The organism is Bradyrhizobium sp. 172, assembly GCF_023101065.1.
GTDB lineage: Bacteria > Pseudomonadota > Alphaproteobacteria > Rhizobiales > Xanthobacteraceae > Bradyrhizobium > Bradyrhizobium canariense_D.
On record NZ_CP064701.1, the window covers coordinates 7,762,989 to 7,878,331 of the forward strand.

The window sequence follows — 115,343 nt, forward strand, 5'->3', positions numbered from 1 at the left end:
TACGACCCCGACAAGGTCGCAATCGAGGTGGTGGCGTTCGGTCCCGGCATCGACCTCCTGTTCACCGGCAGCGAGCGCCGCAAGCAGGTCGAGAGCCTGATCGCGCAAGGCGTACGCTTCGACATCTGCCTCAACACTGTCGACACGATCGAGCGGGAGACCGGCAAGCGGCCGGAGTTCATCCCTGCCGCTACGCCGGTGCAGGTCGGGGTCGGGCAGATCCTGTTCCTCAGCGAGAACGGATACACGGTGGTGAGGCCCTGAGCCTTTTGTCGGGGCGAAGCGTCGCGGCATACTCGGTGTCATCGCCGGCGAAGGCGGGCGATCCAGTACTCCGAGACCGCGAGGGGTACGGGAGGGCGCGGCGTACTGGATTCCCCGCCTTCGCGGGAATGGCAGCCGTGGCTAGGTGACGCCCACCCGCCCGTCACAGGAATAAAAATCTTCCAAATTTTCTTGCTTACACAGTGAATTGCTTCTCTTGTAAGCCCGAAATGTAATAGAATCTCGGGGTAGTTCACGCCGGGTCTTGCCATGATCTTCCGCCAGCTCTTCGACAGTGTTTCGGGCACCTACAGCTATCTCCTGGCGAGCCGCGCCGGCGGCGAGGCGCTGATCCTCGATCCCGTGCTGGAGAAGGTCGACCGCTACTGCCAGCTCCTGCGCGAGCTCGATCTCAAGCTGGTCAAGGCCGTGGACACCCATCTGCACGCCGACCACGTCACCGGCCTCGGCGAGCTGCGCGACCGCACCCATTGCATGACCGTGATGGGCGACCAGACCAAGGCCGACGTGGTGGCGATGCGGGTTGCCGACGGCGACAAGGTGACGATCGAGGGCCTGTCGCTCGACGTGATGTACACGCCCGGCCACACCGACGACTCCTACTCCTACTTGATGGGCGACCGCGTCTTCACCGGCGACACGCTGCTGATCCGCGGCACCGGCCGCACCGATTTCCAGAACGGTTCGTCGCGCGCGCAGTACGATTCGATCTTCAACCGCCTGCTCAAGCTGCCCGACGAGACCATGGTGTTCCCGGCGCATGACTACAAGGGCGACACCGTCTCCACCATCGGCGAGGAGAAACGCTACAATCCGCGGCTCCAGGTGCGCTCGGTCGACGACTATATCGAGCTGATGGCCAATCTGAAGCTGCCCAATCCGAAGATGATGGACGTCGCGGTGCCCGCCAACATGCATGTCGGCCTGCACCAGGAGGAGCTGGAGAAAGAGGGCCGCGTGCTCCGCGCCGTCGAGGCGATCCGCAGCCTCGGCCGTCCCGATATCCTGCTGGTCGATTTGCGCGAGACCAATGAGCGGATGAAGCACGGCATGCTCGAAGGCGCGCTGCATACACCCTATCCGTCCGTTGAGGACAGCCTCAAGCCCGGCGGCATGCTGCGCGAGGTCGCGGCCGCCACCGGTCGCCGCGTCGTGTTCTTCTGCGCCTTCGGCGAACGCTCTGCGATGGCTGTCGCCGCCGCCAAGGAGGCCGGGCTCACCAACACCGCCCACATCGCCGGCGGCATCGATGCCTGGAAGAAGGCCGGCGGGCCGGTGGTGCACTGACCGCCTTGAGATAAGTCAGGAACTGCACATATCTTCCGGATAGGTTTGGGCGCAGCATCACTGTCCGGGACCAGCCATGGCCAAGATCGGCAAGCCGAGCGCGCCGCCCAAAATTGCGGACGACGCGCCAGCAAAAGACAAGGCGAAGAAGCCTCAGCCTCCGCGCGACACCGAAGACGATGATTACGAAGACGGCGACATCGCGACACCAAAGCGCGACCGCTACGGGCCGGACGACGAGCCGTTTTGAGGGGCTCGTCTCTTGCCACGCTCTCAACTGTCGTCCTGCCCCGCGCTACTGCCATGCGCCTGCGTTCATGGACAAATAACCGCTCTGCCCGATAGTTTGCGCGTCTCCAAAGGACGTGAAACGGAACTGCAATGGTCGACGTTCTCGCCGCACCGCAGCAAGGCAAGGCGGACAGCGCGCTACGCACGCTGACGGGAATTTCGATCGCGCATTGGGTCAGCCATTTTCATCTGCTGGTCCTGCCGATGCTGTTTCCCTTCCTCAAAAATCAACTCGGCGTCGGCTACGTCGAGCTCGGCTTCGCGCTGACCGTGTCGGCCGTGGTGTCGGGGCTGACGCAGGCGCCGACCGGCTATCTCGTCGACCATTTTGGCGCGCGAAAGATTTTGCTGGGCGGCCTCACCCTCGGCGGCCTCGCGCTGATCCTGCTTGGCCTGCATCTCAGCTACACCTCGCTGATCGCCTGCGCCGTGCTGCTCGGGCTCGCCAACAGCGTCTACCATCCCGCCGATTACGCCATCCTCGCCGAGCACATGGACGAAGCGCGGATGGGCCGCGCCTTCTCGATCCATACCTTTGCCGGCTATTTCGGCGGCGCGGTGGCGCCGGCGATCGTCGCCGCGATGGTCATCGTGTCAGGCGGTGTCGGTGCGCTGATCGCATCGGGCGTGATCGGCGTTCTGGTCGCGGTGTTGCTGGTGACCATGAACATTCCCGATGCCGGCGCGCACAAGACCAAGCCAGGCACCGAGAACGCACCCAAACAGGCCGTGATCACGCCGGCGCTGATCACGCTGACGGCACTGTTCATGCTGCTCAGCCTGTCGGTCGCCGGCATCAACAATTTCGGCGTGGTGGCGCTGATGAGTGGCTATGGCGTGACCTATTCCGCGGCCAATGTCGCGCTCACCGCCTTCCTCGGTGCAAGCGCCGCCGGCGTGCTCGCGGGCGGCTTTCTTGCCGACCACACCGAGCGCCACGGCTATGTCGCCGCCGCCTGCTTCGCCGCGAACGCGGCGATCGTGCTGCTGATCGCGCTGGTCACGCTGCCGGGCTGGGCGCTGACCGCCACGATGGCGGCCGCGGGATTCCTCTCCGGCGTGATCGCGCCTTCGCGCGACATGCTGGTGCGCAATGCAGCACCTCCCGGCGCGGCGGGGCGCGCCTTCGGCATCGTCTCCACCGGCTTCAATCTCGGCGGCATCGTCAGCCCGCTGTTGTTCGGCTGGATTATGGACCAGAGCGCGCCGCATTGGGTGTTCGGCACATCCGTGATCTTCATGGTCGCGACGGTGGTGCTGTCGCCGTTCACGGAGCGGAAGCGGCAAATCGCGGCTTGAGCAACAAACTCAATTGTCGTCCCGGCCTAGTGCGCAATTGCGCATAGGGGCCGGGGGTCCATAACCACGAATCGGAGTTGTGGCGCAAAGCTGCCAACTCCAAGTCTTCGCCAAACTAAAAATCGTGGTTATGGATCCCGGCCTTCGCCGGGATGACAGTTGTGATTGGGTTGGCTGAAGTGGCCCCTTACGTCGGCGACACCGCGCTCTTCAGCGGCGCTGCCTGCGGAGCAGCTCCACCGGTCAGCCTGGCCTTTTCCGTGTTGGGCCAGAGCAGGAGCAGCCCGAGCGCACCGGAGCCGACCATGATCGCGGCGTTGATGGTGAAGCCGGTCATGTAGCCGTCGAGCATGCTGCCGGCGCGCTGGATTACGCTGCCCATCACGAGCGGCGCGATGATGCCGGAAAGCGTATAGAGCGCACCGTAGATCGCGAGAACCGCGCCGCGCTGCGACGTCGGCGTGAACTCGCCGAGCATGGGCGGGCAGACGACGTAGATCGCGCCGCACAGGCCGGAGCCGACCACGAGCAGGGCGATCTGGAGGCCGGCACCTTGGACGTGCGGCATCATCGCGAGGATCAGGCCGCCGACGATCAGCGGCACAGAGCCGAGCACGCCGCGGGAGATCCGCGACGTGTAGCCGCGTGCCAGCATCACCTGCGAGATCCAGCCCGTGAGAATGACGATGGTCGCCCCGAACACCCAGGGCAGGATCGAGACGAAGCCCGCCTGAGACTGCGAGAAGCCGAGGCCCTTGACGATGAAGGGCGTGAACCAGGTGAGCCCGAGCGACAGCGCCCAATAGGCGCCGAAGGTCGCGGTCACACAGCCGATGAAAGTGCGCGATGTCAGAAGCTGGAGATAGGGTATTTTCGGTTCGATCACGGCCGATGCGTGGGTGTCCAGCGGGCCTTCCTTGCCGAGTGCGAGCCAGGCGGCGACCCAGATCAGGCCGACGATTCCAAGCGCACCGAACGCATAGTGCCAGGAATGATTGACGATGATCCAGTTCAGCGCCGGGACCGCCAGGATCACGCCAAAGGCCGAACCTTGCGACAGGATTGCGGTCGGCATCGTGCGCTTCTCGTCGGGGAACCATTTGTAGACTGCGTGCATCGCCACCGAGGCCGCCGGGCCTTCGCCGGCGCCGAGCACGATGCGGCAGATCAGGAGTGTGGTGAAAGAGACGGTGCCGACCATCGGAAACTGCGTCAGCGCCCAGATCACCGCGAGCGTCAACAGCACCCAGCGGGTCGGTACCTTGTTGACGATGAAGCCCACCACGATCGCCGAGATCGAGAACAGGAAGAAGAACGACGAGCCGAGCAAACCGAACTGCTCGGGCTCGAGCTTCAGCTCGGTCATGATCGGAACGCCCGCGAGACCGACGACGATCTTGTCGGCGAAGTTCACCAGCATGAAAAGAAACAGGAGAAATGTAACGGTCCAGGCGCCCTTTGGCGTTTGCTTTTGCGTTTGCTTTTGCGTTTCCTTCGACGTTTCCTTGGACATCCCCGTCATCTTGCCCGCCGCGGGCTGCGTTGCCTGAGCGCTCATCGTTCTCCCCGTCGTCCCTTTTTGGCACTTTTTTGATGTGGTCCTCTTAGGAGCTAACAACGGCTTCAATACCAACGCAACCCGGCATTTCCGCAGCAAGTGTGCTACGCAGCAATTCCGCTAATTCCGTCCGGCGCCATTCATCGTGCTGAGCATCCGAAACCTCTCCAAGACGTTCTCTTCGGCCGGTGAGCCGGTCCATGTCCTGCGCGGCGTCGATCTCGATCTCAAGGCCGGCGAACGCGTCGCACTGACCGGCGAGTCCGGCAGCGGCAAGAGCACACTGCTGCACCTGATCGCAGGGCTCGATGCCGCCGATGGCGGCACGATCCGACTGGAAGACACGGAGGTCACCAAATTGTCCGATGCGGGACGCGCGGGCCTGCGGCGCGACCGGATCGGCCTGGTGTTTCAACAATACAATCTGATCCCGAGTCTGTCGGTCGGGGATAATCTGGTGTTTCAGGCACGGATCGCCGGCCGGTACGACGAGGCTTGGTACAAGGAGCTGATCGAGCGTCTCGGGCTTGGCGGCCTGCTCAAGCGTTATCCAGAACAATTGTCGGGCGGACAGCAGCAACGGGTCGCGATTGGCCGGGCCCTGGCGACGAAGCCGTCGTTGCTGCTGGCGGACGAGCCGACCGGCAATCTCGACGAGGCCACCGCCGAGGACGTGCTGGCCTTGACGCGCGACCTCGTCACGCGCACCGGCTGCGGCTTTCTGATGGTGACGCACAGCCTGCATCTGGCCGCCGCACTCGATCGCCACGTCAACCTGCATGCCGGGCGGATCGCATGAGGCGCGCGCTCTGGGTCCTCGCCGTGCTGCTCAGCCATTGGCGGCGCCACAAGATGCAGTTCGCGACGCTCCTGATCGGGCTGATCGCGGCGACTGCGCTGTGGAGCGGCGTGCAGGCGATCAACCAGCAGGCCCGCAGCGCCTATGACCGCGCCGCGGCAACCTTCGGCGGCGCGCGCACGCCGATGCTGGTCGCGCCTGATGCCGCGACTTTTCCGCAGGAGCTGTTCGTCAAGCTGCGCCGCGCCGGCTGGCCGGTCTCGCCGATGCTGGAGGGACGGGTCCAGGTCAACGGGCGCTCGGTCCGGCTGCTCGGCATCGAGCCGGTGACGCTACCGGTCGATGTCGGCAACGCACCGCGCCTCGGCGCCGCCGATCTGAGCAGCTTCGTGGCGCCGCCGGGCCAGACGCTGGTGGCAAAGGAAACGTTGACCGACTTGCAGGAGCGGGAAGGCGCAGCGCCGCCGATCAGCAACGGCGCAATACTGCCGCCGCTGCGCGTGCTGCCGCAGCTCGTGCCCGACGTGCTCGTGGTCGATATCGGCGTGGCGCAGCGGCTGCTGAACAAGCCGGACCAGATCTCGCGGCTTCTGATCGGCAAGCCCAAGGGCAAGCCCGCGCCCTTAGCGAGCGTCGTCGGCGACCGCTTACAGCGGGTTGAGCCGGATGCGGAGACCGAGCTGGAGCGTCTCACCGACAGCTTTCACCTCAACCTCACCGCGTTCGGCCTGCTGTCGTTCTTCGTCGGTCTTTTCATCGTCAATTCAGCCGTCGGCCTCGCCTTCGAGCAGCGGCTGCCGATGCTGCGCACGCTGCGGGCCTGCGGTGCCTCGGCACGACTGGTCAACACCGTGCTGGTGGTCGAGCTCGTGGCGCTGTCGCTGGTCGCAGGCCTGATCGGGCTCGCCTGCGGCTATTTCATTGCAGCCGCGCTCTTGCCCGACGTCGCAGCATCCCTGCGAGGGCTCTACGGCGCGCAAATCCCGGGGCAGCTCAGCTTGCGTCCCGAATGGTGGCTCGCCGGGATCGGCATCAGCATTGTGGGCGCGCTTGTTGCCGCGGCGACCAGCCTGATCAAGGCTGTCAGGATGCCGGTGCTGGCGACCGCGCAGCCGCGCGCCTGGCAACAGAGGCAGAGCCGTTGGCTGATCCTGCAGAGCGGGGCTGCCTGCGCCGTGTTCGCCGTCGCGCTGTTGCTGCTCCAGTACGGGCAATCGCTGATCGCGGGCTTTGGCGTGCTGGCAGCGCTGATGCTCGGCGCGGCGTTGATCTTGCCGGCCTTCCTCGACATCATCCTGCAAACCGGGCAGCGTTTCGCGCGAAAACCGCTCGCGCTGTGGTTCTGGGCGGACAGCCGGCAGCAGCTCTCGGGATTGTCGCTGGCGCTGATGGCGCTGCTGCTCGCGCTCGCCGTCAATGTCGGGGTGTCCACCATGGTGGAAACGTTCAGCCGCACCTTCATCGGCTGGCTCAACGGGCGGCTCGCAGCCGACGTCTACATCAGCGCCTCCGACAATGCGAAAGGCGTCGCGATCCGCAACTGGCTGAAGGAGCGCAGCGATGTCCAGGCGATCCTGTCGGGCGGACGTGCCGAGGCGCAGGTGCAGGGCCAGCCGGTGGAACTGCTCGGCCTGCCCGATCACGCGCTCTATCGCGAGCGCTGGCCGCTGCTCGAAGCCGCACCCGGTGCCTGGACACAACTCATACCCGGCAATGCCGCTTTCATCAGCGAGCAGCTGAGCCGCCGCCTCAACGTCCGCGTCGGTGACGTCGTTGACGTCCCGGCGCCGGGCGGGACCTGGGAGCTCGACATCGTCGGCATCTATGCCGACTACGGCAACCCCAAGGGACAGCTGGCGGTGAATGTCGCGGCGCTGATCCGGCATTTTCCGCAGACGCCGCAGACGCGCATCGGTCTCATCGTCGCGAAGGAGAATATCCCCGGTCTGATCGCGGCGCTGCAGAAGCAGTTTGCGCTGGACGACCGCAGCGTCGCCGACCAGGCGACGGTGAAGGCGGAATCGATCCGCATCTTCAACCGGACCTTTGCGGTGACCTCGGCGCTGAACGCCTTCACCCTCGGCGTCGCCGGGATCGCGCTTCTGACCAGCCTTCTCACACTGGCGAACTCGCGCCTGCCGCAGCTTGCGCCGCTCTGGGCGATCGGTATCACGCGGCCACGCCTTGCCGCGATCGAATTGACCAAGACGCTGTCGGTCGCGCTGTTCACGTCTCTGCTGGCGGTGCCGCTCGGGCTGCTGGTGGCGTGGTGCCTGATCGCGATCGTCAATGTGAAAGCGTTCGGCTGGCGGCTGCCGTTCCATGTATTTCCGTTGCAACTGGTCGAGCTGGTGGCAGTCGCGCTGTTCGCCTCGTTGCTTGCCACCCTGCCGCCGATGATCCGACTTGCCCGGATGCAGCCGGCGAGCCTCGTCAAGGTGTTTGCCAATGAGCGCTGATGGGATTTCGCGGCGCACCTTCGCCGGCGGCATCGCCGCGCTCGCGGCAGTCCGCCGCGCAGGCGCGCAAGGCTATGCCGGGCTCGGCGAGACAGCCGACGGCTTTGCCAAGGTCACGCCGGGGAAGACGTTCGCCTTTCCGGACGATCACGGGCCGCATCCGGAGTTTCGCATCGAATGGTGGTATCTCACGGCGAACCTCGTCGATGCCAGCGGCGCGGCTTGCAGCCTGCAATGGACGCTGTTCCGACAGGCGACGCAGCCGGGGCCGCAGGGCGAAGGCTGGGCCAATCAACAGGTGTGGATGGCGCATGCCGCGGTAACGCGCGCCGACACCCACCGCTTCAACGAGCTGTTTTCCCGCGGTGGTGTGGGACAGGCCGGAGTCACGGCGAAACCGTTCTCGGCCTGGATCGACGATTGGGAGATGAACGGATCCGAGCGCACCGAAGATCGCGCTTTAGCGCCGCTGACGCTGAAGGCCTCGGGCGCCGACTTCAGTTACGTGCTGACGCTCGAGGCCGATCGTCCGGTGGTGTTGCAGGGCGCCGGCGGCTACAGCCGTAAATCGGAGCGCGGTCAGGCCTCCTATTATTACAGCCAGCCGTTCTATCGCGCCCGCGGCACGCTCACCATCGACGATAGGACGGTCGATGTTTCCGGCCAGGCCTGGATGGACCGCGAATGGAGCAGCCAGCCACTCGATGCCGACCAGACCGGCTGGGACTGGCTGTCGCTGCACCTGTCATCCGGTGACAAGCTGATGCTGTACCGGCTCCGGCAGAAGGACGGCAAAGATTATCCGTTCGGCAACTGGATCAGCGCGATGGGCGAGACGCAGATGATCGCGGGCGACGACATCCAGATGATGCCGAAAGCGACGGCTGAGGTCGCGGGACACAAGCTCCCGGTGGAATGGCAGATCGCGATCCCCTCGCGGTCGTTCTCGATCCAGTGCAAGCCGCTCAATCCACAGGCGTGGATGGGGACCGGTTTTTCCTATTGGGAAGGGCCGATCAGCTTTGCCGGTACGCATGACGGCGTTGGCTATCTCGAGCTGACCGGGTATTGAACCGGGACCTCTTCGAAGGGACTAGCGATGCATCACCTCACCGCCCTCGTCACGCTGCTGGCGATCCTGTTCTACTTCTTCACCTCCATCAACGTGTCGCGCTCGCGCACCAAAACCGGCGTCAAGGTGCCGGCAATGTCGGGCCATCCGGATTTCGAGCGCGCGTTCCGGATCCAGATGAACACGCTGGAATGGATGCCGATCTTCCTGCCGTCGCTCTGGCTTTTCGCGATTTACATCAGCGATTCCGGCGCAGCGGCGATCGGCGCGGTCTGGATCGTCGGCCGCATCGTTTACTTCATCGGCTATTCGAAGGCCGCCGCAAAACGCGGCCCGGGATTTTTTATTCAGGGTATCGCGGCCATTGCGCTGTGGGCGGGGGCGCTGGGGGCGGCGGTGCTGCGACTGGTGTGAGGCAGCCGACATACGGCCACTTGCCCCGCCGTCGTCCTGGCGGAGGCCTGGACCCATAACCACAGGACACGGTTATGGGCACGATGGCGGCGACAGCTTGTTTCAACAAGCGGCTGTCGGGGTAATGGGTCCTGGCTTTCGCCAGGACGACATAGAGATCCTCACTTCGTCAGCGGGCAGCCGCTCTCCTTGGCAGTGAAGAACGCCTTCTCGCCGGGAACGACCGCGAGCTGCTTGTAATAGTCCCAGGGCTTCTTCGATTCCGCGGGCTTCTTGACCTCGAACAGATACATGTCGTGGACCATGCGGCCGTTCTCGAGCACCTTGCCGCCTTGCGCGAAGTCGTCGTCGACCGGCAGCTCCTTCAGCTTCTTGGCGACCGCATCCGGATCCTTGGACCCGGCGGCCTTGACCGCCTTGAGATAGCTCAGCGTCGCCGAATAGGTGCCGGCCTGGATCATGTTCGGCATCCGGCCGGTGCGCTTGAGAAAGCGTTCGCCGAGATGGCGCGTGCGGTCGTTGATGTCCCAGTAATAGCCCTCGGTCAGCACCAGGCCTTGCGCGGCCTGCAAGCCGAGGCCGTTCACTTCGGCGAGCGTCATCAAGAGGCCCGCGAGCTTCTGGCCACCGGAGACGATGCCGAACTCGGACGCCTGCTTGATCGAATTGGTGGTGTCGAGGCCGGCATTGGCAAGGCCGACGATCTTCGCCTTCGAGCTCTGCGCCTGGAGCAGGAAGGAGGAGAAGTCCGAGGAGTTGAGCGGCACGCGCACCGAACCGAGCACCTTGCCGCCATTGGCGGTGACGATCTCGCTGGTGTCCTTCTCCAGCGCGTAGCCGAAGGCGTAGTCCGCGGTGAGGAAGAACCAGCTGTCGCCGCCGGCCTTGGTCAGCGAGCCGCCGGTGCCGACACCGAGCGCGCGGGTGTCATAAGCCCAGTGGAAGCCATAGGGCTGGCAGGCATCGCCGGTGAGGCGCGAGGTCGCAGCGCCGACGACGATGTCGATCTTCTTCTTTTCCTTGGAAAGCTCGTGGATCGCGAGCGCGACCGATGAGGTCGTCAGCTCCGTGATCATGTCGACGTTCTCGACATCGTACCAGCGGCGCGCGATCGAGGTCGCGAGATCCGGCTTGTTCTGGTGGTCGGCGGTGACGAGCTCCACCTTCTGGCCCAGCACCTCGCCGCCGAAATCCTCGATCGCCATCCGGGCGGCCTCGACCGACCATTTGCCGCCGTAATCGGCGTAGACGCCGGACTGGTCGTTGAGGATGCCGATCTTGACGCCTTGCGCAGAGGCCGGCGCGGCCAGCAGCAAAGCCGAAATTGCGACAGCGGCCAAAAGTGCTGATTTCATCTGTTAGCTCCCAGCAGTTTTCTGTTTTGAAATCGCGCGGATACTAGTGAAGAACCCCGGCGGTGCCCATCCATTGCATGTTGGTCGTTAGTATGAAGGGCGTGCCAAGCAAACGGCGTCGTCCCGGCCTAGTACGCAATTGCGCACGGGGGCCGGGACCCATACCGCGGAATCCCTCGGTTGCGGTCGGTAGGAGTACCGAACGACGAATCTTCACTAAACCACGTTCGAGGGTTATGGGTCCCGGCCTTCGCCGGGACGACAGCGTGAATATTGAAGGGTCGGTGGCGCGCCATTTGATACTTATCAGCCCACCGCCTTCGGCTTCCCCTCGTTCTTCCCCTCGGCCAGGTTCCGCACCACCACATAGAAGATCGGCGTGAACAGAAGCCCAAACAGGGTGACACCGATCATGCCGAAGAACACGGCGACGCCGACGGCTTGCCGCATCTCCGAGCCCGAGCCGGACGAGATCACCAGCGGCAAGACGCCGAGGATGAAGGCGAAGGACGTCATCAGGATCGGCCGCAGGCGCAGGCGGCAGGCGTCGATCACGGCCTCCAGCCGCGGCTTGCCTTCTTTCTCGATGTCGCGCGCGAACTCGACGATCAGGATCGCGTTCTTTGCCGCCAGCCCCACCAGCACGACGAAACCGATCTGGGTGAGGATGTTGACGTCCTGCCCCATGATGCGCACGCCGATGGTGGCCGCCAACAGGCACATCGGCACGATCAGGATCACCGCGAACGGCAGGGTCCAGCTGCCGTATTGCGCGGCAAGCACCAGATAGACGAACAGCACGCAGATCGGGAATACGTAGAGACCCGCATTGCCGCCCGTGATCTGCTGGTAGGACAGATCGGTCCACTCGAAGCTGAAGCCACTCGGGAGGGTGTCGTCGGCGAGCTTCTTGATCGCGTTGAGCGCGGTGGTCGAGCTGGTGCCCGGCGCCGGCTCGCCCTGCAGCTCGGAGGCCGCGTAGAGATTGTAGCGCGCGACGCGGTCAGGGCCGGAAACGTCCTTGAACTCGACCACGCTGCCGAGCATCACCATGTCGCCGGAGGCGTTGCGCGTGCGCAACCGCGAGAGATCGCTCGGCTCTTTCCGGAACGGGAAGTCGGCCTGCGCGGTGACGTGGTAGGTGCGGCCGAACAGGTTGAAGTCGTTGACATAAGTCGATCCGAAATAGGTCTGGATCGTGTCGTTGATGCCGGCGATGGGAACGCCGAGCTTCTGCGCCTTGGTGCGGTCGATGTCGACGAAGAGCTGCGGCGTATTGGCCGAGAACGGCGAGAACACGGAGGGAGCGAGCAGCGAGGGCGATTTGCGCGCCGCGGCGACAAGCTCGTCAGTAGCCGCGGCGAGCATCTCCGGCCCACGGCCCTGGCGGTCCTGGATGCGGATGGTGAAGCCGCCACCGGTGCCGATGCCGGGCACGGCCGGCGGCGGAATCACGATGATGAAGGCACCCTGAATCGCGGCCAAGCGTTTGCGCAGCTCGACCGTGATGGCGTTCGCAGACAATCCTTTCTTGATCCGCGCCTCGGGCTCGTCGAACACTGGGAAGAGCGCCGCCGCGTTGCCGGCCTGCGTCCGCGTCGCGCCGGAGAAGCCGGCGAAAGCGGCCACGCGGATGATACCCGGCGTATCCAGCGCGATCCGCTCGATCTCGCGCACGACCTCGGTGGTGCGCGCCAGCGAAGCGGCGCCCGGCAATTGCACGGAGATGATGACGTAGCCGCGGTCCTGCGCCGGAATAAAGCCTTGCGACGTGGTGGCGATCAGCCAGCCGGCGCTGCCGATCAGCACGACGTAGATCAGGATCATCACCGCCGAATGCCGGATCACGAAATTGGCGAGGCCGGCGTAGCCATGCGCGAGACGGTCGAACACGCGGTTAAACACGCCAGTGAAAGCGTTCCAGCCGCGTGCAACAAGATTCCAGCGCGCGGGCGGCCGTTTCTCCTCGTGGGGGACGAGGAGAAGCGAGGCCAGCGCCGGCGATAGCGTCAACGAGCAGAAGCAGGAGATTGCGGTCGCGACCGCAATGGTGACGGCGAATTGCTGGAAGAACTGACCCGAAATTCCGCCCAGAAATGCGGTCGGGACGAACACCGCGCACAGCACCAGCGCGATCGACACCAATGCGCCGCCGACCTCCTCCATGGTCTTCAGCGCGGCATCGCGCCGGCTCATGCCATGCTCGAGATGCCGCTCGACATTCTCGACCACCACGATGGCGTCGTCGACCACGATACCGACGGCGAGAACGAGCCCGAACAGCGTGAGATTGTTGATCGAGAAGCCGAGCGCCGCCATCACCGCGAAGGTGCCGACCAGCGAAACCGGAATCGCGATGATCGGAATGATCGCGGGACGCCATCCCTGCAGGAACACCAGCACGACGACGACCACGAGCAACATGGCCTCGTAGATGGTCTTGATCAGCTCGTGGACGGACTGCGCGATGAACTCGGTCGGGTTGTAGCCGATATTGAAGTCGAGGCCTTTCGGAAAGGTCTCCTTCAGCTTCGTCATGGTGTCCGAAATGTTCTTCGCGGTCGCGAGCGCGTTCGATCCCGGCCGCTGCGTCACCAGCATGGCGACCGCCGATTTGCGCAGCAGGAAGCTGTTGGTGGAGTAGGCGAGAGCACCAAGCTCGATACGGGCGACGTCGCGCAGGCGCACCGTGCGGCCGTCGGAGCCGGCCTTGATCAGGATGTCCTCGAACTGCTTCTGGTCTTTCAATCGCCCGGTGAAGGTGAGGTTCGGCTGGAAGGCGCGGTCGGCGATCGGCGGTTCGGCGATCTGGCCGCCCGCGATCTGCACGTTCTGCGCGCGGATCGCGGCGAGCACCTCGGTTGCGGTCAGGCCGAGATTGGCGATCCGGTCAGGATCGAGCCATAGCCGCATCGAATAATCGCGCGCGCCGAAGATCTGGATGTCGCCGACGCCGTCGATCCGCAGCAGCTGATCGCGGACCTGGAGCAGCGCATAGTTGGAGATGTAGAGCTGGTCGAACGTGTCGTCGGGCGACAGCATGAACACGACCATCAGGATGTCGGGCGAGTTCTTGCGCGTGGTGACGCCGTTGCGCTGAACCTCTTCAGGCAAACGCGGCTGCGCGATCGCAACGCGGTTCTGCACCAGCACCTGGGCTTTGTCGAGATCGGTGCCGAGCTTGAAAGTGACGGTGATGGTGAGCTGGCCGTTCGAGGTCGCCTGGCTGTAGAGATACAGCATGTCCTCGACGCCGTTGATCTCCTGCTCGATGGGTGCGGCAACCGTGTCGGACACGGTCTGCGCGGAGGCGCCGGGATATTGCGTGGTGACGACGACGGTCGGCGGCACCACTTGCGGATATTCGGAGACCGGCAGCGTGGTATAGGCCAGCGCGCCGACGATCAGCAGCACGATCGACAGCACCATCGCCAGGATGGGCTGGTTGATGGAGAGACGGCCAAGATTCATGATTTGCCACCGGCGGGCGCTGGTGCCGTCTGCGGTGCGACCTTGGCACCGACGCGGGCGCGCTGGATGCCGTTGACGATGACGCGGTCGTCCGCCTTCAATCCCTCGCGGATCACGCGCAGGCCCTCGTCGAGCGGTCCGAGCGTCACGGGACGCGCCTCGACGGTGTCGTCCGGCTTGACCACGAACACGATCTTGCGGGACTGGTCAGTTGCGACCGCAACGTCGGGGATCAGCAGCGCTTCATAGGGCGCGCTGCCGATCAGTCTGATACGCCCGAACTGACCGGGCAGGATCGAAAGATCGGTGTTCTTGACCACGGCGCGGCTGCGCAGCGTGCCGGTGGAGACATCGAGGCGGTTGTCGAGGAAATTGATGCTGCCTTCACGGGATGGTTTCGTCTCGCCGGCGAGCGTCACCTGCACCGGGTTCGCCGTATCGCGCGAACTCGGGCGGCGGCCTTCGAACCACAGCTTGCTGTATTTGATGAAGGTCGCCTCATCCATGTCGAAATAGATATAGATCGGGTCGAGCGTCACGATCGAGGTGAGCAGCGTCGACGTTCCGGTATCGCTGCCCTGCACGAGATTGCCAGGGCTGACAAGGTGGCGGCTGACGCGGCCGGTCAGCGGCGCCGTCACATGCGTGAATTCGATATTGAGCTTGGCGACTTTGAGCGCACCCTCGGCCTGTGTTTCGGCAGCGTGCGCAGCCTGCAAGGCCTGACGGCGCTGATCGACCACCTGCTCGGAGACGGCGCTGGTCTGCACCAGGCTCAAACCGCGATCGAGCTCCCGCTTTGCAAGCTCCACCTTGGCACGGGCATCGGAAAGCTGCCCCTCGGCCTGCGTGGCCACCGCCTCGAACGGACGTGGGTCGATGACGTAGAGCAGATCGCCCTGACGCACGATGGCGCCATCCTGGAATTCGACAGAGTTGACGAACCCGCCGACGCGCGGGCGGACCTGCACCTCCTCCATCGCCTCGAAGCGGCCGGTGAACTCGTCCCAATCGGTGACGGTGCGCTTGACCGGTTGGGCGACGGTTACCGGCGCCGGCGGGGGAGCGCTCGCTTGCGAGGCCGGCTGGCCGCAACCGGTGAGCACGAACGCCGCGGCGAGAAGGCCGACGATGGCGTAAGGCCGAGGCGAAACGAAATCGTGCGTTTTGACAAATTGCTCGCTTCCGTCCGGTCCAGTCATCCCAGGTCCTCGCATCAAAGCCGCGGAAAAAGCAGGGTACGCCTGTACCCGCGGGCGCCACAAGATGGGTGGCAATGATGAACTCTTCAAGACCAAAGCGCAGGCAATGCTCGGAGGAATGCCCTGGCCGGATGACGGGTTGACAGGGCTTGTTGGCCTCTCCCCGTAAGCCGGGAGAGCAAGCGGAGAGTGCGTTAGCGTCTTCGCACATGACGGGCGGAGCCGGCTCGGCTAGATTGCTCCTCATAAAACAAGACGAATTGTCCGGGGAGGACAGGCGTGCACCAGGGACGTGTCGTTTACGGCGCGATCGAGGAAGTCGTGTTCGGCCACCCCGCGGCCGAGGCCGTGGTCGCCCAGATGGACCGGCTGGGGACGCGCCGCGCCTTCCTGATGGTCTCGGGCACGCTCAACCGGCAGACCGACGAAATCGCCAAGATCAAACAAGCCCTGGGCACAAATTGCGCGGGCGTCTTCGATGCCATGCCGGCGCACACCCCGCGCGAGGCGGTGATCGCCGCCACCAATGCGGCGCGCGAAGCGGGCGCCGACCTGATCGTCACCGTGGGCGGCGGCTCGATCACCGACGGCGCCAAGGCGGTGCAGCTCTGCCTCGCCAACGGCATCGACGATGTCGACGGCATCGAGCGTATCCGCGTGCACAAGGGCGTCGCGCCCGAGATGACGGCGCCGACCGTGCGTCAGATCAGCGTGCCGACCACGATCGCCGGCGGCGAGTTCAGCTCGATCGCAGGCGTCACCGACCGCACCGCCCATGTGAAACAGATGCTACGGCATCCGCTCAGCGTTCCGCGCGCGACCATCCTCGATCCCGCCATCACCGTGCACACGCCGGAATGGCTATTCCTCTCGACCGGCATCCGCGCCATCGATCATTGCGTCGAGGCGATCTGCTCGCGCGAGACGCACCCCTATGCCGACGCGCAATCGGTGAAGGGCCTCGCCATGCTCGCCGACGCGCTGCCACGGGTGAAGGCTGACCCTGCTGACCTCGACGCGCGAATGGATGCGCAGATCGGCACCTGGCTGTCGATGGGCGCGCTCGCCGCTGGCGTGCCGATGGGCGCGAGCCACGGCATCGGTTACGTGCTGGGCGCAGCCTTCGACGTACCGCATGGCTACACCTCCTGCGTCATGCTGCCGGCCGTGATGCGCTGGAATGCGCGCGACAATGCCGAGCGCCAGATGATCGTCGCGGCCGCAATGGGCTTTCCCGGCCACGCGGCAGCCGATGTGCTCGATGCCTTCATCCGCTCGCTCGGCATGCCGCGCAGCCTCGCCGATGTGCGCGTCTCGCCGGAGCATTTCGACGCCATCGCGGACGCTGCGATGCGCACGAACTGGATCCCGCGCAACCCGCGCAAGATCGACAGCCCCGCTCAAGTGCGCGAAATCCTGCTTCTTGCCGCATGATCCAAAGCCGGAGGACTGATGTACCCAGGTCAGCATGCCCGCCTGCGCCCACTCCAGCCCGCCTTCATCATGGCGACGACCGGCGAGGCCGTCACCTATCGCGAGCTCGATGCGCGCAGCAATCGGCTGGCGCACCTGTTCCGCAAGTATGGCCTGAAGCGGCTCGACCACTACTCGATCTTCATGGAGAACAATTCCCGCTACCTCGAAGCCTGCGGCGCGGGCGAGCGCTCCGGCCTCTACTACACCTGCATCAACTCGTTCCTGACGCCGGGCGAGTTCGCCTATCTCCTGGTCAACAGCCAGTCGAAAATCCTGATCACGTCGGTTGCGAAGCTCGATATCGCCCGCGAGGCGATCAAGGTCTGCCCCGACATCAAGCTGTGCATCGTCGCCGACGGCCCGGGCGAGAGCGAGCGCATCGTCGGCCTCACTGAGGTAACCGCCGACCTGCCGAAGACGCCGATCCCGGATGAATGGCTCGGCACCGCCATGCTGTATTCATCGGGCACGACGGGACGGCCAAAAGGGATTCTGCGGCCGCTTCCGGAGGAGCCGCCGAAACACAATCTGCCGTTGTTCGATTTCCTGACAAAGCTTTGGCACTACCGCGAGGGCATGATCTACCTGTCGCCGGCGCCGCTCTATCATTCGGCGCCGCAGGCCGCCGTGAACCTCACGATCCGCATGGGCGGCACCGCGATCATCATGGAGAATTTCGATCCCGAGCGTTACCTCCAGCTCGTCGAGCGGTGGGGTATCACTCACACCCAGTTGGTGCCGACGATGTTCTCGCGCATGCTCAAGCTGCCGGAGGAGGTGCGCACGCGCTACGACCTGTCGTCGCTCGAGATCGCGATCCATGCCGCCGCGCCCTGCCCCGCCCTGGTCAAGGACGACATGATCAAATGGTGGGGACCGATCATCCACGAGTACTACGGCGCGACCGAAGGCCTTGGCTTCACCGCCTGCGACAGCGCGGAATGGCTCGCCCATCGCGGCACCGTCGGCAAGGTCCTGCTCGGCGATCTCCACATTCTCGACGAAAACATGAAGCCATGCCCGACCGGCACGCCGGGTCAGGTCTGGTTCAAGACGGCCTCGCCATTCGAATATTTCAACGACCCGGAGAAGACCAGGGAAGCGCGCTCGGCCGACGGCAGCATGAGCACGGTCGGCGACGTCGGCTATGTCGACGAGGATCGTTTCCTTTATCTAACGGACCGCGCGACCTTCATGATCATCTCCGGCGGCGTGAACATTTATCCGCAGGAGTGCGAGAATCTGTTGATCACCCATCCGAAGGTTGCGGACGCCGCGGTGTTCGGCGTGCCCAATTCCGATCTCGGCGAAGAGGTGAAGGCGGTGGTGCAGCCGATGCCCGGGGCCGTGCCGGGCGAGGCGCTCGCCGAGGAGCTGATCGCGTTCTGCGGGGCGTCGCTGTCGCGGCAAAAGGTGCCGCGCTCGGTCGATTTCGAGAAGGAGTTGCCGCGGCTGCCGACGGGGAAGCTGTACAAGCGGCTGCTGCGGGACCGGTATTGGGGGAACAAGGCGTCAAGGATTGTGTGAAGGGCCGCTGTCGCCGGAGAAACTTCCCTCTCATCGTGAGAGACACCCCTGCGGCCTTCCGTCGTCCGAATTGCCGAGAGAGTAGCGGACCTTGACGGTTGCCTCACCGCGCACGCGCCGCTATCGTCGGGACAAACAGGCCGCAAAAGGCCGATGTCCAGGGAGGACGAGGATGCGGAGCGTACGGGCGCTCGCCGCGACGGCGGCGCTATCTTTGCTTGCGTTTTCGAGCGTTGCACTCGCCAGCGAGCCCAAGCAGGGCGGCATTTTGCGGATGTACCACCGCGACAGTCCCGGCAATGCCTCGATCCACGAAGGCGCGACCTACTCGCTCAACGTTCCCTTCATGCCGGTGTTCAACAACCTCGTCATCTACAAGCAGGACGTGGCGCAGAACAGCATGGACACCATCGTGCCCGAGCTCGCCGAGAGCTGGGCCTGGGTCAACGACAACAAGACGCTGACCTTCAAGCTACGCCAGGGCGTGAAGTGGCACGACGGCAAGCCGTTCACCTCGGCGGACGTCAAATGCACCTTCGACATGCTGATGGGCAAGTCGCAGCAGAAGTTCCGGCAGAACCCGCGCAAGAGCTGGTACGAACAGGTCAACGACGTCTCCACCAACGGCGATCTCGAGGTCTCCTTCAATCTGAAGCGGCCACAGCCTTCGCTGCTGGCGCTGCTCGCCTCGGGCTACACGCCGGTCTATCCCTGCCACGTCTCGCCCGGCGACATGCGCACGCACCCGATCGGCACCGGGCCGTTCAAGTTCGTCGAGTTCAAGGCCAATGAATCGATCAAGCTGACCCGCAATCCCGACTATTGGCGCAAGGGCCGGCCCTATCTCGACGGCATCGAGTTCACCATCATCCCGAACCGCTCCACCGCGATCCTCGCGTTCGTCGCCGGCAAGTTCGACATGACCTTCCCGACCGAGGTGAGCATCCCGCTGCTCAAGGACGTCAAATCGCAGGCGCCGAACGCGGTCTGCGTGGTCGAGCCCAACAATGTCGCCACCAACATCATCGTCAATTCGTCCGCGCCGCCGTTCGACAATATCGACATCCGTCGCGCCATGGCGCTGTCGCTCGACCGAAAGGCCTTCATCTCGATCTTGTTCGAGGGCCAGGGTGACATCGGCGGCACCCTGCTGCCGCCGCCGAATGGGCTGTGGGGGATGCCGAAGGAGATGCTCGAGACCATTCCGGGCTACGGCCCCGACATCAACGCCAACCGTGAGGAAGCGAAAAAGCTGATGCAGAAGGCCGGCTATGGGCCGGATAAGCATCTCGCCGTCAAGGTCTCGACCCGCAACATTCCGGTCTACCGCGATCCTGCGGTGATTCTGATCGATCAGCTCAAGAGTATCTATATCGACGGCGAGCTCGACGTGGTCGAGACCGCAAACTGGTTCCCGAAGATCGCGCGGAAGGATTACATGCTCGGGCTCAATTTGACCGGCAATGCCGTCGACGACCCCGACCAGTCCTTCTACGAGAACTATTCCTGCGGCTCCGAGCGCAACTACACCAATTACTGCAACAAGGAGATCGAAAAGCTGTTCGACGTGCAGTCCCAGGAGACCGACATTAACAAGCGCAAGAAGCTGGTGTGGGACATCGACAAGAAGCTGCAGGAGGACGTCGCCCGCCCGATCATCTTCCACGCACGTACCGGCAGCTGCTGGCAACCTTACGTCAAGGGCGTGACGGTGATGTCGAACAGCTCCTACAATGGCTATCGCTACGAGGACGTCTGGATGGACAAGTAGCGCGGGCGGCTGACGGGTTCGACGGGAGGCGATGCATGTTTGCCTATCTGGTGCGGCGCCTGTTGCTGATGCTCCTGACCCTGTTCGGGATCTCGATCGTCATCTTCTTCCTGCTGCGCATCGTCCCCGGGAATATCGTCGACATCCTGTTCGCCGCCGCGGGCTATGTGGACCCCGCCGACAAGGCCAATCTGGAGAAGGAGCTCGGCATCGACCAGCCGCTGGTGGTGCAATATTGGCACTGGATCAGCGGCTTCCTGCGCGGCGATTTTGGCTACTCCTACGTCTCCGAGAAGCCGGCGCTCCAGGAGATCCTGCCACGGATCCCGATCACCGCACGGCTCGCGGGCCTGGCGCTGTTGTTCTCGACCTCGATCGGCATCCCCCTTGGCGTGATCAGCGCGGTGAAGCAGGGAACGAGGCTCGACTACGCATTGCGTGTGGTGAGCCTCAGCGGATTGTCGCTGCCTTCGTTCTGGCTTGGCCTGCTCATCCTCACCGCCTCGGTGGCGATGTTCAACCAGATGCCGATCTTCAACCCGAATCCAGCGACTTGGCTGGAAGCGTTTGCGACCTATGCCGTGCCCGCCGCAGCCGTCGGCTTCCGCAGCGCGGCACTGACCATGCGCATCACGCGATCCTCGATGCTGGAGGTGCTGCGGCAGGACTATATCCGCACCGCGCGTGCCAAGGGCGCATCGGACGCCGCTGTGAACTATCAGCATGCGCTGAAGAATGCGATTCTGCCCGTCATCACCGTGATTGGCATCGAAGCGGCGTTCCTGATCGGCGGCCTCATCGTGACGGAGACGGTGTTCAACATCCCCGGCGTCGCGCGCTTCCTGGTCGAGGCGATTCGCTGGCGCGATTATCCGATCGTGCAGAACCTGGTGATGCTGATTGCCATCGTCGTGGTGAGCGCGAATTTCATCGTGGACATGCTGTACGCGGTGTTCGACCCGCGTATCCGGTACACGGATTAGGAGAACCTGTTGGCTGCGATCGACTATGACGTTGAACTGAGGCGCGCCGGGGCGCACGCGACCGTCGGCTGGCGGCGCGTGCTGTTTTTGGCGCAGCGGCATGTGCTGGGCGCGGCCGGGCTCGTCATCATGACCCTGTTCGTGTTCACCGCGATCTTCGCCGACTTCATCGCGCGTTACGATCCGCTGACGATCGATGCCGCTCGGGCACTGGCGCGTCCAAGCCTGGCACACTGGATGGGCACGGATTCCTTCGGCCGCGATGTCTTCAGCCGCATCATTCATGGCGCGCGGATCTCGCTCGCGGTCGGCATCGGCTCGACGGCGCTCGGCGGCAGCATCGGCGTGATCGTCGGCCTCACCTCCGGCTATCTCTCCGGCTGGGTCGATCTCGTGTTCCAGCGCGTCTCCGATGTCCTCCAGGCGCTGCCGCTGCTGGTGCTGGCCCTGATCATGACCGCGGCGCTTGGGCCGTCCTTGCCGAACGTCATCATTGCGATCGCCATTCCGCTGATCCCGACCGTCTCGCGCGTCATCCGCGCCAACACGCTGGCGCTGCGCGAGCTGCCATTCATCGAGGCCGCCAAGTCGATCGGCATGAGCGAGGTACGCATTGCGCTCCGTCACGTGCTGCCGAATACGCTGGCGCCGCTGATCGTGCTTGCGACGGCCCAGCTCGGCTCGACTATCCTCACGGAAGCCTCGCTCTCCTTCCTCGGCCTCGGCATTCCCGAGCCGTACCCGTCGTGGGGGCGCATGCTCTCTGAATCCGCCGCCGAATATGTCCGCACGGCGCCATGGCTGGTGATCTTCCCGGGCATCGCCATCAGCCTCGCGGTGTTCGGCGCCAATCTGTTCGGTGACGCCTTGCGCGACATCCTCGATCCCCGGCAGCGCGGCTGATGGCTGAGAACTCCGATCTCGTGATCGAGGTGAAGAACCTGAAGACGGTGTTCTTCACCAACTCCGGTCTGTTCAAGGCCGTCGATGATGTTTCCTTCACGGTGAAGCGCGGCGAGACGCTGGCGATCGTCGGCGAATCCGGCTGCGGCAAGAGCGTCACTGCACTATCGCTGATGCGGCTGGTGCCGGATCCACCCGGCCGCATCGTCGGCGGCTCCGTCACGCTCGAAGGCACCGACCTTCTGACGCTGGACGAAGCAGAGATGCGTGCCGTCAGGGGCAACCGCATCTCGATGATCTTCCAGGAGCCGATGACCTCGCTCAATCCGGTGATGCGGATCGGCGACCAGATCGTCGAGACCGTGCGGCTGCACCGGAACATGTCGAGCAAAGAGGCCCGGGGCATCGCAATCGAGATGCTGCGCCTGGTGCGCATCCCCGAGCCGGCTCGGCGCGCGCGGGAATATCCGCATCAGCTGTCCGGCGGCATGCGCCAGCGCGCCATGATCGCGATGGCGCTGGCGTGCCGGCCGGTGCTGCTGATCGCGGACGAGCCCACGACCGCGCTCGACGTCACCATCCAGGCGCAGATTCTGGCGCTGATCCTAGACCTTCAGAAAGAGCTCGGCACCGGGCTCGTGCTGATCACGCATGATCTCGGCGTCGTCGCGCAGACCGCGCAACGCGTCATCGTGATGTATGCGGGACGCAAGGTCGAGGAAGCGAGCGTCGAGGCGCTGTTCGCCGCGCCAAAGCACCCCTACACGCGCGGATTGATGGCATCGATCCCGGCGGTGCCGGCGCCCGGCGTTGCCGCGCCGGCACGGTTGAACGAAATTCCCGGCACCGTGCCGTCGCTGGTGGGGCTGCCCAAAGGTTGCGCGTTCGCGCCACGCTGCAAGCTCGCGATCAAGCGCTGCGAGGCCGAATATCCGCCGCTCATCGATTGGGGCGGCGGCCATCTCGCGGCCTGCTGGCGCGCAGCCGAAGTGGCGGAGGTGGCATGACCGACGCACTGCTCGAAGTCACCGAACTCAAGAAGCACTATCCGGTGCGCGCCGGCGTGTTGCGCCGACAAATCGGCACAGTGCATGCGGTCGACGGCGTCTCGTTTTCGGTTGGGGTCGGGGAGACGCTGGGCCTTGTCGGCGAATCCGGCTGCGGCAAGTCGACGGTGGCGCGCAGCGTGCTGCGGCTGGTCGAGCCGACCTCGGGCCAGATTCGCCTCGAAGGCGAGGACATCACGCATCTCTCCAAGTCCGCGCTGCGGCCACACCGTCGTTCGATGCAGATCGTATTCCAGGATCCTTTCGCCTCGCTCAACCCGCGCATGACTGCCGGAGACATCGTGGGCGAGCCGCTGTTCGTGCACGGGCTCGCGACCGGCAAAGCGCTGGAGGCACGTACCGCACAGCTGTTCGAGCAGGTTGGCTTGCGGCCCGACCAGATGCGCAACTTCCCGCATCAATTCTCCGGCGGCCAGCGCCAGCGCATCTGCATCGCCCGCGCGCTGGCGCTCGGGCCCCGCCTGATCGTCTGCGACGAGCCGGTCTCCGCGCTCGATGTCTCGATCCAGGCGCAGGTGATCAATCTCCTGATCGATCTGCAACGGCAGCACGGCTTCTCCTACCTCTTCATCGCGCATGACCTCGCCGTGGTCGCCCATATCAGTCACCGCGTCGCCGTGATGTATCTCGGCCGCATCGTCGAGATCGCGGACAAGGACGAGCTGTTCCGCAATCCGCGCCATCCCTACACGCAGGCCCTGCTCGCCTCGGTACCGGTCGCCAACCCGCTCGCCAAAAAGCTCGTGCCGCTGGTCGACGGCGACGTGCCAAGCCCGGTCAATCCGCCGCCGGGCTGTGCGTTTCACACCCGCTGCCGGTATGCGATGGAGCGATGCAGGACGGAACGACCGGCGTTGGTGGACGCGGGGGACGGGCACCAGGTGGCGTGCTTGCTCAATGGCGGAACGGGGCGGAGCCAGTAGCTCCGCTGTCGTCCCGGCCTTCGCCGGGGCGACGAGTTGAGCTTGCCGCCCTACTCAGCCCCGATCTCCGCCACGATCCGGCCCGTTGTCACCTGCTCGCCCTCGGCGACGTCGATCGCGGCGACGACGCCGTCGATGCCGGCCTTGTGGACATGCTCCATCTTCATCGCTTCCAGCGTCATCACCGGCTGGCCGGCAGTGACGCGGTCGCCCGGCTTGACCAGGACGGCAACGACGCGGCCGTTCATGGCAGCGCGAACCTTGCCGTCTCCGTTGCTTGCGGCCGCCTTCGGCGCGGCGAGGGTGAGATCGGTCGCCGCGAGCGGGATGCCGCGGCGCTGGAGGTGGAGCCGGTCGCCGTCGCGCAGGAATTTGGCACTGTCCATCACGCCGTCATGGCGGAAGCGAATCACGTCGAGATCGAGTTGGTCGATCTCGAACTTGTCTTGCCGGCCGTCCCTGGCAACAATGTAGCTGCCATCGCGCTCGCGCCAGACTTCTAGCTCAAGCGCCTGGCCTGCGATCTCGATTTTCGCCGGCAGCGGGAACGTTGCCGCGAGGCTCCGTCCGCGGCGCCACGACGGTGCCTGGGGGTTCGTGACGTAGAGCAGCAGGCCGGCCAAGGCCATGTCGAATGCGGCGTCCGCGCGCGGCGCCAGCAGCTCGTCGCGATGGGCACCAATGAACGCCGTGGTCGCCTCGCCTTTGGCGAAGCCGGGATGACGCAGGCATGACATCAGGAAAGTCTGATTGGTAGTCACACCAAATCCGGTCAGTTGCTCCAGGCCGACGATCAGCCGCCCCCTCGCCTCCTCGCGGGTCGCGCCATGGCCGATCACCTTCGCGATCATGGAATCGTAGAACGGCGGAATCTCGGAGCCCGATTGCAGCGCATGTTCGACGCGGATGCCATCCGGCACCTGCCAGCGCGCCATGCGCCCGGACTGCGGCATGAAATCCTGCGCGGCGTCCTCCGAGCACAGCCGCACCTCGATGGCGTGGCCTGTGAAGCGAATGTCCTGCTGCTTGAGCGGCAGCGACTCGCCGCGCGCGACGCGCAGCTGCAATTCGACGAGATCGAGCCCGGTGATGGCCTCGGTGACGGGATGCTCGACCTGGAGACGCGTATTCATCTCCATGAAGTAGAATCCGCCGCTCGCATCGAGCAGAAATTCGAGCGTGCCGGCGCCCTCGTAACGCAACGCCTTCACCGCGGCGACCGCGACCTCGCCCATCTTCGCACGCAGGTCGGGCGTGACTGCGGTCGACGGCGCCTCCTCGATTAGTTTCTGGTGCCGCCGCTGCACCGAGCAGTCGCGCTCGCCAAGATGGATGGCGTTGCCATGGCTGTCGCCGAACACCTGAATTTCGATGTGACGGGGATTCTGGATGGCGCGTTCGAGGATCACCGTGGGATCGCCAAACGCCGCCTTCGCCTCGGACCGCGCGCTACGCAGTGCCTCGGGGAACGAATTGGCATCCGCAACGAGCCGCATCCCGCGTCCACCGCCGCCGGCGACCGCCTTGATCATCACGGGAAAGCCGATCTCTCTCGCCTCCGCGAGCATGACTTCATCGCCCTGATCGGCGCCCTGATAGCCGGGCACGACGGGCACGCCGGCCTTTTTCATGATCTCCTTGGCACCGGCCTTGTTGCCCATTGTCTCGATCGCCTGCGGCGACGGGCCGATGAAGACGAGGCCGGCATCCTTGCAGGCTTGCGCAAACTCCTCGTTCTCGGCGAGGAAGCCATAGCCGGGATGAACGGCATCCGCGCCGCTGGCCTTTGCGGCCGCTATGATCGCGGCGATGTTGAGATAGGACTGCGCCGGCAGCGCTTCGCCGACTCGCACGGCCTGGTCGGCCTGTTGCACATGAAGCGCATCCCTATCCGCATCCGAATAGACCGCGACGACGCCGAGGCCGAGCTTCCGCGCGCTGCGCATCACCCGCAGTGCGATCTCGCCGCGATTGGCGATCAGGACCTTGAAGAACGGCCGGTGCTGCACTGATCCGTTCCTCATGGGCGGGCCACCGAGAATTGCATGCGCTGTGGGCTCCGCGCGTCACCTTCACGACAGATCGCGAGCACTTCGGACAGCACCGCGCGGGTGTCGCGCGGATCGATCACGCCGTCGTCGAGCACGCGCGCGCTGGTCGAGAACACGTCCATCTGGCCGTCGAACACGCCGACGATCTGCGCCTTCATGCCATCGAGCTTTTCTTTTTCGACCGGCTTGCCGCGACGCGCGGCTGCGGCTTCGGTGACGATCGCCATGGTCTCGGCGGCCTGCTCACCGCCCATCACGGCAGTCTTGGCGTTGGGCCAGGAGAAGCAGAAGCGCGGATGGAAGCCGCGCCCGCACATGCCGTAATTGCCGGCGCCGAACGAGGCGCCGCAATAGATGGTGATCTGCGGCACTGTCGCCGACGTCACCGCCTGGATCATCTTGGAGCCATGCTTGATCATGCCGGCTTCTTCGTAAGCTTTGCCGACCATGTAGCCGGTGGTGTTGTTCAGATAGAGCAGCGGCGTTCGGGTTTGGCAGCACGCCTGGATGAAATGCGTCGCCTTGTTGGCACCGGCCGGATCGAGCGGACCGTTGTTGGTGATGATGCCGATGGTCTGGCCCTCGATGCGGGCATGGCCGCAGACGGTGGCCGGGCCGTAGTTCGGCGCCATCTCGGTGAAGTCGGAATCATCGACGATACGTGCGATCACCTGCTTCATGTCCACGGAGCGCTTGTGGTCCATCGGCATAATGCCGAGCAGTTCGTCTTGATCGTAGCGCGGCGGCTTATATTCCGCGCTCGCCCTGCCCGGCCGTTCCCATTCCAGCGCCGCCATGATCTCGCGCGCGATGCGCAGGGCGTCGCGGTCATCCTCGGCGAGGTAGTCGCCAAGTCCCGACACCTGCGTGTGCATCTCGGCGCCGCCAAGCTCCTCTTCGGTCGCGATCTCGCCGGTGGCGGCCTTCAGCAGCGGCGGCCCGGCGAGGAAGGCGCGGGTGCGGCCACGGACCATGACGATGTAGTCGGACAGGCCGGTCTGATAGGCGCCGCCGGCGGTCGAGGAGCCATGGGTTACGGTCACGACGGGCAGGCCCGCTGCGGAGAGTCGCGCGAGATTGCGGAAGATGTTGCCGCCGCGGACAAAGTCTTCGACGCGGTAGCGCAGGAGATTGGCGCCGGCGCTTTCGACCAGCTGGACGTAAGGCAGCTTGTTCTCCAGCGCGAGCTCCTGCACGCGTATCGTCTTGTCGAGGCCGTAGGGCTGAAGCGCGCCGGCATCGATGCCGGAATCGTTGGCGCTGACCATGCAACGGATGCCCGAGACGAAACCGATGCCGGCGATGACGCCGCCGCCGGGGACGCTCTTGTCCGGATCAGATACGTCGAACATGTAGCCGGCGAGCGTGGACAGCTCGATGAAGGGCGCGCCGGGATCGAGCACCAGCGCGACGCGCTCGCGCGGCAACAGCTGGCCGCGCTTGTGGAAGCGGTCTTTCGCCGCGGCTGATGCCGCACGCGTGCGCTCTTCCAGCGCGCGCATGCGGTCGATCAGGCCAAGCATGCCGTCGCGGTTGGCGCGATAGGCGGCACTGCCGGGAGAAATCGTGTTTTCGAGAATGGACATAACTCAATCCTGCTCGTCATTGCGAGGAGCAAAGCGACGAAGCAATCCAGGCGCATCCATGGAAAGATTCTGGATTGCTTCGCTTCGCTCGCAATGACGGTTGAGGCGATAATTTACCTATTCGTCCCAAAAATCTTTCGCGCTTCCGCCGGGCTCGCGATCTCGCGGCCGGCACGGCGGGCGCAGGCGGCGATGGCGTCGATCAGCTGGCCGTTCGACGTTACCTTCTTGCCGTCGGCGAGATAGAAGGCATCTTCGAGACCGGTGCGCAGATGACCGCCGAGCTCCGCACAGCGCTGGTGCAGCGGCCAGATTTCTTCGCGGCCTATCGCGGTGACCTGAAATTGCGCCTCGGGACGCTTCAGCTTGATCAGGATCGGCAGCAGATCGGGATCCGACGGCATGCCGGAGGCGACGCCCATCACAAAGTTATACTCGAGCGGGCCCTTGTACATGCCGACCTGGCGGTACATGCCGACGCAGCGGACGATGCCGACGTCAAAACATTCGAATTCGGGGATGGTACCGACCGCGTTCATGACGTCGAGATAGTCCTTCACCTTCTCGACCGCATTGTCGAACATCATCGGCGGCCAGGCCCAGCTGTTGTCGGCCTTCACCTTCAGGTAATTTAGCGAGCCGGCATTGCAGGCCGCGATCTCCGGCCTGGTCTCGCGGATACAATCCAGCGCACCGTTGTAGTTCGGCCCGGAGACGCCGGAGGTGTGATTGATGATCACGCCAGGGCAGGCTTCGCGAATCGCCTGCTGGATCTCCTTGCTGACGCTGACCTCCCAGGACGGCAGATGCCCCTTGTCCGGCGCCTGCTGACGCAGATGGATGTGCATGATGGACGCGCCGGCATCGAACGCAGCCTTGGCCTCGCGCGCCATCTGCTCGGGCGTGACAGGCACGTTGTGCTGCTTCGGGTCGGTGAGCACGCCGTTCAGCGCGCAGGTGATGACGGCCTTGTCGCTCATGCCTTGAATGTCTCGCACGTTGATAATTCAACGTTTGCGATCATGTGATGGGCGGCAGGCGGCTTCTTGCGCGGAGAAGCTGGAAAAAGGCGATAAACCGTAGGGTGGGCAAAGGCGCTCTTGCGCCCTTCCCACCATCTCTCAATACCTCGCGAAGATGGTGGGCACGCTTTCGCTTTGCCCACCCTACGAGACGACGCTAGCTCGCCTCCGCCAGCCTCACGGTCTCGCTGCTGCGATAGATCGCGAGATCGCGCGAGCCGACGAAGATCGCGCGCGGCTTCAGGCCGTAGAAGCGGCGGATCGAGTGGCTGAAATGGGTGGAGTCGGGATAGCCGATGTCCTGCGCGAGATGGGCGAGGTTGAGGTCCTGGTTGGCGAAGTGCAGCAGGTGACGCGCCCGCTTCCAGGCGCGGAAGGAGCGGAACGAGATGCCGGTCTCTTCCTTGAACAGATGCAGGAAGCGCGAAGCGGAAAGTCCGGCCTCCGCCGCGCATGTGTCCGCCGTCACGGGTTCGCCCGTGAAGCGGCCGATACGGGCGACCGCACGCGTCACGCGGGGGTCGAGCACGCGGCGCGGCAGCGCCTCGCCAAAACACATCTGGTCGAATTCGGCGGTGGTGATGTCGCCGTAGCGACGCTGGCGCAGCAGCGTGTAGGCGGCGAGGATCTTGCGGGCATAGACGGCCCTGTCGGGTCCGGTGAGCCGCTCGGCCAGGACCTCGATCACGCCATCGGGCATGCTCTCCGGCTCCAGCGTCACGCTGATCGCGGTGCGGTAGTCGCTCGCAATGGAATGCCGCTGGTTCGGTAGGGTAACGAACAGCTCGCCGGTGGCGAGCGCATCATCGATCGTCAGATGCAGACTGCCCTTCACCGCGACATAGACATGGCAGCAGCCGGGCGTCCGCTTGCGGGGGCGGCCGAGCAGGCCGGCATAGAATACCCGCTCCGGCGTGATCAGCATCAAATGGTCGGATTCGCGACCGTTATCTTCCATTGGGATCCTCCTCGCGCGGCTCTTTGGCCGCTGCGGACGGAGGTCACCTTAGCGGAAATCTGGGCGCTGTCACGGCGGGATAGCGCTATCATGAAGCGCAAAACAGCGGCAGTCCCGACGACCCGGAACTCCCGGCAACATGGCCGTCCCGGCTTTCGCCAGAACGACAATCAGGCCCTCACCCTTGGCGCCACGTTCTGCTCGACGCCGGCCTGTTGCTCCGCAGCAACCGCGCGCTTGAAACCATCCCGTTGCTGCAAGCGTGCCCAATAGGCTGCGACATTTGGCCCAAAATCCTTGGCAAGCCCGATAGTATCGGCGAGGCGGAGCGCGTAACCGATCACGATGTCGGCGGCAGTGAAGCGGCCCGCGCACAAGGCCTCGGTATTTGCGGTGGCTGCCTCGACGGCGCGCAGGCGGCCCAAAAACCATTTGGCATAGTCGCCGGCGACCTGCGGATTGCGGCGCTCTTCCGGCTCGAGCTGGGTGTATCGGAGCACCAGCGTCTGCGGGAAGGTTAACGTGGCGTCGCTGAAATACATCCAGTTCACGAACGCGCCATAGGCGGGATCTTCGGGTCCGACCATCAGTGGCGTCGGTCCATGCTTGATGCCGAGATAGTGGCAGATGCCGGAGGACTCGGTCATTTTCGTCTCGCCGTCGACCATGAAGGGAATCGTGCCCAGCGGATTGAGCGCGAGATACTCCTTGGCGAAGACCCGCGGCGGGAACGGCAGCATCTTGAGCTCGTAGGGCAGCCCCATCTCCTCCAGCATCCAGAGCGGACGGAATGAGCGCGCGGCGTCGCAGTGATAGAGCGTGATCATCAGGAACTTCCTTTGCTGCCGGGCAGCGTCCCCATCATCTTGCACAGGACCATCAGCATGACCTCGTCGGCGCCGCCGCCGATCGATGTCAGACGGCTGTCGCGATAGGCACGGCTGACCGGCGTCTCGTTGGTAAAGCCCATTCCACCCCAATATTGCAAGCAGGCGTCGGTAAGCTCGCGGCCGAGTCGCCCGGCCTTCAGCTTGGCCATGGTCGCAAGTTTCGTGACATCCTCGCCCGCCACAAGCGCCTCTCCGGCACGGTAGATCAGCGCGCGCAACAGCTCGACCTCGGTCTGCATCTCCGCGAGCTTGAAATGAACGACCTGGTTGTCGAGGATCGACTTCCCAAAGGCCTTGCGATTGCGGGTGTATTCGATGGTCTCGTTGATAATGTATTCATGCGCCTTCAGGCAGGCGGCCGCACCCCAGAGCCGCTCCTCCTGGAACTGGATCATCTGGTAGGTAAAGCCCTTGCCCTCCTCGCCGATCCGGTTGCGCTTGGGCACGCGGACATTGTCGAAGAAGATCTGCGCGGTGTCGGAGGAACGCATGCCCATCTTGTCGAGCTTGCGCGCGACCGTGACGCCCTTGGTCTTCATGGGCACACAGATCAGCGATTTGTTGCGGTGAACGGACCCGTCGCCCGTATTGGCGAGCAGACAGATCCAGTCGGCCTGGGTGCCGTTGGTGATCCACATCTTGCCACCATCGATGACGTAATCGTCGCCGTCCCCGCGCGCATTGGTCTTGATCGAGGCCACGTCAGAACCCGCGCCGGGCTCCGAGACGCCAATGCAGGCCACATAGTCGCCAGAGATCGAGGGCGCCAGGAATTCGCGCCGCACTTCATCGGAGCCGAACCGCGCCAGCGCAGGAGTCGCCATGTCGGTCTGCACCCCGATCGCCATCGGCACGCCGCCGCAATTGATCGCGCCGAGTTCCTCCGCCATCATCAGCGCATAGGAATAGTCGAGGCCGGAGCCGCCGAATTCGACCGGCTTGTTCAGCCCGAGAAAGCCGAGCCTGCCCATCTTCCTGAACAGCTCGTGCGCCGGGAAGATGTCGGCCTTCTCCCATTCATCGACATGCGGATTGATCTCGTTGGCAATGAATTTTTGCAAGGAACGGCGGATCTCGTCGTGGTCGGCGGTGAACAGCATCTTGTTAGCCCAGTTCTTGGTATCTCTGAGGTGCTCGTCATGGCCGGGCTCGTCCCGGCCATGACGGAGAAAGAGGTCACAACCCCATCTGCCGCGACGCGAGATCCTTCATGATCTCCTCGGTGCCGCCGCCGATCGCGTTGACCTTGACCTCACGGTAGATGCGCTCGGCCTTGATGCCGCGCATGAAGCCGGCGCCGCCAAAAATCTGCACCGCTTCCGAGGCGCAGAACGCCATGGTCTGGGTCGCCTGGTTCTTCATCATGCAGATTTCGGCGACCGGGCTTTCGCCCTGCTCCAGCCGCCAGGCCAGCATCTCCAGCATCGCTTGCGATGCGGCGACCTTCTGCGCCATGTCGACGATCTTGTGGCGGATCACCTGGTGCTGCGCGAGCGGCTTGCCGAAGGTCTTGCGCTCCTTGGCGTAGGCAATGGCCTCGTCGAGGCAGACGCGCGCGAACGCGGTGCAGCCCGCCGCCATGCCCATGCGCTCGCTGTTGAAATTCCGCATGATGATCTTGAACCCCTGGCCTTCCTCGCCGATCAGGTTTTCCGCCGGTACGCGGCACTCGTCGAAATGCAGGGTCGCGGTGTCGGAGGCCCACCAGCCCATCTTCTTCAGCTTTGTCCGGGACAGGCCGGGCGTATCCCCCTCGATCAGGAGCAGGCTGACGCCGCCGGCGCCCTCGCCGCCGGTGCGCACCGCAACGGTCAGATAGTCGGCACGCATCCCGGATGTGATGAAGGTCTTCTCGCCGCTCACGACGTAGTGATCTCCGTCGCGCCGCGCCTTGGTGCGGAGGCCCGCGACATCAGAGCCGCCGCCCGGCTCGGTGATCGCGAGCGCGGAGATTTTCTCACCCGCGAGCACCTGAGGCAGCACGCGCGCCTTCACCTCGGGGCGCGCGGCCCGCGCGACCGGCGGCGAACCGATCGTATGGCTCATCAAGCTGGCGCTGACACCGCCGGCGCCAGCCCGCGCCAACTCCTGGCTGGCGACGATCCTCATGAACTGGTCGGCGGCGATCCCGCCATATTCCTCGGGGAAACCGAGTCCCAAGAGCCCGATCTCGGCCGCCTTGCGATAGAGCGCGCGGGGGGATTCACCGGCCTCATCCCACTCGTGGGCGAAGGGCGCAATCTCCTTGTCGACGAAGCGGCGCATCACCTCGCGAAAGGCGTCATGCTCGGCGGTATAGAACGGGCTCATCATCGCACTCTCGCCTTGCTGGCGGATTCGTCTCGTCCACCATGGCCGGAACCTTGGCGGCTCACTTGCGCGGAGTGGCTGGCCGAGCCCCGCTCCAAGCAAGCTCGCTCTAGCAACTCAACGCAAGACGATTTTCATCGCTCGCGCGCCAACTCCGGATCAAAAAAAGGATGGTGCACAAACTCCGGCTGGCCCTTGGGCCATGCCGGGCATGGTGCATGGCAATAGGGACGCGGGCGGCACAAGTCCGCCGAGGGAGGAATTCTTGGCCGTTCGTTACTACGACTGGATCGCCCACCATGGCCGCCGCACACCGAACAAGATTGCGGTGATAGACCTCGCGAGCGAGCGCCGCTTTACCTATGCGCAGCTCGACGCGCGCATCTCGCGTCTCGCGTCATTTCTGCGCCATGCGCTGAAAGTCTCGCGCGGCGAGCGGGTCGCGGTGCTGGCGCTGAACACGACCGATACGCTGGAGGTGCAATTCGCCTGCGGGCGGTTAGGTGCGATCTTCGTGCCGCTGAACACCCGCCTCACCGTTCCCGAACTCCAGTTCATCACCGCAGATTGCGCGCCGAAGGTGATGATCCACGACACCGATCTCGCCGAAACGGCGCTGGCCGTGGCAAGGCTCTGCGGCATTGCGACGAGCCTGCTGCTTGGCCCCAGCGGGACTTATGAGGCCGGCATCGCCGCCGCAAAGCCACTCGAGAAAATCGAGGAGGTGACCCTCGATGACGTCTCGACCATCATGTACACCTCGGGCACAACGGGTCATCCCAAGGGCGCCACCATCACCCATGGCATGACCTTCTGGAATTGCGTCAATCTCGGCGGCCCCGCCTGCATCGGGCCGTCCTCGGTGCTGCTCACCGTGCTGCCGCTGTTCCACACCGGCGGCCTGAATTGCTACACCAATCCGGTGCTGCACGCCGGCGGCACCGTGATGATCATGCGCGCCTTCGATCCCGGCACGGCGCTCGGCCTGATCAACGATCCCGCACAGGGCATCAACGTGTTCTTCGGCGTGCCCGCGATCTACCAGTTCATGGCCCAGCATCCGGCGTTCGCGACCACCGACCTCGGCCGGTTGATCGTGGGAGGTGTCGGCGGCGCACCAATGCCGGTGCCGCTGCTCAAGGTGTGGGAGGCGCGTGGCGTCGCACTCCAGCAGGGCTACGGCATGACCGAGACCTCGCCGGCCGTGCTGGTGCTCGACCGCGAGGATGCGGCACGGAAAGCCGGCTCCGCCGGCAAGCCGGTGCTGCACACGGAAGTGCGCATCGTGCGTCCTGACGGCGGCGACGCCGATGTCGGCGAACTCGGCGAGCTCTGGGTCAAGGGACCGAACATTACGCCCGGCTACTGGAACAGGCCGGAGGCGAACAAGACGTCGTTCACCGATGGCTGGCTGCACACGGGCGACGCGACACGCGTCGATGAGGAAGGTTTTTATTACATCGTCGACCGCTGGAAGGACATGTACATTTCCGGTGGCGAGAACGTCTATCCGGCCGAGGTCGAGAACGTCCTGCACCAACTCGACGCTATCGCGGAAGCCGCCGTGATCGGCATTCCCGATCCGCAATGGGGCGAGGTTGGCCTCGCCATCGTCGCGGCCAAGCCCGGCCAGCGGTTGACCGAGACAGATGTCTTCGCGCACTGCGCGGCGAATCTCGCGCGCTTCAAATGTCCACGCCAGGTCCGCTTCGTCGATGCGTTACCCCGCAACGCCACCGGCAAGATCCACAAGCCGACCTTGCGCAAGGAATTCTCAGGCGCCTCGGAAGTCGACAAGAAAGCCGCCAACGCCTGATCAAAGCGCCCCTCTCGCGGGCACTTTTCTTTTTGACGTGCGTGTTCCAACCCAGAAAAGCCAAGGAATTTTCATGAACAAGAAACTCTCCCTGCTCGCCGCAGCAACGGCGCTGATGCTGCTGACAGCCCAAACCGCGTATGCGCAAAAGGCGTACGACACCGGCGTCACCGACACCGAGATCAAGATCGGCAATGTCGAGGCCTATTCCGGCCCGGCTTCCGCCTACGGCGTCATCGGCAAGACCGAGGAAGCCTATTTCAAGATGATCAACGATCAGGGCGGCATCAACGGCCGAAAGATCAATTGGATCTCCTACGACGACGGCTACTCGCCGCCTAAGACCGTTGAGCAGATCCGCAAGCTGATCGAGAGCGACGAGGTCTTCCTGGTGTTCAACGCGCTGGGCACGCCGACCCAGACCGCCGTGCAGAAGTATCACAATTCCAAGAAGGTGCCGCAGCTGTTCCTCGCCACAGGCGCCAGCAAGTGGAATGACCCGAAGAACTTTCCCTGGACGATGGGCTTCCAGCCCAGCTACCGCGTCGAGGCACAGATCTTCGCGAAGTATATTCTGAAGGAGAAGCCGGACGCGAAGGTCGCGATTTTTTATGCCAACGACGATTTCGGCAAGGACTACCTCGCCGGCATCAAGGACGTGTTCGGTGACAAGGCATCGAAACTGATCGTGGCCGAAGAGAGCTACGAGACGTCGGAACCCTCGATCGATGCTCATATCGTCAAGCTCAAGGGCACCGGCGCCGATGTCTTCGTGAACATCGCCACGCCGAAATTCGCGGCGCAGGCGATCAAGAAGATCGCGGAGCTGGAGTGGAAGCCGATGCATCTCATGACCGATGTCTCGGTGTCCATCGGCGCGGTGATGAAGCCTGCCGGCCTCGAGGCATCCGAAGGGGTGCTGTCGGCTGGTTATCTGAAGGATGCGTCGGATCCGCAGTGGAAGGATGATGAGGGCATGAAGAAGTTCATGGTCTTCGTCGACAAATACATACCCGGTGCAAATATTTCGGACGCCAATCTGGTTTACGCCTATGCCGCAGCCCAGACCATGGTGCAGGTGCTGAAGCAGGCGGGCGACAATCTGACCCGTGAGAATGTGATGAAGCAGGCAGCGAGCCTCAAGGACTTCGTGCCCGACACACTGATCCCGGGCATCAAGATCAACACCTCCGCCACGGACTTCGCGCCGATCGAGCAGCTCAAGATGTGGCGGTTCAAGAAGGGCCAGTGGGAACTGTTCGGCGATATCATCAGCGCCGAAACGGGCGGCTAGTTCGACTGAGAGCAACAGCCTGAATCGACCGAATAGCGGCCGAAGGGCCGCTATTCTTTTCCAGCAAGCGACGGCGCTGTTCCCGCGCTTTCAACCTCGATCATGTCGTCGCCGACGTCGATGCCCGCGATCGGCAGGCCGAGACGACGCGAATCGCCGACGCCCCTGAACATGGGGCATGCCCAGGCGAGGGTGGCGATGCCTGACGGCGGCAGATCGAGGCTCAGCCTGTAGCTGTCACAACCGGTCACGACCGCTTCGGGGCGGATGGCCGTGCCATCGACATAGAATCGCGTGTCTATCGTATCTAGCGGTGCGCGAAGTGCGGGGCTTCGAACGCGGACAATGGTGCGGCCCGGCTTCCCCTTGATGCGCACGGCTGCCTCTGGTTCGCTCCAGCGGAAAGTGTGACCGGCAGAGAACTCTTCGGCATGGAATCCGATCTGCGCGACAACGCGCTCACCAAGGAGCCCGTCAACAGGTCCCGCATCTCGTCCGAGACGGTGAATGCAATCGAGCCTCTGATGCCGGATCAGCGCGGCGATGTATCGCCGCATCCATCGCGCGATCGCATCGCTCGATCCGGCGGCCGTCACAGCGACCAGCACGGCCCGCGCGTGCCATGCCGCCAGCCGCGCGAAACCGCGCGCGCCGAGACCGCCGAGCAGCGCCGGCACGGCCCAACGCCATACCGCCAGCCATTTCTCGCCAGGCCCTCCCCCGCCGTCACCGAGGCTGGAGCGCAGGAGCGCGTTCAGTGCATTGCGGGCGAGCGACGCGCCGGCCTCGCTCCGCGAGCTCCACTCGACCGGAATGTCGAGCAGCTCGCTGCCGGCATCGTTGCGGGCCTCGCTCAGATAGCGAATCTCGCCTTGCACGAAGTCGAGCGTGAATTGCTTCAGCTCGCCGATCTCACCGACATAGTAGTGATGGAAGCGCGCCTCCTCGAGATAGCCGATGGAATGACCTCTCGCGTGATAGGCGGCGGCGAGCACCCATTCGGCGAAATGACCGAGCTCCTCGCGCAGGCCGCCGCATTCCCGGTAGACGTCGTGCCGCGTCACGAAACACTGATCCAGGACCTTGCGCCAGGGATGCTGCTTCATACCGAACTCGATGTCGGCCTGGTACATGGCGGCCTCTGCCACGGATAACCGGTTATGGCAGATCGGGATCGAACGGCAGGAAAAGCCGGCCCAATCGGGATGAGCATCGATCGCGCGAATGCAGAGTTCGATCACGTCGGGTTCGGGCCGGCAGTGCGATTCCGTGAAGAACAGATAGCTGCCGCGCGCCTTCGTCGCGCCGAATGCGCAGAGCCCGATGTCGTGTTCGGAATCGGTGAATTCGAGGCGAGCCCTGTTGCCGGCCAGCGCCTTCAACTGCTCGCGTGCCGTGAAATCCGGAGGCACGACCAGAATGATCTCGTAGAGCGATGTGTCGGCAGTTTGCGACGTCCAGCCGAGCCAGGACATCTCCCACTGCCCGCGGTGAGATTCGAGCGGGATAATGATTGAGAACAGCGGAGATTCGCCGTCGTAGAGTGCGGACGCGTCCTGCATGTCCCCTTATAGACGCATGCTCGTCATTCCGGATAATTTCTTGCGGGCTATACCGACAGAAACAGCGCGAACGATTCTTCCACCGTTCGGCGCAGAAGCTTTTGGTACAATTCGTGGTTAGCATCGCCGGGCGCGACCCGACCCAGCGAGGGCTTCGCGAAGTTTCGGAGCGGCACATAAGCGATCGGCGCTGCGATCGGCGTCAGCTGCGAGCCGGGACCGGCGCGGAGCGTCGAGATGATCCCGTACATCTCGCCGGCGACCGTCGGCCGCGACACAGTGATCACGCGATGCTGGCCGTGCTTGATGATGACGAGATAGATGAAGCCGGCTGATGCGGCACGGCGACCTCGCCGGTGTGTTCATAGGCGGCATCGGTCCGCTCGCCCTCGCGGAACACCAGTGAAGAGACCTTCGGCTCCCAGACGATCTCGGTGCGGTAGGCGAAGATCGCGTCCTTGTCGCCGAACGACGGTCGCAGCGTGATGTAGACGTCCTCGAGCCACGTCACCGCGCGATGGGCATAGGAGCCGAGGCTGTCGGGCGCGACATCGTTTGCGGCCGGAGGCGTCACTACGGCGGCGCTTCTGCGCAGGGAGACGCCCAGCGCCTGCTCCAGCCGCACCGTGGTCGCCAGCGTGAACGGCCGTCGGCCGCCGAGCACCTTCTCCAGCGTCGACAGGCTGAGCTTGGCCTGCTCGGCCAGCGCCTGCCGGGAGATCCGGCGCCTGGCGAGCTCCTCGCGAATGGTCTCCGCGATCTCGCGGCTCTGCTCGTCCGACAGCTGCTTGTCGGTGAATTTGTCCTGCGTCTGCATCGTGGCCCTGCTCCAGGACGACATCCTAGCAGGACGGACAAACCAGCACAAAACCGCACTTCGCCATCTCGGAGGCGGCCGGCCGGGCCGGCCGTGGCGGAACATTGCCGATCATTCTGCTCGCGAAATCGGGCCGTCCCGGCGGATGCTCGGGGCCAGCAAACATGCTCGGGAGCAGGCCAAATGGATACTTTTGACACGACGGACAGCAACGAACACCCTTGGCTGGGCAGACCGATCGTGGTCGGACTGTTCCTTCTGGCGCAGGGCATCGCGGTGATGCTGGTCGCCTTCGTGGCCCTGCTGGTGAGCTTCGAGCCGGGCTGGTCGGCGACGACGGAGCAGGCCAGCCTGCTCCAGCCCGGCGATGCCAAATCCGGTTCTCTCCTCCTCAAGGAGGATGGCGCCTACACGGAAGCGATCCGCCTCGGCATCGACGTCGACATCACGGTGTCGGGCCCGACACTGCGAGCACGAGTCACCCAAATCTTTCGCAACCCGACGAAGGACTGGGTCGAGGCGACCTATGTCTATCCGCTCCCCGCGGACGGCGCCGTCGATTCGCTGAAGATGGTGGTCGGCAACCGCGTCATCGTCGGGGACATCAAGGAGCGGCAACAGGCGCGCATGATCTACGAAGAGGCGCGCCGCGCCGGCCAGAAGGCCGCGCTCACCGAGCAGGAGCGGCCGAACATCTTCACCAACTCGGTCGCCAATATCGGCCCTGGCGAAACCGTGCTGGTGCAGATCGAATATCAGGAGCCGGTGCATCAATCCGGCAACGAATATTCGCTGCGCCTGCCGCTGGTGGTCGGGCCGCGCTACAATCCGGCGCCGATCGTCCAGAGCGTCGATTTCCGCAACGATGGCTCCGGCTGGGGCGCGACCAACTCGGACCCGGTGCCGGACCGCGACCGCATCTCGCCGCCCGTGCTGGATCCCGCCAGGAATGCACCGGTCAATCCGACCAGCATCACGGTGCGTCTGAACGCCGGCTTTGCGCTCGGCGAGTCACGAGCCCCCATCATAACGTCAAGGTCGCGAGCCCGGACAATACGATGCGAATCGTCTCGCTTGCCGACGGTGCCGTGGCTGCCGACCGCGATTTCGAACTGACCTGGAAGCCAGCGGCCGTGAAGGCGCCGTCGGTCGGCTTATTTCGCGAGCGCGTCGGCGACGCCGATTATTTGCTTGCCTTTGTCACCCCGCCCGCCGCCGAGCAGGCGACGCAGAAGCCGCGGCCGCGCGAGGTGATATTCGTGATCGACAATTCCGGCTCGATGGGCGGCACGTCGATCGTTCAGGCCAAGGCGAGCCTCACCTACGCGCTCTCCCGTCTCCAGCCGACCGACCGTTTCAACGTCATCCGTTTCGACGATACCATGGACGTGCTGTTTCCGGTCTCCGTCGCGGCGGATGCCGAGCGTGTCGGTGAAGCCACCTCGTTCGTCAGCGCGCTGCAGGCGCGTGGCGGCACCGAGATGGTGCCGGCGATGCGGGCCGCGCTGACCGACAAGCTTGGCGACGCCGGCATGGTTCGCCAGGTCGTATTCCTGACCGACGGTGCGATCGGCAACGAGCAGCAATTGTTCGAAACGATCACGGCGATGCGCGGCCGCTCGCGCGTGTTCATGGTCGGCATCGGGTCGGCGCCCAACACCTATCTGATGACGCGCGCCGCCGAGCTCGGCCGCGGTGCCTTCACCCATATCGGCTCCGTCGAGCAGGTCGAGGAGCGCATGCGCGGCCTGTTTGCCAAGCTCGAGAACCCGGCCGTGACCGGGCTGAGCGTAAAGTTCTCCGAAGCGAAGGCCGACGTCACACCGACGATCATTCCCGACGTCTATCGCGACGAGCCGCTGGTGCTGGCGGCAAAGCTCGACACGCTTGCGGGCTCGGTCGAAATCAAGGGCCGCGTCGGTGACCGCCCATGGTCGGTGACGCTGCCGCTGCAAAATACGGCCGAAGGCAACGGCCTGTCGAAGCTTTGGGCCAAGCGCAAGATCGCCGATGCCGAAGTGGCGCGCACCCTGCGCGAAATGACGCCCGAAGACTCGGACAAGGCAATCCTGGCACTGGCGCTCGACCATCAGATCGTCACGCGGCTCACCAGCCTCGTCGCGGTCGACAAGACGCCGAGCCGTCCCGAAGGCGAGCCGCTCAAGCCCAGCGAATTGCCGATCAACCTGCCGGCCGGTTGGGATTTCGCGAAGGTCTTTGGCGAACGACAGCAGGTCCCAGCGCAGCTCCGCGAGCGTCACGCCGATGCACGCAACCAGCCGGCCACGAGGCGACCGACGCCCGCTGCACCGGATGCGATCCGCCTGCCCAAGACCGCGACCTCGGCCGAGCTGAAAATGACCGCAGGCCTGATCTTGGTCGTGCTCGCCCTGATCCTGTTCGTGTTCAAGCGGCGTCAGTCCTTGCTCACTGACGCCGCTTGAGAGAGGAGCCCCCCGAACTCCTCTGTTAGCGCGCGCGGCTGCCCGTCCCACACACCAACGGCCGCGCGCGCCTTTTTGAACTCGCCCTCTCACCTTCGTCATTGCAAGCGAAGCATCCAGAAACTCATCCACGGAGACAGTCTGGATTGCTTCGTCGCTTCGCTCCCCGCAATGACGGGAATTAGTACAATGCCGCGCATCATCTCTCCCCTCGCTCTCGCCCTGATCGGCATCATCCTGTTCGGCGACGGCGCCTACATCCATGCCAAAGCATGGCTCGCGCAGGTGCTGCTGGAGCGCGCATTCGACCAGAGCGTTGCGACCGGCGAGGTGGTCAGGCCATGGTCATGGGCCGATACTTGGCCGGTTGCGCGAATCGAGGTGAGGCGGATCGGCGCCCGCGCGATCGTACTGGAAGGCGCGAGCGGCCAGGCGCTCGCTTTCGGGCCCGGCCATATCCGCCAAACGGCTGACGCGGGCGAGCGGGGCGTTGCCGTATATGCAGCGCACCGCGACACTCATTTCCGTTTCCTGCGGAATGTCGCCATTGGTGACCTGATCGACGTCACACGCAGTGATGGCAAGCACTTTCGTTTTCGCGCGGATTCCTCCGCTGTGGTTCGCTTCGATGCCTCGGGGATCGATCCTGCGGCACGGGCAGCCGAACTCGTGCTCGCGACCTGCTGGCCGTTCAACGCCGTCGCGTCCGGCCCCGAGCGCTACATCCTGCATGCTACCCTGATCGGCACTGATGAATAGCGGTTCGCAATCGATCCGCACCCCCCTCTTGAATCCGCCCGACCTGTAGGGACAATGCCGCTCGATGGAACCCCTGAACCGGCGCCGTCGACCGCAGACCCATCAGAATGGCCTATTGAGCATTTCCGCTGTAATTTGCGAGAAGACGGTGATGGATGAGGAGTTCAGGCAGCGTCTCGAACAGCTGGAAAGCCGCGTCGCGCTCCTGGAGAGGAACCAGGATCTTATCGCCGCCGGGCAAAGACGCTCCTCGCTTCGGAGCCTCTGGCGCCGCCCGCCGATGTGGACCTTCGAGCAATATCCGCCGCGCCTGCTCAACCTGACGGCTTTCCCGCGAGCTCCTGCGATCCATCCGGGCGCGCCCAGAATCGCGATGGTCACTCCGAGCTACAACCATGCGCAATATCTCGGCGCCACGATCGACAGCATCGTCAGCCAGAACTATCCGGACCTGTATTATCACGTGCAGGACGGCGCCTCGATCGACGGCACGCTCGATCTCCTGAAGAGGCGCGGCGATAGCCTGAGCTGGAGCAGCGAACCGGACAAGGGGCAATCCAGCGCCATCAATCTCGGCTTCGTCGGCGCCGAGAGCGAGATCATGGCCTATCTCAACAGCGACGACGTGCTGCTGCCCGGGACACTTGCGTATGTCGCAAATTACTTCATCGCACATCCGCGTGTCGACGTCGTCTACGGCCAGCGCTCTTCATCGATCGCGAGGGACTCGAGGTCGGCCGCGCCGTGCTGCCGCCTCATGACGGCAAGGCGTTGCGATATGCCGACTACATTCCGCAAGAGACGATGTTCTGGCGCAAGCGCGTATGGGACAGGATCGGGCCGATCGACGAGAGCTTACACTACGCGATGGACTGGGACTTCATCCTGCGGGCGCAAGCCGCAGGATTCAAATTTGCACGCTTGCCGCGATTTCTCGCCTGCTTCCGAATCCATGACGCACAAAAGACGGCATCGACCTATGCGGTCGGCGTCAGGGAGATGGGCATCCTGCGGCGACGCATTCTCGGCTTCGAACCGACACAGATGCAGATCCGGCGCGCCATCGCTCCTTATCTGGCGAAGCAGCTGGCCTATCACTACGCCTACAAGCTCGGCATCCTGCGATACTGAACCACGGCGCGAGCAGTGATCCCAAAATGTCGATCACCAGGGCTTGGCGCGCGCTCATTCCACCGCACGGCATACCCGCCCACGTGGTTGCCAGTCCGAAGAACTCGCCATAGAACAGAGTGACGCACCGCCAACAAGAACAACAGGTGAGGTCACACCATGGAAGCTCGCGTATCTGCCGCCTCAGCTTCATCGCGCCCATGGTCTCCGCCGCCCGATGCCAGCGACATCGTCAAGGGCATCCACGCCATGCTGCATCCGCGCAACATCGTGCTGGTGGGCGCGACCGACAAGCCCGGCAACTATGCCGAGCGCATCTGGAACAATTTGGTCAAATACGGCTACGAGGGCGGGCTCTATCCCGTCAATTCCAAGCGCGACACCATCTGGGGTGTCCCCTGCTACAAGGACTTTGCAAGCCTCCCGGAGAAGCCCGACCACGTGCTGGTGCTGGTGCCGGCGCGCTTTGCCGTGCAGGTGATCCGCGATGCCGCCGCGGCCGGCGCGCGCTCGGCCACCATCGTCACCTCGGGCTTCAGCGAGTTGCAGGACGAGGAAAGCCAGAAGCTCGCCGCCGAACTGCAAGCGGCCGTGCGCGAGACGGGATTGGCGGTCACCGGCCCGAACTGCCTCGGCAATTTGAGCGCGGGCGAAAAGCTCTTCACCAATATCGACGACCGTATCGTCACCATGGAACAGGGCGCGGTGGCGATTGCCGGGCAATCCGGCGCCATCGTCATGGCGATCCGCCAGGCCCTGGAAGATCGCGGCGTCGGGGTCGGCTACATGGTGACGACCGGCAACGAGGCAGGGCTCGAGACGCCGGACCTGATGCGCTATTTCGCCGAGGACCCTAGCATCAAGGTGATCGTGGTCTACCTCGAAGGCGTGCGCAACACCAAGGCATTCCGGGACGCCTGCAAGGCGGCGCGCGCCGCGAGCAAACCGGTGATCGCGCTCAAGCTCGGAGCGTCCGAGGGCGGCCGCGCGGCGGCGATGGCACATACCGGCGCGCTCGCGGGCTCGATCGAGACCTTCGACGCCATTGCAACGCGCGAAGGGGTCATCAGGGTCGGCGGGCTCGACGAGCTGATCGAGACCACCGAATGTTTCGTCCACGCCGCAGTGCCCAGGGGCGACCGGCTCGCCGCAGTGACGCTATCCGGCGGCAAGCGCGGCATGCTGATCGACGCCTTCGATGCAGAAGGCCTGAATTTTGCACCACTCAGCTCGCATGTCGGCTCGGAGCTGGCAAAGATGCTCGGGCCGGGCTCGATCGTCGGCAACCCGCTCGACGCCGGCTTTGCCGCGGTGGTCGATCCCTCCGTCTACATGAAATCGATCGGGCTGATGATCGACGACCCCGATATCGACATCGTCATCATCGATGCCGAGCTGCCGAAAGCGCCGCACGAGCTGCGCGAGCGCAATCTGCGCATCGTCGACGAGATGGCGAGCCGGGCCGGCAAGCCGGTGATCTATATCAGCGCGATGTCGATCGGCTTCACGGAGTTCACCAAGACCTTGCGCAAGTCGCTGCCGCATCTCGCGGTCATGCAGGGCATGGATCGCGCGGTGACTGCGATCAAGTCGCTGCTCGACTACGCCAAGCTGCGCAAGGAAGTGCCTGATATCGTCTCCAGCTCGAAGCCTGCAGCGCGCGCCGTGCTTGAGAAGGCGCTGAAATCGGCAATTGGCGCCGCGCTCGACGAGGTCGCCTCCAAGAAGCTGCTGAAGGCCTATGGCATCCCGATCTCGAAGGAGGCAATCGCACAGACGGCAGCCGAGGCCGTGAAGATCGCCAAGCAGATCGGCTTCCCCGTCGTGGCCAAAGTCGTCAGCGCCGAGATCCTGCACAAATCAGATATCGGCGGCGTGGTGCTGAATCTCAACAACCCGGCCGCGGTGAAGAAGGCGTTCGCCGACATCACCGCGCGGCTGAGCAAGCTGAAGGGCAAGCCGAAGCTCGACGGCATCCTGATCGCGCAACAGGTGAAGGCAGATCTGGAACTGGTGGTCGGCGCCTCCCTCGATGCCGAGATGGGCCCGGTCGTGCTGTTCGGCACTGGCGGCATCGACATCGAGCTGATGAAGGACGTCGCGCTCGCCGGCGCGCCGCTGGACGAGGCTGAGGCTCGACTCCTGATCGGCCGCACCAAGGCCGGTATCAAGATGCGCGGCTATCGGGGCAAACCGGCCTTGCACGAGGCCTCCGCGGTGAAGGCGCTGGTCGGCCTGTCCAACCTGATCGCGGATGCTGGCGACCGGATCGCCTCGATCGACGTCAATCCGTTCCTGATCAATGCCAAAACAGGCGTCGCCGTCGATGCCCTGATCGTGCTGAACAATGCTGCGGCCAAGAACACCGCCGGGCATTGATGTCGCTGAGGGCGGTTTAGCGCAGCGTAATCCGCCAATCCTTGCGACAAAACGCGAAAGGAAGTGGCGGGTTACGCTTCCCTAACTCGCCCATCCTATTATTGCGGCCACGCCATCATCCTTCCAACTTCCCCGCTTTGGCCGTAAAATCATCCCGCATGGCACGCGCGAGCAATCTGGTGATCGGAACGGCGACGCTGGCGGTGATCGCCGTGGCGTTCGGCGGCGTGCTCGGCGTGCAGAAATGGCGCACCCTCCAGAGCCGCAGCCAGTTGCGCGTGGTATTCGAGGGGGGCTCCGCCAGCGGATTGCGCCGCGGCGGACCGGTCAATTTCGATGGCGTCCCCGCCGGCCAAATCCTGTCGATCAAGCTGGACAATCCGCGCAAGGTCGTGGCCCTGGTGATGCTCGACAATACCGCGCCGATACGCAAGGACACCGTCGCGGGCATCGAGTTCCAGGGCCTCACCGGCGTCGCCGCGGTCTCGCTGATCGGCGGCGCGCCCTCGGCGCCGCCAGTGCCGCTGGACTCGGACGGCGTCCCCGTGCTGACCGCCGATCTCAGCGATGCCGAATCGATCGTCGACACCCTGCATAGCGTCGACCGTACGATCGTCAGCAACGCCCCGGCGATCAAGGAAGGCCTGCGCACGTTCGAGAACTACACCGCCGATCTCCGGAGCAAGGGCGGCGAAATCGATTCCGTCATGGCCAGGGTCGACAGCGCCTTCGCGGGCTTCGACAAGGCGGTCACAAAGATCGAAGGCGTGGTGCCCGGCTTTGCCGACGGCAAGGCGGATGAGCTGTTCGAAAAGATCCAGGGATTGCACGAACTCGCCGACACCATGAAAAAGAAATCGGCGAACTTCCTCGATGACATCCGTCGCTCGCTGCTCGACGTCAGCGAAGCCGCCAACAAGATGAGCGGGACACCCACGCCGGCCGCCGCTCCGCGACCGCCCCGGAAGCCGGCGCAGCAGAAACGGTAGCGCCTACCACGCGTAGCGGACGACGCCCTTGCCGGCGTAAGAGCGGGTGACGTTCGAGAACTCGCCCTCGAAAGTCGCCGACGCAGACCAGCCGTTCATCCAGCTCATCTGCACCGCCGCTGTGGTCAGCGCGGAATCGTGTGCTTGGGCGGCGCCGTTCACCACGAACGCCGATCCCGGCAACGTTTGGAAGACCGCACCGATGGTGCGATCCGGATTGTAGTCATGCGCCCAGGCGACGCGGCCGCGCAAGGTTATCAGGCCGCCGGCTGCGGCAAAGGACTTGTCCGCGCGCAGGCCGAGTTCGGTGCGGGTGCTGGTCACGTCCTTGGCGGCATAATTCAGCGCGAAGACGTTGCTGCCGACCACAGCGAACTCCGAATAGCTCGGAAGGCTGAACACGGTGGCCTGGAGCGCCGCATAGGGGGTGAGGCCGATCCACTGCCAGGCATAGCGATAGCCGCCCTCGACACGGCCCGAGAGCGCGTTGGCGTTGAACTGCGCACGCAATTGATCCACGCCGGCGGCGGTGACGATGCGATTGGTCGTGACGTCCTGCCAGCCATAGGCCAGCGCGGCCGTGACATAGGCCGGTCCTGCGTTGTGACGCACGAAGGCGCCGGCCTGGAACAAATCCGAGCGGCCCCAGCCGAGCCCGGTGACATTGAAGCCGGTGCCGCCGCCGGCGAGCGCAAAACCTACGATCGTCGACGGCGAGAAGCGATAATCCAGACCAACCGCCGTGCCGTACACGCTGCTGGTGGCGTTGTTCGAGCCAAGCGCCGCATTGCCGTCAGTGGCCTGCGAGCCGCCATAGCCGGCGGCCCAGACGTCCCAGCGCTGCTCGAATGTCAGCGGCGGTGCCTTGCGGTAGATCGAAGCAAGGGCTTCGTTCGCGTTCTTGCGGGTCGCGGCATAGGCAGTCGCGTTCGTCTCGTCGGCATAGGGCGTCGCGCCCGGTGCGCCGCCGCGTCCCGCGCTGAAGACGTCGGTCAACAAGCCGATAAATTGGTTCATCGCATTGAACGTCGTCTGCTGCGATCCCGTCCCTGATTCGCCGGAGGCTTGCGTCAGTCCCGTCGGCGAGAGATTCGCCAGCACCACGGGAAGGCTGCCGGTGTTGTCGAAGTAGTGCGTCAGAATGTTGGCGACATTCTGCTGGTTGATATTGAGGCCGCCGCCATAGCCCAGCGCGAGATCCAGGAAGACGTTGTTGGGGTCGTAGCTCAGGGTCGCATGCAGGTTCGATGACAAACCCGCGACGACCGGATTGAAGCTGTCGGGCAGCGTGCCCGCGTTCAGGATCGTGTAGTGCTTCGCGATCGAGCCGGTCGGTACGACGACGACCGTGGCGCCGGCGAGCGTCGCCGTTCCCGTGACGACCGCGACGCCGTTGCTGGTGCCCGAGACCTGCACCATGTAGTGCGACGCCGACGTAAACGAGAGATCACCGGACACGTTGAGCGTCCCGGTGGGACTGCCCGGTGCTAGCGTACCGCCGTTGACGGAGATGGAGCTTCCGACCGTGCCGACGCCACCGAACGTGCCGCCGGCCGCGACACTCACATTGCCATTGATGGTGCCGGCCAGCGTGAGCGTGCCGCCCAGCACGTTCCAGTCCTGATTACCCGTGCCGGTCACCGTCCAGGTCGAATTGTCGACCTTGTTGAAGGTCGAGAAGCCGTCATACTGAAGAAGGGGACCGATCAGGTCGAGGTTGAACGTATCCTTGCCGATGCCTCCGAGCTGGAACGTGTCGACGCCAGTGCCGAGCACCAGGCCGTTGATGATGCTGCCGGGTCCTAGCGTCAGCGTGTTGGGGCCGCAGACACAAAACTCGATTGCAGCGATTCCGGCCGCAGCGTTGATGGTCCCGGAGTTGAAGACGTTGGCCCCGCCGCTCACGCTGATGCCGACGCCGCCAGCACCGACGGTGATGGTTCCGGTATTGACAACGTGGTTTGTCGTTGTGAACGAGCTCACGTCGATGCCGAAGCCGGAATCGCCGACCGTGATCGTACCTCTGTTGATGATGGTGTTGGAATCACCGAGAGCTACGATGCCCTCGGCGAAATCGGCCCCTGTGATCCGTCCATTGTTGCTGATCGTGGAGGACAGGCCCGTAAACGCGATGCCCGCACCGCCCAGACCCACGCTGATCGTCCCGTTTTGGTTGATCGCGACCCGATTGCCCTGCACCGCAATGCCGGCGGACGTGCCATCGCCCGACTTGATCGAGCCACTATTGGTGACCTTGGCGTCATCACCGAACAAGGCGATGCCGGCACCAAAGTCGCCGGCCGTGATTGCGCCGAAATTGCTGACGATTTGAAAACTACCCTGCATAAAGATGCCAGCGGCACCCTGCCCGACCGAAATCGTGCCGGTGGCGGTGTTGGTGACCGTGTTGTTATCCATGGTCGCAACGATGCCGCCGGAGAAGCCGGAGGAATCGCCGACCTTGATCGCGCCTGCATTGGTCACGGTCGTGCCACCGAACGAAGCGAAAATCCCGATTGAATCATCGAGTCCGGTGATCGTGCCCGTCGCGGCGTTGGTGATCGTGTTGCTCTGGACCGCGAAGATGCCCGCGCCCGACGCGCCGATGGACAGCGCACCGCTGTTGCTAACGCTATTGTTGTTTCCTACCGAGATCGCGCTGCCGTGGTCGCCGGTGGTGACGGTCCCGGCATTGATGATGATGTTGTGATCGAGCGCGGAGATACCGAGGCCGTTATCAAGCACCGTGATGGCGCCGTTGTTGGTCACGGTGTTCGAATTGCCGCCATTGATGCCGGTGAGGCCCGAGCCCGCCGCCACCGTGCCGTTGTTAGTGATGACGTTGGTGTCATTGACGTTGATCGCCGCCGTGCCGTTATCGTTGACGCTGGCGCCAGTCAGCACATTTACGGTCAGATTGGTGACGCCGCCGCTTGCCGCAAAGCCGTCGGCATCGGTGCCGCTACAGGTGACGGTCTGCCCGCTTGCCGCCGGGTCGGGCGCGCAGTCCGCCTGCGCAGGTGTCCCCGATAGGCCGAGGCTGAGAACGACCGCCACGACAGACGAAGCGACCGCGGCAAGGCGCAGCCCAATCCGACCAGCCTTCGGCGGCCCAAATTCCACTTTGATGCCCTCAGTCCAGCGCTCCCCAGCGGCGCCGCCGGCAAACTAGGCCGCCGGGCCCCTCCGTGGAACTACGGAATCGGCGGAATCGCTGGGGGACAGCAAAACCGGACTGATTCAGCGGACCATGTTGCACCAGAGGCACGCTTTTCCGGCGCAGCCTGGTCGATCCACGACGTTTGCGTGTGCGGTTCGGTCGCAGTATTGACCGTCGTTCACATCAATGACTGATCATCTGGGGCGGCGCCGCGTCCCAACGGGAGCGAGCGGCACGCCTTCACACACACTGATTTGGGCAACGGCTTAGTAATTGGTGGGCGCCGCTTCATTCGGGATGCCGTCGATCGGGCATTCGGCGGTACCGGGCGTCGCGCGCGTCATCGCCTCGACCATGTCCCGGGTGCCTTCGGGATCGGCGATCCAGTTCTTGTAGAAATCATAGGGGCAGACGGCGAGGCCGCGCGGGCTTTCGCCGGAATTGATCATGCCGGTGTAGCCGCGGTGGACCAGCTTGTAGAGATGGTTCTGCGACTGGCCGTTGCGGCGCGCATCGCGGATCAGATGCTTCGACAGCTGGGCATATTGGATGCCGTAGTCCTCCTCGCCGCACTCGCCGAGGGTGCGGCCGTCGAAACCGATGATCGCGGAGTGACCGAAGTAAGAATAGACGCCGTCGAAGCCGGCAGCGTTGGCGACCGCGACATAGACATTGTTGGCCCATGCCATCGCTTTTGAAATCAGGATCTGCTGCTCCTTGGCCGGATACATGTAGCCCTGGCAGCGCACGATCAGCTCGGCCCCCTTCATGGCGCAGTCGCGCCAGATCTCCGGGAAGTTGCCGTCGTCGCAGATGATCAGGCTGACCTTCATCCCTTTCGGGCCGTCGGAGACATAGGTGCAATTGCCGGGATACCAGCCCTCGATCGGCACCCACGGCATGATCTTGCGGTACTTCTGCACGATGTCACCCTTGTCGTTCATCAGGATCAGGGTGTTGTAGGGCGCCTTGTGCGGATGCTCCTCGTGGCGCTCGCCGGTGAGCGAGAACACGCCCCACACCTTGGCCTTGCGGCAGGCCTCCGCAAAAATCGCGGTCTCTTCACCGGGCACCGCGCAAGCGGTCTCATACATCTCCTTGGAGTCGTACATGATGCCCTGGGTGGAGTATTCCGGGAAAATCACCAGGTCCATGCCGGGAAGGCCGGTCTTCATGCCCACCACCATGTCGGCGATCTTGCGGGCGCTGTCGAGCACCTCGGCCTTGGTGTGCAGGCGCGGCATCTTATAGTTGACCACCGCGACGCCGACGGTGTCGTTGCTGCTGGAGATGTCACCGTGAAGCATTTGAATTGCTCCTCTACTCTGTTTGAGATTGCCGCGTGAATCAGTGACTGATCATCCAGGGCCGCGCGGTGGGAAAACCCTTGGCACCGCTCCTGGTCTTGGTCACCAGCCGCGCCGGCTTGTTCTTATCCGGCGCGTTCTTTGACGAATTCTTGCCCGTGGAGCAGCAGCCGCAACCGGGGCCATGCGAGGCCTTGTATTGCGCCAGCGTCTGCGGCGCGTGCGTGCTGCGCTCGTTGGCGGCGTGAGCCTTGCGCGTCTCCGACGGCATGCAGAAGAAGTTCGGGGCGGTCAGAATCACGCGGGGCGCCATGATTTCACATTGCGGACAGGCTTGCGGATCGTCGCATTCGGCCATCGGGCGCATATCCTTGAACGGACCGCAATCGTCACAGAGATATTCATAGACCGGCATCGCATCATCCCTACGCTGTTGTCTGTGAGAGAACTGTCGCGGCGGATGCGGGGCGGCAGATACGCCGTCTCGCATCCGGTCGCGCAGGGATTACTTGTCCGGCGATATCGGCATCTGGATATCGCCCTTGATGTGCTTGATCGGACCTGCCGAGGACGGCATCACGTCGAAGTCGAAGATTTCCGTCGGCAGCCATAATGTGGCACAGGCATTGGGCACGTCGACGACGCCGGAGATGTGCCCCTGAACCGGTGCCGTACCAAGGATCGAATAGGCCTGGGCGCCGGAGTAGCCGAACTTCTTCAGATATTCGATCGCATTCAGGCAGGCCTGGCGGTAGGCGATGGTGACGTCGAGATAGTGCTGCTTGCCGGCCTCGTCGACCGAGATGCCTTCGAAGATCAGATAGTCCTTGTAGTTCGGTGTGATCGGCGACGGCTTGAAGATCGGATTCTTGACGCCGTACTTCGCCATGCCGTCCTTGATCACCTCGACCTTCAGATGCAGCCAGCCGGCCATCTCGATCGCACCGCAGAAGGTGATCTCGCCGTCGCCCTGACTGAAGTGGAGATCGCCCATCGAGAGACCGGCGCCGGGCACGTAGACCGGGAAGTAGATCTTCGAGCCGCGCGAAAGGTCCTTGATGTCGCAATTGCCGCCATGCTCCCGCGGCGGCACGGTGCGCGCGCCTTCGGCTCCGATCTTGTCCTTGACCTCGCCCTTGGCGCGGCCGCCATGAGCGGTCGGCGCGAACGGCGGATTGGCGAGGCCGGGCACACGGGTCGGATTGGTTGCGATCAGCTCGGCCTCGCGCTTGTTCCAGGTGTCCAGCATCTTCGGATCGGGGAGACAGCCGATCAGGCCGGGATGGATCAGGCCGGCGAAGTTGACGCCCGGAATATGCCGCGACGAGGTGTAGAGACCCTTGATGTCCCAGATCGACTTCTGCGCCAGCGGGAAATGATCCGTAAGAAATCCGCCGCCGTTCTGCTTGGAGAAGAAGCCGTTGAAGCCCCACATGCTCTCCTTCATCGGGCCAACGTCGAGCAGGTCGACGACGAGGAGGTCACCGGGCTCGGCGCCCTTGACGCCGATCGGGCCGGAGAGGAAGTGCACGATCGACAGATCGATGTCGCGCACGTCGTCGGCGGAATCGTTGTTCTTGATGAAACCGCCGGTCCAGTCATAAGTCTCGATGATGAAGTCGTCGCCGGGATTGACCCAGGCCACGATCGGAATGTCGGGGTGCCAGCGGTTATGCACCATGTCATTTTCATAGGCCGACTTGGTGAGATCGACCTTGATCAGTGTCTCTGGCATCGAGAGGCTCCCCTTTTACACGGTTGGTTAGACGGACAGATATTTCGAGACCTGTGCGGCATCGACGGCGCCGCGCGGATCATCACGGACGATCTCGCCGTTCTCGATCACCAGCACACGGTCGGCGATATCGAGCGCGAAGCTCAGGACCTGCTCGGACACGACGATTGAAAGCCCCTTCTCGTCGCGGATGTGCTTGAGCGTGCGCGCCATCTCCTTGATGATCGACGGCTGGATACCTTCGGTCGGCTCGTCGAGCAGCAGCACTTTTGGCTTGGTCGCCAGCGCACGAGCGATCGCGAGTTGTTGCTGCTGGCCGCCGGAGAGATTGCCGCCACGGCGGTCCTTCATCTCCAGCAGCACCGGAAACAGTTCGTAGATGTCACCGGGCACTTCGGTTCCGCCGGAGACCACGAGGCCGGTCTCGATGTTCTCCTTCACCGTCATGGTAGAAAAGATCATGCGGCCTTGCGGCACATAGGCGAGCCCCTTGGCCACCCGCTCGTAGCTCGGCAGGCTGCCGAGCTCGGCGCCGTCCATGGTCACCGAGCCACTCTTGGCCGGCAGGATCCCCATCAGCGATTTCATCAGCGTGGTCTTGCCCATGCCGTTGCGACCCATGATCGCCACGATCTCGTTGGGCGCGACTTTGACGTTGAGCCCGTGCAGCACCTCGCTCTGGCCGTAGGCGACGTGAAGATCAGAAATAGCCAGCATCGTCGCGCTCCTTAGTGACCGAGATAAACTTCGACGACCTTGGGATCGTTCTTCACCTTTTCCATGGTGCCTTCCGAGAGGATCTGGCCCTGGTGAAGCACGGTGACCTTGTGCGCGATGTCCTCGACGAACTTCATGTCGTGCTCGATCACGAGCACCGAGCGGTTTTTGATGATGCGGTTGAGCAGCTCGGCGGTCTTGGTGCGTTCGGACACGCTCATGCCGGCGACGGGCTCGTCCAGCATGAGCAGGTCAGGATCCTGAATCAGCAGCATGCCGATCTCGAGCCATTGCTTCTGGCCATGACTGAGCTCGGAGGCATAGGTGTTGAGCTTGTCCTTGAGGAAGATCATCTCGGCAACCTCTCCGACGCGTGACCTCACCAGCTGGTCACGCTGGAACGTGAGTGAGCCGAATACGGTGCGGCCGCGCGGAAACGAGATCTCGAGATTCTCGAACACGGTGAGGTCTTCGAACACCGACGGCGTCTGGAACTTGCGGCCGACGCCGGCCTTGACGATCTCGTTCTCCTTCAGCTTGGTCAGCTCGGTCCCGCGAAACTGGATCGAGCCTTCGGTCGCCTTGGTCTTGCCGCAGATCAGGTCAAGCACCGTGGTCTTGCCGGCCCCATTGGGGCCGATGATGACGCGGATCTCGTTCTCCTCGACGTAAAACGAGAGATCGTTGACGGCCTTGAAGCCGTCGAAGGAAACCGTCAGCCCGGAGACCGCGAGCAGGAATTCCTTGGGCTGATGACCGACGAGCATGATCTATCTCCTCACTGCCAGCGTGGCATCGGCATCGCGATGACCGACGAGCATGACCTATCTCCTCACTGCCAGCATGGCATCGGCATCGTGATGACCGACGAGCATGATGGTCTCCTCACTCTGCTGGTGCGCCGTCGGCAACCGAATTGTCGCTCCAGCCCGGCTTCTTGCGCGAGGCGAAAAGGCGGTCGACGCGCGGCTGCACATAGTCGGCCCAGAGCCCCGACAGGCCGTTCGGGAAAGCGAGCACGACCGCGATGAACAGCGCGCCGAGACCAAACAGCCAGAGTTGCGGAAAGGATTCCGACAGGCTGGTCTTGGCGAAGTTCACCAGAATGGCCCCCCATATCGCGCCAAAGATCGACATCCGTCCGCCGACCGCGGTGTAGATCACCATCTCGATCGACGGCACGATGCCGACAAAGGACGGCGACATGAAACCGACATTGAGCGCGAACATGGCCCCGCCGATCGCGGCGAAAACCGCGGCCATACAGAACGCAAAGATCTTGAAGTTGGCGACGCTGTAGCCGGAGAAGCGGACGCGGTCCTCCTGTTCGCGCATAGCCACCAGGATGCGGCCGAGCTTGGTCAGGCGGATGAACTGCGCGATGCCGATGCAGGCGAACAGCAGCACCACTTCGACGAAGTACAAGATGACCTTGGCGTGGTCGGGCCGGATGTCCCATCCCTTGAGGGTGCGCAGGTCGGTCATGCCGTTGATGCCGCCGGTGTAGCCCTGCTGGCCCACGATCAGGATGGTGAGGATGGCCGCCACCGCCTGGGTGATGATGGCAAAGTAGGTGCCGCCCACGCGCCGCTTGAACATCGCAGTGCCGATGATCAGCGCGAAGATGCCGGGGACCAAGATGATGGCGAGGATGGTGAAGGCGAGACTGTGAAACGGCTGCCAGAACAGTGGCAGTGACGTGATCTGATTCCAGTCCATGAAGTCCGGGATGCCTGGCGTCGACTGGATTTTGGTATTTTCGACGCTGGAGGCCTCCAGCTTGAGGAACATCGCCATGCAATAGCCGCCGAGGCCGAAGAACACGCCCTGCCCCAGACTGAGAATGCCGCCGTAGCCCCAGCACAGCACGAGACCGAGCGCGACGAAGGCGTAGGTCAGATACTTCGCGACGAGGTTGAGACGGAACACATCCAGCGAGAGCGGCAGGATCACGAACAGCACGGCGGCCAGCACGAGGAAGCCCATGAGCTCGGATCGATTGAAGAAGCGTGAGTTGATGACCATGACTTGCCTGCTTCTTGTTATTTGCGGACCTTGAGGGCGAAGAGACCCTGCGGCCGCAGCATCAGGATTCCGACAACGGCAAGCAGCGTCAGCACCTTAGCCATCGAGCCCGACAGGAAGAACTCGAGGGTGGATTGGGTCTGCGAGATTGAGAAGGCCGATGCGATGGTGCCGAGCAGGCTTGCCGCGCCGCCGAACACGACCACCAGGAACGTATCGACGATGTAGAGCTGTCCGGAGGTCGGCCCGGTCGAGCCGATCATGGTGAAGGCGCTCCCAGCGACACCGGCAATGCCGCAGCCGAGGCCGAAAGTGTAGCGATCCACCTTTTCGGTGTTGATGCCGACGGCACCGGCCATGATGCGGTTCTGCACGACGGCGCGCACCTGTCGACCCCAGCGCGATTTGTACATCACGTAGGCGACGCCGACAGTGATCAGGACGGTGAGGCACATCACGAAGACGCCGTTGATCGGCACTTCGATGCTGTCGGTCACGTGCAGCGAGCCGAGCATCCATTGCGGCAGCTCGACGCCGACCTCGCGCGCGCCGAACACGGAGCGATAGGCCTGTTGCAGGATCAGGCTGAGGCCCCAAGTCGCGAGCAGCGTGTCGAGCGGGCGCTTGTAGAGATGCCGTATCAGCACCCATTCCACCAGCATCCCCAACGCACCGGATGCGACAAAGGCCAGGATCATCGCGAGGAAGAAATAGCCGCTGAACAGGCTCGGCAAATAGGATTGGAAGAAGCTCGAGGTCATCCAGGTGACGTAGGCCCCAAGGATCATGAACTCGCCATGGGCCATGTTGATGACGCCCATCTGGCCGAAGATGATCGCAAGACCCAGCGCCATCAGGACGTAGACGGAGAACAGGATCAGTCCTGCAAAGCCCTGCATGACGAAGATGGAGCCAAGGTCACCAAGCGAGTAGTCGCCGAACATCGATGTCCTCCGTCGGGAAAGGGTCCCGCGTCGCGAGCAGGTTCGCGACGCGGGGGTCTTGGGCGTGGATTTGCGGTCCACGCCAGGGAGAGGTTTTGCCTGAGAGGGAAACGGCGACGAACGCCGTGACTAACTGATAGATCTCGTCTTACTGGTAGCCCTTGGGGAACGGATCCGGCTCGACCAGATCGGCGGTCTCGTAGATCAGTTCGAACTGGCCATCGAGCTTGGCGCGTCCCACCCGGGTCTTCGACCAGAGGTGATGATTTTCGTGGATGCGCACATAGCCTTCCGGAGCGCCCTTGAACTCGATGCCCGGCGACGCCGCGGCGATCTTGTCGATGTCGAAGGAGCCCGCCTTCTCCACCGTCAACTTCCACAACCACGGTCCGAGATAGGCAGCCTGGGTGACGTCTCCGATCACGGTCTTCTCGCCCCACATCTTCTTGAACGCAGGAACGAAGGTCTTGTTGTTCGGATTGTCGAGCGACTGGAAGTACTTCATGCAGGCATAGGCGCCCGCGATGTTCTCGCCGCCAATGCCGTCGATCTCGTCTTCGGTCACCGAGATCGTGAGCAGCGCCTGCTTGGAGAGGTCGATGCCGGCCGCCTTGAGCTGCTTGTAGAACGCGACGTTCGAGCCGCCGACGACGTCGGTGAAGATCACGTCGGGCTTGGTCAGCTTGATCTTGTTGATGACCGAATTGAACTGCGTATTGCCGAGCGGATAATACTCTTCGCCGACCACCTTGCCCTTCAGCACGTTCTCGACATGCTTGCGCGCAATCTTGTTCGAGGTGCGCGGCCAGATGTAGTCGGAGCCGATGAAGAAGAACGACTTGGCGCCCTTCTCCTTGGCGATCCAGTTCAGGCCGGCGAGGATCTGCTGAGTGGCTTCCTGACCTGTGTAGATCACGTTCTTGGACTGCTCGAGACCTTCGTAGAAGGTCGGGTAATAGAGCATGCCGTTGTACTGCTCCATGACGGGCAGCACGGCCTTGCGGGACGCCGAGGTCCAGCAGCCCATGATCGCCGCGACCTTGTCGTTGACCAGCAGCTTCTTGGCCTTCTCGGCAAAGGTCGGCCAGTCGCTGGCGCCGTCTTCCTGGATGAACTTGATCTTGCGACCGAGCACGCCGCCCATGGCATTGATCTGCTCGATGGCAAGCTTTTCGGCTTCGATCGAGCCGGTCTCGGAGATGGCCATGGTGCCGGTCGCCGAATGCAGGATGCCGACCGTCACCTCGGTGTCGGTGACCGCGAGACCCGTGGTGTTGACTGCCGAGGTCGCTGGGGCCTGCGCAAAAGATGCTCGCGGTAGCATGGTGATGGCCGGCACGGCCGCCATTCCCATCAATAATTTGCGCCGGAGCGGCGATAACAGGCCCTTGTTCGCTTCGTCTGACATGAGCACCCCACTGTTGTTCGAGGACACGCGATTGGTGCCGTGAGGATGGCTCGAATTTGTGCACTGCAAGCATACGCAAGATCGCGTATACTGCACCGCAAAATGACGACGTAGGCTTTTGGTACGGATTTTGCGAGGGGGTCCGGCGCGTTCGGGAGTAGGAGTGGGGGCTGAAGTGGCAGGGCGGCAGCGAATAGATCGCGTCAGGCGCCAGTACAACCAATGGGTCGCCAACCAGACGCTGGAAGACTACGCGCTGCGCTTCACCGCCAAGAGCGCGCGCCGGTGGTCCGCTGCCCGCGTCGCCAACACTGCCCTGGGCGCCATCTCCTTTCTCGCGCTTGAGGCGATCGGCGGCACCATCACCCTGAATTACGGGGTTACCAACGCCACCGCCGCGATCCTCGTCGTCTCCATCATCATCTTCTGCTGCGGCGTCCCGATTGCCTATTATGCCGCCAAATGCGGCATCGACATTGACCTGCTCACCCGCGGCGCCGGCTTCGGTTATATCGGCTCGACCGTCACGTCGCTGATCTACGCCTCCTTCACCTTCATCTTCTTCGCGATCGAAGCGGTGATCCTGGCCACGGCGCTCGAGATGTGCTTCGGCATTCCGCGCCCGATCGGCTATCTCATCAGCGCGGTCGCGATCATCCCGCTTGTCACCTACGGCATCACGCTGATCAGCCGCTTCCAGCTCTGGACGCAGCCGATCTGGATCATCCTGCACATCCTGCCCTTCGCGGCGATCGCCTGGGCCAACCCTTACTCGTTCACGGAATGGCGCAAATTCGCCGGCGAGCACGGCGACCCCAGCGGACATTTCGATCTACTGCTGTTCGGCGTAGCATCCTCCGTGGTGTTTTCGCTGGTGGCTCAGATCGGCGAGCAGGTCGACTTCCTCAGGTTTCTGCCGCGCGACCGCCGCACCTCGCGAACGTCGTGGTGGGCCGCCCTGCTGATCGCGGGGCCCGGCTGGATCATCTTCGGCGCGCTGAAATTGCTGCTGGGCTCGTTTCTCGCCTTCTTCGCGCTGAGCCACGGCCTCTCCAGCGAGCTGGCGGCCGAGCCTGCGCACATGTATCTCGAGGCGTTTCGCTACGTGTTGTCGCAGCCGGACATGGCTCTGGCACTCACCGGCGCGTTCGTGATCCTGTCGCAGCTCAAGATCAACGTCACCAACGCCTATGCAGGCTCGATCGCCTGGTCGAACTTCTTCTCGCGTCTCACTCATAGCCATCCGGGCCGGGTCGTCTGGCTGGTGTTCAACGTGATGGTGGCCTTGCTGCTGATGGAGATCGGCGTCTACAAGGCGCTGGAGCAGACGCTCGCGCTCTACTCCAATGTCGCGATCGCCTGGGTCGGTGCGCTGGTCTCTGATCTCGTGGTCAACAAGCCCCTCGGCCTGCGCCCGCCGCAGATGGAGTTCAAGCGCGCCCATCTCTACGACATCAACCCGGTCGGCGTCGGCGCGATGACGATCGCGACCATCGTCTCGATCGCGGCATTCTACGGCCTGTTCGGCTCGACCATGAAAGCGCTCGCGGCCTTCGTCGCGCTGACGGTCGCCTTCGTCACCGCGCCCGTCATCGCCTGGCTCACCGACGGAAAATATTACATCGCGCGCAAGCCGAAGAGGAGTTGGGCCAACATCGAATCGATCCAGTGCTGCATCTGCGAGCACCATTTCGAGCCGGAGGACATGACCTCCTGTCCTGCCTATGCCGGCCCGATCTGCTCGCTATGCTGCTCGCTCGATGCGCGCTGCCACGATTTGTGCAAACCGCATGCGCGCGCGCAGGTGCAGTTCGCCGACGCACTCGCCAGGATCTTGCCGCAGGCGATCTATCAGCGGATCAACTCGCAGTTCGGCCACTACATCGGTGTGTTCGTGGTCTCCGCGGGCCTCGTCGCGCTGGTGCTGGGGCTGATTTACCTCCAGAGCTCGGTCAGCGTGCCTGGCGAGAACATGCTCGTCTCCAACGTGCTCTGGAAGGTGTTCTTCTCGCTCAGCATCATCATCGGCGTGGTGGCCTGGCTGTTCGTGCTGGCGCAGCAGAGCCGACGGGCCGCCGAGGCCGAGACCCGACGCCAGACCACGCTGCTGATTCAGGAGATCGACGCCCACAAGCGCACCGATGCCGAGCTCCAGCGCGCCAAGGAAATCGCAGAATCCGCCAACCTCGCCAAGAGCCGCTACGTGGTGGGCCTGAGCCACGAGCTGCGCTCGCCGCTGAATGCGATCAGCGGCTATGCCCAACTCCTGGAGCAGGACACCACGCTCAACACCAAGCCGCGCGACCAGGTCCGCGTCGTCCGCCGCAGCGCCGATCACCTCTCCGGCCTGATCGACGGCATTCTGGACATCTCCAAGATCGAGGCGGGGCGGCTGTACCTGTCGCGCGACGAGGTGCGCCTGACCGAATTCCTCGACCAGCTCGTCGGCATGTTCCGCCTTCAGGCCGCGGCCAAGAGCATCGACTTCGTGTTCAGGCGGCCGGCGCATTTGCCGGTCGTGGTCTATGCCGACGAGAAGCGGCTGCGCCAGGTGCTGATCAATCTGCTGTCCAACGCGATCAAATTCACCCAGGTCGGCAGTGTGCAGTTCGTGGTGCACTATCGCAGCCCGGTCGCGGAGTTCGAGGTGATCGACACCGGCCCCGGCATCCAGGGCGACGATCTCGAACGCATCTTCGCACCTTTCGAACGTGGCGCGCTCGGTGTCTCGCAGCCGCAGACCGGCACGGGGCTGGGCCTCACCATCAGCCGGTTGCTCGCCGGCGTCATGGGCGGCGACATCAAGGTCTTGAGCACGGTCGGCAGCGGCAGCACGTTCAAGGTCAAGATGCTGCTATCCGAAGTCACCAATCCGCAGCGCATTGCGCCGGTGGAGGCCCCGATCTCGGGCTATCACGGCGCGCGCAAGACCATCCTCATCACCGACGACGATCCCGTGCATCGCGACCTCCTGCGCGAGGTGTTGACCCCACTCGGCTTCATCCTGCTCAGCGCGCCCGACGGGCCTGGCTGCCTGGCGCTAGCCCAGCACTGCCGGCCTGATCTGTTCCTGCTCGATATCTCCATGCCTGGCATGGACGGCTGGACGGTGGCGGAGACGCTGCGCGCCAGCGGCCACCATCAGGCGCGCATCCTGATGGTGTCTGCCAGCGCGCTCGAGGCGCACGGCACACCGCTGGCACAGCCTTTCCACGACGGCTACCTGATGAAGCCGATCGATATTCCCAGGCTTTTGGAAAGTATCCGCCAGCTTCTCAAGGTCGAATGGCAATACGGCTCGGAGGAGATCGCGGTGCCGCTGTGGCGGCCGGAGAGCGGCTCGCGGCCGCCTGTACGACACATCGAGGCTCTGATCGGGCTCGGTCAGATCGGCTACGTCAAGGCTATCCAGTTGAAGCTGGACGAGATCGGCAGTGAGCACCCTGAACATGCCGACTTCGTCGCGGAAATGCGGTCGCTGATCGACCGCTTCGATCTCGGCCAGTACATGGCCACATTGAAGACGTTGCATGCGTATGAGCACTGAGTTGAAAAAGCGCGACGTCGCGCTCGTTGTTGACGACTCCCCGGAGACGCTGCGGCTGCTCACCGACGCGCTCGACAGCGCCGGGATGACGGTGATGGTGGCGCTCGATGGCGCGGCCGCGATGCGTATCGTCGACCAAATCACGCCTGACATCGTGCTGCTCGACGCTGTGATGCCGGGCATGGACGGGTTCGAGACCTGCCGCCGCCTCAAGCGCGATGCGGGCCTTGCCAATGTCCCGGTGATATTCATGACGGGGCTCGCCGAGACCGAGCACATCGTGCGCGGGCTGGAGGCCGGCGGCGTCGACTACGTGACCAAGCCGATCGTGATCGAGGAGATGCTGGCGCGGATCCGCGTTCATCTCGGCAATGCGCGGCTGACGCAAAGCGCACGCGCCGCGCTCGATGTCTCCGGCCGATTCCTGTTCGCGGTCAACCGCCAGGGCAAATTGTTGTGGGCGACCCCGCAGGCGCAGAAGCTGCTGGCGGACCACCACGGCGCGCAGGCCGACGACGATTTCGTCCTGCCGGTATCATTGCTGCAATGGCTGGAGCAGGCGAAGGGCAAGGGCAGCTCGAAGTCTCAGGCGGCTTCCTTGCCCGACAATCCTCAGCTCCGGCTGTACTACATGGGCGAGACCGCACCGAACGAGTTCCTGCTGCGGCTCTCCAGGGAATCCGGCACCGCGCCGCCACCCGAGTTCACCAGCGAGCTCGGCCTCACTACCCGCGAAGGCGAGGTGCTGGCCTGGCTCAGCAAGGGCAAAACCAACCGCGACATCGCGCAGATTTTGGGCTTGAGCCCGCGCACGGTCGACAAGCATCTCGAGCAGATCTACTCCAAGCTTGGAGTCGAGAACCGGACCGCGGCTGCGGCGATTGCAACGAATGCGACAAGAAGGAATTCGTAGTCTTGCTCCGAGTGAGTTGGGATGTGACTCAGCACACCGTGTCGTCCCGGCGAAGGCCGGGACCCATAACCCCAGGGAGTGATTTGGCGAAGACTAGTCGTTCGGACTAGCACCGTCCGCAATCGATAGGCCTCGCTGTATGGGTCCCGGCCCCCGTGCGCAATTGCGCACTAGGCCGGGACGACGTTGCAATGCTTGGTTAGCGCCTAGTCCTCACCCGTACACAAACTCCCCGCCATCCAGATTCGTCTTCGGGATCTCGTCCTTTTCGGTCCAGTAATCCTGGCTGTGCTGCCATTCCGGCTTGTCGCCGCGCTTGGGCAGCAGGTCCATGTTGCGCATCATGTAGCCGGGATTGAAGTTTTCCGGATCGATCCAGGGCAGGATCGGCATGTTGTGGTCTTCGGCGCGTAACTTGACCTCGACCTTCTTCTTGCCTTTGGCCTTCATGTGACCGAGCAGGCGGCAGACGAAGTCAGCGACGAGATCGACGCGCAGCGTCCAGCTGGCGCGGAAATAGCCGAAGACCCAGACCATGTTCGGCACGCCCGTGAACATCATGCCGCGATAGGTGACGGTGTCGCCGAAAGCGAGCGGCTTGCCGTCGACCTCGAAGGCGATGTCGCCGAGCGCCGCGAGATTGAAGCCGGTTGCGGTGACGATGACGTCGGCCTCAAGCAGCTTGCCGGATTTGAGCTGGATGCCGTTCTCAACGAAGAACTCGATCTCGTCGGTGACGACGGACGCCTTGCCGCTGGCGATGCCTTTGAACAGATCGGCATCGGGCACGAAGGCGATGCGCTGCCGCCACGGCCGGTAGCTCGGCGTGAAATGCGTGTCGACATCGTACTCCGGACCGAGCACTGCGCTGATCTGCCCGATCAGCTCCTTTTTCACCTGCTCGGGTTTTGACAAGCAAAGCTTGGTGAACGCGTCCTGCTCGAACAGGATCTTGCGGCGAACGATCTCGTGGATCCAGGCCTCGTCGACCTGCAGCCGGCGCAGCTCCTCCGCGATCTCGATGGCGTTGCGGCCGAGACGGAAATAGGTCGGCGAACGCTGCAGCATCGTGACATGCGCGCATTTGTCGGCAATGTTCGGCACCAGCGTCGCCGCCGTCGCGCCGGAGCCGATCACGACGACTTTCTTGTTCGCGAGGTCGATATCATCAGGCCAGGTCTGCGGATGAACGATGCGGCCCTTGAAGCGATCGGTACCTTTCCATTCCGGCGTATAGCCTTCCGAATGGCGGTAATAGCCCTGGCACATCCAGAGGAAGTTCGCAGTGAATGTTTTCGCTTCGCCGGTGTCGGTCGTCACCGCCTCGATAGTCCAGAGGTTTTGCTCGCTCGACCAGCTCGCCGAATTGATCTTGTGCTTGTAGCGGATATGCCGCGCGATATCGTTTTCGTCGATCACCTCGTTCATGTAGGCGAGGATTTCCTCGGCGGTCGCGATCGGCGGCCCGACCCAGGGCTTGAAGCTATAACCGAAGGTGTGGAGATCGCTGTCGGAGCGGATGCCGGGATAGCGATGCGTGGTCCACGTGCCGCCGAACGTCGCCTGCGTTTCCAGGATGACGAAGCTCGCACCCGGAAGCTGCTTGGTCATGTAATAGGCGCTGCCGATGCCCGAGATGCCGGCGCCGACGATCAGCACGTCGAAATGTTCAGAAGCCTGTTTGGCCGTGGCGTGACTGCGAACAGCGACATTCATTGTTGCTTCTATGCCTTGCTTGTTTTTGTGGCCGCCCTTGGTTGGGCGGCGCGTTTCCTCCGCGACGGACATGGTCGCCCATCGCGCTTCCGCTTCAAGATGACATAGATCGGGTCGCGGTCAAATCACAGCGCCGCACCCCAGCTCCGCGCGGTCTGCAAGATCCAGTCGCGATAGAGCGTGAGCGGCGTAACACCGGTCAGCCCGCCGCAGCCGGCGGCTCCGTTCGGCCCCGTGGACCAGCTGATGACGCCGACGAGCACGGATCCGGTCGGCTTGTCCTCGAACACGGGACCGCCGGAATCGCCGGTGCAGGCGCCAATTCCGTCGCGAACACCGTTGGTTACGGGGTCGACCAGCCGGATCTGGAGCGTGCCGGGCTGACCCGTCGCGACGAGGCCGGCAACACGCGTCGCGCCGCCACTCTTGCCCTCGCCACGCACGGTGACGCCGATACCGGCGACGACGAAGCGGCTGCCGACTTGGATCGGAATATTCGGCGCGCCGACGGGCACCGTCGATTTTCCCTTGAGTGGAATTTCCAGCTGCAGCAGCGCCACGTCGGCGGTAGCGCGATGCGCTTGCATTGCCTGCATGTTGAAATTCGGATGGATCGCGACGGTGCGGACATTCAGCAGTTGCGGCTGCCCGTCGGTGCCGCGATCGACGATCTTGTAGTCCGCGCCGGGTTGCACGCAGTGGGCGACGGTAAGCACCAGCTTTGGCGCAACGAGGGTGCCGGTACAGAAATTGCCGCGCGAGCCGACGATCGTGACGACGGCGCGCGCGACGCCATCGGCCTGGGGCGTGCCGCCACCAACGATGGCATAAGCGGGCGTGGCGAGCGGCAGCGCGATCGCAATGAGGGTTACGAGCTTCTTCATGGGAACACGCTTTGGTGTTGGCGTCGGTGACAGCATTAGGATGGCTTCGGACTGGCCCTTGCCGATAGCGCATGCTAGCGCTCTTGGAAAGGAATTGACGAGGGCGGGATCTTGACGATCGAGGCTGTGATCTTTGATTTTGGTGGCGTGCTGACGAGTTCGCCGTTTGAAGCGTTCACGCGGTTCGAGACAGAGCGTGGCCTGCCCATCGACATCATCCGGCGCACCAATGCCGCCAATCATCTGGAAAATGCCTGGGCCAAGTTCGAGCGCGCCGAGGTCGATATCGACACGTTCGACAGACTGTTCGCGACGGAATCGCTGGCGCTCGGCGCGGAGGTGCGCGGCCGCGACGTGCTGCCGCTGCTTCAGGGCGATCTGCGCCCCGAGATGGTCGAAGCGTTGAAGCGCATCAAGGCGCAATTCAAGACCGGCTGCATTACCAACAATCTGCCGGCCAATGCGATCGGCAGCATGACCGGGCGCTCACTCTATGTCGCCGAGGTGATGGTGCTGTTCGACCATGTCATCGAGTCCGCCAAAATCGGCCTGCGCAAGCCCGACCCGCGCATCTATCAGCTGATGGTCGAAACGCTGAAGGTCGATCCGAAGAATTGCGTCTATCTCGACGATCTCGGCGTCAATCTGAAGCCGGCACGCGAGATGGGCATGACGACGATCAAGGTCACCAGCGGCGCCCAGGCGATCGCCGGGCTCGAGGCCGCGACGGGATTGAAGCTGAGCTAGAGCGTCATTCTCCGTCATTGCGAGCTATCGCCGAGCCAGAACTACTCCGCCGCAGCTGCGATCCGCTCCGGAAACGCCGCGGCAAGTGAGGCGCGATCGGGCTTCAGCACGCCGCGCTCGGTGATGAGGCCGGTGATGAGCCGTGCCGGGGTCACGTCGAAGGCATAGTTCGCGACCGGCGAGCCCTCCGGCACGATGCGCACGGTCTCAAGCCTTCCGTCCGCGGTGCGGCCGGTCATGTCGGTGACTTCCGTGCCGCTGCGCTGCTCGATCGGGATGTCGCGGATGCCGTCATCAACGGCGAAATCGATCGTCGGCGACGGCAGCGCGACATAGAACGGCACATTATTGTCGTGAGCGGCGAGCGCCTTCAAATATGTGCCGATCTTGTTGCAGACATCGCCATTGGCGGCAACGCGATCGGTGCCGACGATGGCGAGATCGACCATGCCGTGCTGCATCAGATGCCCGCCGGTGTTGTCCGGAATCACCGTATGCGCCACGCCGTGATGGCCAAGCTCCCAGGCCGTGAGCGAGGCGCCCTGGTTGCGCGGCCGCGTCTCGTCGACCCAGACGTGGATCTTGATGCCGCGCTCGTGCGCCAGATAGATCGGCGCCGTCGCCGTGCCCCAGTCGACGGTCGCAAGCCAGCCGGCATTGCAATGGGTCAGCACATTGACGGTCTCGCCCGGCTTCTTCCTTGCGACGATCGCCTCGATGAGTTTCAGGCCGTTGCCGGCGATGCCGCGGTTGATCTCGACGTCCTGCTCGACGATCTCGTCGGCGCGCGCATAGGCGGCCTCCGCGCGCTCCAGTGCATCGATCGGCGCGAGGCTCGCGCGCATCTCGTCCAGGGCCCATTTCAGATTGATCGCGGTCGGCCGCGCCACCACGAGCGTGTCGTAGGCGCGCTTCAGGCCGGCGTCGGAAGCGTCCTCGCGCATCGCCAGCGCCATGCCGTAAGCTGCGGTCGCGCCGATCAGTGGCGCACCGCGCACCAGCATGTCGCGGATGGCGAGGGCCGCGTCCTCGCATGAGGTCAGCTTCGCAACGATGAACTCATGCGGCAGCCGGCGCTGGTCGATCGCTCCGACCGACCAGCCGTCGCGCTCACGCCAGATGCTGCGGAAATGCTTGCCGTCGACCTTCATGGGATTCTGCCTTTCGTATCACGTTCGCAGGATGCGCCCGGCCACCGCGTCGAGCTTCTTCAAGAGCTCGGGATCGCGCGCCTCGGGCGCGGTGATCAGCGCGGTATCGAGCGCGCGGTCCGAGCCGATCGGGCACGGCTCATGCTCGCGCGGGAAGTCTTTCGCCAGCCGCGCCACCAGCGCTTTTGCCTTGTCGGCGTTCGAGCTCAGAACGCGGATGATGTCCTGCACGGTGACGGCGTCGTGATCAGGATGCCAGCAATCGAAATCCGTCACCATCGCGACGGTGGCGTAGCAAAGCTCCGCCTCACGCGCGAGTTTCGCCTCGGGCATGTTGGTCATGCCGATTACGGAATAGCCAAGCGTCTTGTAGGTCATGCTTTCCGCATAGGTCGAGAATTGCGGTCCCTCCATGCAGACATAGGTGCCGCCGCGCGCAAACGCGATGCCCTCGGCTTCGGCCGCCGTGGCAAGGTGGATACGCAGCCGCGGCGAGACCGGGTGCGCCATCGACACATGCGCGACGCATCCCCTCCCGAAGAACGAGCTCTCGCGTTTGTGGGTACGATCGACGAACTGGTCGACGAGAACGAAGGTTCCCGGCGGCAGTTCCTCCCTGAACGAGCCGCAGGCCGACAGCGAGATCAGGTCTGTGACCCCTGCGCGCTTGAGGACGTCGATATTGGCGCGATAATTGATGTCGGAGGGCGACAGCCGGTGGCCCTTGTCGTGGCGCGGCAGGAACACGATCGGCAGGCCGGCAATCGAGCCGCGCCGCAGGGGTGCCGACGGTTCACCCCAGGGACTCCTGATCACCTCTTCGCGAGCGTCCTCCAGCCCCGGCAGATCGTAGATGCCGGAGCCGCCGATGATGCCCAATACCGCCTGCGTCATGCCTGCTCCACCCCGTTCGCGCCATCGCGATTCCGTGGAGAAGCTATGCCAGTTTTACGTCGGTTTTGGAACGGGTGATGGGGTCAAGAGGTGCCGTCAGGAGAACGCGCGCCAGCACTCCCGGCTATGCCGCGGCCGCCGACCGCAGCTGGGTCGCGACCATGCGCTCCAGCGTCTCGACGGACTGGAAGTTCTCCGGTGTGATCTCGACCTGGGGAATCGTGAAGTCGAATTCGGCTTCGACGCCGAGCATCAGATTGACCATGTCCATCGAGGTCAGGCCGACGTCGACGAGCTTGGCCTGCGGCGTGACCTCAGCGGAGAGCGAGTTCTGCGCGAGGATGCCCTTCACCAGCTTGATGATGCGATTGCGCAACTCGGTATCGAAAGCCTGCATCGGTAAATTCCCATCTGTCGACAAAGGTCGGACCGGTTGCCGGCTACGATGGGCACGGCGGGCCGATCCCGCAATGGACGCCACCATTACTTCGCGTTTCTTAGTAAACGATGACTCAGATTGTTGGATTTCCGGCTTCTTACAGATCCCTAACGCGATCGCGGAAATCCGGACGAGGCAAACAACCCGAACTTAACTGTTCGTTCGGAATTGGGCTTTGTTTACCCTCTATTTCATCGACGAATTTGAATTAAATCCGTAGCCTCATCTCATAAGCAAAGATGGTCGAAGGAATCGCTCAAGCGGCATCGCGAATGATGCCGGCGATCCTGAACGGCAAACCGGAGGCGGACGATATGAACGTGCGTGAAGCAGTCCTCACTGTCGACGAGACGCAGACGAGCTTTCTCGAGCATGGTCCCTCTCTCATTGAGCGCGCCGCCCGCACCGCCACCGTGGCGGCTGCCGACGCAGACGGGGTCGATCGCGATGCCCGCTTCCCCCACAAGGCTTTCGAGGTTGCGCGTGAGCAGAAGCTGCTCGGCGTCATGATCCCGGCCGAGTTCGGCGGCTTCGGTGCCTCGATCCACGACGCCACCGACGTCTGCTACACGCTCGGACGCGCCTGCGCCTCCACGGCGATGATCTACGCCATGCACACCACGAAGGTCGCCTGCGTCGTCAGGCACGGCCACGGCATCCCCTGGATGGAAACCATGATGCGCCGGGTCGCACGCGACCAGTGGCTGCTCGCCTCCTCCACCACCGAAGGTCAGAACGGCGGCAACATCCGCGCTAGCGCCGCCGCCGTCGACGTCGCCGGCGACACTGTCTCGCTGCTGCGCGACGCCACCGTGATCTCCTACGGTGCCGAGGCCGACGGCCTCGTGACCATCGCCCGCCGCGCCACAGACGCTTCTGCGTCCGACCAGGTGCTGTTGGCGCTCGCCAGGGACGATTATTCGCTGAAGCGGACGCTGGGCTGGGAAACGCTCGGCATGCGCGGCACCTGCTCGACCGGTTTCGAGCTGAAGGTCGACTGCCCCACCGACCGCGTCTTCCCGGAATCCTACGACAAGATCCACGCCCAGACCATGACGCCGTTCGCGCATCTGTGCTGGTCCTCGGCCTGGGCTGGTATCGCTGCAGCCGCCGTTACCCGTGCGCAGGCCTTCGTCCGCAAGGCGGCCCGCACCTCGGGCGGACAGATGCCTCCGGCAGCCGCACATTTCACCGCCGCCAAGATGTCGCTGGCCAAGCTGCGGGCGCTGATATCGGCCAATATCGACGCCTTTGCTCTCGCCGAGCACGATGAACGCGCGCTCGGCTCGCTCGACTTCCAGTCTTCGATCACGCTTCTGAAGGTGCAGGCCTCGGAGCTCGCGGTCGAGACCGTGATGCATGCGATGCGCACCGCAGGCCTTTCCGGCTACCGCAATGACGGCGAGTTCACGATGGGCCGCCACCTGCGCGACGTGCTGTCGTCGCCGATCATGATCAACAACGACCGCATTCTGGCCAATGCCGCAACATCGACCCTGATGAGCGGCGTGCCGACAAGCCTTCGGGACTGACGAGCTTTCGAGACCGACGTGCCTTCGTTCAATAAGAATAATTTCAGATAGCAGGAAGCCGACAATGAACATTGCTGTTCTCCCCAACTCGCCTGAGACCGCGCCGCAGATCGCGGATCCGCTCGATCATCTCGCCGATAAGCTCTTTCATCCGATGGGCTCGGACGGCGTCTACGCCCGCACCGCGCTTTATGAGGGCATCGTCGAGCGGCTCGCCGCGCTGATCACGAGCCATCGCGAGGCCGGCACTGAGGTGATGCGCTTCCCGCCGGTGATGAGCCGATCTCAGCTTGAGAAGTCCGGCTACCTGAAGAGCTTTCCGAACCTGCTCGGCTGCGTCTGCAGCCTGCACGGCACCGAGCGCGAGATCAACGCCGCGGTAAGCCGCTTCGACGCCGGCGGTGACTGGACCAGCTCGCTCTCGCCGGCAGACCTCGTGCTGTCGCCGGCGGCCTGCTATCCCGTCTATCCGATCGCGGCGAGCCGCGGCCAGTTGCCGAAGGGTGGCCTGCGCTTCGACGTCGCCGCCGACTGCTTCCGCCGTGAACCGTCAAAACATCTCGACCGGCTGCAATCGTTCCGGATGCGGGAATATGTCTGCATCGGAAGCCCCGATGACGTGGCCGATTTCCGCGAGCGCTGGATGGTGCGCGCGCAGGCGATTGCGACCGATCTCGGTCTCACCTTCCGCGTCGACTATGCCAGCGATCCGTTCTTCGGCCGCGTCGGTCAGATGAAGGCCGTGAGCCAGAAGCAGCAGCAGCTCAAGTTCGAACTGCTGATCCCGCTGCGCTCGGAAGAGCAGCCGACCGCCTGCATGAGCTTCAATTATCACCGCGAGCATTTCGGCACGACGTGGGACATCAAGGACGCCAATGGCGAGCCGGCCCACACCGGCTGCGTCGCTTTCGGCATGGACCGGCTGGCGGTCGCCATGTTCCACACCCACGGCACCGACCCTTCCGCCTGGCCCGCCAAGGTGCGGGAGATCATGGGCCTGCAGCCGCAGATCGCGGCCGATGCCCACGGCGAAGGCTGGCGCTAACGGAACGAGGCCGGTCATTTCCACGGGAAAGACGAGCGTGATCCACACCAAGGTCCGATGCCGCGAGATCACCGAGTCCGACGTCGATGCGGTCGCGGACTTGCTGACGCGCGGCTTCGTCGGGCGCTCGCGCGGCTATTGGATCCAAGGCCTGCGCCGGCAAGCCTTCCGACCGGTACCGGATGGCTACCCGCGCTTCGGCTACATGCTCGACAATGACGGCACGCCGGTCGGCGTGCTGCTGCTGATCTACACGGCGCGGAGGGACGGCGATGAGACCGCCATCCAGTGCAATTTGTCGAGCTGGTACGTCGATCCGGCCTACCGCAACTACGCCCCGCTCCTGACCAAGATCGCGCAGCGGCACAAGGACGTCACCTATCTCAACATCAGCCCGGCGCCGTGGACCTGGCCGATTATCGAGACGCAGGGCTTTCGCGCCTATTGCAGGGGTATATTCTTCTCCGTGCCTGCGCTGGCGCGCGTCCCACGCTGGAGCAAGATCGAGGTCATCTCGCAGCACGCCAAAACGATCGACGGGCTTTCCGATGCCGAGACCGAGCTCTTGACGCGGCATGCGCGCTACAATTGCCTCAGCCTCGTCTGCCGCACGCCGAAGGGAGCGTTCCCCTTCATCCTGCAACCGGTGCGCATCCGCCGTGGCATCATTGCGCCGCCCGCGATGAAGCTGATCTACTGCCGCAACGCGGCCGAGTACACCGAATGCGCGGGCCGCATCGGCCGGCTGCTGCTGCGGCTCGGCAAGATCGCGGTCGCCGTCGATTCCAACGGCTCCGTTCCCGGCCTCGTCGGCATCTACACCGAGCGTCGCGGCCGCAAATATTTCAAGGGCCCGCACCGGCCGCAGCTCGCCGATCTCACGGATACGGAACTCGTGCTGTACGGGCCGTAGGCCCGTTTGGACCAGACATTCGATGTCCATCCGGGCCTAAGGCGCAATTGCGCAGGCCGACCGGCGCGACGCTACCTTGCACCCCCCTCCACATTGGCAGCATCTCTGCATCACGGTCACCCTCCGTAAACTACGGCGCTTAAGGGAATTTTCCCGCCTGTTCGCTAGCCTCGGCGGCTGAATTGCCCTGCGTTAAGTCTATTGCCCGCCGAGACCCCGCCGCCCCATGACGTCGATCCGCGACAACGAGCTTGATGCACGCCGCGAGCAGGGCCCGAAGGCCCTGGTCGGGCTGAGCCAGCTTGCACTCGACCACATGGAACAGGGTGTCTGCGTCTACGATGCCGGCAACCGGATCGTGCTGGTCAATCAGCGCTATCTCAGCCTGTTCAACATGTCGGCCGAAATCGTGCGGGTCGGCACGAGCTACCGCGACGTGCTCGCCCACAGTGTGGCCCTCGGCAACATCCCCGCGGGGGAAGTCGACGCACTCTATGCCGCGCGCCTGGCGCGGATCGCAGCCGGCCAGCCGTTCCGGACTCAACAGACACTCGCGAGCGGCCTCGTCATGGCGCTCGAGCTGAAGCCGCTTCCCGGCGGCGGCTGGATGACGATCTGCGACGACGTCAGCCGCCTCGCCCGGCTCGAGGCGGAGCTGCGCGTGCAGACCGAGCGCAGCCAGCACGCGCTCGCCAACATGGCGCACGGCTTGATCATGTACGATGCCGACAGCCGCGTCGTCGTCTGCAACGAACGTTTCCTGAATCTCTATAACCTCGACCCGGAAATCGTGAAGCCGGGCGTCTCGCATTGTACGGTCATCGAGCATTGGATGTCGCGCGGCAACCTGCCGGGCATGCCGGGCGAGGAATTCCACGACACCAGGCTGGAGGACGTGCGCACCAGGAAGGAGAAAACCCTGCTGGTGATGCGCTATGACGGAAGGATGGTGCAGGTGGTTTCCCGTTTTCTGCCCGACGGCGGCTGGGTGACGGTGCACGAAGACGTCACCGAGCGGCTGCAATACGAGGAGATGCTGAGGCACCAGAACTTCATGCTCGATGCGGCGTTGGAGAACATGGCGCACGGACTCGCCTTCTACGACAGCGAGATGCGCCTGCGCGTCTGCAACACCACCTACCGGAAGATCTATCGGCTCTCGCCGGAGGAAGCCAAGCCGGGCACGCATCTCGGCGAACTGATCGAACGCTCGATGGCAAACGGCGCGTTCTCTTCCGAGTATAGCCCGCGACACCTCCTGGAGGCCGCCAGCGCAAGGATCGCCGACCGCAACTCCTCGCCGATACGCCGACGGATGTCGAACGGCACCACGATCTCGGTGCGCTATTGCGCCCTGGCCGAGGGTGGTTTTGTGGCCACCTACGAGGACATCACCGAGCGCGAGCACGCAGTCGAGCAGTTGAGCGAGCAGTATCGGCGGTTCGACGCGGCCCTGAACAACATGAGCCAGGGCCTGTGCATGCTCGATTCGAGCTTGCGCGTCATCGTCTGCAATCGGCGCTACATCGAGATGTACGGACTGTCGCCCGAATTGGTGAAGCCGGGTGTGTCGATGCGCGAGATCATGGAGCACAGCTGCGAGCTCGGCATCCATCCAAACACCACCGCCGCGCGGCTCTATGCCGACTATGTCGAGAGGCTGCGCGAGGGCGAGCACACACTGCACCGCTATTTGGGCGACGGCCGCATCATCAAGCTCAATCACAAGCGAATGGAGCATGGCGGCTGGGTCGTCACCTATGAGGACGTTACCGAGCGCCACAAGGCCCAGGCCCGCGTTGCGCATATGGCGCGGCACGATTCGCTCACCGACCTGCCCAACCGCACGCTGTTCCGCGAGAAGATGGGCGAGGGGCTGAACCAGGTCGCAATCGCAGGTGGCGCGATGGCCGTGCTGTGCTTCGACCTCGATAATTTCAAGACCGTCAACGACCGCCTCGGACACGCGGCCGGCGACCGGCTGTTGCGCTGGGTCGCGGCGCGGCTGCAGGAGAATGTCGGCGAGCACGACACCGTCGCGCGGCTCGGTGGCGACGAGTTCGCGGTTCTCCAGCGCGGACCGCAGCCGCAATCGGCGGAAAGGCTCGCACGCCGCCTGGTGGAGATCATCGGTCACCCGCCGCCGCTGGAGAACCAGTCGATCCATGTCGGCGTCTCCGTCGGCATCGCAATCGCTCCCGATCACGGGCTCGATGCCGACGAGCTGATGAAATGCGCCGACCTCGCGCTGTACCAGGCCAAGGCCAAGGGGCGCGGCGCCTATCAGCTGTTCGAGCCCAAAATGGAGGAAGAGGCGCGCAGCCGGCACGCGCTCGAGCACGATCTGCGCGGCGCGCTGGAGGCCCGTGAATTCCACCTGGCGTTCCAACCGCAGGTGCGGCTCGACACCACCGAACTTACCGGCTTCGAGGCGCTGCTGCGCTGGAAACATCCCTCGCGCGGCCTCGTCCCGCCGGCCGAATTCATTCCGATTGCGGAAGAGAACGGGCTGATCGTTCCGATCGGAGAGTGGGTGCTGCGCACAGCCTGCGCGACCGCCGCGACCTGGCCCGATCTCACGGTCGCGGTGAACCTGTCCCCGGTGCAATTCCGCTCGCGCGGGCTGGTGACGATGGTGACGAGCGCGCTTGCGGAGGCCGGCTTGCCGCCGCATCGGCTCGAGCTCGAGGTCACCGAGACGGCTCTGCTCGACGACAGCGAGGCCACGATCGAGATCCTGCACCAGCTCCGCGCGTTGGGAGTGCGCGTCAGCCTCGACGATTTCGGCGTCGGTTATTCTTCGCTGAGCTATTTGCGCAAGTTTCCGTTCGACCGCATCAAGATCGACCGCTCCTTTGTCGGCACGCTCGGCGAAAGTCCGGAGAGTGTGGCGATCGTCCGCACCATCGCCAGCCTCGGCTCGGTGCTCGGCGTCGAGACCACGGCGGAAGGCGTGGAGACGATTGAACAACTCGACTTCGTTCGCGAATGCGGCTGCACCGCCGTTCAGGGATATTATTTCGGCAAGCCCTGCCCGGCCGCGGAAGTCGGACGCATGATCGAGACGCTGAGCGCAGTCCGCCGCGTGGCGTAAGGGCTCAGCCGAAGCCAATTCCGTATCTCGGTACGCCTCCAAACGACCAATTGTCGCACGTGCGCTTTTCGGCGAGATCACCGTATCGCGCCCGCGCAATGCGCTTTTCTTCTCCCATGATTTCGGGGACAATCCCGTCATAACAATGAGAAACGGCGGCCCGAACGAGGCCACCGCGAGGGAGGAGTTTCGATGTCTCGATACGGGCTGAAGACCTTTGCCATTGCCGCCATGCATGCCGTCGTGAGCGCGCTGCTCGCAACCGCCGCGGGTGCACAGGATTATCCCATCAAACCGGTAACGCTGATCGTTCCATGGCCGGCCGGCGGATCGACCGACATCTCGATGCGCGCGATCGCCGACAGCGCGTCCAAGGTCCTGGGGCAGCCCATCGTGATCGACAACAAAGCCGGTGGCGGCGGCACGGTTGGACCAGCCACCATGGCCGCGGCTGCGAAGCCGGACGGCTACACCATCTCACAGCTTCCGATCACCGTCTTCCGCCTGCCCCTGATGCAGGAGGTCTCGTGGGATCCGGCAAAGGATTTTACCTACATCATACATCTCACCGGCTACACCTTTGGCGTAACCACCAGCGCGGAGTCGCAATTCAAGTCCTGGAAAGACGTGGTCGAGTTCGCGAAGGCAAATCCGGGCAAGGTGACCTACGCGACGCCCGGCACCGGCACCTCGCTTCATATCGGCATGGAGCAGATCGCCGCGATGTCCGGCATCAAGCTCACGCAGGTGCCGTTCAAGGGCGGGGCAGAGACCAACGCCGCGGTACTCGGCCAGCACACCATGCTGCAGGCCGACTCCACAGGTTGGCGACCCTTGGTCGACGCCGGAAAGCTGAAGCTTCTCATGGTGTGGACCGGCGCGCGATCACCGAACTATCCTGACGCGCCGACGCTGAAGGAACTCGGCTATCCCATGGTCTATGATTCCCCGTTCGGCATCGCCGGCCCCAAGGGCATGGATCCCAAGATCGTCGCTAAGCTGCACGACGCCTTCAAGAAGGCAGTCGAGGATCCCGCAGTGATTGCCACGCTCGCCAAATACGACATGGTGCCGAGCTACAAGAATACCGAGGACTACAAGAAGTTCGTCGTCGAGGTTACGGAATCGGAGCGCAAGGTGATCGATACGCTCGGGCTTGCGAAGAAGTAGTATTGAGCCACTTTCGTGTTCCGGGCGTGGTGCAGCGCTTCTCCAGCGCTGCACCACAGAGCCGGGATCTACCTTTGCCACGCATCTATCGATCCCGGATCTGCAGCGCACCGCTTCGCGCCGCATAGCGTCCCGGCACGGCCGAGAGGTATTGATGAACGACCAAACCACCGTCAAACTCCGCCTCAACAACTCCGAACTCTGGGGTGGGTTGATCGGGCTCGCACTCGGCGGCTTCGTGATCTGGCAAGGCTTAAAGCTCAAGCTCGGCACCATCAACGACCCTGGCTCCGGCTACGTGCTTTTCTACACGGGCATCCTGATGTGCGTGTTCGCGGCCAGCATTATCATCTCGGCCATCACCGAGGGCGGACCAACGCTGGCTTCGCGCTGGCAGAACGTGAGCTGGAGCAAGCCGTTACTCGTCATCGTCTGCCTTACCGCGTTTTCCTTTGCCCTTGAGCCGCTGGGATTCCTGCTGTCATCGATCCCGCTCATGCTGCTTTTGTTGCGCTTGATCGATCCCTTGCGGTGGACATTGGCGATGCCGATCGCCGCTCTGGCACCGCTCGGCATGTGGTGGATGCTCAAGCGACTGCTGCTGATCCAGTTACCCTCCGGCCTATTCGGGATCGGCTGATCGCATGGATACGCTTCTCAACGTCGCGCATGGGTTTGGCGTCGCTCTCCTGCCGATCAACCTGCTCTACTGCTTCATCGGCGTCTTCATCGGCACGCTGGTCGGCGTGCTGCCGGGCATCGGGCCGATCTCGGCGATGTCTCTGTTGCTTCCGGTGACACTGTCAGGAACGCCGGAATCCGGCATCATCATGATGGCGGGAATCTATTACGGCTCGATGTATGGCGGCTCGACGACCTCAATCCTGGTCAACATTCCCGGCGAGGCGGCTTCCGTCGTGACCTGTATTGACGGCCACCAGATGGCGAAGCAGGGTCGTGCCGGCCCCGCGCTGGGCATCTCAGCCTTCGGCTCGTTCATCGCCGGCACATTTTCACTCGTTGCACTGATGCTGCTGGCGCCTCGGCTCGCCAACATCGCCATCGCGTTCGGCCCTGCCGAATATTTCAGCCTGATGGTGCTCGGCCTCGTCGTGCTCACCTTCCTCACGCAGGGATCGATGCCGAAAGCGCTTCTGATGGCATGTATCGGCGTCGTGCTCGGACTGATCGGGCTCGACAGCATCACCGCGCAGCCGCGGCTGACATTCGGCCGCATGGAGCTGATCGACGGCATAGGACTGGTCCCCGTCGTGATGGGCCTGTTCGGCGTCGCCGAGGTGCTGCTCAATACCGAGCAGGTGATCAAACGCGACATCATCAACGCCAAAATCACGCAGCTGCTGCCCAACAAGGCCGATTGGCAGGCGAGCGCCGGCCCGGTGGCGCGCGGCACGTTACTTGGCTTGCTGCTCGGCATTCTCCCGGGCGGCGGCGCGGTGGTGGCCTCGTTCGCGTCCTATGCGCTGGAGAAGCGGCTGTCGAAGACGCCGGAGCGCTTCGGCCATGGCGCAATCGAGGGCGTAGCGGGTCCCGAATCCGCCAACAACGCGGCGGCCGGCGGCGCGTTCATTCCGCTGATGACCTTGGGCATCCCGCCGAATGTGGTGATGGCACTGCTGCTCGGCGCCTTCGTCATCCACGGCCTGCAACCGGGGCCGCTACTGATCACGCAAAACCCCGGCCTGTTCTGGGGCATCGTCGCCAGCATGTATATCGGCAACGTCATGCTGCTGATCCTCAATCTGCCGCTGATCGGCATGTGGGTGCAGCTGCTCAAGTTGCCCTACAACATCCTGTTCCCGCTGATTATCCTGTTCACGATCCTGGGCGTTTACTGCTCGAGCAACAATGTGTTCGACGTCTACGTGATGATCGCGTTCGGGATCATCGGCTATTTCATGCGCAAGCTCGGCTTCGAGCCCGCGCCGCTGGTGCTGGCGTTCGTGCTGGGACCGATGATGGAGAACAATCTGCGCAAGTCGCTGATCCTGTCGCAGGGCGACCTCTGGACCTTCGTGCAGCGGCCGATCTCGGCAGCGTGTCTTGCGCTCGCGCTGGTGCTGCTGATGGCGCCGCTATTACCCGCGCTGCGTAAGAAGCGCGAGCTCGTGGCGCTGGATGAGGGCGCGTGAGGGATTGGCAGGTGTCTCAGCCTGCCGCGGGCAGCACGTTATCCGGCGGCGCGCCCCAGGGGCGGTCGGCTGAGGCGAGCCCGATCAGGCGGCCCTGGATGTAGTCGCAGCCCCAGTCGCGCAGCATGTTCGCAGCTTCTTCGTCCTGCACCCATTCGGCCACCGTCTTGATGTCGAGGCGGCGGGCGAGGTCGATCAGGGTCTGCACGAAGGCGCGGTCGTCGGCGGAACGGGTGATGTTCTGCACGAAGGCACCGTCGATCTTCACGATGTCCACGCCCAGCTTGCGCAGATTGCGGAACGAGGTGTAGCCGGCGCCGAAATCGTCGATGGCGATGCGGCTGCCGAAATTCTTCAGCCGGGTGACGAAGCCGCGCACATCGTCGATGTCCTGGATCGCGACGGTTTCGGTGATCTCGACGATCAGCCGCTCGGCAACGCCGGGATGGGCACGCATCAGCGATTCGATTCCCGCCCACCAATCCGGATCCATGGTGGTGTCGGGCGAGATGTTGAGGCTGAGGCAGATGTCCGGCGCGGCCGCGAGCTCGGCGACCACGAGCTCGAGCACCCGGTGATCGACCAGGCGGATCAGGCCGAGGCGTTCCGCAACCGGCACGATGTCGGGCGCGAGCAGCACCTGGCCGTCGCCCTGGTCCATCCGCACCAGGCATTCGTGAAAGGCGCAGTCGCGCGAAAGGGCGGCAACTACCGGCTCATAGGCAAGCTTGATGCGGCGCTCATTCAGTGCGGTGACGATCTCGTCGGTGACGCGGATGTTGACGCGGCGCTGGGCGTCGCGCGCGGCATCCGGGCGCCAGGCTGCGAACGAGCCGACGCGGCGTTGTTTCGCGGTGTCCAGGGTCTCGTGGGCGCGATTGACGGCTTCATCGGCGTTGCGGGCATAGCGCGGCACGCTGACCGCGCCGATCGAGGCGGTGACCGACACCGGTCCGGATTTGGTCGGCACCACCTCGTCGCGAATGCCGGCGAGGAAACGTTCGGCAGCCACGTTCATGTCATCGACGGTGCAGTTCTTCAGGATCAGGCCGAACTTGTTGCCGGAGAAGCGGCCGAGCACGTCGCCGCCGCGCAAGCGCGCGCGAATGCGCGTGGCGACGTCGAGGATCACGGCGTCGGCAACGTCGAAGCCGAAGGCCTCGTTGACACGCGCGAGATGATCGATGCCGACCAGCATGAAGGCCGCGGTCGAGCGGAAACGGGTCGTCTCCTCGATGGCCTCGGCCAGCGCGGCGATCAGATGCGAGCGATTGAGCTCGCCGGTCAGCGGATCGAGCCGGGCCAGCTTCGTCAGTTCCTCGTCGCGGGCATGGCGTTCATTGTTGATGCGGACGGAGCCGATCGCACGCACCGGGCGACCGTCGGGGCCGGCGAACCAGCGGCCGGTCTCCTCGATCCAGACCATGGGATCGGCGGCGCTCATGCGCACGCCGTACTCGACCCGGTAGGGCGTGCCGTCGGCGCCATGCACGGCTGAGGTCTGCGCCAGCGCGGCGGTCCGCATTGATTGCGCGGGCTCGATCAGCCTGGCGAATTCGGCGCCGGTGGCCAGCCGTTCGGCGGGAATTCCGGGAAAGATGGCGCTGACCTGCTCACCCCAGACGATGGCATCGCTGGCGATGTCCCAGGCGAACACGGCCTGGCCGAGGGCAGCCAGGATGTCGGAGGCTTGCGGCAATGCGGGGGTCAAAATCGCCTCGTTTCGGGACAGCGGGGAGTCCTGAGCCGGCACAGGATAAAGCCAGATTCGCCATTGACCCTAGGCAAAGTTGATAAACAATTTGGAAACCACGTTTCCTCGCTCGCAGGAACCGAAGCGGCTCACCCGGCATAGGCCTTGCGAGTACATGACACGCACCGGCGCCAGCGTCTCGAAACGCGACAATCTAGGCCGGTCAACGGTGATTGCGATGTTGAGTACTGGTCAACTGGACGTGGCGGACAACGGCACAGGCTCGGCCCTGGTGCCGCTGATGCCAGTTTTGCAGTGGGTCCACAAGGCCCCGCTGCCACGCCCCGATCCCAGCTTCGTCGCCCAGCTCATCGCCAATGCCGAGCATCTGCCCCAGGCGAGCCGGCTCCGCCGCGCTTCTTCCGAGGATGCGCAGGTCGCCTATGGCAGCAAGCGCCCGCTTCCGAGCGTTAGCGCGCGCACGCGGCAGGTGGCTTGAATCAGCGCGGCGCGTCGGGAGACGGCTGGGTGCCGTTGCCCGGCTGCAAATGAGGCGAGGGAATTTCCGGCGAGGGCGCACTCACAGGCTTCGGCGCCGGGTGATCCATCAGCACGGATTCGGCGACCGATTGTGCCGTGGGCGCGGGCGGCTCCGCCGGAGCTGGTCGCGGAGCGGACACTGGCTCGAACTTGGGCTCGAACTCATCCGCCGGCGTCTCGGCCTGGCGCTTGGTCTTGCGGGGCGCCGGCACCGTCGTTTCGGCGACATAAGCGACGCGGCGGCGGGTGCGCTGGGCGATGCCGCCGAGGAAATCGGCCATCGCGAGCAGCACCAGAAGGAAATAGGTGGAGTTGCCGAATTTCGGCCACATCACGAATTCGGCCGCAGCCGCGCCGAACACGATCAGCGACAGCAGATGATCCATCAGGAATTTCGAGCCGGGCCGCGCGCCCTTGACCACTTCGAGCAGCAGCAGCACGATACCTAGCGCGAGCATCACGTCGGCGAGCGTGACCGGCCAGGCCTCGCCCGTGATCATCGGCACTTTGAACAGCACGTCCGCAAAGGACACGCTCGGCATCAGGAATGCGATGATGTTGTAGACCGCGAGCGGGATCAGGAGCAGCGGGAAACCGACCATCGGCGAAATGCCTTCTCGATCAAGATATCCAGACAGGACAATGCGGCGGCGATGCATTCGCTCCGCCGCCGTCACTGTCATATCTCATGGGTGGGCCGAAATCAGGCAGGCCCGATCGTCCTGCCCACAGAAAGGTCCCGAACTCAGGACTCTTTCTTCTTCAGGACCTGACGGCCCTTGTACATGCCGGTCTTGAGGTCGAGATGGTGCGGACGACGCAGTTCGCCGGAATCCTTGTCTTCCACATAGGTCGGCTTCTTGATGGCGTCTGCCGAGCGGCGCATGCCACGACGGGACGGCGAGGTTTTTCTTCTCGGAACGGCCATTTCAATATCCTCTAGGGATTGGTGTTTTGGGGCATCGTCCGCGAGGGGACGGCTCAGCACCCGCAAACCGAGGCGAGCTGAATGCCGGTCAAGGCCGGGCTTATAGAGGAAGGCCTGCCTTAAATCTAGGGCTCTGGGCCGGAAAATGCGCCCGAAAAGGACCGGAAATCAGCGATTCTCCCGCCAGCAGGTCGAAAGTGAACTCGCCTGCGCTCGCGCCACATAGGTCCCGGCCAGCCGCCGGACACCCGGTCCCGGCGTCCTGGCGCTGCGTTTGACCGGATTCGGCAGGATAGAGGCTAGAAGCGCGGCCTCCCGGGGGGAGAGGTTCGCCGCCGACTTGCCGAAGGCATAGGCGCTGGCGGCCTCGGCCCCAAACTGGCTCTGCGGGCCGAGCTCGGCGATGTTGAGGTAAATCTCCAGGATCCGTGCCTTGGGCAGGACGAGATCGATCCACAGCGCCAACGGGAATTCCAGCGCCTTCCGGACGAAGTCCCGCCCCTGCCAGAGGAACAGGTTTTTCGCCACCTGCTGGGTGATGGTGGAAGCGCCCCGGAACGGGGTGCCGTCCTCCTTCGCATCGTCGATCGCCTCACGCAGCGCACCCCAGTCGATGCCGTGATGCTTGCAAAAATGGGCGTCCTCGGCCGCCACCACCGAGCGTGGCAGCGAGGGCGACATCGCCGCCAGATCGATCCATTCCCGCTGCATCGGCGCACCCCGGAGCGAGCGCCAGATCATCAGCGTCGAAACGGGATGGCCGGCACGGTAGAACGGCGCGACGACATAGGGCGCGAGAGCCGCGACCGCGAGCACCAGGAGAAGGGTTTTGACGACGCGCAAATCAACCTTTCCGGCGCAGAACGAAACGGGGCCACGGGCCCGGCATTAAGTCTGTGATAATTCGGGCCTTTTCCAGCACTTTTTAGGCCTTCCAAACGATTGACTGAGGCGGGCGCATAAAGGATTGTCCCGCCGAATTTTAGTTCTGGAGCCCTTCTTGATGACCGGCACGTCCCCGTCCGATTTCGCCAAACGTCTGGACAAGACCGCTGATGACACCGAGGCCCTGCTCGGGCGCCTGCTGTCGGACGACATCCTGCCCGATGAGATCGCCCGGCCCAAGCGACTGATGGACGCAATGCGCTATTCGAGCCTCAACGGCGGCAAGCGCCTCCGGCCCTTCCTGGTGGTCGAGAGCGCGGCCGTGTTCGGCGTGTCCCGCGAAGCCGCGCTGCTCGTCGGTGCGGCGCTCGAATGCATCCACTGCTATTCGCTGATCCATGACGATCTGCCGGCGATGGACAATTCGGACCTGCGCCGCGGCCGCCCGACCCTGCACAAGAAGACCGACGACGCGACCGCGATCCTCGCCGGCGACGGCCTCCTGACACTCGCCTTCGACATCATCACCCGCGACGAGATTCATCGCGACGCCAATGTGAGGCTTTTGCTGACCCGCGCACTCGCGCGCTGCGCCGGCATCGGCGGCATGGTCGGCGGCCAGATCCTCGACCTCGCCGGCGAAGGCCGCTTTGGCGGCAACGAGCCGATCGACGTCGCCCGCATTCAGCAGATGAAGACCGGCGCGCTGCTGCGCTACGGCTGCATCGCCGGCGCGATCCTCGGCCAGGCCTCGCAAAAGGAATATCAGGCGCTCGACGATTACGGCCGCGCGCTCGGCGAAGCCTTCCAGATCGCCGACGACCTGCTCGACGTCGAAGGCGATGCCGCCGCGCTCGGCAAGCCTGCCGGCGCTGATGCAGCGCTCGGCAAGACCACCTTCGTCACCCAGCTCGGCATCGAAGGCGCCAAGCAGCGCGTGCGCGATCTGCTCGCGCGCGCCGACAGCGCCGTGTCGATCTTCGGCGAACGGGCCGCCGTGCTGCAAGCGGCTGCGCGGTTCGTGGCCGAACGGAAGAGCTGATAGCGCGATGGCGGGCGGCAGCAAGGAAGACCCCGCCCTCGCCCGCTTTCGCAAGATGTCGCGGCCGATGCGGCTGATTTATGCGCGTCCGCGGACGTTCATGTCGCTTGCCGTTGGTATTCTCGTCTGCCTGCTCATCCCGGGTTCGCACCGGCTGGTCACGCGGCTTGTGTTCGGCTGGGATGCGTTGATCGCCGTTTATCTGGTGCTGGTCTACGCGATGATGCTGTGCAACGACCACCAGCACATCCGCCGCGCCGCAGCGATGCAGGACGACGGTCGCTTCGTGATCCTGCTGGTGACGGCGATCGGCGCCTTCGCCAGCATCGCCGCGATCGTCTCCGAGCTTGGAACGCCGCATCGCGGCGGCCTGGAGCTGAGCATCGCAATCACCACCATCGTATTGTCATGGGCCGCCGTGCACACAATCTTCGCTCTGCATTACGCGCATGATTATTACCGGCACGCCACGCCGGGCGGCCTTCAGTTTCCCAGCGGCGACAAGGAAGACCACGCAGATTACTGGGACTTCGTCTATTTCTCGTTCGTGATCGGCATGACCGCGCAGGTCTCCGATGTCGGCATCTCCGACAAGACCATCCGCCGCACCGCCACCGCGCACGGCATCGTCTCATTCATCTACAACACGGCCTTGCTGGCGCTGACGGTCAACATCGCGGCGAGCGCGATCTCGACCTGAACTCATTTCCGCAATCCTAGTTACAGACCTCGGCATTGCCATCGTTGCCCGGGCCGCCGCCGCCGCGATATTCGAGATGGCAGCCGCGGTTGACCGCACGACAGCCACTGTTGTTGCAGAATAGCTGTCCGCCACTCGAGCGGCGGCTGGCGCCAGCGGCAGCAGCGATGCCCGCAGCGCCACCAAAGCCGCCGGCCGCTCCGGCAGCCTCACCGCCGGCCTGACGACGCTGCCGTGCGGGACGCTCGTCGCCGTCGTCCCGCTTGGCGGTCGCAGGCTTGGCGGTCGCAGGCTTGGCGGCACGCTGCTTCTCGCACTCGTTGTCGTCGTTGAGCGCATAGCCATCACGGCAGACGATCTTGGTGCATTTGTCGCCGTCGGTCTTGAAGCCGTGCTCGCAAACCAGCGGACAGACGCGCGACTGTTTCGACTTGACCGTGTCGAGTGCATCGGTGCTCGCCACCTTCACGTCGAGCTTGGTGCCGGCATAACGGTTGAACTGCGATAACGACCGCTGCGCGGATGTCGTCCAGTTGCCGTCGGCGGCGCCGGAGAAGCAGCCGACGCGGCCGAGCTCGGTCTGTACCGAGCGGCTGAGATCGGCCGGCGCGATGGCCGGCGTCAGCGAGGCGACGTTGGTGCCGGCAGGGCCCGCCGTGCTGGCGGGCGCTGCACTCGGCGCCGCGGCGGCGAGATTGACGCGCTGCTGCTCGGCAGCGGCCGCCTGCTGCTGCGCCTGCTCCTTGGCCTTTTGCGCCGCAAGCTGTATCTGCTCGGCGGCCTCCGCATCGGCGGCTGCCTTGGCCTGCGTATCCTTCTGCGCGCCAAGTGCGGCAAGACGATCGCGCTCGGCCTCGGCCTGTTTCGCCTTCTCGGTGGCCGCCGCATGAGCCTGCTCGGCGCCGATTTTCTCGAGTTGCAGCTTGGCAAGGCTCGCATAGAAGCCGTCGGGATGCTGGGCGAGAAAGGCCTCCCACGCCGGCCGGTTGCCGACCTGGAGCGCGAGCTCGTAATCGCGGCGGATGTCGGCCTGAGGGTTGGGCGCAGCGGCAGCCGCAGCGGTCACCTTGACCGGCACCAGCGGCACGTCCTCGCCGCCGAGCGAGCCATAGACGAACGGCTCCTGCTTATTACCTGTCGACTTGAGCACGTCGTCGCGCACGAAGCCGAAGGCACGGCGGACGTCTAGGCCGGGCCTCGTCAGATGCTTCGACAGCGCCACCGTAAAGGGGCTGTTCGCACCGTCGCCATCCTGCGCCGTGAAACCGGCCTTGGCCGAATAGGCGATCAGCGTGTTCGAGCTGGTCGGCTCGACCTGGGCGAGGCCGCGGCCGACGCCGCGCGAGGCGATCGTGCGCTTCATGGTCTTGCCGAACGGATTGTCACGGCAGGCATCCAGGATCACCAGGCGAAGCTGCTTAGCCGGTTCGACCGCGACCAGGACGCGGTCGAGGGAGAGCGCCTCGTCAAAGACGTCGGTGTCACGCTCCAGCTTGGCGTCGACAGGGATCAGATAGTTCGAGCCTTCGACCTCGAGGCCGTGGCCGGCATAATAGACCACGGCGATATCGGCATCGCGGGTCCGGTCGGCGAATTCGCGCAGCACACGCCGGGTTTCCTGCGCCGTCAGGTCGTGCCGGGAATCGACGATGTCGAACCCGGCCTCCTTCAGCGTCCGGGCCATCACCGAACCGTCATTGACGGGGTTCGTCAGCGACGGCGCATGCTGATAGGCGGAGTTGGCGATCACGAGCGCGACGCGCTTTCCGGCGAAAGCAGGCCCGGCGCCGAATAGCAGCGCGACGGCGAGGAGGACTGGGCAAAGTCTGAGCAATTTGCGCATGACACGACTTCCGATTTCGGGGCGATTCGCGCCCTTTGGGACGGCTTTAGCAGGGTCCGTCACGGACGCTTGTAACGGAGGTCACGAAGATGGCGCCGGCGGCAAGCCGAAAGGTCCCCTTGTTCGTCGCGCCAGTCCGGCCGCGGTTCGCCGCCAAACAGGTGCGCAGCAGGTTCCCTCAGACATCCCCGATGTGGCCCCGATATTGCGGCAGATTATCCGTAATCTCGTGCCAGGGCGCCTTCGACCCCACGAAAATGTGGGCGCTCGGTCGGATCGAGGGGGCATCGACCAGGGTTCCCATGGCGACGTGGACCCATTTTCCGTCGCGCACCCGGGAATAAAGCAACGAGCCGCAGCGGGCGCAGTGGGCGTCGTGGGTGGTTTCGTCACCGTAGATGGTGAGCTGGTTCTCGCCTCTGACGATGCGGAGCTTGCCCTGCTCGATGCCGGCGAACGGCTTGAAGGCAGCGCCGGTGGTGCGGCGGCAATTCGAGCAATGGCAGTTCATCGCATAGGAGAACGCGTCCGCTACCTCGTAGCGCACGGCGCGGCAGCAGCATTCGCCGATCAGGAAGGGAGCGTTCGAATTCTCTGATCCGGTCATCACAGCGTCCCAGCAAATGGTACGGACACCATAGCGCATTTTGACGTGTACGACTAAGTTCGCCCTGAGCCATCATTCAAAGGGATGACCCATGAGCCAGAACCGTTCGAGCGTCGAAGCCGTCGTGCAATCTTACTTCGACGGACTTTACGAGGGTGATGCCGAAAAGCTCGGCGCCATCTTCCATCCCTCCGCCGATTTGCGCTGGGTCGAGAAGGGCGAGCTGCAGGTGCTGACCGTGCCGGACTGGCTCGACCGCGTGCGCAAGCGCCCCTCCGGCAAGGCCGAAGGCAAGCCGCGCGAGGATTTCATCGTCACGATTGACCGTTCGGACGACAAGACCGCCTTCATCAAGGTCCGATGCCAACTGCCGCCGCGTTTTTTCACGGACTATCTGGTGGCTATGAAGCTCGCCGATGGCTGGCAGATCGTATCGAAGTCTTACCGGTATGATCTGCGAGAGTGAGGGGCCTAATCTTCCGCTGCCCGAAATCGGGCACACTCCTCCCACATCCTCCGTCATTGCGAGCGCAGCGAAGCTAGCCAGAGTCTTTCCGCGGAGGAAGACCGGATTGCTTCGCTGCGCTCGCAATGACGATGCGGATGGAGTGCATGCCGCATCTCTCCTCCGCCCCCGTCTCGCTCAAAAGGTCCACCATGCTTCTCGACCGCCGTTCGCTGCTCGCCTCGCTGTACTGGATCGCCGCCTCCTCCGCGCTCGCCGCAGACGCGCAGCCTGAGCTCGAAACCTATGAGCGCGAGAGTGGCGGCCGGATCGGGGTCTATGCCGAGAACCTCGCGACCGGCGCAAGGCTCGCCTGGCGCGCCGACGAACGGTTCGTCATGTGCTCGACATTCAAGGCTTCGCTGGCGGCATGCGTCCTGGCGCGGGTCGATCGTGGCGAGGATCAGCTTGCGGCCATGATCCCGTACGGCAAGGCCGACCTGCTGGAGTACGCACCGGTCGCCAAGCAGAACATTGCCGCCGGCGCAATGTCGGTCACCGAGATGTGCAAGGCGATCGTCGAGCTCAGCGACAACACCTGCGCCAATTTATTGCTGGCGCGGATCGGCGGTCCCGCCGCACTCACCGCGTTCTGGCGGTCGCTCGGCGACACCGCCTCGCGGCTCGACCACAACGAGCCCGAGCTCAACCGCTCACCGCCCGGCGATCCCCGCGACACCACGACGCCGGCGGCGATGGCAGGCAATCTGCGCCGGCTGCTCACGGGCGAGGCGCTGTCGGCCACCTCGCGCGCGCAGCTCACGGAGTGGCTAGTGGGCTGCAAGACCGGTGCGAACCGGCTGCGTGGCGGGCTCCCCGCAAGCTGGAAGATCGGCGACAAGACCGGCAACAACGGCAAGGACGCATCCGGCGACATCGCGGTGGCCTGGCCCAAGCCCGATACGAAGCCCGATGCACCGATCCTGATCGCGGCCTATACCCAGGGCGGCACGCCGAGCGCGGCGCAGATCGAAACCGTGTTCGCACGCATCGGCCGCATGGTGGCCGAACGGCTGGCGTAAAGCCGCACGCATTGACGTTGCGACCGCTTCCGGGTGAAGACAGACCATCATGGAAGCGAAATTTCAGACCTTTCTCATCCTGCTCGCCGTGCTGGCGGGCACCGCGCTTGTCGCGCGCCGCTTCAACATCGCGCCCGCCATTCTGCTGATGCTCTCAGGTGTCGGCCTTGCCTTCGTGCCGGGCATGCCAGCGGTCGAACTGCCGCCGGAACTGGTGCTGCTGATGGTGCTGCCGCCGCTGATCTACTCGGCGAGCGTCGCGATGAGCTGGCGCGAGTTCAAAAAGAATCTTCGCCCGATCGTGCTGCTGGCGGTCGGTGCGGTGATCTTCACCGCGGCGTTGGTCGCAACCGCCACGCATTATTTCATCGGCCTGCCCTGGACGATCGGCTTCCTGCTCGGCGCCATCGTCGCGCCGCCCGACGTGGTGGCGCCGCTCGCGATCGCGCGCCGGCTGCATCTGCCGCGCAGGCTGATGGTCATCCTCGAAGGCGAAGGGCTCGCGAATGATGCCACCGCTCTGATCCTCTACCGCTTCGCGCTCGCCGCAATCATGGTCGGGCAATTCTCGCTGCCTCTGGCAGGCGGCGAGTTCTTGCTCATCGTCGCCGGCGAGATCGCCTTCGGCATCGGCGTCGGTTGGCTCTCCCTGCGGTTCCGCAAATGGTCGGGAGACCCGCAGGTCGAGCTGACACTGTCGCTGATCACGCCCTACGTGTCCTACTGGCTGCCCGAGCATCTCGGCGGCTCCGGCGTGATCGCCACCGTCGCCTGTGGCCTCTATGTGAGCTGGAATGGCCCGCTGCTGATCTCGGCATCGACGCGCCTGCAAGGCATCTTCTTCTGGGACCTCGTGATCTATCTGATCGAGGGCTTGCTGTTCCTGCTCACCGGATTCCAGATGCGCGCACTCTACGAGAAATCGAAGGCGTTCCCGCTCGACGACATCATGATTGCGACTGCCGTGGTGCTGGCGGTGGTCGTGATCGCGCGCTTCGCCTGGCTCTATCCCGCGACCTATCTGCCACGAATGCTCAGCAAGTCGCTGCGTGCGCGCGATCCGTCACCACCATGGCAATGGCCGTTCGTGCTTGCGCTCACCGGCGTGCGCGGCGCGGTGTCGCTGGCGGCAGCACTGGCGCTGCCGTTCACGCTGCCGCGCGGCGAGGCCTTCCCGTTTCGCGACCTGATCCTGTTCGTCGCGTTCGGCGTCATCTTCATCACACTGATCGGCGTCGGCCTCACGCTGCCCCCCGTGGTTCGTTGGCTCGGTGTCGCGGAAGCCGGTCGCAACGAGCATGCCGCCGAGCACGAGGCCGAGATCGCGGCACGGCGCCAGGCCCTCGACGCGGCGCTAAAGTCGCTCGACGCGCTGACCGAGGAAAAGGACGTGTCCGACGAGGTGATGCGGCTCCTGCGCGCCCGCCACGAGATCCGGGTCAACCAGCTGCCGGACTCGCTCGATCCCACCCACCACGACGTCTCCGCCGCCGGCACCGCCCTGACCCGCCGTCTGATCGCCACCGAGCGCAAGTTCATCCACGAGCTGCTGCGCGAGGGCCAGATCACCGACGAGACGCGGCGGCGGATCGAGCGCGATCTGGACCTGGAGGAGGCAAGCTTGGCAAACCGGGAGTACCGGGGAGGGCCGCTATAGATTCCCGTCATTGCTAGGGGCGCGAACTACCGCCTCTCGCAAAATTCCCTCATCGCCACCGCCACGGCGCCCGCAATGATCTCCTGCCGCTCCGGGGAGTTCATCGCCATCTCCTCGTCGCGGTTGATGATGGAGCCCGCTTCGAGCAGCACTGCGGCGCTGCGGGTCTGCGAGAGCACAACGAGCCCGTCATAGCGGTAGACGCCGACATCCTTGTCGAGCAATTGGCGCCGGTAGCGGCCCATCACCGGCAGGGTGTACTGGCTGGCATAGTGCAGGTCCTGCTGCTTCAGCTGCCTGCCGATCATCCGGGCCAGCATCAGGCTGGCGGCGAAGTGCGGATTCCGCTGCGACACGAACAGAGAGTGGCCCGAAAAGCGGTCGCTGAAATAGCTGTTCGCGCCGTCGAACTCCCAGCTCCCGAGCAGCTTGTCCGGCACCGAATCGTGATGGATCGACAGGAAGAGATCGGCCCGGGCGTCATTCGCGGTGCTGACGCGCTTGAACAGGCTCGGCCGCGCCTTGCCGTCCGTGACGAGCAACCGGGTCGCGGCAAAGCCTTCGGCCTTGAGCCTCGCCGTAATCAGACTTGCAAGCCGGAAGTTGAAGCCGAACTCCGTGTCGTTGCGCGCGCTCAACGCGCCGTAGGAGTCCGGGGTGTGCCCGACATCCACGAGGATCCGGAATTTCGACAGCTCACACTTGACCGGCGCGTGCGGCGGCTTGGGTTTCGCGATTTTCCGCGCGATAGCAGCATGACCAGAGTCTGCAGGCGCCAGCGACCATAGCAAGATCGACGCGACCAGCGTCGAGACGAGACTTGCGATGATGCTGCGCGGCTGTCCCAAGTACTACTCCGCTGCCGCTGTTCGCGGCCGGCCGACAAAGCCTGTGACGTCACCGAAACGCTCCAGCATCACCGCGGAAAGGTCCTTGGCCTTGCTGGTGACGCAGGCGCCCGAGCGCACGGCATGGCGATCCTGATGCGCGGCCTGCGGCGGCGGCTCGCCCTGCTGAAGCGCCCGCGCCAGCTCCATCACGACTTTCCGGAAATGCATGATACCGAGATCGGTCGGACCGAGATGCTCGCGGGTGCGGTCGGCGATCGGGCCCTGGCTGTCCTGCACGGCCGCATCCTGTTCGGAGACGCCCTTGATGCCGGTGTAGCTCCTGGTCTTCTGCATCTTGCGGTCGATCAGATAGTCGTTGCCCTTGTGGCGCAGCGGCACGTAATTGTCGCCAACCTCCGCGATCACGCCGTTGCCGCGGTCAAAGACGTCGCGCTCGGCTTGCGTCAGCGGCCGTTCCGGATTCCAGGCATAGGTGTAGATCCAGCAATTGGTGTCGGTGACGGGCACGAAAGTCTGCCCAAAGATGTTCTCACCCGGCATCGCGCTCGGGGCATAGGCGTGGAACGGCATCAGAAATTGCGCAATGCGCCAGTAGATGTTGTCGCCGCCGGTGAGCCGCCCGCCGGCGATGGTGAGGCCCGCTGCGTGCGCGGCGATCTTGATCACAGGGCGCGGATCCTCCGCGATCCAGCGCATGTGATCGCTCGACATCCGCGCGATCGGATTCACGAAATGCTTCTTGATGTCCAGGATCTCGTTCTCCTCCTTGTCGAAGGAGAGATGGGCGAAGGTGAAATGCGCGGTGTCGATCGAGCCTTCCAGCGCCTGCACCCAGTTGCAGTCCTGCCATTTCTTGCTGACATAGCGGTGCGAGGCCGGCAGCAGTGCCATTTCGAGATCGGGCAGCTCGGGCATCGCATCCGCGGGACCCATATAGGCCCAGATCATCTCGCCCCATTCGCGCGCCGGATAGGATTTGATGCGGATGAGATCCTTGGCGTTGAGGTCGGGATAGGAGGTCGGCATGTCGACGCAGCGGCCGTCGGTGTCGAACTTCCAGCCGTGATAGACACAGCGGATGCCGCATTCCTCGTTGCGCCCGAGCCAGAGATTGGCGCCGCGATGCGGGCAGTATTGATCGATGATTCCGACAACGCCGCGCGTATCGCGGAAGGCGAGCAGCTCCTCGCCGAGAACGATGATCTTCTTCGGCTCGCCGTCGGGTTCAGGGAGTTCTTCGGACAGCAGCACAGGAATCCAGAACCGGCGCAACAATTCGCCCATGCCCGTACCAGAGCCCGACTCGGTCAGGAATTTGTTGTCCTCGGCGCGGAGCATGGAAAATCCTCCCGACGGTCGTTGTTGCCGGCAAGATTGGCGCGGACGCGGGAAGACGTCAACGCGGAACGCGGCGCGCAGGCCGGTTAAACCGGCCGCTCCCCCTTCACCGTCACGCGCGTGCCGGAGCGCGTGTGCGGCCAATAATCCCACATCGCGCGGTGCTGGGTGCAGCGGTTGTCCCAGAAGGCGATGGCATTCTCTGTCCAGCGAAAGCGGCACTGGAACAGCGGATTCTCGGCGTGCTGGTAGAGATAGGCAAGCATCGCCTCGCTCTCGTCGCGCGGGATGCCGTTGATGTGGCGGGTGAAGCCGCGGTTGACGTAGAGCGCCTTCTTGCCGGTGACCGGATGCGTGCGCACCACGGGATGCTCGGCACTCGGATAGGACGGGCGGTCGGCGACGCCGTAATTGGCGTAGAGCCCGCGATAGATCGGCTCGCCGTCATGCAACGCAGTCAGCCCGTCGAGATAGGCCTTCATCCGGTCCGACAGCGCCTCGTAGGCCGCATACATGTTGGCGAACAGCGTGTCGCCGCCGCGCGGCGGGCACTGCTTGATGTAGAGGATCGAGCCCATCGGCGGCTCGTGATCGCAGGACACGTCGGAATGCCAGCCCTCGCCATTGGCCCGCGGCGAATTCGCATCCGCATAGATCTTCATCAGGGCCGGGTCTTCATCCTCATGCGGCGCGGCGGGATGGAAATGCAGCTCACCGAACTTGCGGCCGAAGGCGAGATGCTGTTGTGGCGTGATGTGCTGGTCGCGGAAGAAGATGACGAGGTTTTCGGCAAGCGCGCGGTGGACCTCGTCCATCTGCCGGTTGGAGCGCGCATCGTCGGAGACGAGCTTGCCGATGTCGACGCCCGAGATTTCCGCGCCGATGATCGGGGTCAGCTTTTCGACCGCGATGGTCTCGTAAGGCGCGCCGTCGTCCGTCGCGTGGCGATAGCGCGGGCCCTGCTTGCCGGCGAGTGAGCTCATGGCGTGTCTCCCGATGCATTCTTGCTTGGGAGCATCGTAGCAATGTAGGGCGGCTTAGCGAAGCGTAACCCGCCACTTCGCGCCTGCAAAAATAAGGCGGGTTACGCTTTCGCTAACCCGCCCTACGATTCCTGATCTGGAGCAGAACTATTCCGCCGCGGTCACCGGCACCTTGGCGCCCTGGCCGTAGCGCTGCTCGATGTAGTCGATCACGAGTGCTTTGAAGTCGGCGGAGATGGTCGGGCCGCGCAGGGTGCGGAACTTCTTGCCGTCGACGAACACCGGGGCAGCCGGCGCCTCGCCCGTGCCCGGCAGCGAGATGCCGATATTGGCGTGCTTGGATTCGCCGGGGCCGTTGACGATGCAGCCCATCACCGCGACGTTGAGCTCTTCCACGCCGGGATATTTCGTCTTCCAGGTCGGCATCTCGTCGCGGATGAAACCTTGGATCGAGCTGGCCAGTTCCTGGAATGTGGTCGAGGTGGTGCGGCCACAGCCGGGGCACGCCGCAACCAGCGGCACGAATGTGCGGAAACCCATGGTCTGCAAGAGCTCCTGGCCGACCTGCACCTCGCGGGTGCGGTCGCCGCCGGGCTCCGGCGTCAGCGAGATGCGGATGGTGTCGCCGATGCCCTGCTGCAACAGGATGCCGAGCGCGGCCGAGGACGCCACGATGCCCTTGGTGCCCATGCCGGCCTCGGTCAGGCCGAGATGGATCGCGTAGTCGGAACGGCTGGCGAGATCCTGATAGACCGCGATCAGATCCTGCACGGCCGAGACTTTGGCCGAGAGGATGATGCGATTCTTCGGCATGCCGAGTTCCTCGGCGCGCGCGGCCGAGAGCAGCGCGGATTGCACCATGGCCTCGCGCGTCACCGCGCGCACGTCGCGCGGATCGGGGGAGGCGGCGTTCTCGTCCATCAGCTTGGTCAAGAGCTCCTGGTCGAGCGAGCCCCAATTGGCGCCGATGCGCACCGGCTTGTTGTTCTTGTTGGCGATCTCGATGATGTCGGCGAACTGGGTGTCGCGCTTGTCCTTGAAGCCGACATTGCCGGGATTGATGCGATATTTGGCGAGCGCCTCGGCGCAGGCCGGATAGGCGGCGAGCAGCTTGTGGCCGATATAGTGAAAGTCGCCGATCAGCGGCGTGGTGATGCCGCGCTTGAGCAGGCCGTCGCGGATGTGCGGGACGGCAGCGGCGGCCTCCTCGCGGTCCACGGTGATGCGGACCATTTCGGAGCCCGCGCGGGCGAGCGCTGCGACCTGGGCAATGGTGCCGTCGATATCGGCGGTGTCGGTGTTGGTCATTGACTGCACGACGATCGGGGCACCGCCGCCGACGGCAACGTCGCCGACCTTGACCTGGGTGGTCTTGTGCCGGGGCGCGGGGCCCGCGACGTCGGAATCGATGGTTTTTTCGAGCTTGTTCATGGCGTCCAAATATCAGGTTTTGGTGACGTTCAGCAATGCATCGCGCGGCGCCGCAGCGGATTGACTGGGACGGTTAACCAGAAAAAGCCCAGCAATGACAAGGAGGGCGGCAGCCCCGAATGTCAGGTTCAGCGTGTCGTGCATGATGAAATAGCTACCCACCACGCCAAACAAAGGGGTGATGAAGGTAAAAGCCGACAATTTGCTGGCCGAATAGGTCTTCACCAGCGCGAACCAAAGCGTGAACGTGGTTCCCACGACCCAGATCGCCTGGAAGGCCATCAGGCCCAGCGACAGCGGCGACGGCGTGTGGGGGATGGTCTCCCCGAACAGCCAGGCGGCCAGCCCCAGGATCGGGATCGAGGTCGCGACCTGGTAGCCCAGAGCCTTCTCGGGCGCCGCGAAGCGCAGCCGCGTGCCCTTGGCAACTAGCGTGGTCGCCGCCCACAGCGCGGCGCCGCCGACGATCATGAGATCGCCGAGCAGGACATGCGAATCGACGTTGGGCTGCGGCACGCCGATCGCGAGCGCGACACCGGCAAAGCTGATGGCGAGCCCCAGCCATTGCGTCCCGCCAAGTCGCTCGCCGAGCACCTGGTAGGAGCCGAGCGCGACGAAGAACGGCGCGGTGTAGAGGAACACGACCGCCCGCGATGCTGGTGTGAACCGCAGGCCCTGGAAGATCAGCACGAACTCGATGCCGAACATCAGTCCGGCGATGACGCCGGGCTTCCAGGTGCCGTCGCGCTCGAAGAATTTAACGCCGCGCAAGCTGCCGATGATGAACAGCACCGGCAGCGCGCCCATCGAGCGGAACGTGGCCTGAAGCATCGGCGGAATGTCCGGCAGCACCAGCTTCACGGCGATCTGGTTGAACCCCCAGGTCAGGCACAGCATGAGCATCAGGGCGATGGCGCCGGCACTGAGGGGACGACCGGCGGACGGTATGGCTTGAGGTGAGGACATTTCTTCCTAAAAACCGGCTTTGCGCCGTTGTTGCTCTATGCGGCTTTCTGACAATGCGCACAAACGCCCGTGATTTCCACCACCGACAATTTGGGAGCGAAGCCTGAGCTGCGCGCGGCGGCGTTGAGGTCCTTGGCGAAGGATGCCGACGGAATCTCACCGACCAGGCCGCAGCGCTCGCAGATCAGGAACGTCACCGCCGAGATCGCGTCGTGGTCGTGAGCGGCGCAGGCGAGATAGGCGTTGCGGCTTTCGATCCGGTGCACGAGGCCGTTGGCCATCAGGAAATCGAGAGCACGATAGACCGTGATCGGCGCCGGCCGCGACATCGACTTCGCCAGTTCGTCGATGACCTCATAGGCGCCGAGCGGCCGGTGGCTCGAGAGCAGCGCCCCCAGTACATGGCGGCGTATAGGCGTGAATTTCTGCGCGCGCTCTCCGCAAACGGCCTCGGCATGCGCCAGCGCATCCGCGGTGCAGCGGCCGTGATCGTGATCGGGCGCGGGAAATGCCGGTTTTGCGAGGGTCATGCGACCGGCGTTCTAGCATTTCGAAAGGGGAACCCAAAGCAGGACCGGCGATGCGGCCAGCAGCCATGCTCGGCCTGCGGGACAGCGTCCCGCAAACCCGCCATGAAATAATCATAAGCTTGCTTATTATATTGCAAGCTTATTGGAGACCAAGCTCATGAGCCCAGGGCCCGTGGACCAGAACTTCCTGTTTACGCTCGCCGAGCTCTATCGCCTGCTCCGGGTCTATGCCGACAAGGAAGCCTCGCGCTTCGGCATCACCCGCGCGCAATGGGCGGTGCTGGCCAAGGTCGAGCGCAGCGAAGGCATGAAGCAGTCGGAACTCGCCGAGCTTCTCGAGGTGCAGCCGATCACGCTGACGCGCCTGATCGACAAACTCTGTGACAGCGACTGGATCGAGCGACGCAACGATCCTTCGGATCGCCGCGTCAAGCGGCTGTACCTGAAGAAGGCCGGGCGGCAGTTGCTCGGGCGGATGAGCGGGCTGAAGTCCGAGCTCACGGCCAACGCGCTCGACGGCATCACTCCGGCGGACGCCCATCGCCTCCTCACCCAACTCGAAACAATCAAGGAAAACGTGCGGTCCGCGATCCAGAGCAGCGGAGCGGAACAAGCGCGTAAGGAGCAACGCTATGGCTGATCAGGTTCTCAAGTTCCAGCCCGAGCAGAAAATCGACGGCGGCAAGCCCACCAAGAAAGCCGGCACCGATCCGCGCCGCCGCCTGGTGGCGGGCCTGCGCCGCTATCGCCGCGTGCTGCTCCTGGTTGTGCTGCCGCTCGTCGTCGCGGTTGCCGGCTTCACCTTCTATCTCAATGGCGGCCGTTACGTCGGCACTGATGACGCCTATGTCGGCGCGCAGAAAGTGCTGGTGACCCCTGATATCTCCGGCAAAATCCAGAAGGTCGTCGTCAAGGAAGGTCAGGTCGTCAAGCACGGCGACGAGTTGTTCGAGATCGACCCCGCTCCGTTCCGTCATGCGTTGGAAGAAGCCAAAGCGCAACTCGCCCAAGCCCGCATCACCTATGACAATCTTGTTGCCAACATCAAGATCTACGGTGACATGCTCAATCTTGCCCAGCAGGGCATGGACCTGAAGCAGCGCGACGTCGAACGCAAGCAGTCGCTGGTGAAGAACAATTACGGCTCGCAGCTCGATCTCGACAACGCGTCCAATGCACTGGTTACCGCCGGCGCGCAGGCGCAATACATCAAGCAGCAACTCTCCAATGCCAAGACCCAATTGCTGGGGAATCCCGAGTTGCCGCTGGAGCAATTCCCCGCCTACGCGCAAGCGAAAGCCAAGCTGGACGATGCCCAGCGCAACCTCGACCACACCGTGCTGCGCGCGCCGATGGATGGCGTGGCAACACAGGTCGAACAGATCCAGCTCGGCCGCTACGTCGCCGCCGGCACGCCGGTGTTCTCCATCATCGACGTGGCCCATCCCTGGGTCGACGCCAATCCGAAGGAGAGCGACCTCACCTACGTCACCGAAGGACAGCCGGTCACGCTCGAGGTCGACGCGTTCCCGAACCATACCTTCAAGGGCAAGATCGGCTCGCTCTCGCCCGGCACCGGCGCGCAATTCGCGATCCTGCCGCCGCAGAACGCCAGCGGCAATTTCGTCAAGGTGGTGCAGCGCGTGCCGATCCGCATCTATTTCGACGAGACCGACAAATACGTACGCAAGCTGAAGGCCGGCATGAGCGTTTACGCCACCATCGACACCGGCCACCAGCGCTCGCTCGCCGGTCTGCTCGGCCTGTCGGCGACCGCGAGCCAAGACAAAGATCAGGACAAGGACTAATCCTATGGCGGAGTCCAATCCCGCCCTTATGGTCCCCGGCCTGCGCCGGAACATGGTGACGATCTGCGCCATGACGGCAACCATCATGCAGGCGCTGGACACCACCATCGCCAACGTCGCCCTGCCCTACATGCAGGGCACGCTGTCGGCTTCGCAGGACCAGATCAACTGGGTGCTGACCTCCTACATCGTCGCCGCCGCGATCATGACGGCACCGGTGGGCTGGATCGCCAACCGCTTCGGCCGCAAGCGCATCTTCATCATCTGCTCGGCCGGCTTCACCATGGCATCGGTGCTGTGCGGGCTTGCGCAGGACATCAACCAGATGGTGATTTTCCGCCTGCTGCAGGGCGTGTTCGGCGCGGCCCTGGTGCCGTTGTCGCAATCGGTGATGCTCGACTATTACACGCTCCAGGAACGCGCCAAGGCGATGTCGATCTGGGGCATGGGCGTAATGATGGGGCCGATCATGGGTCCCTCGCTCGGCGCCTGGCTGACCGAGACTTATTCCTGGCACTGGGTGTTCTTCGTCAATTTGCCGTTCGGCGCCATCACCGTGATCGGGCTGATCATCTTCATCGACGAGACCCGGAAGGATCTCAGTCTCAAGTTCGACTGGTTCGGCTTCGCGGCGCTGGCGGTCGCGATCGGGTCGCTTCAGCTCGCGCTCGACCGCGGCGAGCAATTGGGCTGGCTCGAATCGGGTGAGATCCTTGCGGAGTTCATCGTCTCGGCCGTCGCCTTCTACTTCTTCATCGCGCATTCCTTCACGACCTCGACACCGTTCATCCGCTTCGGGCTCTTCAAGGACCGCAATTTCGTCACCGGCTGCGTGTTCATGGTCGTGATGGGCCTCGTGCTGTTCTCGACCATGGCGCTGGCCTCCCCCTATATGCAGAACGTGATCGGCTATCCCATCATCACCGCGGGCCTGCTGCTGGCGAGCCGCGGCTTCGGCACCTTCTTCGCCATGATGCTGGTCGGCCGCATGATGCGTTACATCGAAGCCCGCACACTGATCATCACCGGCCTGACGCTGACCGCGGGCTCGCTGTTCCAGATGACCGGCTGGACCGATTTGACCCAGGTGCCGGAGATCGTGACCGTCAGCGTGATCCAGGGCTTCGGCTTCGGCCTCGTCTTCGTGCCGCTTTCGACGGTGGCATTCCTGACCTTGTCGAATGAGCTGCGCACCGACGGCACCGCGATGTTGACCCTGATGCGCAACGTCGCGAGCTCGGTGGGCATTTCCGTCGTCATCGCCCAGCTGACACAAGGCACGCGGCGGACCTACGCGATCCTGTCCGAACACATCAACCCGTTCAACCATGCGCTCCAGATGCCCAGCGTCAGCGGCATGATCAATCTCTCCACCGACGCCGGTCGCGCCATGGCCGATCGCATGGTCAGCGTGCAGGCGCAGATCATCGCCTTCGCGCACGACTACGAGCTGGTGATGTTCTTCATCCTCTGCACCATCCCGCTCGCCCTGCTGATCGGCTCGACCAAGGCCACCCTGCGCAAGCAGGCGGCGGGGCCGGAACATGCGGTGATGGAGTGATGCCTTCGCCGGGACGACACCGATGATGTTGCGCGCCTCTACCCCAAAATCTCCTCGCAGCCCAGATCCTCGACCGCCATCATCACCCGCTCCAGATTATTCCACCAGATCACCGGTGGGATGTTGATGCTCCACTGCCAGACTGGCTTGGTGATGTGCCACAGCACCGACCGCCGATAGTCCTGGTCGAGCGCGCCGCGCGTATAGCCGCTGACACCGTGCGCCATCAGCATCTCGTGATAGCGATTGAGCAGCGGGCGTTCGAGCGCCTGCCGGCGCTCTGGATACCATTGCGTCGCCATCATATAGGCAAGGTCGTGGGTAGGAACGTTGATGCGCCAATGATCGAAATCGAAAATGCGCACAGCGTCAGCGATGCCCGCGCGTGGCAGCAGGAAATTCCAGGTATGGGCATCGCCGTGAGCGATGGTCACATGGCGATGCGAATGGTAGCGTTGCAACAGTTGCTCGGCCTTGTCGATGAAGCGCCGATACAGGGTCCGCCGCTCCTCACTGAGGCGATCACCAAGCAAATCGGCGAAGCGGTCGTAATGGCCGGCGAATGTCTCTATCAGACTCGCCGTATCATCAAGGCGCATCCAGGTGCCGATGGTGTCGCCGAGACCCGCATGGTCCCACCAAGATGCATGCCAGCGGGCGAGCGCCGTTACGATCGCCATCGCCTGATCGCGTGAGGGCGGCAATGGCCAGTCAGCTGCAACGTCATGGCTGTCGGTGAGATCTTCGAGCAGCAGATGCCAGTCCTGGCTCTCCTCGTCGAAATGCCCATCGTAGCAGCGCGGCACGATGTGCGACGGCATATTTGGCGCAAGGCGGGTGTAGAAGGCCACTTCCTGCCGACCAGAATTTGCCAGCGACTTGGCGTAGGCCGGATTCGGGATCTTCAGGATGACAGAGTGCGGGGACCCGGCTGCTTCCCCGACATAGCGCAGCCCAAGTCGGATAACGTGCGACACCATGGCGGGGTATTGGTGCAGCACCTTCACCTCGCGCACGGCGCCCGCATCCAGCACGCCGCCCCTGCGTAGCGCAGCGGTCAGTCGAGCCCGCTCAACGACCGCCGGCAGTTGTGGAGGTGTCATGGACGCCACGATGCCCTCGTCCCGGACCATACTGCACAATCACACCCCCCGGCACCAGCAATAGGCATCGCGCCGGGCTCAGGCCGCCGCTGTGGAGTCGCGCACCGTCCGGACCACGACCGACCGAAGCTGCTCGAGATTGGCCGCCATGCCGGCGATCGCCTGCCTGACCTCCGCGGCGCGCTCGTTCACGGAGGCGGCGTCGCGGCTGACATCACCGATCTTGGCCGAGACCTCCTTCGCCGCGGAAGTCGATTCGGAAATCGACCGCGTGATCTCGCGGGTCGCGGCGTCCTGCTCTTCCATCGCGGCGGCAACCGAGGTGGCGACGCCGTCGATCTCGACGATGTGGCCTCCCATGGTTTCGACGGCGTCGACGGCGGCTTGCGTCGAGGCCTGGATCTCGGCGATCAGCCGCGCGATCTCCTCGGTGGATTTGGCGGTCTGGTCGGAGAGGGATTTCACTTCGGCGGCGACCACCGCGAAGCCACGGCCGGCCTCCCCGGCGCGCGCCGCCTCGATCGTGGCGTTGAGTGCCAGCAGATTGGTCTGGCCGGCGATGCCGCCGATGAGCTCGGAGACCTCGGCGATCTTCTTCACCGATCCAGCCAGCGTCTGGATGGTCGAGCGCGCCTGTTCCCGACCGGCGACCGCCGATTTTGTAACCGTGCTGGTCCGCGCGACCTGGGTTGCGATCTCGCGGATCGAAGCACTGAGTTCTTCAGCTGCGGCCGAGACGGTCTGCGAGCTGCCGAGGGCCTGGGTGGAGGCGGCTGCGACCGCCTGCGATTGTGTCGAGAGCGACCTTGCGATCTCGGACAGACTGGAGGCGGCACGCTCCACGCCTTGCGTCGCCGCGCTCGCGGTGTCGACCGAGCGGCCGGTCTCGCGCTCGACGGTTTCGGCCATCTGATGCAGGGCCTCACGCTTGGCGAGCGCCGCCTCCTGCTCCTTCTGCAACTGCTCCTCGCGCAGGCGGAAATTCTCGACCGCGGACTGCTTGAACACCAAGAGCGCACCCGCCATCGAGCCGACCTCGTCCTGCCGGTGCGCGAAAGGAATGTCGGCGGCGAGATCGCCGGTCGCGAGCTTTTGCATCGCGCTGGTCATGCGCACGATCGGGCGCATCACGCCGAAGGCGACGCCGAGCAGGCCCGCCGCAATGAAGGCGAGGACGGCGGCGGAGACGCCGAGGAGGATGTAAAGCATCGAGCTGTCGCGGTCCGCGGCCAGCTTCTCCATGTCGGCATTCTGCTTGTTGGCGCTCTCGACGATGCTGTCGATGACGGCGCGATGCGCGGTATAGGCCTCCTTGAGCTGCGCGTAGGCCCGCTCGGAGACGGCCGTATCCTTGGCCTTGAGGGCGGGGAGGAGCTGGTCGGACAACAGCTTCCAGAACTTCTGCACCTCGGCGTCGGATTTCGACACCAGGGTCGTCTTCAGGTCGGCCGAGAGGCTGGAGGTGACCCAGAATGCCTTGCGCTCGTCGTAATCCTTGCGGAGCTGGGCCAGGCGTTCGGCATGGGCCGCCAGCTGGTCGGGCTCGCGCATGGCGAGCGTGGCCTCGAGGTAGGCCTCGATCACATATTCCGGCGGCGGCAGGATGTCGGCGATGAGATCGTTTCCGAGCTTGATATCAGAATAGAGCGGACCGCCGACCTTGAGCTCTTTCAAGGCGTAGAGGCTGGTCGAGACCACGGCGGTAAAGCCGATGGCCAGAACGATGCCGAAAGCAATGATTGCGGAAGAAAGCGAAAGACGAATTTTCATGGAAAAATCCAATGGGCCGCGCTGAATCCCACGGACCCTAAAGGATTACGGTAAACACGGGATTGCATCGCGCGGAAATTGCATCGCGCGAACTCCGGAAAAATACGGGAAATGGCGTCAGGTCAACAGTTTCGGGCAGCGAAGCTTGGGCCCGTCCTCCGCTGTCGTCCCGGATCGGCGCTCCGCCTGTCCGGGACGGCGCTGGGGGTCACACGTCGAAAAATACCGTTTCGTTGTCGCCCTGGAGCCGCAGGTCGAGCCGGTACACCGGCTTGCCGGCCTCGCGCACGGCCGTCAGCGTGGCGCGACGGTCGGCAGGCACCACCGCCAGCACGGGATCGGCGGCATTGCCGGCCTCGTCACTGAAATAGATGCGGGTATAGAGATGCCGCAGCATGCCGCGACCAAACACCGCAAGCAGGACATGCGGTGCCTGCGGCTTGCCGTCGGGATCGGGCACCACGCCCGGCTTGATGGTTTCAAAGGAATAATTGCCGTCCTTGTCGGTGCCGCAACGGGCAAAGCCGCGGAAGCTCGCATTCGGCAGCGCGCGCTTGTCCTGCGGATCCGCGAAGCGCCCCTGCGCGTCGGCCTGCCAGATCTCCAGCATGGCATCGGGCACAACGACTCCGTCGCCGTCGAACACGCGGCCCTCGATCCGGACGCGATCGCCGGTGACGTCGGGCGTCAGCGTCGAGTTGGTGAACGCATCATTCCAGGCATACTCGCCGGTCGGCGTCAGGCCGTATTTGAAGAACGGGCCGACGGTCTGCGACGGCGTGATCCCATTGTCCTGCACTTAATGGTTCTCCATAGGGGTGGCGTTCTTGCCGCGCAGCACGATGTCAAAGCGGTAACACAGCGCCCATTCGGGCTGGGTGTTCTCGAGATCAAATGACGACACCATCCGCGCCCGCGCCTTCTCGTCCGGCACCGAATTGAAGATCGGATCGAACGGGAACAGCGGATCGGCCGGGAAGTACATCTGCGTCACGAGACGCGTGACGAAGGAATGGCCGAACACAGAGAGATGGATGTGTGCGGGACGCCAGGCGTTATGATGGTTGCCCCAGGGATAGGCGCCAGGCTTGATGGTGACAAAGCGGTAGTAACCGGAGACGTCGCTCACGGTGCGGCCGGCGCCCGTAAAGTTCGGATCGAGCGGAGCCGGATGCTGGTCGCGGACGTGAACGTAACGGCCGCAGGAATTGGCCTGCCAGATCTCGACCAGCGAGTTCGGCACGCCGCGGCCGTCCTCGTCGCGCACATGGCCGTGCACAATAATGCGTTCCCCGAGCGGCTCGCCGGTGTGTTGGGTGGTGAGATCATTGTCGCCCTCGCGAACGGTCTCGTGGCCGTAGACCGGGCCGGTCAGCTCCGACAGCGTATGGCGCATCGGGATCAAGGGTTTGTTCGGCGCACGCTTGACCGAGCTTTTGTACTCGGGCGACAGCGGCAGCGGATGCGCCGTGTTGCTGTCGACGGGATAGATGAATGTCATTGGCGAACTCCTCCCCGGCCCTTTTCCGACCGGTCAACGCTTCCGCCAATCATTATAGGATATAACTAATTGGGGGAAGCGGCTTTGAGCCCTATTTGATCGGCGGACGCGGCAGGACGGCCTCGCCGGCTTCGAGCCGATAGACATGGTCCAGCGAATACCAGGGCGTCGCGACGTCGCGCTCGGTCGGATGTGGCGTGTCATGGCGCAGGAACTTGCCCATCAGCGCTTTGGTCACGCCGAACTGCACGTCACTATCGATATGCGGGTCGGCGGGGTCGTAGACCTGCGAGATCAGCACCTTGAATCCGGGCTTGAAGACCAACGCGTGCAGGTGCGCGGGACGATAGGGATGCCGCTTCTGCGCCTCCAGGAGGCGGCCGACCACGCCGTCGGTCGGAATGGGATAGCCGACCATCATCACGGAGCGGAACGAGAAGGCTCCGTCCTGGTCGGTCGTAAACTTGCCGCGCAGGTTCATGTCGGCCTGCTCGGGGTCCTGGTTTTCATAGAGACCAACCGGCGACGCGTGCCAGACGTCGACCTCGGCGCCGGCGACGGGACGGCCGTCCTTGTCCACGACGCGGCCGTTGACGAACAGCGGCGCGCCTGGGGTCTCGGAGCGGACGATCGATCCGCCATTTTCCACCCGCGGCGAGTTCAGCCGCCAGAATGGTCCGAGCAGCGACTGGTCGGTCTCCGTGTTGCCCTCATCGCCATTATTCAGCAGGCACACCAGCGGCGAGACGCCGAGCGAGCCTGCCATCAGCACGACCTCATTATGCGTGTCGGTCGAGAGCTTGCCGAGTTCGGCGATAACAGCCGTGGCGTCGCGGAATTCCTTCTCGGTCAGGCGAACGTCGCGAACAAAACCGTGCAGATGCTTGACCAGGGAGACCATGATCTGGCGTAGCCGTGGATCGGATGTCTGCTCCATCACCGCCAAGGCCGCGGCCGTGACGTCCTGCTCGCGCGCGATGATCATGGGATGCTCCCTCACCTTGCGTCATGGCCGGGCTTGTCCCGGCCATCCACGACCTTCTTCTCGCGGCACCAAGAACGTGGATGCCCGGGCCTTCGCCTCGCCGAAGAGGCTTCGGCCTCGCAGGCGGGACAAGCCCGGGCATGACGAGTCTGGGGCACCCGGCTCCGGGATGACGGCACGCTGCGCGTCCCGTCAGTTCAGCTTCTCGATGGCGACCGCAACGCCCTGGCCAACGCCGACGCACATGGTGGCGAGCGCGAGCTTGCCGCCGCGCTTCTCCATGCCGTGCACCGCGGTGAGCGCGAGGCGCGCGCCACTCATGCCGAGGGGATGACCGAGCGCAATCGCGCCGCCATGCGGATTGACGAAATCGGCATCGTCGGCAACGCCGAGCTGGCGCATGCAGGCGATACCCTGCGAGGCAAAGGCTTCGTTGAGCTCGATCAGGTCGAAATCGCCGATTTTCTTGCCGAGACGTTCCATCAGCTTGCGGGTGGCCGGCACCGGGCCGATGCCCATGATGCGCGGCGGCACGCCGGCGGAGGCGAGGCCGAGGATGCGCGCGCGCGGCGTCAGGCCGTGCTTCTTCACCGCAGCCTCGGACGCCAGGATCATCGCGGCGGCGCCGTCATTGACGCCGGAGGCGTTGCCCGCGGTCACCGTGCCGGGATTGCGCACGATCGGCCTGAGCTTCGTCAGGGCTTCCAGCGTGGTCTCGGGACGCGGATGCTCGTCCTTGTCGACGGTGACAGGGCCGGCCTTGCCGCCGGGAATGGTGATCGGGGTGATTTCTTCGGCGAAATAGCCGGCCGCAATCGCGGCGCCCGCGCGCTGCTGCGAGCGGATCGCGAAGGCGTCCTGATCCGCGCGCGAGACCTGGAATTCCTCGGCGACGTTCTCGCCGGTCTCGGGCATCGCGTCGACGCCATACTGCGCCTTCAGCAGCGGATTGATGAAGCGCCAGCCGATCGTGGTGTCGAAGATCTCAGCCGAGCGCGAGAACGCTTCCTGCGCCTTGCCCATCACGAAGGGCGCGCGCGTCATGGATTCGACGCCGCCGGCAATCGCAAGCTCGATCTCGCCGGAACGGATAGCGCGGCCGGCCGCACCGACCGCATCGAGACCGGAGGCACAGAGCCGGTTCAGGGTCTGGCCTGGAACGGAATCCGGCAGGCCCGCAAGCAGGAGCGCCATGCGTGCCACGTTGCGGTTGTCCTCGCCGGCCTGGTTGGCACAGCCGAAGAAGACCTCGTCAACCTGTGCCCAATCGAGATTGGGGTGCTTGGCCATCAGCGCCTTGATCGGGGCCGCCGCCAGGTCGTCGGCACGCACCTTGGCGAGCGACCCGCCAAAACGGCCGATCGGGGTCCGCACGGCATCGCAGATAAAGACGTCACGCATGGTTGTTCTCCCTGAATGCCGCGATCCGGCCTAAATTCTTCAATGTCGACGGAGTTTTAGGAGGGCGCCCGCGGCAGGTCAATTGACCGATACGCGCGTGTTCCGACGGGTGTGCACGCGAGTTGCGCATGCCGCGGTGCGGACAACGTGGAAAACCTCCCCTCTCCGCCCAAAGCGATAGGAGCGCGGGGCGAAATTTTGTAGGTTGCGCCGCCCATGACAATGCAACAACCGATCCCTGCACCGCCTCCCGACGATACGCCCGCGCCGCAGGCGGAAGCTGCCGCGCGCGTCACGCCGATGATGGAACAGTACCTTGAAATCAAGGCGGCACATCAGGGCCTTCTGCTGTTCTACCGGATGGGCGACTTTTACGAGCTGTTCTTTGAGGACGCCGAGATCGCCTCCAGGACACTCGGCATCGTCCTGACCAAGCGCGGCAAGCATCAAGGCGCCGATATCCCGATGTGCGGCGTGCCAGTCGAGCGCTCCGAGGACTATTTGCACCGGCTGATCACCGCCGGGCACCGGGTCGCGGTGTGCGAGCAGACCGAGGATCCCGCGGCGGCGAAAGCACGCGGCAACAAGAGCGTCGTGCGCCGCGGCGTGGTGCGCCTGGTCACGCCGGGCACGCTGACCGAGGACACGCTGCTCGACGCGCGCGCCAACAATTACCTGCTGGCGCTCACGCGCGCGCGCTCATCGGCGGGCGGTGACCGCTTTGGCCTCGCCTGGATCGACATCTCGACCGCCGAATTCACGGTGACGGAATGTTCGGGCGGCGAACTCGCCGCCACGCTGGCGCGGATCAATCCGAACGAGGTGATCGTCACCGACGCGCTCTATAACGACAGCGAGCTCGGACAGACCCTGCGCGAGCTGCCGGCGGTGACGCCGCTGACCCGCGACGTCTTCGACGGCGCCACTGCCGAGAAGCGGCTGTGCGACTATTTTGCCGTCGCGACCATGGACGGACTGTCCCAGCTCACGCGGCTGGAAGCCACTGCCGCCGCCGCCGCCGTCACCTATGTTGACCGCACCCAGGTCGGCAAACATCCGCCGCTGTCGCCGCCCGCGCGCGAAGCCTCGGGCGCGACCATGGCGATCGATCCCGCCACCCGCGCCAATCTCGAACTGACGCGGACACTCGCCGGCGAACGCCGCGGCTCGCTGCTCGACGCGATCGACTGCACGGTGACCTCGGCCGGCTCGCGCCTGCTGGCGCAGCGGCTTGCCGCGCCGCTGACCGATGCGGCGGCGATTGCGCGGCGGCTCGATGCCGTCGGCAGCTTCGTTGCCGACTCGGCCGCGCGCGAGGACATCCGCAGCATCCTGCGCGGCGCCCCGGACATGTCGCGGGCGCTGGCCCGTATATCCGTCGGCCGCGGCGGTCCGCGTGACCTCGCCGGCCTGCGCGATGGCATCATCGCCGCCGACCAGGTGCTGACGCGGCTTGACGAACTCGACCAGCCGCCGCAGGAGATCGCCGTCGTGATGGCGGCGCTGCAAAAGCCATCGCGCGAGCTCGCGGCGGAATTCGCCAGGGCGCTCGACGATCAACTGCCGCTGATCAAGCGCGACGGCGGGTTCGTTCGCCAGGGCTATGAGCCTGCGCTGGACGAAACGCGAAATCTGCGCGACGCCTCGCGCCTGGTGGTGGCCTCGATGCAGGCGCGCTACGCCGACAACACGGGTGTGAAGGGGCTCAAGATCCGGCACAACAACGTGCTCGGCTATTTCGTCGAGGTCACCGCGCAGCACGGCGACAAGCTGATGTCGGCGCCGCTAAACGCAACCTTCATCCACCGCCAGACGCTGGCCGGCCAGGTCCGCTTCACCACCTCCGAGCTCGGGGAGATCGAAGCCAAGATCGCCAATGCCGGCGACCGCGCACTCGGGCTCGAGCTCGAGATTTTCGAGCGGCTCTGCGCCAAGGCTTTGGCCATCAGCGAGGAACTGCGCGCCGCCGCTCACGCCTTTGCGCTGCTCGACGTCGCGACGTCGCTTGCCAAGCTGGCGATCGACCAGAACTATGTGCGGCCCGAGGTGGACTCGTCTCTCGGCTTTGCGATCGAGGCGGGCCGCCATCCCGTGGTCGAGCAGGCCTTGAAGCGCAATGGCCAGCCGTTCATCGCCAATGCCTGCGATCTCTCGCCGGGCCCTGCGCAAAAATCCGGCCAGCTCTGGTTGCTGACCGGTCCGAACATGGCGGGTAAGTCGACCTTCCTGCGCCAGAACGCGCTGATTGCGTTGCTCGCCCAGATCGGAAGTTTCGTGCCGGCGACACGCGCGCGGATCGGCATCATCGACCGCCTGTTCTCGCGTGTCGGCGCCGCCGACGATCTCGCCCGCGGCCGTTCCACCTTCATGGTCGAGATGGTCGAGACCGCTGCCATCCTCAACCAGGCCGGCGAGCGCGCGCTCGTGATCCTTGATGAAATCGGCCGCGGCACCGCGACCTTCGACGGCCTCTCGATCGCCTGGGCCGCAATCGAGCACCTGCACGAGAGCAACCGCTGCCGCACGCTGTTCGCGACGCATTACCACGAGCTGACGGCGCTCTCCGCCAAGCTGCCGCGGATGTTCAACGCGACCGTGCGGGTGAAGGAATGGCAGGGCAATGTCGTGTTCCTGCACGAGGTGTTGCCGGGTTCGGCCGATCGCTCTTACGGAATCCAGGTCGCCAAGCTCGCGGGCCTGCCGCCGGCCGTGATCACGCGCGCCAAATCGGTACTGGCGAAGCTGGAAGCCCAGGACCGCGGCCAGACCGCGCGCGCGCTTGCTGACGATCTGCCGCTGTTCGCAGTGCCCTCGCGCGCCGCCGCAGAAGTCACACCGCCGAGCGAGGCCGAACTGCTGATGGACGCGGTGAAGGCGCTGCATCCGGACGAGATGTCGCCACGCGAAGCGCTCGATGCGCTGTATGCGTTGAAGGCCAAGCTGCCGAAGCAGTGACGGTGCCGCAGGGTGGGTGAGCCGAAGGCGTAACCCACCACCTTTGTCAGCGCGCGAGAAGTGGTGGGTTACGCTTCGCTAACCCACCCTATGCTTCTGAACGCTACGCCCTCGCCGCGATCGCCGCCACTTCCGCTGCGGCGCGCTGCATGCTGGTCGACATCTCGTTGGTCACCGTGCTCTGCTCTTCGATTGCCGCGGCCGTCGACGTCACATATTCGCTGACGTTGCTGATGGCCGTCTTGATCGAAGCCAGGGCGGTGACGACGTCTCCAGAGATGCCGTTGAGGCTACCGATCTCAGCGCCGATCTTGTCAGTGGCCTGCTTGGCTTGGTTGGCGAGGCTCTTGACCTCCGAGGCCACCACCGCAAAACCCCGACCGGCTTCACCGGCGCGGGCGGATTCGATGGTGGCGTTGAGTGCCAGGAGGTTGATCTGCCCGGTGATGTTGTTGATGAGCTCGACGATCCCGCTCATCGCCAGCGCCGCTTCAGTGAGGCGCTGGGCCTGGGCATCAGCGGACGCGACCTGCTCCACCGCGCTCATCGCCGTCTCGCGCGATTTGGTCATGGCCTCGGAAATCTCCCGCACCGAGGCGTTCAGCTCTTCCGATCCGGCGGCGACCGATTCCATCATGCCGCGGACGCGCTCGTTGCCCATGCGGACCAGCACCTGTTTCGTGACGTCGGTCGCATATTTCACGACCTTGAACGGCTTGCCGTTGAGATCCATGATCGGATTGTAGGAGGCCTGGATATAGACCTCCCTGCCGCCCTTGCCGATGCGCTTGTATTCGGCCGCCTGATACTGGCCGCGGTTGAGCGCCGCCCAGAACTCGCGATAGCCATTGCCATCGCGCTCCGAGGGCTCGACAAACATGCTGTGGTGCTTGCCCTTGATCTCAGCCAGCGAATAGCCGAGGGCGCCGAGGAAATTGGCGTTGGCGGTGATGATCGTGCCGTCCATGTTGAACTCGATCACCGCCTGCGCCTTCTCGATCGCCGTGATCTGGCCCGCAAGGACGGCATTCTTCAGCTTCTCCGCCGTGACGTCGGTCGCGAACTTGGCGACGCCGAAGGGCTTGCCGTTCTCATCGAGTAGCGGATTGTAGGAGGCGAGAATCCAGACCTCGCGGCCGCCCTTGCCGATGCGCTTGAACTCGCCAGCCTGGTATTCGCCGCGGTTGAGCTTGGCCCAGAACTCGCGATAGGCCGCGCCGTCGCGCTCGGCCTGGGGCATGAAGAGGCTGTGATGCTTGCCCTGGATCTCGGTCAGCGAATAGCCAAGCGCGTTGCAGAAATTCTCGTTGGCCGTGACGATGGTGCCGTCGAGCTTGAACTCGATCACGGCCTGGGCGCGGCCGATAGCGGCGATCTTCGAAGACTCCGTCATGCTCCGGATCTTCTTCTCGGTGATTTCGGTCGCAATCTTGGCGACCATCACCGTCTTGCCGTTGCCGTCGAGCACCGGATTGTAGGATGCTTCGATCCAGATCTCACGGCCGCCCTTCGCGATCCGCTTGAACTCGCTTGCCTGATACTCGCCGCGGTTCAATGCAGCCCAGAACGCCTTGTACTCGGCGCCGTCGCGCTGGTCGGCCGGCATGAACATGGCGTGCTTCTTTCCCTTGATTTCGTCGAGGGAATAGCCGAGGGCGTTCAAGAAATTCTGGTTGGCGCTCAGGATCGTGCCGTCCATGGCAAACTCGATCATGGCCTGCGAGCGGCCGATGGCGGCGAGCTTAGCATCCGCGTCGTTGCGGGACTTGCGGCCAAACATCATTGAATCTCCAAAATCATTAAATTGCGAGACGGGATCAGGTGACGTGACGGCGCGGCACACGCGCTGAATTCCAATCGAATTCCGCCGGTAAAACTCGCGTTGCGAAGACCAAGGCGGATACGCAAGATGATTCAGTACCCATAAGATTCGAATAAAGTGCTAACGAATTCTGGGAAAAGCGATCGCCGACAGAGCAGCCTAAAGCTGCACGACGGTAGGCCTTACACGCTGCTCGGTCGGCGCTGTCACTTGAATGCTTGGTCCTTCAGGAGTTTGAAGGAAAGCGTCTCGCGATCGGTCATGGCGAGTTTTGCTACGGAAGTATCCGGCGACGCCGCGCCGCATGTCCGTAGTGTCACGGCGCTTGCCGCGCCTTGTGCTGCGTACGCCGCCCGATCCCCCACAGCGTCAGATTCCAAACAATGCAGGTGGCGAGTGCAAGCCCAAGACCGACGGCGGAGCCGAACCACGCCACCGCCACGTGCAACACCGCGATCGCCATTCCGAATCCGAGCAGCCCCCAAGCCGAATTGGCCAGCACCGCGGCGGTCGGCGGACCGCCGATTCGCGGATGCAGGATCACCATGATGCTGGAAAACACCACCGGATACAGCGCGATGATGCCGCTGATCCGGGGACCGACCCAGCCCGAGGTCGAGACGACGATTGCGACGAGGGTCGCGACCAGCGCGGCCCGCATCGGCACGTCATACCAGCGCCGCGTCACCAGCGGCATCTTTACATGGCGATAGCCCGCGAGCAGCGGAATGCAGATGCCGAACGCGATCAGATTGGCGGCGAGCCCGGCGGTGAGCGGCCAGTCGAACTGCTTGATGATCGAGGCGAACACGATCCAGACCGCGACCGCGCTTCCGCAACTCACCAGAAGGCTGCGCCGCTGCGCCAGCACCACATAGGTGAGACACATGAAGATCGTCGCGGCATTGACCGGCAAGCTCGACAGCGCGCCCTGCGCGATGAAGGCGGCATCGTGGTCGAGCGCGAGGAAGACGTAGGATGGTCCGGCCGAAACCGGCAAGGTCGCGACCAGCGCGCCGATCACCGGCCCTGAACGCTCGGTGATGATCGACGCCGTCACGACGAACGCCGCCGCGACCATCATGCGCAGAACGAGGATGAGGATGAGGTGGAGCTCGGGGGACATTTTTTTCTTTTGTCGTCCCGGGCTTCGCCGAGACGACACGAATTGTTGGGCGAGCGGCCTTCGCTCGCTACATCCGCTGCATCGACACCGAGACCTTCGGGCCGTTCTTGATGGTCTGATAGACCACGCAGTAGCGCTCGGTGAGCTTGAGCAGCAGGTCGAGCTTGTCTTGCGGCGCATCAGTATCGACGTCGAAGCGCAGACGTATCTCGGCGAAGCCGACCGGCGTCTCCTTGTCGACGCCGAGCGTGCCGCGGAAATCGAGATCGCCCTCGGCGTAGACGTTGCCGGTCTTCAAGGGTACCTCGATCGCGGTCGCGACCGATTTCAGCGTGACGCCGGCGCAGGCGACCAGCGCTTCGAGTAGCATGTCGCCCGAGCAGAGCTCGAGGCCGGAGCCGCCGGTTGCGGGATGCAGGCCGGCCATTGCGATGGCGCGGCCGGTCTCGACCTTGCAGGCGATGCCCTCGCTGTCGGTCGAGCCCTTGGCCCTCAACGTGATCATCGCGGTCTTGGGGTCGGTCTTGTAGCGCTCCTTGATCGGGGCCTGCATCTGGCGCAGTGCTGCGGCGTCCATTTTGTCTCTCCCGGGAAAATCGTCTCTACGAAGTACCGGCTTGCGATGTACCGGCTCGGAGCGAAATTGTCACCACCACATGGCCTGACCGGGACCCTGGGTTGCGTCACGGTCGGGCACGCTGCGGTCGAGCGAACGATCGAGTGACGTCAGCACACTTCGCTTGAAATTCTCGAACAGCGGCGAATTGCGGTCGCGTGGCCTGCCCAGGTTGATCTCGATCTGGTCGAACAGCCGGCCCGGCCGCGGCCGCATCACCAGCACGCGGTCAGCCAGCACCACGGCCTCGTCGACGTCATGGGTGACGAGGATGAGCGTCGGCCGCGTGTCGGCCCAGAGATCGAGCAGATGATCCTGGAGGTCCCTGCGGGTGAAAGCGTCGAGCGCCGAGAACGGCTCGTCGAGCAAGAGCACCTCGGGCTGCGGCACCAGCGCGCGGGCGATCGCGACGCGCTGTGCCTGCCCGCCCGAGAGCTCGCGCGGCCAGGCCTGCGCCTTCTCGGCGAGCCCGACACGCTCGAGCGCACGCGCCACCTTTTCACGCCGCTCGGTCGCGGGCCCATCGGCAAGACCAAAGCCGATATTGTCGGCGACGCTGAGCCAGGGCAGCAGCCGCGGCTCCTGGAAGATGATGCCGATCTTGGCATGCGGCGCGGCGATCGCCTCGTTGTCCAGCGTCACCGTGCCCGAGCTTGCGCGGTCGAGGCCCGCGATGGCGCGCAGCAGCGTGGACTTGCCGCAGCCCGAGCCGCCAATGATGGCGACGATCTCGCCTTGCCTGATCTCGGCGGAGAAGCGCGCCAGCGCCTGCACGCCGTTGGGATAGGTCTTGCTGACCCGGTCGAGCGCCAGCATCGCCTTATGCTCCCGTTGTACGCCCAAAGGCGTCCTGCCAGCGCAGGAAGGGCGCAGCCGCGATCTCGATCAACCAATCCGTGAGCTTGCCGAGGATCGCGAAGATCACGATGGCGGCGAGGATCTGCGCGGGCTTGCCGAGCTGCTGGCCGTCGAGCAGGAGATAGCCGAGGCCTTCGGACGCGCCGATCAGCTCGGCCGCCACCACGAACATCCAGCCCAGACCAAGACCGACGCGCAAGGACACGACATAGGCCGGCAGCACCGCGGGCAGCAGGATACGGCGGATCATGGCAGGCCCGGAGAGACGGAATGTGCGACCGACCTCGACGATCTTGCGATCGACGATGAGGATCGCGCCCATCACGCCGAGATAGACCGGAAAGAACACGCCGACTGCGATCAGCGCGATCTTCGAGGTCTCGAAGATGCCGAGCCAGAGGATGAACAGCGGCACCCAGGCCAGCGACGGGATCGCGCGCAGCGCCTGCACGGTCGGGTCGAGCAGCCGCCGCGCCAGCGACCAATAGCCGGATATGGCGCCGAGCAAGGTCCCCGCGACCACGCCGAACGCAAAGCCAAGGCCGACACGCCACAGCGTTGCGGCGATGTGACGGAACAGTTCGCCGGAGCGCGCAAGATCAACGACGGTGGCGAACAAGCGCGAGGGCGGCGGCACCAGCCGGCCGTTGGACCAGCCGGACCAGACCACGAGTTCCCAGCCAAGCGCGAGGGTCAGTGGCAACAGCAATCCCAGCGTCGGCCCCGCATAGCGCGACAGCCGCGAGGGCGCGGCGCTCTCGGCCGGTTCCGTAGTCTGTTGCAGGACTGGCGCGTCAGAGATCATGGCCGGTAGGAAGCGCGTCCTGTGCGAGATTGCAAGGGCGCGCGGCATTCTCGGCGTCGTCCCGGACAAGCGCAGCGAAGCGGAGCGCAGATCCGGGACCCCTAACCACGGGAAGGCGTGGCTACGGTGACTCGGAGTTGCCCCTTTGGCGCCAAACCACTTCCTGTGGTTATGGGTCCCGGGCTCGCTTCGCGCCCCGGGACGACGACCGAGTTTGCCGCCCGCCTGCCTTTAATTCGTCGGCAGCGGGACCTGATCGTCGATCAACGCATCCAGCGTCGCCTTCACATCGACCTTTGCGTCGACGACGCCGGCCTGTTGCAGGGCGAGGCCCGCGGCGAGGATCGATTCGCGCTGGGGCGCGCCGATGCGGCTGTGGGTCAGCTCGGTGCGCTCCTTGAGTTGCTTGTCGACGACAGGCTCCGGCAGCTTGGTCACGGCGATGAAGGTCTTCTTGAGCTCGTCGTAATTCGCGAGCGAATATTTGCGCGCCTCTTCGTACACCGCGAGCACGCGGCGGGCGGCGTCCGGATAGTCTTTCAAAAACTGCTCGCGCACATTGAGGATGCCCCAAGTGTTGGCGTCGGCCTTGCGATAGAACAGTTTCGCGCCGTCCTCGACCTCGGCCTGCGCCATCATCGGATCGAGCCCGGCCCACGCATCGACGTCGCCGCGGATCAGCGCGGTCTTGCCGTCGGCGTGCTGGAGCAGCACCGGCGTGATGTCCTTTTCGGTGAGACCTGCGCCAAGCAATGCGCGCACCAGGAAGATGTGCGGATCGGTGCCGCGCGTCACCGCGACCCGCTTGCCCTTGAGATCGGCGACATTAGCAATCTTGGAATCCTTTGATGTCACCAACGCCGTCCATTCGGGACGCGAATAGACGTAGATCGACTTGATCGGGTTGCCGTTGATACGCGCGACCAGCGCCGCCGAGCCCGCGGTCGAGCCGAAGTCGATCGAGCCCGCATTGAGGAATTCGAGCGCCTTGTTGGAGCCGGCCGACTGCACCCAGGTGACGGTGATGCCGTCCTTGGCGAACTCCTTTTCCAGGAGTCCCTTCTGCTTCAGGACCATCGACACCGGATTATAGGTCGCCCAGTCGATACGGATTTCCTTGAGCGGATCCGCCGCCCGCGCCGCGGGGGACATGGCAAGAGCGACCGCTCCCGCCAACAGTATGCGTCGTGTAATCCTGGTCATGCCCGACCTCCTCAAAACTTCATTGTTTTTCAATGAGTTAGATCTAGAAATCAACGAGAAAATCCATCCCTCGAAAGCGCGCCGGCTGAGAACAGCTTTGCCCAAAGCCGCACCTTTCCAGCATGGAACGACTATTGCGAGAGAATGGCGGGTGACAGCGCCGGCCGCCTCTTATATCCGGTGAGACATGAACAGCGTCGCGACTGAACACAAGGCCGAGGTGGACGATCGCTTCGACACCGCGCGGATCACCGCCGCGGTCGATGCGCTTGCCGAGAAGCACCAGGGACGCGAGGACGCGTTCCGCACGGCCATGGCGCAACTGCTCAAGGCCGAGCTGATTGCCTCGCGCGCTGCGGCACAGACGATCCTGCTGAAGGACCGTCATGGCCGGCGCTGCGCCGAGCGACTGTGCCACGTGCAGGACGAGATCATCCGCATCCTGTATTCGGCCGCGACCCGCCATCTCTACCGCTCGCCGATTCCGAGCGGTGCCGAGCGCATGGCAGTGGTGGCGACCGGCGGCTATGGCCGCGGCCTGATGGCCCCCGAGTCCGACATCGATCTGCTCTTCATCCTGCCCTACAAGCAGACCGCCTGGGGCGAGCAGGTCGCCGAGGCCATTCTCTATTGCCTCTGGGACATGGGGCTGAAGGTCGGTCAC

The 115,343-nt window shown here is 64.1% G+C and carries 91 protein-coding genes and 3 pseudogenes (2 of these 94 cut by a window edge); 43 read left to right on the forward strand and 51 right to left on the reverse strand.

Translation table 11 applies throughout. The annotated features are described in order from the left end of the window. From IVB07_RS36805 to IVB07_RS36820, 4 genes are all read left to right on the forward strand, one after another. Positions 1 to 264 carry the 3' portion of a hypothetical protein gene (locus IVB07_RS36805; RefSeq protein WP_018455982.1) on the forward strand. The gene continues 195 nt to the left of window position 1, outside the view, so the window shows 264 of its 459 coding nt (coding positions 196-459); its start codon lies off the left edge, out of view; it ends in the stop codon at positions 262 to 264. Between the two features lie 270 nt (positions 265 to 534). After that, positions 535 to 1,572: an MBL fold metallo-hydrolase gene (locus IVB07_RS36810; protein WP_018455981.1), complete on the forward strand. Its 1,038-nt coding sequence runs from the start codon at positions 535 to 537 to the stop codon at positions 1,570 to 1,572. Positions 1,573 to 1,648: 76 nt separating this feature from the next. Then, positions 1,649 to 1,822 carry a hypothetical protein gene (locus IVB07_RS36815; protein WP_018455980.1) on the forward strand — a complete coding sequence of 58 codons (174 nt, stop codon included), beginning with the start codon at positions 1,649 to 1,651 and terminating at the stop codon, positions 1,820 to 1,822. A 131-nt stretch (positions 1,823 to 1,953) separates the two neighbouring features. After that, the gene (locus IVB07_RS36820) at positions 1,954 to 3,162 is read left to right on the forward strand and encodes an MFS transporter (RefSeq protein ID WP_247767416.1); all 1,209 of its coding nucleotides are present in this window, start codon (positions 1,954 to 1,956) and stop codon (positions 3,160 to 3,162) included. Positions 3,163 to 3,349: 187 nt separating this feature from the next. Here IVB07_RS36820 and IVB07_RS36825 read toward each other — a convergent pair whose 3' ends face one another. Next, on the reverse strand, positions 3,350 to 4,720 hold the full coding sequence (locus IVB07_RS36825) for an MFS transporter (RefSeq protein WP_018455978.1): 1,371 nt from the start codon (positions 4,718 to 4,720) through the stop codon (positions 3,350 to 3,352). A gap of 145 nt (positions 4,721 to 4,865) precedes the next feature. On the opposite strand from IVB07_RS36825, the gene IVB07_RS36830 reads away from it, so the two are divergent. From IVB07_RS36830 to IVB07_RS36845, 4 genes are read left to right on the forward strand one after another with little or no spacing between them, the layout of a single operon-like run. Further along, complete coding sequence (locus IVB07_RS36830) at positions 4,866 to 5,519, forward strand: ABC transporter ATP-binding protein (protein WP_018455977.1); 654 nt, start codon at positions 4,866 to 4,868, stop codon at positions 5,517 to 5,519. Further along, positions 5,516 to 7,978, forward strand: coding sequence for an ABC transporter permease (locus IVB07_RS36835; RefSeq protein ID WP_018455976.1), 2,463 nt, complete (start codon positions 5,516 to 5,518; stop codon positions 7,976 to 7,978). Before IVB07_RS36830 ends, IVB07_RS36835 begins: the two co-directional genes overlap by 4 nt. Next, entirely contained in the window at positions 7,968 to 9,050 is a 1,083-nt protein-coding gene (locus tag IVB07_RS36840) for a lipocalin-like domain-containing protein (protein ID WP_247295944.1), read from the forward strand. Before IVB07_RS36835 ends, IVB07_RS36840 begins: the two co-directional genes overlap by 11 nt. Positions 9,051 to 9,077: 27 nt before the next feature. Further along, positions 9,078 to 9,464, forward strand: a complete 387-nt coding sequence (locus tag IVB07_RS36845; protein WP_018455974.1) for an MAPEG family protein — start codon at positions 9,078 to 9,080, stop codon at positions 9,462 to 9,464. Positions 9,465 to 9,625: 161 nt separating this feature from the next. Here the strand turns inward: IVB07_RS36845 and IVB07_RS36850 are convergent, their stop codons facing one another. The 3 genes from IVB07_RS36850 to IVB07_RS36860 all read right to left on the reverse strand — a co-directional run bounded on the left by IVB07_RS36850 (position 9,626) and on the right by IVB07_RS36860 (position 15,492). After that, positions 9,626 to 10,819 (reverse strand): ABC transporter substrate-binding protein, encoded by a 1,194-nt coding sequence (locus IVB07_RS36850; RefSeq protein WP_026233063.1) that lies wholly within the window; start codon positions 10,817 to 10,819, stop codon positions 9,626 to 9,628. 306 nt (positions 10,820 to 11,125) lie between these two features. Then, positions 11,126 to 14,290: a multidrug efflux RND transporter permease subunit gene (locus IVB07_RS36855; protein ID WP_018455972.1), complete on the reverse strand. Its 3,165-nt coding sequence runs from the start codon at positions 14,288 to 14,290 to the stop codon at positions 11,126 to 11,128. Further along, positions 14,287 to 15,492, reverse strand: coding sequence for an efflux RND transporter periplasmic adaptor subunit (locus IVB07_RS36860; RefSeq protein ID WP_018455971.1), 1,206 nt, complete (start codon positions 15,490 to 15,492; stop codon positions 14,287 to 14,289). The genes IVB07_RS36855 and IVB07_RS36860 overlap by 4 nt, the downstream gene beginning before the upstream one ends. Positions 15,493 to 15,771: 279 nt before the next feature. Between IVB07_RS36860 and IVB07_RS36865 the strand changes: the two genes are divergently transcribed. From IVB07_RS36865 to IVB07_RS36895, 7 genes are all read left to right on the forward strand, one after another. Then, positions 15,772 to 16,926: an iron-containing alcohol dehydrogenase gene (locus IVB07_RS36865; protein WP_018455970.1), complete on the forward strand. Its 1,155-nt coding sequence runs from the start codon at positions 15,772 to 15,774 to the stop codon at positions 16,924 to 16,926. An 18-nt stretch (positions 16,927 to 16,944) separates the two neighbouring features. Next, positions 16,945 to 18,495 (forward strand): AMP-binding protein, encoded by a 1,551-nt coding sequence (locus tag IVB07_RS36870; protein ID WP_247295941.1) that lies wholly within the window; start codon positions 16,945 to 16,947, stop codon positions 18,493 to 18,495. Between the two features lie 172 nt (positions 18,496 to 18,667). Then, on the forward strand, positions 18,668 to 20,266 hold the full coding sequence (locus IVB07_RS36875) for an ABC transporter substrate-binding protein (RefSeq protein WP_085361917.1): 1,599 nt from the start codon (positions 18,668 to 18,670) through the stop codon (positions 20,264 to 20,266). Positions 20,267 to 20,301: 35 nt separating this feature from the next. Further along, the gene (locus tag IVB07_RS36880; RefSeq protein WP_018455967.1) at positions 20,302 to 21,249 is read left to right on the forward strand and encodes an ABC transporter permease; all 948 of its coding nucleotides are present in this window, start codon (positions 20,302 to 20,304) and stop codon (positions 21,247 to 21,249) included. A gap of 9 nt (positions 21,250 to 21,258) precedes the next feature. Next, a complete protein-coding gene (locus tag IVB07_RS36885) occupies positions 21,259 to 22,152 on the forward strand; it encodes an ABC transporter permease (RefSeq protein WP_018455966.1) in 894 nt (297 codons plus the stop codon). Beyond that, positions 22,152 to 23,159 carry an ABC transporter ATP-binding protein gene (locus IVB07_RS36890; RefSeq protein ID WP_018455965.1) on the forward strand — a complete coding sequence of 336 codons (1,008 nt, stop codon included), beginning with the start codon at positions 22,152 to 22,154 and terminating at the stop codon, positions 23,157 to 23,159. Before IVB07_RS36885 ends, IVB07_RS36890 begins: the two co-directional genes overlap by 1 nt. Further along, complete coding sequence (locus IVB07_RS36895; protein ID WP_018455964.1) at positions 23,156 to 24,142, forward strand: dipeptide ABC transporter ATP-binding protein; 987 nt, start codon at positions 23,156 to 23,158, stop codon at positions 24,140 to 24,142. The genes IVB07_RS36890 and IVB07_RS36895 overlap by 4 nt, the downstream gene beginning before the upstream one ends. A 50-nt stretch (positions 24,143 to 24,192) precedes the next feature. Here the strand turns inward: IVB07_RS36895 and IVB07_RS36900 are convergent, their stop codons facing one another. The 7 genes from IVB07_RS36900 to IVB07_RS36930 all read right to left on the reverse strand — a co-directional run bounded on the left by IVB07_RS36900 (position 24,193) and on the right by IVB07_RS36930 (position 32,962). After that, positions 24,193 to 26,166: an acetyl-CoA carboxylase biotin carboxylase subunit gene (locus tag IVB07_RS36900; RefSeq protein WP_018455963.1), complete on the reverse strand. Its 1,974-nt coding sequence runs from the start codon at positions 26,164 to 26,166 to the stop codon at positions 24,193 to 24,195. After that, a complete protein-coding gene (locus IVB07_RS36905) occupies positions 26,163 to 27,779 on the reverse strand; it encodes a carboxyl transferase domain-containing protein (RefSeq protein ID WP_018455962.1) in 1,617 nt (538 codons plus the stop codon). Before IVB07_RS36905 ends, IVB07_RS36900 begins: the two co-directional genes overlap by 4 nt. A gap of 113 nt (positions 27,780 to 27,892) precedes the next feature. Beyond that, the gene (locus IVB07_RS36910; protein ID WP_018455961.1) at positions 27,893 to 28,759 is read right to left on the reverse strand and encodes a 3-keto-5-aminohexanoate cleavage protein; all 867 of its coding nucleotides are present in this window, start codon (positions 28,757 to 28,759) and stop codon (positions 27,893 to 27,895) included. 199 nt (positions 28,760 to 28,958) lie between these two features. After that, on the reverse strand, positions 28,959 to 29,759 hold the full coding sequence (locus IVB07_RS36915) for an AraC family transcriptional regulator (protein ID WP_018455960.1): 801 nt from the start codon (positions 29,757 to 29,759) through the stop codon (positions 28,959 to 28,961). Between the two features lie 170 nt (positions 29,760 to 29,929). Further along, positions 29,930 to 30,586: a glutathione S-transferase family protein gene (locus tag IVB07_RS36920; RefSeq protein WP_018455959.1), complete on the reverse strand. Its 657-nt coding sequence runs from the start codon at positions 30,584 to 30,586 to the stop codon at positions 29,930 to 29,932. Further along, on the reverse strand, positions 30,586 to 31,749 hold the full coding sequence (locus tag IVB07_RS36925; RefSeq protein ID WP_247295935.1) for an acyl-CoA dehydrogenase family protein: 1,164 nt from the start codon (positions 31,747 to 31,749) through the stop codon (positions 30,586 to 30,588). Before IVB07_RS36925 ends, IVB07_RS36920 begins: the two co-directional genes overlap by 1 nt. Before the next feature lie 76 nt (positions 31,750 to 31,825). After that, positions 31,826 to 32,962, reverse strand: a complete 1,137-nt coding sequence (locus IVB07_RS36930; RefSeq protein WP_247767417.1) for an acyl-CoA dehydrogenase family protein — start codon at positions 32,960 to 32,962, stop codon at positions 31,826 to 31,828. Between the two features lie 262 nt (positions 32,963 to 33,224). On the opposite strand from IVB07_RS36930, the gene IVB07_RS36935 reads away from it, so the two are divergent. Beyond that, on the forward strand, positions 33,225 to 34,775 hold the full coding sequence (locus IVB07_RS36935; RefSeq protein ID WP_026233060.1) for a long-chain fatty acid--CoA ligase: 1,551 nt from the start codon (positions 33,225 to 33,227) through the stop codon (positions 34,773 to 34,775). Between the two features lie 73 nt (positions 34,776 to 34,848). Further along, a complete protein-coding gene (locus tag IVB07_RS36940) occupies positions 34,849 to 36,069 on the forward strand; it encodes an ABC transporter substrate-binding protein (protein WP_247295930.1) in 1,221 nt (406 codons plus the stop codon). Between the two features lie 50 nt (positions 36,070 to 36,119). On the opposite strand, the gene IVB07_RS36945 is transcribed toward IVB07_RS36940, so the two are convergent. Both IVB07_RS36945 and IVB07_RS36950 read right to left on the reverse strand, forming a co-directional pair. After that, a complete protein-coding gene (locus IVB07_RS36945) occupies positions 36,120 to 37,631 on the reverse strand; it encodes a glycosyltransferase family 2 protein (protein WP_018455954.1) in 1,512 nt (503 codons plus the stop codon). A gap of 47 nt (positions 37,632 to 37,678) precedes the next feature. Beyond that, positions 37,679 to 38,448: pseudogene (locus IVB07_RS36950) on the reverse strand (helix-turn-helix transcriptional regulator). A gap of 183 nt (positions 38,449 to 38,631) precedes the next feature. Between IVB07_RS36950 and IVB07_RS36955 the strand changes: the two are divergent. The 5 genes and pseudogenes from IVB07_RS36955 to IVB07_RS36980 all read left to right on the forward strand — a co-directional run bounded on the left by IVB07_RS36955 (position 38,632) and on the right by IVB07_RS36980 (position 46,150). Further along, positions 38,632 to 40,892: pseudogene (locus IVB07_RS36955) on the forward strand (marine proteobacterial sortase target protein). A gap of 189 nt (positions 40,893 to 41,081) precedes the next feature. Next, entirely contained in the window at positions 41,082 to 41,651 is a 570-nt protein-coding gene (locus tag IVB07_RS36960; RefSeq protein ID WP_085361925.1) for a class GN sortase, read from the forward strand. 151 nt (positions 41,652 to 41,802) lie between these two features. Further along, positions 41,803 to 42,782, forward strand: a pseudogene (locus IVB07_RS40865) (glycosyltransferase family 2 protein). Between the two features lie 159 nt (positions 42,783 to 42,941). Next, positions 42,942 to 45,161, forward strand: coding sequence for an acetate--CoA ligase family protein (locus tag IVB07_RS36975; RefSeq protein ID WP_026233059.1), 2,220 nt, complete (start codon positions 42,942 to 42,944; stop codon positions 45,159 to 45,161). A 158-nt stretch (positions 45,162 to 45,319) separates the two neighbouring features. Next, the gene (locus IVB07_RS36980) at positions 45,320 to 46,150 is read left to right on the forward strand and encodes an MlaD family protein (RefSeq protein ID WP_018455949.1); all 831 of its coding nucleotides are present in this window, start codon (positions 45,320 to 45,322) and stop codon (positions 46,148 to 46,150) included. A gap of 3 nt (positions 46,151 to 46,153) precedes the next feature. Here IVB07_RS36980 and IVB07_RS36985 read toward each other — a convergent pair whose 3' ends face one another. From IVB07_RS36985 to urtA, 9 genes are all read right to left on the reverse strand, one after another. Further along, positions 46,154 to 49,273, reverse strand: a complete 3,120-nt coding sequence (locus IVB07_RS36985; RefSeq protein ID WP_247767418.1) for an autotransporter domain-containing protein — start codon at positions 49,271 to 49,273, stop codon at positions 46,154 to 46,156. Positions 49,274 to 49,576: 303 nt separating this feature from the next. Then, on the reverse strand, positions 49,577 to 50,617 hold the full coding sequence (locus IVB07_RS36990; RefSeq protein ID WP_018455947.1) for an aliphatic amidase: 1,041 nt from the start codon (positions 50,615 to 50,617) through the stop codon (positions 49,577 to 49,579). A gap of 40 nt (positions 50,618 to 50,657) precedes the next feature. Then, positions 50,658 to 51,032, reverse strand: coding sequence for a zinc ribbon domain-containing protein (locus tag IVB07_RS36995; protein ID WP_018455946.1), 375 nt, complete (start codon positions 51,030 to 51,032; stop codon positions 50,658 to 50,660). Positions 51,033 to 51,122: 90 nt separating this feature from the next. Continuing rightward, the gene (gene fmdA, locus IVB07_RS37000) at positions 51,123 to 52,352 is read right to left on the reverse strand and encodes a formamidase (RefSeq protein WP_007598072.1); all 1,230 of its coding nucleotides are present in this window, start codon (positions 52,350 to 52,352) and stop codon (positions 51,123 to 51,125) included. Positions 52,353 to 52,379: 27 nt separating this feature from the next. Beyond that, positions 52,380 to 53,069, reverse strand: coding sequence for an urea ABC transporter ATP-binding subunit UrtE (gene urtE, locus IVB07_RS37005; protein ID WP_018455945.1), 690 nt, complete (start codon positions 53,067 to 53,069; stop codon positions 52,380 to 52,382). An 11-nt stretch (positions 53,070 to 53,080) separates the two neighbouring features. After that, positions 53,081 to 53,836 carry an urea ABC transporter ATP-binding protein UrtD gene (gene urtD, locus IVB07_RS37010; RefSeq protein ID WP_018455944.1) on the reverse strand — a complete coding sequence of 252 codons (756 nt, stop codon included), beginning with the start codon at positions 53,834 to 53,836 and terminating at the stop codon, positions 53,081 to 53,083. A 118-nt stretch (positions 53,837 to 53,954) separates the two neighbouring features. Then, the gene (gene urtC, locus IVB07_RS37015; protein ID WP_018455943.1) at positions 53,955 to 55,094 is read right to left on the reverse strand and encodes an urea ABC transporter permease subunit UrtC; all 1,140 of its coding nucleotides are present in this window, start codon (positions 55,092 to 55,094) and stop codon (positions 53,955 to 53,957) included. A 17-nt stretch (positions 55,095 to 55,111) separates the two neighbouring features. Beyond that, positions 55,112 to 56,038 carry an urea ABC transporter permease subunit UrtB gene (urtB, locus tag IVB07_RS37020; RefSeq protein WP_018455942.1) on the reverse strand — a complete coding sequence of 309 codons (927 nt, stop codon included), beginning with the start codon at positions 56,036 to 56,038 and terminating at the stop codon, positions 55,112 to 55,114. Between the two features lie 148 nt (positions 56,039 to 56,186). Further along, a complete protein-coding gene (gene urtA / locus IVB07_RS37025; protein ID WP_018455941.1) occupies positions 56,187 to 57,446 on the reverse strand; it encodes an urea ABC transporter substrate-binding protein in 1,260 nt (419 codons plus the stop codon). Between the two features lie 175 nt (positions 57,447 to 57,621). Here urtA and IVB07_RS37030 point away from each other — a divergent pair, with 175 nt between their 5' ends. Both IVB07_RS37030 and IVB07_RS37035 read left to right on the forward strand, forming a co-directional pair. Continuing rightward, positions 57,622 to 60,993 (forward strand): ATP-binding protein, encoded by a 3,372-nt coding sequence (locus IVB07_RS37030; RefSeq protein ID WP_018455940.1) that lies wholly within the window; start codon positions 57,622 to 57,624, stop codon positions 60,991 to 60,993. Further along, on the forward strand, positions 60,977 to 61,906 hold the full coding sequence (locus IVB07_RS37035; RefSeq protein ID WP_247375822.1) for a response regulator: 930 nt from the start codon (positions 60,977 to 60,979) through the stop codon (positions 61,904 to 61,906). The genes IVB07_RS37030 and IVB07_RS37035 overlap by 17 nt, the downstream gene beginning before the upstream one ends. Before the next feature lie 213 nt (positions 61,907 to 62,119). Here the strand turns inward: IVB07_RS37035 and IVB07_RS37040 are convergent, their stop codons facing one another. Then, on the reverse strand, positions 62,120 to 63,622 hold the full coding sequence (locus tag IVB07_RS37040; protein ID WP_247364265.1) for an NAD(P)/FAD-dependent oxidoreductase: 1,503 nt from the start codon (positions 63,620 to 63,622) through the stop codon (positions 62,120 to 62,122). 125 nt (positions 63,623 to 63,747) lie between these two features. Continuing rightward, positions 63,748 to 64,506 (reverse strand): trypsin-like serine protease, encoded by a 759-nt coding sequence (locus IVB07_RS37045; protein WP_018455937.1) that lies wholly within the window; start codon positions 64,504 to 64,506, stop codon positions 63,748 to 63,750. Between the two features lie 111 nt (positions 64,507 to 64,617). Between IVB07_RS37045 and IVB07_RS37050 the strand changes: the two genes are divergently transcribed. Then, positions 64,618 to 65,253 (forward strand): HAD-IA family hydrolase, encoded by a 636-nt coding sequence (locus IVB07_RS37050; RefSeq protein WP_018455936.1) that lies wholly within the window; start codon positions 64,618 to 64,620, stop codon positions 65,251 to 65,253. Positions 65,254 to 65,294: 41 nt separating this feature from the next. Here the strand turns inward: IVB07_RS37050 and mtnA are convergent, their stop codons facing one another. The 3 genes from mtnA to IVB07_RS37065 all read right to left on the reverse strand — a co-directional run bounded on the left by mtnA (position 65,295) and on the right by IVB07_RS37065 (position 67,695). Then, positions 65,295 to 66,404 carry an S-methyl-5-thioribose-1-phosphate isomerase gene (mtnA, locus tag IVB07_RS37055; RefSeq protein WP_018455935.1) on the reverse strand — a complete coding sequence of 370 codons (1,110 nt, stop codon included), beginning with the start codon at positions 66,402 to 66,404 and terminating at the stop codon, positions 65,295 to 65,297. 18 nt (positions 66,405 to 66,422) lie between these two features. Beyond that, entirely contained in the window at positions 66,423 to 67,298 is an 876-nt protein-coding gene (locus IVB07_RS37060) for an S-methyl-5'-thioadenosine phosphorylase (RefSeq protein WP_018455934.1), read from the reverse strand. A gap of 124 nt (positions 67,299 to 67,422) precedes the next feature. Then, positions 67,423 to 67,695: a phosphopantetheine-binding protein gene (locus tag IVB07_RS37065; protein ID WP_018455933.1), complete on the reverse strand. Its 273-nt coding sequence runs from the start codon at positions 67,693 to 67,695 to the stop codon at positions 67,423 to 67,425. Between the two features lie 356 nt (positions 67,696 to 68,051). Here IVB07_RS37065 and IVB07_RS37070 point away from each other — a divergent pair, with 356 nt between their 5' ends. From IVB07_RS37070 to IVB07_RS37100, 7 genes are all read left to right on the forward strand, one after another. Continuing rightward, positions 68,052 to 69,269 (forward strand): acyl-CoA dehydrogenase family protein, encoded by a 1,218-nt coding sequence (locus IVB07_RS37070; protein ID WP_026233057.1) that lies wholly within the window; start codon positions 68,052 to 68,054, stop codon positions 69,267 to 69,269. 64 nt (positions 69,270 to 69,333) lie between these two features. Continuing rightward, positions 69,334 to 70,314: an amino acid--[acyl-carrier-protein] ligase gene (locus tag IVB07_RS37075; RefSeq protein ID WP_018455931.1), complete on the forward strand. Its 981-nt coding sequence runs from the start codon at positions 69,334 to 69,336 to the stop codon at positions 70,312 to 70,314. Between the two features lie 37 nt (positions 70,315 to 70,351). Further along, the gene (locus tag IVB07_RS37080; protein ID WP_026233056.1) at positions 70,352 to 71,227 is read left to right on the forward strand and encodes a hypothetical protein; all 876 of its coding nucleotides are present in this window, start codon (positions 70,352 to 70,354) and stop codon (positions 71,225 to 71,227) included. A 226-nt stretch (positions 71,228 to 71,453) separates the two neighbouring features. Further along, positions 71,454 to 74,321, forward strand: a complete 2,868-nt coding sequence (locus IVB07_RS37085) for a PAS-domain containing protein (protein ID WP_018455929.1) — start codon at positions 71,454 to 71,456, stop codon at positions 74,319 to 74,321. Positions 74,322 to 74,513: 192 nt separating this feature from the next. Continuing rightward, on the forward strand, positions 74,514 to 75,491 hold the full coding sequence (locus tag IVB07_RS37090) for a tripartite tricarboxylate transporter substrate binding protein (protein WP_247364266.1): 978 nt from the start codon (positions 74,514 to 74,516) through the stop codon (positions 75,489 to 75,491). A gap of 154 nt (positions 75,492 to 75,645) precedes the next feature. Further along, the gene (locus IVB07_RS37095) at positions 75,646 to 76,131 is read left to right on the forward strand and encodes a tripartite tricarboxylate transporter TctB family protein (protein ID WP_085349786.1); all 486 of its coding nucleotides are present in this window, start codon (positions 75,646 to 75,648) and stop codon (positions 76,129 to 76,131) included. A gap of 4 nt (positions 76,132 to 76,135) precedes the next feature. Further along, positions 76,136 to 77,644 (forward strand): tripartite tricarboxylate transporter permease, encoded by a 1,509-nt coding sequence (locus IVB07_RS37100; protein ID WP_247364267.1) that lies wholly within the window; start codon positions 76,136 to 76,138, stop codon positions 77,642 to 77,644. 16 nt (positions 77,645 to 77,660) lie between these two features. On the opposite strand, the gene IVB07_RS37105 is transcribed toward IVB07_RS37100, so the two are convergent. Further along, positions 77,661 to 79,355: a bifunctional diguanylate cyclase/phosphodiesterase gene (locus tag IVB07_RS37105; RefSeq protein ID WP_026233055.1), complete on the reverse strand. Its 1,695-nt coding sequence runs from the start codon at positions 79,353 to 79,355 to the stop codon at positions 77,661 to 77,663. Between the two features lie 220 nt (positions 79,356 to 79,575). Between IVB07_RS37105 and IVB07_RS37110 the strand changes: the two genes are divergently transcribed. After that, on the forward strand, positions 79,576 to 79,836 hold the full coding sequence (locus tag IVB07_RS37110; RefSeq protein ID WP_026233054.1) for a hypothetical protein: 261 nt from the start codon (positions 79,576 to 79,578) through the stop codon (positions 79,834 to 79,836). Position 79,837: 1 nt separating this feature from the next. On the opposite strand, the gene IVB07_RS37115 is transcribed toward IVB07_RS37110, so the two are convergent. From IVB07_RS37115 to mtgA, 3 genes are all read right to left on the reverse strand, one after another. Continuing rightward, complete coding sequence (locus IVB07_RS37115; RefSeq protein ID WP_026233053.1) at positions 79,838 to 80,479, reverse strand: hypothetical protein; 642 nt, start codon at positions 80,477 to 80,479, stop codon at positions 79,838 to 79,840. Between the two features lie 143 nt (positions 80,480 to 80,622). Further along, positions 80,623 to 80,805, reverse strand: a complete 183-nt coding sequence (gene rpmF, locus IVB07_RS37120) for a 50S ribosomal protein L32 (RefSeq protein ID WP_007598106.1) — start codon at positions 80,803 to 80,805, stop codon at positions 80,623 to 80,625. A gap of 168 nt (positions 80,806 to 80,973) precedes the next feature. Further along, positions 80,974 to 81,648 carry a monofunctional biosynthetic peptidoglycan transglycosylase gene (gene mtgA / locus IVB07_RS37125; protein ID WP_018455922.1) on the reverse strand — a complete coding sequence of 225 codons (675 nt, stop codon included), beginning with the start codon at positions 81,646 to 81,648 and terminating at the stop codon, positions 80,974 to 80,976. A 160-nt stretch (positions 81,649 to 81,808) separates the two neighbouring features. Between mtgA and IVB07_RS37130 the strand changes: the two genes are divergently transcribed. Together IVB07_RS37130 and IVB07_RS37135 are read left to right on the forward strand one after the other, a co-directional pair. Beyond that, on the forward strand, positions 81,809 to 82,732 hold the full coding sequence (locus IVB07_RS37130; protein ID WP_085361935.1) for a polyprenyl synthetase family protein: 924 nt from the start codon (positions 81,809 to 81,811) through the stop codon (positions 82,730 to 82,732). Positions 82,733 to 82,739: 7 nt separating this feature from the next. Further along, positions 82,740 to 83,432, forward strand: coding sequence for a DUF1345 domain-containing protein (locus IVB07_RS37135; protein WP_018455920.1), 693 nt, complete (start codon positions 82,740 to 82,742; stop codon positions 83,430 to 83,432). Between the two features lie 16 nt (positions 83,433 to 83,448). Here the strand turns inward: IVB07_RS37135 and IVB07_RS37140 are convergent, their stop codons facing one another. After that, positions 83,449 to 85,275, reverse strand: coding sequence for a caspase family protein (locus IVB07_RS37140; protein WP_247295918.1), 1,827 nt, complete (start codon positions 85,273 to 85,275; stop codon positions 83,449 to 83,451). 178 nt (positions 85,276 to 85,453) lie between these two features. Then, a complete protein-coding gene (locus tag IVB07_RS37145; protein ID WP_018455918.1) occupies positions 85,454 to 85,882 on the reverse strand; it encodes a GFA family protein in 429 nt (142 codons plus the stop codon). A gap of 91 nt (positions 85,883 to 85,973) precedes the next feature. On the opposite strand from IVB07_RS37145, the gene IVB07_RS37150 reads away from it, so the two are divergent. The 3 genes from IVB07_RS37150 (at position 85,974) to IVB07_RS37160 (ending at position 89,066) form a co-directional block, all read left to right on the forward strand. Next, complete coding sequence (locus IVB07_RS37150; protein WP_007598116.1) at positions 85,974 to 86,348, forward strand: nuclear transport factor 2 family protein; 375 nt, start codon at positions 85,974 to 85,976, stop codon at positions 86,346 to 86,348. A 191-nt stretch (positions 86,349 to 86,539) separates the two neighbouring features. Then, a complete protein-coding gene (gene bla, locus IVB07_RS37155; protein WP_247364803.1) occupies positions 86,540 to 87,409 on the forward strand; it encodes a class A beta-lactamase in 870 nt (289 codons plus the stop codon). Between the two features lie 49 nt (positions 87,410 to 87,458). After that, positions 87,459 to 89,066 carry a Na+/H+ antiporter gene (locus tag IVB07_RS37160; RefSeq protein WP_247364268.1) on the forward strand — a complete coding sequence of 536 codons (1,608 nt, stop codon included), beginning with the start codon at positions 87,459 to 87,461 and terminating at the stop codon, positions 89,064 to 89,066. A gap of 26 nt (positions 89,067 to 89,092) precedes the next feature. On the opposite strand, the gene IVB07_RS37165 is transcribed toward IVB07_RS37160, so the two are convergent. From IVB07_RS37165 to IVB07_RS37190, 6 genes are all read right to left on the reverse strand, one after another. Next, complete coding sequence (locus IVB07_RS37165) at positions 89,093 to 89,914, reverse strand: N-acetylmuramoyl-L-alanine amidase (protein WP_018455915.1); 822 nt, start codon at positions 89,912 to 89,914, stop codon at positions 89,093 to 89,095. A gap of 3 nt (positions 89,915 to 89,917) precedes the next feature. Next, complete coding sequence (locus IVB07_RS37170) at positions 89,918 to 91,255, reverse strand: Rieske 2Fe-2S domain-containing protein (protein ID WP_018455914.1); 1,338 nt, start codon at positions 91,253 to 91,255, stop codon at positions 89,918 to 89,920. A gap of 86 nt (positions 91,256 to 91,341) precedes the next feature. Continuing rightward, the gene (locus IVB07_RS37175; protein ID WP_204513101.1) at positions 91,342 to 92,238 is read right to left on the reverse strand and encodes a TauD/TfdA family dioxygenase; all 897 of its coding nucleotides are present in this window, start codon (positions 92,236 to 92,238) and stop codon (positions 91,342 to 91,344) included. Between the two features lie 147 nt (positions 92,239 to 92,385). Further along, on the reverse strand, positions 92,386 to 93,669 hold the full coding sequence (ispG, locus tag IVB07_RS37180; protein WP_018455912.1) for a flavodoxin-dependent (E)-4-hydroxy-3-methylbut-2-enyl-diphosphate synthase: 1,284 nt from the start codon (positions 93,667 to 93,669) through the stop codon (positions 92,386 to 92,388). 12 nt (positions 93,670 to 93,681) lie between these two features. Then, the gene (locus IVB07_RS37185; RefSeq protein ID WP_026233051.1) at positions 93,682 to 94,635 is read right to left on the reverse strand and encodes a DMT family transporter; all 954 of its coding nucleotides are present in this window, start codon (positions 94,633 to 94,635) and stop codon (positions 93,682 to 93,684) included. 35 nt (positions 94,636 to 94,670) lie between these two features. Next, positions 94,671 to 95,165: a transcriptional repressor gene (locus IVB07_RS37190; protein ID WP_018455910.1), complete on the reverse strand. Its 495-nt coding sequence runs from the start codon at positions 95,163 to 95,165 to the stop codon at positions 94,671 to 94,673. A gap of 157 nt (positions 95,166 to 95,322) precedes the next feature. Between IVB07_RS37190 and IVB07_RS37195 the strand changes: the two genes are divergently transcribed. From IVB07_RS37195 to IVB07_RS37205, 3 genes are read left to right on the forward strand one after another with little or no spacing between them, the layout of a single operon-like run. Continuing rightward, a complete protein-coding gene (locus IVB07_RS37195) occupies positions 95,323 to 95,805 on the forward strand; it encodes a MarR family transcriptional regulator (protein WP_026233050.1) in 483 nt (160 codons plus the stop codon). Beyond that, a complete protein-coding gene (locus IVB07_RS37200) occupies positions 95,798 to 96,973 on the forward strand; it encodes an HlyD family secretion protein (protein ID WP_018455908.1) in 1,176 nt (391 codons plus the stop codon). The genes IVB07_RS37195 and IVB07_RS37200 overlap by 8 nt, the downstream gene beginning before the upstream one ends. A 4-nt stretch (positions 96,974 to 96,977) precedes the next feature. After that, a complete protein-coding gene (locus IVB07_RS37205) occupies positions 96,978 to 98,534 on the forward strand; it encodes an MDR family MFS transporter (RefSeq protein WP_247767419.1) in 1,557 nt (518 codons plus the stop codon). A 38-nt stretch (positions 98,535 to 98,572) separates the two neighbouring features. Here IVB07_RS37205 and IVB07_RS37210 read toward each other — a convergent pair whose 3' ends face one another. The 6 genes from IVB07_RS37210 to pcaF all read right to left on the reverse strand — a co-directional run bounded on the left by IVB07_RS37210 (position 98,573) and on the right by pcaF (position 105,294). Next, positions 98,573 to 99,667: an ecdysteroid 22-kinase family protein gene (locus IVB07_RS37210; protein WP_247767420.1), complete on the reverse strand. Its 1,095-nt coding sequence runs from the start codon at positions 99,665 to 99,667 to the stop codon at positions 98,573 to 98,575. A gap of 48 nt (positions 99,668 to 99,715) precedes the next feature. Beyond that, on the reverse strand, positions 99,716 to 101,407 hold the full coding sequence (locus IVB07_RS37215) for a methyl-accepting chemotaxis protein (RefSeq protein WP_247767421.1): 1,692 nt from the start codon (positions 101,405 to 101,407) through the stop codon (positions 99,716 to 99,718). Positions 101,408 to 101,615: 208 nt separating this feature from the next. Further along, the gene (gene pcaG / locus IVB07_RS37220; protein ID WP_018455904.1) at positions 101,616 to 102,206 is read right to left on the reverse strand and encodes a protocatechuate 3,4-dioxygenase subunit alpha; all 591 of its coding nucleotides are present in this window, start codon (positions 102,204 to 102,206) and stop codon (positions 101,616 to 101,618) included. Continuing rightward, positions 102,207 to 102,908, reverse strand: a complete 702-nt coding sequence (gene pcaH, locus IVB07_RS37225; protein ID WP_018455903.1) for a protocatechuate 3,4-dioxygenase subunit beta — start codon at positions 102,906 to 102,908, stop codon at positions 102,207 to 102,209. Positions 102,909 to 102,999: 91 nt separating this feature from the next. Beyond that, entirely contained in the window at positions 103,000 to 103,893 is an 894-nt protein-coding gene (locus IVB07_RS37230; RefSeq protein WP_018455902.1) for a dioxygenase, read from the reverse strand. A 192-nt stretch (positions 103,894 to 104,085) separates the two neighbouring features. Beyond that, the gene (pcaF, locus tag IVB07_RS37235; RefSeq protein WP_018455901.1) at positions 104,086 to 105,294 is read right to left on the reverse strand and encodes a 3-oxoadipyl-CoA thiolase; all 1,209 of its coding nucleotides are present in this window, start codon (positions 105,292 to 105,294) and stop codon (positions 104,086 to 104,088) included. 216 nt (positions 105,295 to 105,510) lie between these two features. Between pcaF and mutS the strand changes: the two genes are divergently transcribed. Next, positions 105,511 to 108,249 (forward strand): DNA mismatch repair protein MutS, encoded by a 2,739-nt coding sequence (gene mutS / locus IVB07_RS37240; protein ID WP_247767422.1) that lies wholly within the window; start codon positions 105,511 to 105,513, stop codon positions 108,247 to 108,249. A gap of 103 nt (positions 108,250 to 108,352) precedes the next feature. Here mutS and IVB07_RS37245 read toward each other — a convergent pair whose 3' ends face one another. The 6 genes from IVB07_RS37245 to IVB07_RS37270 form a co-directional block, all read right to left on the reverse strand. Beyond that, entirely contained in the window at positions 108,353 to 110,029 is a 1,677-nt protein-coding gene (locus tag IVB07_RS37245) for a PAS domain-containing methyl-accepting chemotaxis protein (protein ID WP_204514044.1), read from the reverse strand. A 358-nt stretch (positions 110,030 to 110,387) separates the two neighbouring features. Then, positions 110,388 to 111,197 (reverse strand): hypothetical protein, encoded by an 810-nt coding sequence (locus IVB07_RS37250; RefSeq protein WP_018455898.1) that lies wholly within the window; start codon positions 111,195 to 111,197, stop codon positions 110,388 to 110,390. Positions 111,198 to 111,264: 67 nt separating this feature from the next. Beyond that, on the reverse strand, positions 111,265 to 111,774 hold the full coding sequence (locus tag IVB07_RS37255) for an OsmC family protein (protein ID WP_018455897.1): 510 nt from the start codon (positions 111,772 to 111,774) through the stop codon (positions 111,265 to 111,267). 69 nt (positions 111,775 to 111,843) lie between these two features. Then, positions 111,844 to 112,629 (reverse strand): ABC transporter ATP-binding protein, encoded by a 786-nt coding sequence (locus tag IVB07_RS37260; protein ID WP_018455896.1) that lies wholly within the window; start codon positions 112,627 to 112,629, stop codon positions 111,844 to 111,846. A 4-nt stretch (positions 112,630 to 112,633) separates the two neighbouring features. Beyond that, positions 112,634 to 113,476, reverse strand: a complete 843-nt coding sequence (locus tag IVB07_RS37265; protein WP_247295993.1) for an ABC transporter permease — start codon at positions 113,474 to 113,476, stop codon at positions 112,634 to 112,636. Between the two features lie 231 nt (positions 113,477 to 113,707). After that, positions 113,708 to 114,679, reverse strand: a complete 972-nt coding sequence (locus IVB07_RS37270; protein WP_247295914.1) for an aliphatic sulfonate ABC transporter substrate-binding protein — start codon at positions 114,677 to 114,679, stop codon at positions 113,708 to 113,710. A gap of 187 nt (positions 114,680 to 114,866) precedes the next feature. Here IVB07_RS37270 and IVB07_RS37275 point away from each other — a divergent pair, with 187 nt between their 5' ends. Next, a protein-coding gene (locus tag IVB07_RS37275) for a [protein-PII] uridylyltransferase (protein WP_247767423.1) crosses the window boundary here: on the forward strand, positions 114,867 to 115,343 show its start. The gene runs 2,313 nt beyond the window's last position; 477 of the gene's 2,790 nt are visible here — the first part of the coding sequence; its start codon is at positions 114,867 to 114,869; its stop codon lies beyond the right edge, outside the window.

Excerpts from the sequence above, each read along its gene's own strand:
- IVB07_RS36870 (WP_247295941.1), top strand. The coding sequence starts at position 16,945 with ATGTACCCAGGTCAGCATGCCCGCCTGCGCCCACTCCAGCCCGCCTTC.
- IVB07_RS36940 (WP_247295930.1), top strand. The coding sequence starts at position 34,849 with ATGAACAAGAAACTCTCCCTGCTCGCCGCAGCAACGGCGCTGATGCTG.
- IVB07_RS36945 (WP_018455954.1), bottom strand. The coding sequence starts at position 37,631 with ATGCAGGACGCGTCCGCACTCTACGACGGCGAATCTCCGCTGTTCTCA.
- IVB07_RS37205 (WP_247767419.1), top strand. The coding sequence starts at position 96,978 with ATGGCGGAGTCCAATCCCGCCCTTATGGTCCCCGGCCTGCGCCGGAAC.
- IVB07_RS36925 (WP_247295935.1), bottom strand. The coding sequence starts at position 31,749 with ATGCTGTTCACCGCCGACCACGACGAGATCCGCCGTTCCTTGCAAAAA.
- ispG (WP_018455912.1), bottom strand. The coding sequence starts at position 93,669 with ATGAACAAGCTCGAAAAAACCATCGATTCCGACGTCGCGGGCCCCGCG.
- IVB07_RS37160 (WP_247364268.1), top strand. The coding sequence starts at position 87,459 with ATGGAAGCGAAATTTCAGACCTTTCTCATCCTGCTCGCCGTGCTGGCG.
- urtE (WP_018455945.1), bottom strand. The coding sequence starts at position 53,069 with ATGCTGGCTATTTCTGATCTTCACGTCGCCTACGGCCAGAGCGAGGTG.
- pcaH (WP_018455903.1), bottom strand. The coding sequence starts at position 102,908 with ATGACATTCATCTATCCCGTCGACAGCAACACGGCGCATCCGCTGCCG.
- IVB07_RS37185 (WP_026233051.1), bottom strand. The coding sequence starts at position 94,635 with ATGTCCTCACCTCAAGCCATACCGTCCGCCGGTCGTCCCCTCAGTGCC.
- IVB07_RS37140 (WP_247295918.1), bottom strand. The coding sequence starts at position 85,275 with ATGCGCAAATTGCTCAGACTTTGCCCAGTCCTCCTCGCCGTCGCGCTG.
- IVB07_RS36835 (WP_018455976.1), top strand. The coding sequence starts at position 5,516 with ATGAGGCGCGCGCTCTGGGTCCTCGCCGTGCTGCTCAGCCATTGGCGG.
- IVB07_RS37045 (WP_018455937.1), bottom strand. The coding sequence starts at position 64,506 with ATGAAGAAGCTCGTAACCCTCATTGCGATCGCGCTGCCGCTCGCCACG.
- IVB07_RS37035 (WP_247375822.1), top strand. The coding sequence starts at position 60,977 with ATGCGTATGAGCACTGAGTTGAAAAAGCGCGACGTCGCGCTCGTTGTT.
- IVB07_RS36905 (WP_018455962.1), bottom strand. The coding sequence starts at position 27,779 with ATGTCCATTCTCGAAAACACGATTTCTCCCGGCAGTGCCGCCTATCGC.
- IVB07_RS37075 (WP_018455931.1), top strand. The coding sequence starts at position 69,334 with ATGAACATTGCTGTTCTCCCCAACTCGCCTGAGACCGCGCCGCAGATC.
- IVB07_RS36915 (WP_018455960.1), bottom strand. The coding sequence starts at position 29,759 with ATGGAAGATAACGGTCGCGAATCCGACCATTTGATGCTGATCACGCCG.
- IVB07_RS36820 (WP_247767416.1), top strand. The coding sequence starts at position 1,954 with ATGGTCGACGTTCTCGCCGCACCGCAGCAAGGCAAGGCGGACAGCGCG.
- IVB07_RS37255 (WP_018455897.1), bottom strand. The coding sequence starts at position 111,774 with ATGGACGCCGCAGCACTGCGCCAGATGCAGGCCCCGATCAAGGAGCGC.
- IVB07_RS37130 (WP_085361935.1), top strand. The coding sequence starts at position 81,809 with ATGACCGGCACGTCCCCGTCCGATTTCGCCAAACGTCTGGACAAGACC.
- IVB07_RS36980 (WP_018455949.1), top strand. The coding sequence starts at position 45,320 with ATGGCACGCGCGAGCAATCTGGTGATCGGAACGGCGACGCTGGCGGTG.
- IVB07_RS37090 (WP_247364266.1), top strand. The coding sequence starts at position 74,514 with ATGTCTCGATACGGGCTGAAGACCTTTGCCATTGCCGCCATGCATGCC.
- IVB07_RS36975 (WP_026233059.1), top strand. The coding sequence starts at position 42,942 with ATGGAAGCTCGCGTATCTGCCGCCTCAGCTTCATCGCGCCCATGGTCT.
- IVB07_RS37265 (WP_247295993.1), bottom strand. The coding sequence starts at position 113,476 with ATGATCTCTGACGCGCCAGTCCTGCAACAGACTACGGAACCGGCCGAG.
- IVB07_RS36810 (WP_018455981.1), top strand. The coding sequence starts at position 535 with ATGATCTTCCGCCAGCTCTTCGACAGTGTTTCGGGCACCTACAGCTAT.
- IVB07_RS37040 (WP_247364265.1), bottom strand. The coding sequence starts at position 63,622 with ATGAATGTCGCTGTTCGCAGTCACGCCACGGCCAAACAGGCTTCTGAA.
- IVB07_RS36930 (WP_247767417.1), bottom strand. The coding sequence starts at position 32,962 with ATGATGAGCCCGTTCTATACCGCCGAGCATGACGCCTTTCGCGAGGTG.
- IVB07_RS37190 (WP_018455910.1), bottom strand. The coding sequence starts at position 95,165 with ATGACCCTCGCAAAACCGGCATTTCCCGCGCCCGATCACGATCACGGC.
- IVB07_RS36825 (WP_018455978.1), bottom strand. The coding sequence starts at position 4,720 with ATGAGCGCTCAGGCAACGCAGCCCGCGGCGGGCAAGATGACGGGGATG.
- IVB07_RS36855 (WP_018455972.1), bottom strand. The coding sequence starts at position 14,290 with ATGAATCTTGGCCGTCTCTCCATCAACCAGCCCATCCTGGCGATGGTG.
- bla (WP_247364803.1), top strand. The coding sequence starts at position 86,540 with ATGCTTCTCGACCGCCGTTCGCTGCTCGCCTCGCTGTACTGGATCGCC.
- IVB07_RS36860 (WP_018455971.1), bottom strand. The coding sequence starts at position 15,492 with ATGACTGGACCGGACGGAAGCGAGCAATTTGTCAAAACGCACGATTTC.
- IVB07_RS37065 (WP_018455933.1), bottom strand. The coding sequence starts at position 67,695 with ATGCAGGCTTTCGATACCGAGTTGCGCAATCGCATCATCAAGCTGGTG.
- IVB07_RS37150 (WP_007598116.1), top strand. The coding sequence starts at position 85,974 with ATGAGCCAGAACCGTTCGAGCGTCGAAGCCGTCGTGCAATCTTACTTC.
- IVB07_RS36960 (WP_085361925.1), top strand. The coding sequence starts at position 41,082 with ATGCCGCGCATCATCTCTCCCCTCGCTCTCGCCCTGATCGGCATCATC.
- IVB07_RS37170 (WP_018455914.1), bottom strand. The coding sequence starts at position 91,255 with ATGCTCCGCGCCGAGGACAACAAATTCCTGACCGAGTCGGGCTCTGGT.
- IVB07_RS37060 (WP_018455934.1), bottom strand. The coding sequence starts at position 67,298 with ATGACGCAGGCGGTATTGGGCATCATCGGCGGCTCCGGCATCTACGAT.
- IVB07_RS37210 (WP_247767420.1), bottom strand. The coding sequence starts at position 99,667 with ATGGTCCGGGACGAGGGCATCGTGGCGTCCATGACACCTCCACAACTG.
- IVB07_RS37270 (WP_247295914.1), bottom strand. The coding sequence starts at position 114,679 with ATGACCAGGATTACACGACGCATACTGTTGGCGGGAGCGGTCGCTCTT.
- IVB07_RS37230 (WP_018455902.1), bottom strand. The coding sequence starts at position 103,893 with ATGATCATCGCGCGCGAGCAGGACGTCACGGCCGCGGCCTTGGCGGTG.
- IVB07_RS37195 (WP_026233050.1), top strand. The coding sequence starts at position 95,323 with ATGAGCCCAGGGCCCGTGGACCAGAACTTCCTGTTTACGCTCGCCGAG.
- urtB (WP_018455942.1), bottom strand. The coding sequence starts at position 56,038 with ATGTTCGGCGACTACTCGCTTGGTGACCTTGGCTCCATCTTCGTCATG.
- IVB07_RS36910 (WP_018455961.1), bottom strand. The coding sequence starts at position 28,759 with ATGAGCGACAAGGCCGTCATCACCTGCGCGCTGAACGGCGTGCTCACC.
- mutS (WP_247767422.1), top strand. The coding sequence starts at position 105,511 with ATGACAATGCAACAACCGATCCCTGCACCGCCTCCCGACGATACGCCC.
- IVB07_RS37110 (WP_026233054.1), top strand. The coding sequence starts at position 79,576 with ATGTTGAGTACTGGTCAACTGGACGTGGCGGACAACGGCACAGGCTCG.
- IVB07_RS37200 (WP_018455908.1), top strand. The coding sequence starts at position 95,798 with ATGGCTGATCAGGTTCTCAAGTTCCAGCCCGAGCAGAAAATCGACGGC.
- mtnA (WP_018455935.1), bottom strand. The coding sequence starts at position 66,404 with ATGAAGGTCGACGGCAAGCATTTCCGCAGCATCTGGCGTGAGCGCGAC.
- IVB07_RS36880 (WP_018455967.1), top strand. The coding sequence starts at position 20,302 with ATGTTTGCCTATCTGGTGCGGCGCCTGTTGCTGATGCTCCTGACCCTG.
- IVB07_RS37245 (WP_204514044.1), bottom strand. The coding sequence starts at position 110,029 with ATGTTTGGCCGCAAGTCCCGCAACGACGCGGATGCTAAGCTCGCCGCC.
- IVB07_RS37175 (WP_204513101.1), bottom strand. The coding sequence starts at position 92,238 with ATGAGCTCACTCGCCGGCAAGCAGGGCCCGCGCTATCGCCACGCGACG.
- rpmF (WP_007598106.1), bottom strand. The coding sequence starts at position 80,805 with ATGGCCGTTCCGAGAAGAAAAACCTCGCCGTCCCGTCGTGGCATGCGC.
- IVB07_RS37070 (WP_026233057.1), top strand. The coding sequence starts at position 68,052 with ATGAACGTGCGTGAAGCAGTCCTCACTGTCGACGAGACGCAGACGAGC.
- urtA (WP_018455941.1), bottom strand. The coding sequence starts at position 57,446 with ATGTCAGACGAAGCGAACAAGGGCCTGTTATCGCCGCTCCGGCGCAAA.
- IVB07_RS37115 (WP_026233053.1), bottom strand. The coding sequence starts at position 80,479 with ATGGTCGGTTTCCCGCTGCTCCTGATCCCGCTCGCGGTCTACAACATC.
- pcaF (WP_018455901.1), bottom strand. The coding sequence starts at position 105,294 with ATGCGTGACGTCTTTATCTGCGATGCCGTGCGGACCCCGATCGGCCGT.
- IVB07_RS37145 (WP_018455918.1), bottom strand. The coding sequence starts at position 85,882 with ATGACCGGATCAGAGAATTCGAACGCTCCCTTCCTGATCGGCGAATGC.
- urtC (WP_018455943.1), bottom strand. The coding sequence starts at position 55,094 with ATGGTCATCAACTCACGCTTCTTCAATCGATCCGAGCTCATGGGCTTC.
- IVB07_RS37085 (WP_018455929.1), top strand. The coding sequence starts at position 71,454 with ATGACGTCGATCCGCGACAACGAGCTTGATGCACGCCGCGAGCAGGGC.
- IVB07_RS37215 (WP_247767421.1), bottom strand. The coding sequence starts at position 101,407 with ATGAAAATTCGTCTTTCGCTTTCTTCCGCAATCATTGCTTTCGGCATC.
- fmdA (WP_007598072.1), bottom strand. The coding sequence starts at position 52,352 with ATGCCAGAGACACTGATCAAGGTCGATCTCACCAAGTCGGCCTATGAA.
- IVB07_RS36900 (WP_018455963.1), bottom strand. The coding sequence starts at position 26,166 with ATGAGGAACGGATCAGTGCAGCACCGGCCGTTCTTCAAGGTCCTGATC.
- urtD (WP_018455944.1), bottom strand. The coding sequence starts at position 53,836 with ATGCTCGTCGGTCATCAGCCCAAGGAATTCCTGCTCGCGGTCTCCGGG.
- IVB07_RS36895 (WP_018455964.1), top strand. The coding sequence starts at position 23,156 with ATGACCGACGCACTGCTCGAAGTCACCGAACTCAAGAAGCACTATCCG.
- IVB07_RS36890 (WP_018455965.1), top strand. The coding sequence starts at position 22,152 with ATGGCTGAGAACTCCGATCTCGTGATCGAGGTGAAGAACCTGAAGACG.
- IVB07_RS36840 (WP_247295944.1), top strand. The coding sequence starts at position 7,968 with ATGAGCGCTGATGGGATTTCGCGGCGCACCTTCGCCGGCGGCATCGCC.
- IVB07_RS36990 (WP_018455947.1), bottom strand. The coding sequence starts at position 50,617 with ATGCTTCACGGTGACATCTCCAGCAGCAACGACACCGTCGGCGTCGCG.
- IVB07_RS37100 (WP_247364267.1), top strand. The coding sequence starts at position 76,136 with ATGGATACGCTTCTCAACGTCGCGCATGGGTTTGGCGTCGCTCTCCTG.
- IVB07_RS36850 (WP_026233063.1), bottom strand. The coding sequence starts at position 10,819 with ATGAAATCAGCACTTTTGGCCGCTGTCGCAATTTCGGCTTTGCTGCTG.
- IVB07_RS36920 (WP_018455959.1), bottom strand. The coding sequence starts at position 30,586 with ATGATCACGCTCTATCACTGCGACGCCGCGCGCTCATTCCGTCCGCTC.
- IVB07_RS37250 (WP_018455898.1), bottom strand. The coding sequence starts at position 111,197 with ATGTCCCCCGAGCTCCACCTCATCCTCATCCTCGTTCTGCGCATGATG.
- IVB07_RS37135 (WP_018455920.1), top strand. The coding sequence starts at position 82,740 with ATGGCGGGCGGCAGCAAGGAAGACCCCGCCCTCGCCCGCTTTCGCAAG.
- IVB07_RS36845 (WP_018455974.1), top strand. The coding sequence starts at position 9,078 with ATGCATCACCTCACCGCCCTCGTCACGCTGCTGGCGATCCTGTTCTAC.
- IVB07_RS36995 (WP_018455946.1), bottom strand. The coding sequence starts at position 51,032 with ATGCCGGTCTATGAATATCTCTGTGACGATTGCGGTCCGTTCAAGGAT.
- IVB07_RS37260 (WP_018455896.1), bottom strand. The coding sequence starts at position 112,629 with ATGCTGGCGCTCGACCGGGTCAGCAAGACCTATCCCAACGGCGTGCAG.
- IVB07_RS37095 (WP_085349786.1), top strand. The coding sequence starts at position 75,646 with ATGAACGACCAAACCACCGTCAAACTCCGCCTCAACAACTCCGAACTC.
- IVB07_RS36875 (WP_085361917.1), top strand. The coding sequence starts at position 18,668 with ATGCGGAGCGTACGGGCGCTCGCCGCGACGGCGGCGCTATCTTTGCTT.
- IVB07_RS36815 (WP_018455980.1), top strand. The coding sequence starts at position 1,649 with ATGGCCAAGATCGGCAAGCCGAGCGCGCCGCCCAAAATTGCGGACGAC.